Annotated in this window: 96 protein-coding genes and 2 tRNA genes (2 of these 98 cut by a window edge); 68 read left to right on the forward strand and 30 right to left on the reverse strand. The window is 40.5% G+C overall.

All coding sequences use genetic code 11. The features are described 5' to 3' along the window. Positions 1-1011, forward strand: partial view of a hypothetical protein gene (locus IPZ59_RS07870; RefSeq protein WP_236139321.1) — the final stretch only. The gene continues 3294 nt to the left of window position 1, outside the view; 1011 of the gene's 4305 nt are visible here — the last part of the coding sequence; its start codon lies off the left edge, out of view; the stop codon is at positions 1009-1011. A 111-nt stretch (positions 1012-1122) separates the two neighbouring features. On the opposite strand, the gene IPZ59_RS07875 is transcribed toward IPZ59_RS07870, so the two are convergent. The 4 genes from IPZ59_RS07875 to pdhA form a co-directional block, all read right to left on the reverse strand. Continuing rightward, a complete protein-coding gene (locus IPZ59_RS07875; protein WP_236139322.1) occupies positions 1123-2445 on the reverse strand; it encodes an aspartate kinase in 1323 nt (440 codons plus the stop codon). A gap of 112 nt (positions 2446-2557) precedes the next feature. After that, positions 2558-3034, reverse strand: a complete 477-nt coding sequence (gene ribH / locus IPZ59_RS07880; protein WP_236139323.1) for a 6,7-dimethyl-8-ribityllumazine synthase — start codon at positions 3032-3034, stop codon at positions 2558-2560. Positions 3035-3118: 84 nt separating this feature from the next. After that, entirely contained in the window at positions 3119-3829 is a 711-nt protein-coding gene (locus IPZ59_RS07885) for a tetratricopeptide repeat protein (RefSeq protein WP_236139324.1), read from the reverse strand. A 118-nt stretch (positions 3830-3947) separates the two neighbouring features. Then, entirely contained in the window at positions 3948-4967 is a 1020-nt protein-coding gene (gene pdhA, locus IPZ59_RS07890; RefSeq protein ID WP_236139325.1) for a pyruvate dehydrogenase (acetyl-transferring) E1 component subunit alpha, read from the reverse strand. A gap of 105 nt (positions 4968-5072) precedes the next feature. Here pdhA and recF point away from each other — a divergent pair, with 105 nt between their 5' ends. The 4 genes from recF (at position 5073) to IPZ59_RS07910 (ending at position 8992) form a co-directional block, all read left to right on the forward strand. Further along, entirely contained in the window at positions 5073-6173 is a 1101-nt protein-coding gene (gene recF / locus IPZ59_RS07895) for a DNA replication/repair protein RecF (protein ID WP_236139326.1), read from the forward strand. Positions 6174-6321: 148 nt separating this feature from the next. Beyond that, positions 6322-7440: a hypothetical protein gene (locus IPZ59_RS07900; protein WP_236139327.1), complete on the forward strand. Its 1119-nt coding sequence runs from the start codon at positions 6322-6324 to the stop codon at positions 7438-7440. Between the two features lie 124 nt (positions 7441-7564). Further along, positions 7565-7774, forward strand: a complete 210-nt coding sequence (locus tag IPZ59_RS07905) for a hypothetical protein (protein WP_236139328.1) — start codon at positions 7565-7567, stop codon at positions 7772-7774. Positions 7775-7816: 42 nt separating this feature from the next. Continuing rightward, positions 7817-8992, forward strand: a complete 1176-nt coding sequence (locus IPZ59_RS07910; protein ID WP_236139329.1) for a 6-bladed beta-propeller — start codon at positions 7817-7819, stop codon at positions 8990-8992. On the opposite strand, the gene IPZ59_RS07915 is transcribed toward IPZ59_RS07910, so the two are convergent. Next, positions 8989-9402 (reverse strand): DoxX family protein, encoded by a 414-nt coding sequence (locus IPZ59_RS07915; protein ID WP_236139330.1) that lies wholly within the window; start codon positions 9400-9402, stop codon positions 8989-8991. The two genes, IPZ59_RS07910 and IPZ59_RS07915, sit on opposite strands and share 4 nt — an antisense overlap. A gap of 96 nt (positions 9403-9498) precedes the next feature. Here IPZ59_RS07915 and IPZ59_RS07920 point away from each other — a divergent pair, with 96 nt between their 5' ends. The 3 genes from IPZ59_RS07920 (at position 9499) to IPZ59_RS07930 (ending at position 12850) form a co-directional block, all read left to right on the forward strand. Then, positions 9499-10635, forward strand: coding sequence for a TlpA family protein disulfide reductase (locus IPZ59_RS07920; RefSeq protein ID WP_236139331.1), 1137 nt, complete (start codon positions 9499-9501; stop codon positions 10633-10635). Between the two features lie 942 nt (positions 10636-11577). After that, positions 11578-11802, forward strand: coding sequence for a hypothetical protein (locus tag IPZ59_RS07925; RefSeq protein ID WP_236139332.1), 225 nt, complete (start codon positions 11578-11580; stop codon positions 11800-11802). A gap of 157 nt (positions 11803-11959) precedes the next feature. Next, positions 11960-12850 (forward strand): BF3164 family lipoprotein, encoded by an 891-nt coding sequence (locus IPZ59_RS07930; RefSeq protein WP_236139333.1) that lies wholly within the window; start codon positions 11960-11962, stop codon positions 12848-12850. Between the two features lie 315 nt (positions 12851-13165). On the opposite strand, the gene IPZ59_RS07935 is transcribed toward IPZ59_RS07930, so the two are convergent. Next, positions 13166-14068 (reverse strand): nucleotidyltransferase family protein, encoded by a 903-nt coding sequence (locus IPZ59_RS07935; protein WP_236139334.1) that lies wholly within the window; start codon positions 14066-14068, stop codon positions 13166-13168. Between the two features lie 312 nt (positions 14069-14380). Here IPZ59_RS07935 and IPZ59_RS07940 point away from each other — a divergent pair, with 312 nt between their 5' ends. Together IPZ59_RS07940 and IPZ59_RS07945 are read left to right on the forward strand one after the other, a co-directional pair. Further along, a complete protein-coding gene (locus IPZ59_RS07940; protein ID WP_236139335.1) occupies positions 14381-14719 on the forward strand; it encodes a P-II family nitrogen regulator in 339 nt (112 codons plus the stop codon). A 44-nt stretch (positions 14720-14763) separates the two neighbouring features. After that, positions 14764-15996 carry an ammonium transporter gene (locus IPZ59_RS07945; RefSeq protein ID WP_236139336.1) on the forward strand — a complete coding sequence of 411 codons (1233 nt, stop codon included), beginning with the start codon at positions 14764-14766 and terminating at the stop codon, positions 15994-15996. Between the two features lie 233 nt (positions 15997-16229). On the opposite strand, the gene nadC is transcribed toward IPZ59_RS07945, so the two are convergent. Together nadC and IPZ59_RS07955 are read right to left on the reverse strand one after the other, a co-directional pair. Continuing rightward, positions 16230-17090 carry a carboxylating nicotinate-nucleotide diphosphorylase gene (gene nadC / locus IPZ59_RS07950; protein ID WP_236139337.1) on the reverse strand — a complete coding sequence of 287 codons (861 nt, stop codon included), beginning with the start codon at positions 17088-17090 and terminating at the stop codon, positions 16230-16232. Positions 17091-17115: 25 nt separating this feature from the next. Then, positions 17116-17523 (reverse strand): DUF4783 domain-containing protein, encoded by a 408-nt coding sequence (locus tag IPZ59_RS07955; protein ID WP_236139338.1) that lies wholly within the window; start codon positions 17521-17523, stop codon positions 17116-17118. A 131-nt stretch (positions 17524-17654) separates the two neighbouring features. On the opposite strand from IPZ59_RS07955, the gene gpmI reads away from it, so the two are divergent. The 6 genes from gpmI to ftsY all read left to right on the forward strand — a co-directional run bounded on the left by gpmI (position 17655) and on the right by ftsY (position 21624). Then, positions 17655-19181, forward strand: coding sequence for a 2,3-bisphosphoglycerate-independent phosphoglycerate mutase (gpmI, locus tag IPZ59_RS07960; protein ID WP_236139339.1), 1527 nt, complete (start codon positions 17655-17657; stop codon positions 19179-19181). A 12-nt stretch (positions 19182-19193) separates the two neighbouring features. Beyond that, a complete protein-coding gene (locus IPZ59_RS07965) occupies positions 19194-19769 on the forward strand; it encodes a hypothetical protein (protein ID WP_236139340.1) in 576 nt (191 codons plus the stop codon). A 149-nt stretch (positions 19770-19918) separates the two neighbouring features. Then, positions 19919-20161, forward strand: a complete 243-nt coding sequence (gene rpmB / locus IPZ59_RS07970) for a 50S ribosomal protein L28 (RefSeq protein WP_236139341.1) — start codon at positions 19919-19921, stop codon at positions 20159-20161. Positions 20162-20196: 35 nt separating this feature from the next. After that, positions 20197-20379 (forward strand): 50S ribosomal protein L33, encoded by a 183-nt coding sequence (gene rpmG / locus IPZ59_RS07975; protein WP_236139342.1) that lies wholly within the window; start codon positions 20197-20199, stop codon positions 20377-20379. 45 nt (positions 20380-20424) lie between these two features. Further along, a complete protein-coding gene (locus IPZ59_RS07980) occupies positions 20425-20577 on the forward strand; it encodes a DUF4295 domain-containing protein (RefSeq protein WP_236139343.1) in 153 nt (50 codons plus the stop codon). 90 nt (positions 20578-20667) lie between these two features. Continuing rightward, on the forward strand, positions 20668-21624 hold the full coding sequence (gene ftsY / locus IPZ59_RS07985; protein WP_236139344.1) for a signal recognition particle-docking protein FtsY: 957 nt from the start codon (positions 20668-20670) through the stop codon (positions 21622-21624). Positions 21625-21676: 52 nt separating this feature from the next. On the opposite strand, the gene IPZ59_RS07990 is transcribed toward ftsY, so the two are convergent. Continuing rightward, on the reverse strand, positions 21677-22801 hold the full coding sequence (locus IPZ59_RS07990; protein WP_236139345.1) for a DUF4221 family protein: 1125 nt from the start codon (positions 22799-22801) through the stop codon (positions 21677-21679). Positions 22802-23722: 921 nt separating this feature from the next. Then, positions 23723-25297 carry a calcineurin-like phosphoesterase C-terminal domain-containing protein gene (locus IPZ59_RS07995; protein ID WP_236139346.1) on the reverse strand — a complete coding sequence of 525 codons (1575 nt, stop codon included), beginning with the start codon at positions 25295-25297 and terminating at the stop codon, positions 23723-23725. 428 nt (positions 25298-25725) lie between these two features. Between IPZ59_RS07995 and IPZ59_RS08000 the strand changes: the two genes are divergently transcribed. From IPZ59_RS08000 to IPZ59_RS08015, 4 genes are all read left to right on the forward strand, one after another. Continuing rightward, positions 25726-28680 carry a SusC/RagA family TonB-linked outer membrane protein gene (locus IPZ59_RS08000; RefSeq protein WP_236139347.1) on the forward strand — a complete coding sequence of 985 codons (2955 nt, stop codon included), beginning with the start codon at positions 25726-25728 and terminating at the stop codon, positions 28678-28680. 14 nt (positions 28681-28694) lie between these two features. Further along, positions 28695-30380, forward strand: coding sequence for a RagB/SusD family nutrient uptake outer membrane protein (locus IPZ59_RS08005; RefSeq protein WP_236139348.1), 1686 nt, complete (start codon positions 28695-28697; stop codon positions 30378-30380). Between the two features lie 42 nt (positions 30381-30422). Next, on the forward strand, positions 30423-31739 hold the full coding sequence (locus IPZ59_RS08010) for a histidine phosphatase family protein (RefSeq protein ID WP_236139349.1): 1317 nt from the start codon (positions 30423-30425) through the stop codon (positions 31737-31739). Between the two features lie 448 nt (positions 31740-32187). Beyond that, positions 32188-33831, forward strand: coding sequence for a DUF6377 domain-containing protein (locus IPZ59_RS08015; RefSeq protein WP_236139350.1), 1644 nt, complete (start codon positions 32188-32190; stop codon positions 33829-33831). 29 nt (positions 33832-33860) lie between these two features. Here the strand turns inward: IPZ59_RS08015 and IPZ59_RS08020 are convergent, their stop codons facing one another. Then, positions 33861-34544, reverse strand: a complete 684-nt coding sequence (locus IPZ59_RS08020; protein WP_236139351.1) for a calcineurin-like phosphoesterase C-terminal domain-containing protein — start codon at positions 34542-34544, stop codon at positions 33861-33863. Positions 34545-35071: 527 nt separating this feature from the next. Continuing rightward, entirely contained in the window at positions 35072-36196 is a 1125-nt protein-coding gene (locus tag IPZ59_RS08025; protein ID WP_236139785.1) for a sugar phosphate isomerase/epimerase family protein, read from the reverse strand. 146 nt (positions 36197-36342) lie between these two features. Here IPZ59_RS08025 and IPZ59_RS08030 point away from each other — a divergent pair, with 146 nt between their 5' ends. Beyond that, on the forward strand, positions 36343-37497 hold the full coding sequence (locus IPZ59_RS08030) for a PQQ-dependent sugar dehydrogenase (RefSeq protein WP_236139352.1): 1155 nt from the start codon (positions 36343-36345) through the stop codon (positions 37495-37497). Positions 37498-37578: 81 nt separating this feature from the next. Here IPZ59_RS08030 and IPZ59_RS08035 read toward each other — a convergent pair whose 3' ends face one another. Further along, positions 37579-39693: a M56 family metallopeptidase gene (locus IPZ59_RS08035; RefSeq protein WP_236139353.1), complete on the reverse strand. Its 2115-nt coding sequence runs from the start codon at positions 39691-39693 to the stop codon at positions 37579-37581. Then, positions 39693-40067 (reverse strand): BlaI/MecI/CopY family transcriptional regulator, encoded by a 375-nt coding sequence (locus IPZ59_RS08040; protein ID WP_236139354.1) that lies wholly within the window; start codon positions 40065-40067, stop codon positions 39693-39695. The genes IPZ59_RS08035 and IPZ59_RS08040 overlap by 1 nt, the downstream gene beginning before the upstream one ends. A gap of 91 nt (positions 40068-40158) precedes the next feature. Between IPZ59_RS08040 and IPZ59_RS08045 the strand changes: the two genes are divergently transcribed. Together IPZ59_RS08045 and IPZ59_RS08050 are read left to right on the forward strand one after the other, a co-directional pair. Next, complete coding sequence (locus IPZ59_RS08045; protein WP_236139355.1) at positions 40159-40926, forward strand: NRDE family protein; 768 nt, start codon at positions 40159-40161, stop codon at positions 40924-40926. Between the two features lie 4 nt (positions 40927-40930). Beyond that, on the forward strand, positions 40931-41908 hold the full coding sequence (locus tag IPZ59_RS08050; protein WP_236139356.1) for a YpdA family putative bacillithiol disulfide reductase: 978 nt from the start codon (positions 40931-40933) through the stop codon (positions 41906-41908). 169 nt (positions 41909-42077) lie between these two features. Here the strand turns inward: IPZ59_RS08050 and thrC are convergent, their stop codons facing one another. From thrC to thrA, 3 genes are read right to left on the reverse strand one after another with little or no spacing between them, the layout of a single operon-like run. Next, the gene (gene thrC, locus IPZ59_RS08055) at positions 42078-43382 is read right to left on the reverse strand and encodes a threonine synthase (RefSeq protein ID WP_236139357.1); all 1305 of its coding nucleotides are present in this window, start codon (positions 43380-43382) and stop codon (positions 42078-42080) included. A 24-nt stretch (positions 43383-43406) separates the two neighbouring features. Beyond that, positions 43407-44342 carry a homoserine kinase gene (locus IPZ59_RS08060; RefSeq protein ID WP_236139358.1) on the reverse strand — a complete coding sequence of 312 codons (936 nt, stop codon included), beginning with the start codon at positions 44340-44342 and terminating at the stop codon, positions 43407-43409. Between the two features lie 3 nt (positions 44343-44345). Continuing rightward, complete coding sequence (gene thrA / locus IPZ59_RS08065) at positions 44346-46799, reverse strand: bifunctional aspartate kinase/homoserine dehydrogenase I (protein WP_236139359.1); 2454 nt, start codon at positions 46797-46799, stop codon at positions 44346-44348. 399 nt (positions 46800-47198) lie between these two features. Between thrA and IPZ59_RS08070 the strand changes: the two genes are divergently transcribed. After that, entirely contained in the window at positions 47199-48272 is a 1074-nt protein-coding gene (locus tag IPZ59_RS08070) for a cytochrome-c peroxidase (RefSeq protein WP_236139360.1), read from the forward strand. Between the two features lie 74 nt (positions 48273-48346). Here the strand turns inward: IPZ59_RS08070 and IPZ59_RS08075 are convergent, their stop codons facing one another. Genes IPZ59_RS08075 through IPZ59_RS08085 form a run of 3 tightly spaced genes read right to left on the reverse strand, consistent with a single transcriptional unit; the run spans position 48347 to position 50184 of the window. Continuing rightward, a complete protein-coding gene (locus tag IPZ59_RS08075; protein WP_236139361.1) occupies positions 48347-48808 on the reverse strand; it encodes a nuclear transport factor 2 family protein in 462 nt (153 codons plus the stop codon). Further along, positions 48808-49491 (reverse strand): head GIN domain-containing protein, encoded by a 684-nt coding sequence (locus IPZ59_RS08080; RefSeq protein WP_236139362.1) that lies wholly within the window; start codon positions 49489-49491, stop codon positions 48808-48810. Before IPZ59_RS08080 ends, IPZ59_RS08075 begins: the two co-directional genes overlap by 1 nt. 15 nt (positions 49492-49506) lie before the next feature. After that, positions 49507-50184 (reverse strand): SDR family NAD(P)-dependent oxidoreductase, encoded by a 678-nt coding sequence (locus tag IPZ59_RS08085; protein WP_236139363.1) that lies wholly within the window; start codon positions 50182-50184, stop codon positions 49507-49509. Positions 50185-50279: 95 nt separating this feature from the next. Here IPZ59_RS08085 and IPZ59_RS08090 point away from each other — a divergent pair, with 95 nt between their 5' ends. Next, on the forward strand, positions 50280-50618 hold the full coding sequence (locus tag IPZ59_RS08090) for an MGMT family protein (protein WP_236139364.1): 339 nt from the start codon (positions 50280-50282) through the stop codon (positions 50616-50618). 1 nt (position 50619) lies between these two features. On the opposite strand, the gene IPZ59_RS08095 is transcribed toward IPZ59_RS08090, so the two are convergent. Further along, positions 50620-52062, reverse strand: a complete 1443-nt coding sequence (locus tag IPZ59_RS08095; protein ID WP_236139365.1) for a sodium:solute symporter — start codon at positions 52060-52062, stop codon at positions 50620-50622. Between the two features lie 61 nt (positions 52063-52123). Here IPZ59_RS08095 and IPZ59_RS08100 point away from each other — a divergent pair, with 61 nt between their 5' ends. The 8 genes from IPZ59_RS08100 (at position 52124) to IPZ59_RS08130 (ending at position 58384) form a co-directional block, all read left to right on the forward strand. Beyond that, a complete protein-coding gene (locus IPZ59_RS08100; protein WP_236139366.1) occupies positions 52124-52408 on the forward strand; it encodes an ATP-dependent Clp protease adaptor ClpS in 285 nt (94 codons plus the stop codon). A gap of 12 nt (positions 52409-52420) precedes the next feature. Further along, on the forward strand, positions 52421-53044 hold the full coding sequence (gene recR, locus IPZ59_RS08105) for a recombination mediator RecR (RefSeq protein ID WP_236139367.1): 624 nt from the start codon (positions 52421-52423) through the stop codon (positions 53042-53044). Between the two features lie 51 nt (positions 53045-53095). After that, positions 53096-53169 (forward strand) — tRNA-Ala (locus IPZ59_RS08110). A 43-nt stretch (positions 53170-53212) separates the two neighbouring features. After that, entirely contained in the window at positions 53213-53470 is a 258-nt protein-coding gene (locus IPZ59_RS08115) for a GIY-YIG nuclease family protein (protein ID WP_236139786.1), read from the forward strand. Next, positions 53456-53545, forward strand: a tRNA-Ala gene (locus IPZ59_RS08120). Before IPZ59_RS08115 ends, IPZ59_RS08120 begins: the two co-directional genes overlap by 15 nt. A gap of 105 nt (positions 53546-53650) precedes the next feature. Further along, entirely contained in the window at positions 53651-53803 is a 153-nt protein-coding gene (locus IPZ59_RS20310) for a DUF6364 family protein (RefSeq protein WP_394800739.1), read from the forward strand. 214 nt (positions 53804-54017) lie between these two features. Then, on the forward strand, positions 54018-55250 hold the full coding sequence (locus IPZ59_RS08125) for a metallophosphoesterase family protein (RefSeq protein ID WP_236139368.1): 1233 nt from the start codon (positions 54018-54020) through the stop codon (positions 55248-55250). Between the two features lie 104 nt (positions 55251-55354). Next, positions 55355-58384 (forward strand): SbcC/MukB-like Walker B domain-containing protein, encoded by a 3030-nt coding sequence (locus IPZ59_RS08130; RefSeq protein ID WP_236139369.1) that lies wholly within the window; start codon positions 55355-55357, stop codon positions 58382-58384. A gap of 248 nt (positions 58385-58632) precedes the next feature. Here the strand turns inward: IPZ59_RS08130 and IPZ59_RS08135 are convergent, their stop codons facing one another. The 3 genes from IPZ59_RS08135 to IPZ59_RS08145 are packed head-to-tail and all read right to left on the reverse strand — an operon-like array spanning position 58633 to position 62677. Beyond that, a complete protein-coding gene (locus IPZ59_RS08135; RefSeq protein ID WP_236139370.1) occupies positions 58633-59928 on the reverse strand; it encodes an APC family permease in 1296 nt (431 codons plus the stop codon). Between the two features lie 12 nt (positions 59929-59940). After that, the gene (locus tag IPZ59_RS08140) at positions 59941-61002 is read right to left on the reverse strand and encodes an NAD(P)H-dependent glycerol-3-phosphate dehydrogenase (protein ID WP_236139371.1); all 1062 of its coding nucleotides are present in this window, start codon (positions 61000-61002) and stop codon (positions 59941-59943) included. Continuing rightward, entirely contained in the window at positions 60980-62677 is a 1698-nt protein-coding gene (locus IPZ59_RS08145; protein ID WP_236139372.1) for a 1-acyl-sn-glycerol-3-phosphate acyltransferase, read from the reverse strand. Before IPZ59_RS08145 ends, IPZ59_RS08140 begins: the two co-directional genes overlap by 23 nt. 218 nt (positions 62678-62895) lie before the next feature. On the opposite strand from IPZ59_RS08145, the gene IPZ59_RS08150 reads away from it, so the two are divergent. Next, positions 62896-63870, forward strand: coding sequence for a polyprenyl synthetase family protein (locus IPZ59_RS08150; RefSeq protein WP_236139373.1), 975 nt, complete (start codon positions 62896-62898; stop codon positions 63868-63870). Between the two features lie 53 nt (positions 63871-63923). Further along, complete coding sequence (locus IPZ59_RS08155; RefSeq protein ID WP_236139374.1) at positions 63924-65360, forward strand: SLC13 family permease; 1437 nt, start codon at positions 63924-63926, stop codon at positions 65358-65360. A gap of 57 nt (positions 65361-65417) precedes the next feature. Here IPZ59_RS08155 and IPZ59_RS08160 read toward each other — a convergent pair whose 3' ends face one another. Beyond that, positions 65418-66545, reverse strand: coding sequence for a peroxiredoxin family protein (locus tag IPZ59_RS08160; RefSeq protein ID WP_236139375.1), 1128 nt, complete (start codon positions 66543-66545; stop codon positions 65418-65420). Positions 66546-67070: 525 nt separating this feature from the next. Here IPZ59_RS08160 and mraZ point away from each other — a divergent pair. The 13 genes from mraZ to ftsZ all read left to right on the forward strand — a co-directional run bounded on the left by mraZ (position 67071) and on the right by ftsZ (position 82441). Next, positions 67071-67508: a division/cell wall cluster transcriptional repressor MraZ gene (gene mraZ / locus IPZ59_RS08165; protein ID WP_236139787.1), complete on the forward strand. Its 438-nt coding sequence runs from the start codon at positions 67071-67073 to the stop codon at positions 67506-67508. Positions 67509-67516: 8 nt separating this feature from the next. Beyond that, the gene (gene rsmH / locus IPZ59_RS08170) at positions 67517-68422 is read left to right on the forward strand and encodes a 16S rRNA (cytosine(1402)-N(4))-methyltransferase RsmH (RefSeq protein ID WP_236139376.1); all 906 of its coding nucleotides are present in this window, start codon (positions 67517-67519) and stop codon (positions 68420-68422) included. Between the two features lies 1 nt (position 68423). Further along, a complete protein-coding gene (locus IPZ59_RS08175) occupies positions 68424-68804 on the forward strand; it encodes an FtsL-like putative cell division protein (protein ID WP_236139377.1) in 381 nt (126 codons plus the stop codon). Continuing rightward, complete coding sequence (locus IPZ59_RS08180) at positions 68801-70903, forward strand: penicillin-binding protein (RefSeq protein ID WP_236139378.1); 2103 nt, start codon at positions 68801-68803, stop codon at positions 70901-70903. The genes IPZ59_RS08175 and IPZ59_RS08180 overlap by 4 nt, the downstream gene beginning before the upstream one ends. Further along, positions 70904-72367: a UDP-N-acetylmuramoyl-L-alanyl-D-glutamate--2,6-diaminopimelate ligase gene (locus IPZ59_RS08185; RefSeq protein WP_236139379.1), complete on the forward strand. Its 1464-nt coding sequence runs from the start codon at positions 70904-70906 to the stop codon at positions 72365-72367. 1 nt (position 72368) lies between these two features. Beyond that, complete coding sequence (gene mraY / locus IPZ59_RS08190) at positions 72369-73580, forward strand: phospho-N-acetylmuramoyl-pentapeptide-transferase (protein ID WP_236139380.1); 1212 nt, start codon at positions 72369-72371, stop codon at positions 73578-73580. Between the two features lies 1 nt (position 73581). Next, positions 73582-74940, forward strand: coding sequence for a UDP-N-acetylmuramoyl-L-alanine--D-glutamate ligase (murD, locus tag IPZ59_RS08195; RefSeq protein ID WP_236139381.1), 1359 nt, complete (start codon positions 73582-73584; stop codon positions 74938-74940). Next, the gene (locus tag IPZ59_RS08200) at positions 74937-76106 is read left to right on the forward strand and encodes an FtsW/RodA/SpoVE family cell cycle protein (protein ID WP_236139382.1); all 1170 of its coding nucleotides are present in this window, start codon (positions 74937-74939) and stop codon (positions 76104-76106) included. The genes murD and IPZ59_RS08200 overlap by 4 nt, the downstream gene beginning before the upstream one ends. Next, entirely contained in the window at positions 76106-77218 is a 1113-nt protein-coding gene (gene murG / locus IPZ59_RS08205) for an undecaprenyldiphospho-muramoylpentapeptide beta-N-acetylglucosaminyltransferase (protein WP_236139383.1), read from the forward strand. The genes IPZ59_RS08200 and murG overlap by 1 nt, the downstream gene beginning before the upstream one ends. After that, positions 77215-78606: a UDP-N-acetylmuramate--L-alanine ligase gene (gene murC, locus IPZ59_RS08210; protein ID WP_236139384.1), complete on the forward strand. Its 1392-nt coding sequence runs from the start codon at positions 77215-77217 to the stop codon at positions 78604-78606. Before murG ends, murC begins: the two co-directional genes overlap by 4 nt. Beyond that, on the forward strand, positions 78603-79358 hold the full coding sequence (locus IPZ59_RS08215) for a cell division protein FtsQ/DivIB (protein WP_236139385.1): 756 nt from the start codon (positions 78603-78605) through the stop codon (positions 79356-79358). The genes murC and IPZ59_RS08215 overlap by 4 nt, the downstream gene beginning before the upstream one ends. Before the next feature lie 11 nt (positions 79359-79369). Beyond that, on the forward strand, positions 79370-80689 hold the full coding sequence (ftsA, locus tag IPZ59_RS08220) for a cell division protein FtsA (protein ID WP_236139386.1): 1320 nt from the start codon (positions 79370-79372) through the stop codon (positions 80687-80689). 111 nt (positions 80690-80800) lie between these two features. After that, complete coding sequence (gene ftsZ, locus IPZ59_RS08225) at positions 80801-82441, forward strand: cell division protein FtsZ (RefSeq protein ID WP_236139387.1); 1641 nt, start codon at positions 80801-80803, stop codon at positions 82439-82441. Here the strand turns inward: ftsZ and IPZ59_RS08230 are convergent, their stop codons facing one another. Next, positions 82442-82966, reverse strand: coding sequence for an NADPH-dependent FMN reductase (locus IPZ59_RS08230; protein WP_236139788.1), 525 nt, complete (start codon positions 82964-82966; stop codon positions 82442-82444). Positions 82967-83054: 88 nt separating this feature from the next. Between IPZ59_RS08230 and IPZ59_RS08235 the strand changes: the two genes are divergently transcribed. The 7 genes from IPZ59_RS08235 (at position 83055) to IPZ59_RS08265 (ending at position 92135) form a co-directional block, all read left to right on the forward strand. After that, entirely contained in the window at positions 83055-83891 is an 837-nt protein-coding gene (locus IPZ59_RS08235) for a purine-nucleoside phosphorylase (RefSeq protein ID WP_236139388.1), read from the forward strand. 382 nt (positions 83892-84273) lie between these two features. After that, positions 84274-85101 carry a purine-nucleoside phosphorylase gene (locus IPZ59_RS08240; RefSeq protein ID WP_236139389.1) on the forward strand — a complete coding sequence of 276 codons (828 nt, stop codon included), beginning with the start codon at positions 84274-84276 and terminating at the stop codon, positions 85099-85101. Continuing rightward, a complete protein-coding gene (locus IPZ59_RS08245) occupies positions 85089-85853 on the forward strand; it encodes an inorganic diphosphatase (protein ID WP_236139390.1) in 765 nt (254 codons plus the stop codon). Before IPZ59_RS08240 ends, IPZ59_RS08245 begins: the two co-directional genes overlap by 13 nt. 260 nt (positions 85854-86113) lie before the next feature. Then, the gene (locus IPZ59_RS08250) at positions 86114-88912 is read left to right on the forward strand and encodes a TonB-dependent receptor (protein WP_236139391.1); all 2799 of its coding nucleotides are present in this window, start codon (positions 86114-86116) and stop codon (positions 88910-88912) included. Between the two features lie 21 nt (positions 88913-88933). Next, positions 88934-90337, forward strand: a complete 1404-nt coding sequence (locus tag IPZ59_RS08255; RefSeq protein WP_236139392.1) for a hypothetical protein — start codon at positions 88934-88936, stop codon at positions 90335-90337. A 53-nt stretch (positions 90338-90390) separates the two neighbouring features. Further along, complete coding sequence (locus IPZ59_RS08260) at positions 90391-91350, forward strand: hypothetical protein (RefSeq protein ID WP_236139393.1); 960 nt, start codon at positions 90391-90393, stop codon at positions 91348-91350. 11 nt (positions 91351-91361) lie between these two features. Further along, the gene (locus IPZ59_RS08265; protein WP_236139394.1) at positions 91362-92135 is read left to right on the forward strand and encodes a leucine-rich repeat domain-containing protein; all 774 of its coding nucleotides are present in this window, start codon (positions 91362-91364) and stop codon (positions 92133-92135) included. Between the two features lie 135 nt (positions 92136-92270). On the opposite strand, the gene IPZ59_RS08270 is transcribed toward IPZ59_RS08265, so the two are convergent. The 3 genes from IPZ59_RS08270 to IPZ59_RS08280 all read right to left on the reverse strand — a co-directional run bounded on the left by IPZ59_RS08270 (position 92271) and on the right by IPZ59_RS08280 (position 94072). Then, complete coding sequence (locus tag IPZ59_RS08270) at positions 92271-92891, reverse strand: hypothetical protein (protein ID WP_236139395.1); 621 nt, start codon at positions 92889-92891, stop codon at positions 92271-92273. Between the two features lie 38 nt (positions 92892-92929). Beyond that, on the reverse strand, positions 92930-93352 hold the full coding sequence (locus tag IPZ59_RS08275) for a hypothetical protein (protein ID WP_236139396.1): 423 nt from the start codon (positions 93350-93352) through the stop codon (positions 92930-92932). Between the two features lie 87 nt (positions 93353-93439). Then, a complete protein-coding gene (locus tag IPZ59_RS08280; RefSeq protein WP_236139397.1) occupies positions 93440-94072 on the reverse strand; it encodes a hypothetical protein in 633 nt (210 codons plus the stop codon). Positions 94073-94237: 165 nt separating this feature from the next. On the opposite strand from IPZ59_RS08280, the gene IPZ59_RS08285 reads away from it, so the two are divergent. The 13 genes from IPZ59_RS08285 to IPZ59_RS08345 all read left to right on the forward strand — a co-directional run bounded on the left by IPZ59_RS08285 (position 94238) and on the right by IPZ59_RS08345 (position 114213). Beyond that, on the forward strand, positions 94238-94822 hold the full coding sequence (locus IPZ59_RS08285) for an RNA polymerase sigma factor (RefSeq protein ID WP_236139398.1): 585 nt from the start codon (positions 94238-94240) through the stop codon (positions 94820-94822). Beyond that, on the forward strand, positions 94806-96161 hold the full coding sequence (locus tag IPZ59_RS08290) for a hypothetical protein (protein ID WP_236139399.1): 1356 nt from the start codon (positions 94806-94808) through the stop codon (positions 96159-96161). Before IPZ59_RS08285 ends, IPZ59_RS08290 begins: the two co-directional genes overlap by 17 nt. A gap of 353 nt (positions 96162-96514) precedes the next feature. Beyond that, a complete protein-coding gene (locus IPZ59_RS08295) occupies positions 96515-98821 on the forward strand; it encodes a PSD1 and planctomycete cytochrome C domain-containing protein (RefSeq protein ID WP_236139400.1) in 2307 nt (768 codons plus the stop codon). 5 nt (positions 98822-98826) lie between these two features. Then, on the forward strand, positions 98827-100278 hold the full coding sequence (locus tag IPZ59_RS08300) for a DUF1501 domain-containing protein (protein WP_236139401.1): 1452 nt from the start codon (positions 98827-98829) through the stop codon (positions 100276-100278). Between the two features lies 1 nt (position 100279). Then, complete coding sequence (locus IPZ59_RS08305) at positions 100280-102430, forward strand: c-type cytochrome domain-containing protein (protein WP_236139402.1); 2151 nt, start codon at positions 100280-100282, stop codon at positions 102428-102430. A gap of 317 nt (positions 102431-102747) precedes the next feature. Then, entirely contained in the window at positions 102748-104526 is a 1779-nt protein-coding gene (locus IPZ59_RS08310) for a sodium:solute symporter family protein (protein WP_236139403.1), read from the forward strand. A 4-nt stretch (positions 104527-104530) separates the two neighbouring features. Next, positions 104531-105709 carry an SIS domain-containing protein gene (locus IPZ59_RS08315; protein ID WP_236139404.1) on the forward strand — a complete coding sequence of 393 codons (1179 nt, stop codon included), beginning with the start codon at positions 104531-104533 and terminating at the stop codon, positions 105707-105709. Position 105710: 1 nt separating this feature from the next. Beyond that, complete coding sequence (locus tag IPZ59_RS08320; RefSeq protein ID WP_236139405.1) at positions 105711-106619, forward strand: 1-phosphofructokinase family hexose kinase; 909 nt, start codon at positions 105711-105713, stop codon at positions 106617-106619. Continuing rightward, complete coding sequence (locus IPZ59_RS08325) at positions 106609-107562, forward strand: carbohydrate kinase family protein (RefSeq protein ID WP_236139406.1); 954 nt, start codon at positions 106609-106611, stop codon at positions 107560-107562. Before IPZ59_RS08320 ends, IPZ59_RS08325 begins: the two co-directional genes overlap by 11 nt. Further along, the gene (locus IPZ59_RS08330) at positions 107559-108383 is read left to right on the forward strand and encodes a class II fructose-bisphosphate aldolase (RefSeq protein ID WP_236139407.1); all 825 of its coding nucleotides are present in this window, start codon (positions 107559-107561) and stop codon (positions 108381-108383) included. The genes IPZ59_RS08325 and IPZ59_RS08330 overlap by 4 nt, the downstream gene beginning before the upstream one ends. A 4-nt stretch (positions 108384-108387) precedes the next feature. Then, positions 108388-109368: an amidohydrolase family protein gene (locus tag IPZ59_RS08335; RefSeq protein WP_236139408.1), complete on the forward strand. Its 981-nt coding sequence runs from the start codon at positions 108388-108390 to the stop codon at positions 109366-109368. Between the two features lie 15 nt (positions 109369-109383). Then, positions 109384-110793, forward strand: coding sequence for a Gfo/Idh/MocA family protein (locus tag IPZ59_RS08340; RefSeq protein ID WP_236139409.1), 1410 nt, complete (start codon positions 109384-109386; stop codon positions 110791-110793). Positions 110794-110883: 90 nt separating this feature from the next. Further along, positions 110884-114213: a VCBS repeat-containing protein gene (locus IPZ59_RS08345; RefSeq protein ID WP_236139410.1), complete on the forward strand. Its 3330-nt coding sequence runs from the start codon at positions 110884-110886 to the stop codon at positions 114211-114213. A 205-nt stretch (positions 114214-114418) separates the two neighbouring features. On the opposite strand, the gene IPZ59_RS08350 is transcribed toward IPZ59_RS08345, so the two are convergent. After that, positions 114419-115343: the 3' portion of a DUF3472 domain-containing protein gene (locus tag IPZ59_RS08350; protein WP_236139411.1), read on the reverse strand. 842 nt of this gene lie beyond the right edge of the window; the window shows 925 of its 1767 coding nt (coding positions 843-1767); the start codon falls outside the window, past its right edge; the stop codon is at positions 114419-114421.

Consider the following 115343-nt stretch of genomic DNA (forward strand, 5'->3'; position numbering starts at 1 on the left):
GTTCTGATGAAAGACAGTCTTAACCGCATGAGGGTTCGAGGGCTGAGTATTCAAAATAATCGTATTCGGGTAGAGTCTTTGGACATGTTACCAACTGTTGGGAGATTTCAGTATCATCGCAAAGTGGGGTTCCAGTCGGATGTTGCTGAAATATACTTAGAGGATGTAGAAATCTTATATCCACAATGGAAAGAGCTTTTGGAAGAGGAACGGTTGAAAGCTCACAAAATAAGTATTGGAAATGTGGATGCCCGCATATTTCGGGATAAGCGTTTCCCTAAGAAAGAGGGGATAATCCGTCCTATGCCGCAGCTTCTGATGCAGCAAGCTGGAATAGAAGCGTATTTGGATACCTTGATTATTCAGCAGGCGTATATTGGGTACACAGAGTTTCCTGAAAAGGGAATGATCCCTGGCAATATTTATTTTTCAGATTTACAAGCATCTTTTATGCCCTTTGTATTAGCGAGGGACTCAAGTGACTTTTCTTTAGAAAAATCAGATGTATATGCCAAAGCCTTCCTAAATGGCGTAGCGCCTATAGACCTACAGGCTAGGATGTATTACTCTTATCCCTATCCAATGGATGTGAATGTGCAATTGGGAGCCTTTGACCTGATGTCAATCAACAGTATCGTGGAAGCCAACGCGTTCGCCAAAGTACAGCGTGGTCGTATAGATGGAGGTAATTGGTCTTTTATCGCTCATGATGATTATGCGGTTGGCAACATGACCTTGCTGTACTCTGATCTCCGGGTTCAACTATTGGATGAGCGAACCTTGCAAGCGGGAAAAGGGAGGAAAAAAATCTTAACCTTTGTATTGAATGCTTTTGCTGTCAACAGCAATAATCCGCGGAAATTGTCTGGTAGAACCGTGCGCTCAAGAATCTATGAAGAACGGGATCGGGAAAAGTTTATTTTTAACTATTGGTGGAAAACTAGCTTGAGTGGAGTCAAAGGCAGTTTAGGTCTTGGTCAGCCCACACAACCCAAGCGGAAGGAAGATTGATAATGCCACTGGTATATTCAAGTCTCTTGTGATGTTTTTAACTATAAAAGCCCCCATATTGGACTGGGGGCTTTTGTATAACTTGTTTTTAATGGTGGATTTCGGATTTACTTACTTCCAATCAAATAGTCCTTCGTTTAAGCTTCTGAGGGCATCATTTTTAAATGTCGCATCCAAGAGTAAGGACACATTGTGTCTGCTGCCACCATAGGACACCATACGTACAGGGAAGTCAGTCAAGCAATTCATGACATGAGCAACCGTACCTTTGGATTCAGCGATCAAGTTGCCAACGATAGAAACAATTGCCTGATTTGTATCCACTTCCACATGTCCTAATTTTTCCAATTCTTGGAGAATTTCTTTCAAATGGGACAGGTCATCAATGGTGACAGATACAGCTACTTCGGAAGTAGTAATCATATCAATGGAGGTTTTGTATCGCTCAAAAACTTCAAATACCTTTCGTAAGAAACCATAAGCTAATAGCATTCGGCTGGATTTGATTTTGATGGCAGTGATTCCGTCTTTGGCAGCGATGGCTTTTACACCAGATCCTTGTTCTTTGGCGGTAATGGTGGTACCCACAGCATCCGGTTCCATGGTATTGAGGAGTTTGACCGGGATATTAAATTTCTGTGCAGGCCATATGGATGCAGGATGGAGTATTTTAGCGCCAAAATAGGCCAACTCCGCTGCCTCATCGAAAGATAATTGCGCTATTGGACGAGTTTTGTCTACGATTCTCGGATCGTTATTATGCATGCCGTCTATGTCCGTCCAGATTTCCACGACTTCTGCATTGATGGCTGCTCCCATCAAGGAGGCAGAATAATCCGATCCGCCGCGCTTCAAGTTATCGACTTCATTGCGGTGATTTTTGCAGATGTAGCCCTGCGTGATAAAGATTCTGTCTTGAGGAAAATTGCCCAAGATGTTTTTCAATTTATCCTTGATTTTAGGCAATTCTGGCTCATGATTCTCATCAATACTCATGAAGTCCAAGGCTGGTAAAAATACCGCAGGAACGTCTAATTCCTGTAAGAGCGTGTAAAATAACTTGGTAGAAAGCAATTCACCTTGAGCGAGAATGTCCCGGTTGATGGCTTCATTGAAAGATATTTTTAGGATGATATTCAGAAACTCAAAATGTTCCTGAATAATTTTTTCAGCCTTCTTACGTGCTGCTGCTGTTTCGAGCAACTCTTGGTAAAATGTCAGGTAGTGCTTATAAAGTGCATCGATCCGCTCCTTAGCTAAGTCTTTTTTGGCTTCAGCGAGGGCTTCTCCGATTCCTACCAATGCATTGGTGGTACCGGAAAGTGCGGAAAGTACCACTATCTTTTTTTGATTATCGCGGGTAATTAAGTCTTTTACCTGATGCATGCGTTCGGGCTTTCCAACAGAGGTTCCCCCGAATTTCATTATTTTCATTGTGTGTAAGGTTTGAGTTGCTAAGGTTTTGCTGCTTAATTCTAATGTGTAACCATAACGGAGAGCTGACCGCTACTGATTGGATTTGGGACTAATTTTTTTTAGCCTTTACTTAAAATCCAAGCATTTTAATAGCGGTAATTGCTGCTTCATCTCCTTTGTTCCCATGTTTGCCTCCCGCTCTGTCCAAGGCTTGTTGCATGGTGTCAGGGGTCAAAACTCCAAATATCACCGGTTTGTTATACTTCAAGCCAACATTCGTAATTCCATGTGCCACGGCATCGCAAATAAAGTCGAAGTGACGAGTTTCGCCCTGAATGACACAACCTAAGCAGATCACTGCATCTATCTCTTCTTCTGCTGCAAGCCATTGTGCACCTAATGTAAGCTCGAAAGAACCGGGTACATCTTTTCTGTAAATATTTGATTTCTGAGCTCCATGAGCCAACAGGGTTTCAAGGGCACCATCAAACAATGCTCCTGTAATTTGATCATTCCATTCAGACACTACAATACCAAATTTCTTATGGGAGATATCCGGAAGGTTATGGGTGCTGTATTCGCTGAGACTTTTTAAGGATGTAGCCATGAGTGTTAAATGTTTATAGAGGTTTTAAAACAAAAAGAGTAAGACCGGAGGCCTTACTCTTCATGGATGTATGCAAAACAAGCATCACTTAGAAGCAAGGCCTTCCAAACGAGCTTTATGTTTTCTAGCGTTGGTAAATTCGAAAGATTCAAAATATTTCTCTTCGATTTCGTTGTAAGTTTTAATCGCATTAGCAACATCTCCCGCTTCTTCGTAAGCGATCGCTAATTTGTTCAGATAACGAGGAGCAAAGAATTTATTTTCTTTGTGATTCACTGCTTTTTTGTAGTTGGCTATCGCGTCAGATGTATTGCCTAATTCTAGGTATGCATCGCCTAGCAATCCAAAAGCTCTTGCTTGCACAAAATAATCACTTGCTGAGAATTTTTTCAAGTGGTCAATCGCTTTTTGGAAGTTACCCTCTGAAAGATAAATTGATCCAATGTAGAAATGTGCTAAGTTAGCAGCATCTGTTCTTCCGTAGGAATCTACAATTTTCAGGAATCCTGCATTGGAACCATCCCCATTCAGAGCTAAATCGGTTTCATCTTGCTCAAAATAGTAGACCGCTTGGAACATTTCTGCTTGTGCTTTTTTGTCCTGATTTTGGGTATTAATCTGCATAAACAGCACACCCGCGATGATCAGTATGATCACTGCGATCAGTCCTCCTACCAATTTTGTATTTTCTCGTACAAAAGCTTCGCCTTTTTCCAGTCTACCTTTAATTTCTTCAGGGTTTTCTAGTAATTCGTATTCAACTTCAGCAGCTTTTTTAGTGTCTTTCTTAGCCATTATTTCTAATTTTTCGCCCGCAAATATAAGGCTTTTACTTAATTCCCAAATACTAACAAAAAAATCAGTCATGTGTATTTTTCATACACGATGACTGATTTTCATTTATTGATTGCAATTATTCCATCACAAAAGGATAATCTTCCTGTATGTAGACGTCATTAAAGGCGTCCTGACCATCAGGCCAAGGAGATTTTTCAGCAAATTTTACAGAATCATCCACTTGTTTTTTCACTCGTGCATCAATTTCTTTGATTTCTTCTGCTGTCAAAATATTATTTTCAACAATAGTAGCTTTTACTTGCTCCACAGGATCTCGTTGCTTGTATTCCTCTACCTCTTCACGAGTTCTGTACTTCTGAGGATCTGACATGGAGTGCCCTTTGTAGCGGTAAGTTCTGAATTCCAATAAAGTTGGACCATCGCCTCTACGTGCCCTATCGGCTGCTTCAGCTACAGATTCGTGCACAGCCTCTACATTCATTCCATCCACAGGGAAGGAAGGCATGTCGTAAGCTTCCCCGATTTTATACAATTCGGTAACATTGGAAGTTCTCGCTACGGAAGTACCCATGGCATATCCATTGTTTTCAATGACGAAAATCACTGGCACTTTGTACAACATGGCCAAGTTGAAGGCTTCGTGTACCGCACCCTGTCTCACGGCTCCGTCACCCATGTAGCAGATACACAGGTTTTTGGTGCCCTGGTATTTTTCGGCAAAGCCAATACCTAGGCCCATAGGAACTTGTGCACCTACGATACCATGACCACCCATGAAGTTTCTTTCTTTGTCGAAAATGTGCATGGAACCACCTTTACCTTTGGTAGTACCGGTAGCTTTTCCGTACAATTCTGCCATCACAGCTCCTGGATCCGTGCCCAAGCCTAGTGGATGAGCGTGGTCACGATAAGCCGTAATCCATTTATCGTCCTTGGTCAAAGCAGTGATTGCGCCGGAGGCACAGGCCTCCTGACCGATGTATAAATGACAGAATCCTCTGATTTTTTGCTGTCCATAAAGCTGACCTGCTTTCTCCTCAAACCTTCTCATCAACAGCATACTTTCGTACCAGTATGCGTAGGTCTCTTTGGAATATTTCGCTTTTGCTTTGGTAGCAGTACTCTTCTTTGCCATATCAATTCAAGTAAAATATGCTAATTTAGGCCTCAAATATAATCAATTGGACTGAATTTTAAGACCAGTTGCGAAAATAGTCAAAATACCTAGCGTACACACACAATGCATCTCAAAAATCTGAAATTGCTGCAATTTAAAAATTATGCCAAGGCAGAATTCCAGTTTTCTTCGGAGATCAATTGCTTGGTGGGGAAAAATGGCAGTGGCAAAACCAATATCTTGGATGCCATCCACTACCTCTGCCTGACCAAATCGGCTATTAATGGAGCTGATTCCCTAGCAGTGCAGCATGGATTGGATTTTTTTACACTCATGGGGGATTTTGAGCGGGAAGGAAAATCCTTGGAAGTACGATGTGTGGTAGAATCGGGAAAGAAAAAGCAATTGCTTCAAAATGGGAAGGCCATAGAGAAGATGAGTGAACATGTGGGTCTGCTTCCCATTGTCCTCATCGCTCCGGATGATACGCGACTGATCAGCGAAGGGAGTGAAGATCGCAGGCGCTTTTTTGATTCCATGCTCTGTCAGCTGGATCGGCAGTACATGGATCAGTTGGTCCGCTATCAACATTTTTTGAAGCAACGCAATGCGCTGATCAAACTGTTTGCCGATAAGGGAAAGTGGCAGGAGGAATTGATGGAGCCCTATAACCGGGAATTGATCCAAGGGTCGAAAGTATTGGCAGCCAAGCGGCGGTCTTTTGTGGACGAATACAGTCCCTTATTGGTGGATTATTACAGCTTTATTTCCGATGCACAGGAACCTGTCAGCATCAGCTATGAAACCCAGTGCTTGGAAGAGGATTTTGATACAGCTTTTCGGGCAGCAGCGTCCAAGGATTTTGTTTTGAAAAGAAGTACGATGGGTATCCATAAGGATGATTTTGTTTTTCAGATTGGAGGATATCCTATCAAAAAGTTTGGTTCTCAGGGACAGCAGAAATCATTTGTGATAGGCTTGAAGCTGGCCCAGTTTCAGGTATTCCACGCACATTTGCAGGTAAAGCCCTTGTTGTTGTTGGATGATATTTTTGATAAGCTGGATGATGGCCGGATATCCCAATTGATGCAATTGGTGGCAGACCATGCTTTTGGGCAATTGTTTATCACCGATGCTCGCCCGGAGCGTTCTAAAGAGATACTCAAAGGGGTAGATGCGGAATGTGTGTTTTTTGAGTTGGGGCCAGCCTATCATGAGCGGTGATGACTACAGGATGTTGTTTGTTTTAATGTTTTTTTACGGAAAGTCCGTTTCTTTTGCTACATCTTCTCATATCTTGCTTGTGCATACTATCTTTCAACTCAGCTAGTATATCCTATTTCAGGTTCATCGATTTATCATAAAATTTCTGATGCTAAGCATATTGTTATTTTTTTCATGGTTTACCAATCAGCAATACCAAGTGATGGTTCCGATAGATCATCAGTTGCAGGATAGTAAGAAAATACCAATCACCTATACCATCATAGGAGATTTCGACAAAAATAGAGAGAGCATTTTTTTAGTCGATGATCCTCTGCTTACATGGGATGAACTATTTGATATTGCTAAGGGATTGCAGGAAAAGTGGAATATTGTAAGAGTACATGGCAGACAACAATCGGAGGAAATCAAAAAGCTGGTTGTCCAGAACGAACAGGTAAACTGGAAGTTGGCATACAGATTCTATAATCAGCAACAGGCCGTAATGGACTTGGAGTATGTCAGAAAGGCAATCGTAGGGGATCAAAAGATTATTCTTTTGGGGCAGGGGTCAGCAGCTGCTGGACTCCTACATTATTCAACCAATTACCCGGAGAGTGTCAGTAAAAGTGTTTGGTTAAGCCCATTAATTTTGGATGTACATAAAAACTTAGGTTTTTTCACACCTATTCATAAGCTTAGCCGCTCCAACGCTCTGCTTAATCCGCTTTTGTTATTCTATTTTTCTTCCCAGACGAGTTTGAACCTAAGGGACCTTTCAGCAGATGAAAGTCTTTGGGGGTATTTCTCGAGTTTTTTGTTCCCTAATTTTCAGTATGCATTTCTAAGAAACGTGCACTTAGAAGATATTGCAACTCAGGTTCGATTATTTGAGCATTCTTATGCCTTTGGTTTGGCCAATGATCAGCGTCATCCATTTGGTAACTGGCTGAGAGAGGCAAGTAGCGATTTATGGGTAGCGCATCAAAAAGAACGATTTGATGTCTATGGTATCAGGTATGATCAGCCCATGGAAGTCCAAGAAGCTACACTCATTCTAGCGGGTAAATTTGATCTCTTGGTGAGCTATCACAGCTATGAAGTGTTATCGGAACTGGTCCGTATGAATAAGCCTATCATCATCAACGATGGTCATGGCTTGACAGCTTTGCATTCTTCCGGGCTCCTTCCAGATCTTATTCATGCTTTTTTAACCAATGATGCAGAAGGGAAAGTGCGGGTATTTGAAGAAATGAAAAGGTTAGGGCTGTATCCTGCTAGGAAGTGAAACTAGTGGTTGAGTTTTTTTAAACTATTTCCAACTAAAAACTTGTTTCTTTCTTTCTTTAAGGGCTTTATGAGCAAGAAAGCTTGTAAGTATTAAAATAATTATTGATTTTAACCCAAACGTTATGTTTAAAACCGTAAAAGTTCTAGGAGTATGTTTATTACTCAGTTTTGGTTGGTGTTTCCAAGTGGAGGCGCAAGAGGTGATTCCTGAAATCGGTGGCTTTGTTGAAAAAGAAGTTGGTTGTCGGAATAACGAAGAAATTAAAGTTAAAAGATGCGAGTGGGTGATTTATGAATCAGCTTGTGATCCAAGTATTCAAGATTTATGTTAGGAATAAAAGAGGGGATACCCCCTCTTTTTTAAATTAATGGATATGAAAAAACTCCTTTTATTGGGTGCGGTTTTCTGTTTTACCATGTGTTCTCCATCGGGTGAGTCTGAAGATCATGATGGTCCTCTATCAATAGACTTAGACGCAGCAGACAAGGGTGTTCTTTCAGATATAATGGAATCCGTTCGATACGTGCTCTTAAAACCAACTGATGCATACCCCATTTCATGGCCTCACAGTGTTTTTGTTGATAAAAAAGGAAATTTTTACGTACGGGATATCAATACCTATAATTTGTTAGTTTTCGATTCATTGGGTCAGTTAGCGCATGTTTTTGAACCAAAGGGGACTGGACCTCAAGAGTTTTTTCGTATAGGTGATTTTCAAGTGATGGATGATCGGGTAATAATTTTTGACGATTCCATATTAAAGATAATTGAGTTTGATCTTCAGGGTGAGTTTATCAACGAGTTTAGATGTAAGAGAGGCTTTCAAAAGTTATATAAGGGGTCTGACTTCTTGCTTGGTTTTACCAGTTACTCAGCTGATTTTGGTGGTTATAATTTTGTTAGGAGTACGATAGATGCTGATGAACAGGAAGGGTTTTTGAAATTTCCTGATGAAAAACAAAGAGTAGGTAATTTTGATACGCACGTTAGCTTCATTTCTTCCATTTACAGTCCTAATCTTTATTTTAACGTGACATTTTCAACCCAAGTGGCTCAGTTTGACAAAATCTCAGGGAGGTTAAGTTCAGTTATTGATTTTAACTTTGGGAAATATAGTATTCCCGATAGCTTTTTTAAGCTAGAAAGACAAGAATTGTATAGATTACAGGAGGAAAACAACTTAGTAAGAGAAATTGGATCATTTTTCCCATTTAAAGACTTTTATTTTGTATGTGTGTCCCAAGGAATGGGGAAAAAGAAGCACTATATTCTACTTGATAAAAATAAAAAGCCTATTTTTCATAAGTATAACTTGACCAATGACTTGGATGGGATGAAAATGTTGGGTTCACCCTGGAGTTTTTCTGCCAACGAAGTAATCCATATGATCGATTCCCGTGATTTTTTAAGCGAGTACAAGCAGACCTTTGCGGGTAAGGATACAAGCAATTCGCCTGATGGCATCCATCAATTTGTACAGGAAAACGAAGATAAGTTAATCGATGATTACCATGTATTGGTTTTATATAAACTCAAAGCAACTTTTTAATAGCGCTTTCGGTTGATTTGGGCATCTAAGGACAATCGTCCGGGGCCTGTAATGCTCAATACCACGAAGATCAATAAAAACAAGAGTGCCTTTTCTTTGGATGCAAAGGGGTCGTCTGCATGAACCATAAACGCCGCCACAAACATGGTGAATCCCAAGGGCAACAAGCAAATCCGGGTCATAAATCCTAACAGTAGCAATATGGCGCAAAAAAACTCGGAGAAAATCGCCAACTGAAGGGATACTGCCGGCCCTACACCTAAGGGGTCTCTAAAAGTACCGAGTTTATTGGTAAAATCTGCAATCTTGGCCCATCCATGGGTAAGCATCATGGCTGCTGAACCGATTCGAAGCAATGCCAGCGCAAAATCAAGCGCAAAAGGTTTGGTGCTAAAGATTAACTTTTTCATGGATTTGGGATTGTAATTGCATTTTATTTTTCCAAAAATAAGCATTTAATTCATTCTTGGCAGTAACTTAGGGATGCTTTATACAAACTAATCCAAATGAACTATATGAGATACCTGTGTCTGATCATAACTCTGTTAGTGCTACCCTTTTCTTTTTCCTTTGCCCAGCAAAAAAGTGATGCCTTAACTATTTACAGTACTTCCTTGTATGGATTTGTCCAAGAGGAATTGTATCCTATGATTGCAGAATCACTTTTTGATGCAGAGGAGGCCCCTTCTGTGGATGAATTTATTGCTTTGGCAAAAAAAATTGATCAGCAGGTACAGGATCATCTCAAAGGACAAGAGACATCCTTGGATGCGTCCGATATTTCAGAGGCTGTGGCGATGAGAAAGGCCCTGCTGGTGCAGCTCTCAGAAGCGTATATGGAACGTGCTGAGGGGCTTTCTGCGGAGGAGAAGTCCGCCTTCTTTCAACAGTACTTGGTCCAATTAGGGATACTGGATGACTTGACCAACCTGAATGATGATTTGTCTCGTTCCTTGATGATGGCACTTCATTATTCCTTGGAGATTCCCTTCGGTATGCCCAATACCCGTGTGGAGGAATTTATATTGTCCAGAGAAGAACCCATGCGCGAAAGTTTGAAAGCGGCCATGGTTATGAATGAAATGGTCATGCTGTCCGGAGGCTACGAAGTTAGTGAGCGTTTGGTTAAGCAATTTGTAGCAGAATATCCTCAATCAGTCCATTTGCCCAATATGATGGAAGATTTGAAAGGTTTGGAGCGCCTGCGAACAGGAGCCCAGGTGACTGACTTTGAATTTAAGGATTTGACAGGATCGACGGTGCGTCTTTCAGATTATCAAGATAAGATCATTTATTTGGATTTGTGGGCCTCTTGGTGTGGACCATGCATTCAAACCTTTAAGACCAAGACGCCTGATTTTGAAAAGAAGCTGGTGGGTTTGGATGATATCGTCTTGATGTATGTATCCGTAGATGAAAAAGAAGAATCCTGGAAAAATTATTTAGATAAAAACCCGATGAATGGGGTTCATTTGTTTGCAGGTCAGGGTTTTGAAGCAGAGATCATGCGTTACTTCAAAGTATGGGGTATCCCGAGATACCTGATTTTAGGCAAGGGAAATAAAATCCTCCAAGTCAACGCCCCCCGACCAGGGGATGAAGCTTATGAGGCGCTGATAGAGATTGGAGAGGGAGTTGAGTGATCTCGCAGAATGCGCGGAATGAACGGAAGTTTCGGAATGGTCTCTCGCAGATACAGGAGATTTAGCAGATTTGACGCAGATATAATTAATTTCTTCTGCGCCTTCAAAACTGCGTCTTTGCGCCATGGCGTGACACCTTTTTCTTAGTGCCTTAGCGCCTTTGTGGCAAAAGTCTCTCACAGATACAGGAGATTTGGCAGATTTGTCACAGATATAATTAATTTCTTCTGCGCTCTTGAAACTGCGTCTTGGCGTCATGGAGTGACACCCTTTTCTTTGTGCCTTAGCGCCTTTGTGGTAAAAGTCTCTCACAGATACAGGAGATTTGGCAGATTTGACGCAGATATAATTAATTTCTTCAGCGCTCTTAAAACTGCGCCTTTGCGCCATGGCGTGACATCCTTTTCTTTGTGCCTTAGCGCCTTTGTGGCTACAATCTCTCGCAGATACAGGAGATTTAGCAGATTTGGCGCTGATAGAATTTATTTCTTTAGCGCCCTTTAAATTGCGTCTTTGCGCCATGGCGTGACACCCTTTTCTTTGTGCCTTAGCGCCTTTGTGGCAAAAGTCTCTCACAGATACAGGAGATTTGGCAGATTTGTCACAGATATAATTAATTTCTTCAGCGCTCTTAAAACCGCGTCTTGGCGTCTTGGCGTGACACCCTTTCTTCATCCTTAGCTCCTTTAGAAACCATACCCTTGCATACCTTTTCCAAACAACATTATAATCTTAGGAAAAGGTAAAGTTCTTTTTTAGTTGTATTTTAGCAAATGAATAAAATATGAATATTCAAGTGTAAAACGTTTTTTTACATCAATAAATTTTCAAATGAATTTTTTTAACTAAAAACTTGCTTCTTTCTTTCTTTCTTTAAACTGTTCTTAAAGGCAGTTTGACCTGTTTGACGTTAAAATTATTTCTAACCTAATTTAACGTATTATGAAAAAAAATTTAATTGTTTTCTTCATTTTCGCAATGGTAGCTTCATTTTATAGCTATTCATCAGCGCAGGACCAATCATTAGAACCGGGTGGAGATGGTCCAGGATGTGTCAATTTTGGTTACTCAATTTGGACCTCATCAGGTCCATTTACCAAAGACAGGACTTTCTACAATTGCTTTTGTGGAAAAGAGAAAGGAATACCTGAGCAAGCTTGTATGTAAGTTAGTTTGTGAGGGGTGATTTTAATTACACCCCTCACATTTATTATAAAAATAAAGTCAAGATATGAAGTGGATTAGAATAATTAGATTCGTTTTTATTATTTCGTTGATTGGTTGCTCCACGCAGGAAAAGGAGGTTGTTTTCGATAATAAAACCTTGGAAAATTTAATCACAGATGATGTCTTGCGAAACCCAACAAAAATACTTGCGGTACAAGGAGGTCTTTTCGTAGTTGTCGACGAATTTGGTTCGGAGGGATTTATCAAGATTTTTGAGGATGACTGGACCCTTCTTGCTTCTTTGGGGAAGTTGGGAGATGGGCCAGATGAATTTTATGATTACCCATCCATCCTTCGTGGAGAAAATAATGAGGTTTTTGTTTTTGATGGCTTTAAAAACAGTCTATTCCGTTTAGATACCGATTCGGGAGCGTTATCACTAGAGCCTTTTGAAGTTTCTGAGATGGCCTTGATAGAAGATGTTATTGGGGTAACGCCAACCCATATCATTTATCAGTCAGCAGGTTTTCAAGACCTCCTTGTTACACAATCTAGAAATACTGGGAACGCTGTAAGCACTGTTCCATTATCTATCAAAAACCCACATTTTCAAGTAAGTGGAACGGATAAGCTCGTTTTTTCTTCCAACTACTTGGTTAAGAAACCGGATGAGGCAAAGTTTGCTGCTGTGTTTAACTACTATGATGAATTAATAATTGTCGATGAAACTTCCATAGTAACTCATGAGGTGATTTTTGGGGATTTGAAGTACGATGAAGGAGCTACTATTATTGCATTTACAGCTGTCGCAGCTACCAAGGACGCTATTTACACAATTTACTATGGAAAAGACGTCCTTGAATTAGAGGAACCAATGACTTGTGAATTGCTTGTATTCGACTGGCAAGGTAAACTCCAACAACGCCTTACCCTCGACCAACCTCTTAACTTCTTAACCTTTGACGAGCAAAAAGGTATTCTGTACGGACTAAACCCCATGAATGAAGACAATCCAATCTACCAACTCGACCTTAAGAGCTCTCGCTGATATGGGAGATTGGGCGGATTTATCACTGATTTTTTACGGAAGACCCCAAAAGATTTCTCACAACGTCCGCAACGGATCTACGCTACGTCCGTAGAGAATCATGTGATTGTTTCGTTGAGCTCTTGGCGTTCAGCGTAACGTTTTTGGCGTGAACCTTATCGGTGTCTCTCGCAGATACAGGAGATTGAACGGATGTGCCACGGATATTATTGATTTCATTTTTGCCTTTTAAATAGCGCCTTGGCGTCTCTGCGTGAAACCTTTACCTTAGAGCCTCAGTGGTAGTATCCACCTAGGCCCTAAGGTATTATAGTATCAGCCCCAAAGGTTATCCGGATATTCACCCTTTTCATGAAGTGCCTTCAAGGCTTCAATCACTCCAGGCTTATCCTCTGTATACGTTACCCCAAACCATGTTTTGCCGCCTTCTAAGATTTCAAAGGCCGCTTTGCCTGCTTGAATCAGGTTGTTGGCAATAGTCGGTATAAAAAATTCGGATTTAAGATTCTCCTGATTGGCGGGGAGAAACTCCTTCCACATAGACTCAATATCAGAGAATACTGCTGGATGAAAGCCCCAGAAATTCATGGAAACAGGCGTGCCTGCTGCAATTTCCAAAACTTCCCCATCTCCTTTGGCCAGAATTTTCTCTCCCTCACGTGCAATAGCCGTACGTTCGGTCATGCCAATGAGTTGGTTAGCGTCATTCATTTCGCAAACGCCTCTAGAAACTGTACCATTTTCGGATAATACATTCTCAATGGCATAGCCGACCATGGCGTGCAAGTTGGGCTGAACGCCATTGCTCAAAAACTTTCCAAGTACTTCAAATGCCTCTTTTCCATAAAAGTCATCTGCATTGATCACAGCAAAGGGTTCTGCTACTGCATCCTTGGCACAAAGGACCGCATGGGCGGTGCCGTATGGTTTTACACGGGCAGCATTCTGGAATTCTGCTGGCACAAATGATTGCAAAGACTGAATCACAAAGTCAACTTCGATTTTTCCCTTGACCTTTGGAAGTATCAGTTCTTTGGTAGCTTCCAAGATTTCCTCTCGTACGATCAGGACCACTTTTCCAAAGCCAGCTCTAATGGCATCAAAAATGGAATATTCCAGAATAATTTCTCCGCTTGGTCCAAAGCCGTCAATTTGTTTATTTCCTCCATACCTGCTGCCCATGCCGGCAGCCAATACTAAAAGTGTTGGTTTTGTCATAAAATCAATTGGTTAGTAGAAACGCAAATTTAGTCTTTTACGGGTACTTTAAAAGGATTGTGTTTGTTTGCTTTAACTAGCTGATTTTTCATAAAAATTCAATTTCCTTCTAAAGTGGGTAGTAAAATGAGTCAATACTTTGCTTAAAAGCGATAAAATTCTCATTTAGGGTTTCTAAAACAATCTGATTTAATAAAAAATGTATAAAAATTGGATTTGATAGTTAAAAAACTAATCAAAAATATTTTTTTATCAAAAAAACCGCTAGATTAGCATCGAAATCCTATTAAACCGAATAAAATATTGCAGAAAATGAAAAAAATCGAAGCAATTATTAGAACATCCAAATTTGAAGACATTCATAGATGTGTCGCAGGTTTGGGAGTGAAGTTTTTCACCTTCTATGAAGTCAAGGGGATGGGCATGGAGCACCCCAAAGTTCAAACCTACCGGGGGGTGGCTTATGAACCTGCCTATATTCCCCGTACCAAAATAGAAATTGTAACCACTGATGAGCATGTGGATGAAATAATCAACTGTATTCTGACTCAAGGGAGGACTGGAGAAGTCGGAGATGGAAAAATTTTCATCTATGAAGCATTAGAAGCTTACCGTATCCGAAATAACGATACCGGGGAGGCTGCTTTATAAATCATTCTCATTACATCTTTACTCATGTACTAACGATCAAACCTATGAATCAAGAAATCTTTACTATCAATAATTTGTGGATGATGGTGGCCACTATTTTGGTATTCATCATGCACTTAGGCTTTGCCAGTTTGGAAGCTGGCTTGACACGCGCCAAAAATACGGTCAACATCTTATTTAAAAATACCATTATACCAGCCATTGGCTTATTGACCTATGCGTTTATAGGTTTTAATTTAATGTATCCGGGCGATGATTTTGCAGGCAGTTTTTTTGGTCTAGCAGGTATCGGTTTGGCACTCCCTGAAGGATGGAGTACCTCTGCCTACAATGAAGGGTATACTTTTTTCACTGATTTTATTTTCCAAGCCATGTTTGCTGCGACAGCGGCTACAATTGTGTCGGGAGCTGTAGCTGAACGTATCAAATTAGGTCCATTTATATTCTTTTCACTCATCTATGTAGGGATTTGTTACCCTATAGTGGGTATGTGGAAGTGGGGAGGAGGCTTCTTGGATGCGTTGGATATTCCATTTTATGATTTTGCAGGCTCGACGATTGTTCACTCTGTAGGAGGCTGGGGAGCCTTGATAGGTGCTTATTTGTTAGGTCCACGATTGGGAAAATATACGGAGTCCGGTATGAAAGCTATCCCAGGTCATAATATTCCCATGGCTACCATAGGGGTATTTCTTTTGTGGTTTGGCTGGTTTGGATTCAATGGAGGGTCTGTATTGACTGCTGATCCGGGTACAGTTTCTCTGGTATTTGTCACCACTGCGATTGCGGGGGCCTCAGGTGCTATGGGTGCCTTGGTAGCCTCCTACCTCAAATTCAAAACCTACGATATCACCATGGTACTCAATGGGATTTTGGCTGGCTTGGTATCCATTACCGCAGGAGCAGACTTAATGGGAGTAGGAGAAGCAGCTATCATCGGTTTTATCGGTGGCACTATTGTGGTATTTGCCGTTGTGTTCTTTGATAGAATTAAAATTGACGACCCCGTGGGCGCGATCTCTGTTCATTTAGTTTGTGGAATTTGGGGCACTTTAGCCGTTGGGCTTTTTGGAGATTTGGCAGGAATGGGACAAGTATGGTCGCAACTCATTGGTATAGGAGTTGTTGGTGCTTTTTGTGTGGGCACTTCCTGGTTGATTTTCTTCAGCATGAAGAAGAGTATTGGAATCCGTGTAGATGAGCGGGAAGAATTGGAGGGCTTGGATATCAACGAACACAGCATGTCTGCTTACCCGGATTTTGCTTCTAAAGATTAAATTCTAGTTTATACAATTGACTATAGCCATTATATACAAAAGCCGGGATGATTTTCATGCCGGCTTTTTTCGTGAGGTGATTATCTTTGATAAGTGAATAAGTGAAAGTCTCACATGGTTCATTGCGGATCATCGACGATAATCAACAGTTGTTAGCCGACGGTTTGGCTGCCGCCTCATGAAATAGGTTGACAGGTTATTGACCGATGACCGAATGACGTGAGTAATTTTCCTTAAAAGGCTTTTAAGCTGATGTCTAGTGATTTTATAGAATGAGTCAGCGCGCCGACCGATATAAAGTCAACTCCACATTCGGCTACAGTGGCTAAGGTTTCTTCCGTAATTCCCCCAGAAGCTTCTACCAAGAACTTGCCATCAATTCTCCGTACAGCTTCTCTCATGGTTTCAAAATCCATATTATCCAGCATGATGTAGTCAATGCCCCCAATAGCCAAAACCTGATCTACTTCTGCTAAGCTGCGGGTTTCCACCTCAATTTTCAGATCTAACTGATGTTTGTGAAGGTAGTCTTTGGTGTTGGCAATAGCCTGTGCAATCCCTCCTGCAAAGTCAATATGGTTGTCTTTGAGCATCACCATATCATAGAGTGCAAAGCGATGATTGACTCCGCCGCCGATAGCCACTGCCCATTTTTCAAGCATTCGGAAATTAGGGGTTGTTTTTCGGGTGTCGAGCAATTTGGCCTTGGTATGCGCAATTTTTTTGGTCAGATAAGCGGTTTTGGTAGCTATGCCACTCATACGCTGCATGCAGTTGAGAACCAATCGTTCTGTACTCAAAATGGAGGCAGCCTTTCCTGTAACAATTAAACCTATAGCTCCGGGCAACACAACCTGACCGTCATCGAGTAATCGTTGGACTTGAAGGCTTGGATCGTAATATTGAAAGATTATTTCAGCCAATTCCATTCCGGCCAGTACGCCAGGTTCTTTGATAATCAACCGTGCTTGTCCTTGCTGATTGCTGTCAAATGCAGATAAGCTGGAATAATCTCCCGGTCCAATGTCCTCCTGTAGGGCTGCTTGAATGAAGGCATGTATGCGGTCTGTAGTTAAATAGGGTAAGTTTCTCACAGCGCAAAGGTAAGCATATTTGGCTTTACTCTTTGATGATATCGAGCGCAAAAACAAGTGGGCCTTCTTTTTCCGATTTTGCTTTGATTAATATCTTGAAACGCTGTTCACCTGAAAAATAATGAGCCATTGTAGCCGTAAGATCGTTGCTTCCTGCGCTTTTTTGGAGTAGATGAAAATCTAGGGGAGGATATTTTTTGAAAAAATCGCGCATGACCTGCTCAGCCTGATTTTTAGAATAATGTCCCGAATTTCCACTGATATTAATCTCTACTCGCGACCCAAAGTAATTGGATAGCTCCCTGCTAGAACCATTTTTGAATGTATAAGCCAAGTTATCCAAATCGTGTAGTTTACCCACTCGGGCAGGTTGATGCCACCATTGAATGGTTAATAGGCTTAAAACGAAAATAAAGGTACTCAGGTTTGTCATGATGATCTAATTGAACAAATATTAAGCCAAAAAGAAAAAAATATTTCCATGCTAATTTTGTGGCATTGGTAAAGAATAGGCATTTTTACAAACTCATTTAATTTTTGTAAGGAATTAACCACACATGCGACATGAATAAGAAAGTTATTTTGATGATTTTGGACGGGTGGGGACTTGGTACCAATCCATCTGTTTCTGCCATTGAAAAAGCACAAACCCCCTTCATGGATAGTCTTTTTAATACATATCCTCATAGTAAACTCGATGCTTCTGGATTAGCTGTTGGGCTTCCTGAAGGACAGATGGGGAACTCTGAGGTTGGACACATGAATATCGGTGCCGGACGCGTGGTATATCAGGATTTGGTAAAAATCAATAAAGCAGTAGAAGAAGGAGACCTCAATACGCATCCCGTCTTGCAAGAAGCTTTTGAGTATGCAAAGAAAAATACGAAGGATGTACATTTTATCGGGCTTGTATCGGATGGGGGTGTTCACGCACACATCAAGCATTTAAAAGGACTGTGTGATGCTGCCAAAGCCAATGGGTTGAAGGAGGCTTTCATCCATGCCTTTACCGACGGTAGAGATACGGACCCTAAGGGGGGTCTTGGGTATATCAAGGACTTACAGGCACATTTAAAGGGCTCTATTGGTACGATCGCATCAGTTGTGGGAAGATACTATGCCATGGATCGGGATAAGCGTTGGGAGCGCGTCAAGCTAGCGTACGACGCCCTAGTCAAAGGAGAGGGAGAGCGTTCCAAGGATATTACAGCCTCTATTTCAAAGTCTTATGTAAATGGTGTTACGGATGAATTTATCCGTCCAATCATACAAGCAAACGGCGATAATAAGCCCGTAGCAACCATCAAGGAGGGCGATGTGGTCATTTGTTTCAATTTCAGAACAGACCGTGGCAGAGAAATCACGCAAGTATTGACTCAAGAGGATTTTGAAGATTACAACATGAAAAAAATGAATCTTCATTATGTCACATTCACCAGCTATGACGATACCTTTAAAGGTGTAAAAGTCTTATTTGAGAAGGATAATTTGAATAATACCTTGGGGGAAGTTTTGGAAAAGGCAGGTAAAAAACAAATCAGAATCGCTGAAACCGAGAAGTATCCTCACGTGACATTCTTTTTCTCAGGCGGTAGAGAGGTTGCTTTTGAGGGGGAGAGCAGGATCTTATGTTCGTCTCCAAAAGTAGCTACTTATGACTTAAAACCCGAGATGTCTGCCTTTGAAATCGCATCAAAAATAAAGACAGAACTCCGTAAGAAAGAGGTGGATTTTGTTTGTCTAAATTTTGCCAATGCAGATATGGTTGGTCATACGGGGGTGTTTGATGCGGCAGTGAAAGCTTGTGAAGCGGTGGATGCCTGTGCAAAGCAGGTGATTGAACAAGCCTTGGAAAGTGGGTATACTACCATCGTCATTGCAGACCATGGCAATTCTGATATGATGATCAATGAAGATGGTTCTCCAAATACCGCCCATACCACCAATTTAGTACCGTGCATTATGGTAGATAAAGACGATGTCCTCCCTGTAAAAGACGGGAAATTGGGTGATTTGGCTCCAACCATCCTAGCCTTGATGGGAGTAGATGTACCACAAGAAATGACAGGAGATAATTTACTTATTAGGTAGGTTAGATAAGATATGAAAAAGCTTCAAGCGCAATTTTATCTAGTTTTCGGATGCATGAGTATTCTTTTTATCTCCCAGAGTTGTAATCCAGAGTCTAGGGAGAGATCAGAGGTGGAGACTGCCTACTTTCCGATACAAGAGTTTGTGGAGGTTTTGGCAAATAAATTGGATGGGCAAACAGTGTCTAGACAAGCAACTGTCAACGGGAGCCAAGAAAGGTCAGAGGATGTTTTTGCATTAGAGGATTGGTTGAACGAATTTGATTTCTTTATCCAAAATGATATCAATAAGCCAGCCCTGGCTGCGGCTTATGAAAATACCCGAAGTTTGGAATACCTCATTCATGAGTTGAAGGAAGGGGAGAAAAATAAAACCCAAAAGGTAGTGGTCCGCTATGAAGACGGGAAAGTCAAGGAGTTGAGTTTCTTTGAAAAGAAAGAAAACTTCTTTTATACTTCCGAAATCAGAGGGGCGATGTTTTTCAACTCAGGCACCGAGCAGTTGAGTCACTATGTGATCGAAACTGCACAAGATGTCATCTGGTCCAAGCCTAATCGAATGGTGATTCAGGGGTATATCCGCTATTAATTTCAGTTATTTTATAAGTTTGGGGGATTTAATCTGTGGTTTTGAGAACTTTATCGAAAAAAATAAAATCAACTTTTGTTAATTCGAGCAAAAGTCCGATATTTGCAGACTCAATTTAAAAAACGTCTATACTATTACGACAATATATCATGGCAAAAGTTTGTGACATCACCGGTAAAAGACCTCGAGTAGGTAACAACGTATCGCACGCGAACAACAAGACCAAGCGTATGTTTTATCCAAACCTACACAAGAAAAACTTCTACATCCCAGAAGAAGATGCTTGGATTACGTTGAAAGTTTGTTCCAAGGCTTTGAGAACAATCAACAAAAACGGTATCAGTGCCGTGTTGAAAGATGCTCAGGCCAAAGGTATGATCATCATTAAATAATCAGTCAAGTTAACGCATATAAATACTAGGAAGCGATGGCTAAGAAAGGTAACAGAGTACAAGTGATTATGGAATGCACAGAGCATAAAGAGTCTGGCCTTCCAGGTACTTCAAGATACATCACAACAAAAAACCGTAAGAATACTACGACAAGATTGGAATTGAAAAAATACAATCCTATCTTGAAGAAAATGACGGTTCATAAAGAAATTAAGTAATCAGGCACGGTGTTGTCAACAAACAACCTATAATCCTCTAAAGACATGGCAAAGAAAGTAGTAGCGACCCTAAAGAAAGAAGGTGGAGTAACGTATGCTAAAGTTATCAAGGCTGTGAAGTCTGAAAAAACTGGTGCTTACACCTTCAAAGAAGAAATGGTTCCAACAGCAATGGTACAGGATACCTTGAAAAAATAAGAATTTATTTCGATATTATTCGAAATGTCCCTTCGAGCAATGACTTGAAGGGACATTTTCATTATATTCGGGCTTCAATTACATACTATTATGGGAATCTTCGGTTTTTTTTCCAAAGAGAAGAAAGAAAGTTTGGATCAAGGGCTTCAAAAGTCCAGTGAAAATATTTTTTCAAAAATCAGTAAAGCGGTCGTTGGTAAATCCAAAGTAGATGAGGATGTATTGGACGAGCTGGAAGAAATTCTGATTACTTCTGATGTAGGGGTAGATACCACGATCAAGGTCATTCGTAGGATCGAGGAACGTGTTGCCCGCGATAAATATTTGAACACCTCAGAATTGGATGTGCTCCTTCGAGAAGAAATTATGGGCTTATTGGAGGAAAACAAAAGTGCGGATCTTTCTGATTTTGATCTTCCTGCCGATAAAAAACCTTATGTCATCATGGTGGTAGGTGTCAATGGAGTTGGCAAAACCACTACCATCGGTAAGCTGGCTCATCAGTTTAAAGCAGCAGGGAAGTCCGTTGTCTTAGGTGCAGCTGATACCTTCAGAGCCGCAGCAGTGGATCAGCTAATCCTCTGGGGTGAACGCGTGGGGGTACCAGTGATTTCTCATGGGATGAATACAGATCCTGCTTCTGTGGCTTTTGATACCGTCAAGAGAGCGGTAGAGATGAATGCAGATGTAGTGATAGTAGATACCGCGGGCCGCTTGCATACCAAGATTAACTTAATGAATGAGCTTACCAAAATCAAGCGGGTGATGCAGAAGTTTATCGACGATGCCCCACATGAAATCCTATTGGTATTGGATGGATCTACTGGTCAAAATGCCTTTATTCAAGCGAAAGAATTCACGAAAGCTACAGAAGTCAGCGCACTGGCCATTACAAAGTTGGACGGAACCGCAAAGGGTGGAGTAGTCATTGGAATCTCTGATCAGTTTAAGATCCCGGTAAAATATATTGGAGTAGGGGAAAAGATGACAGACTTGCAAGTATTTAACCGTAAGGAGTTTGTAGATTCTTTGTTTAAGAAGAAGTAAGCGATTGATTGGTTCTTGCGCCTTGTTTCTAATCTCACTAACCTCTAGCCAATCAAAATTCGGTCTTAAGCCTTACATATCCCTCATAATCATCTGATTCAGCATCCAACAACTTGAGATAAACTCCATCTGGAGTGAAAAACGGTGTGCGACTGATGATGTCGGCATTGAAACTAATCTCTGCCAGTTTCTGAAAATCAGCATCAAAGAAGAGTAGTCGATGGTCTCTGATGACCTTATCGTTCACCTTTTTCTCCGATATAATCAGATTCCTTACAAAGTGATTGCGATAAGGGTCCCAAGTGATGGCTCCATAGCGGCTGCTTTCATGATTGGGTAAAAAGGCAATCATCTCCCCATACTGTTCCGTTTTTCCTTTGAGGAATTGTAGCTTTTCGGACGAACCGGCATATTTCCATTCCTGTCTATCCGCATGAATTAGCAACAAAGAATCTGAGGCCGGCATCGAAATAACTTGAGCTTGGAGTTTTGGGTGGTAAGTGTTGTAAAAGGTTCCTAATTCTACATCCTCTAAAAACTCTTTATAAAGTTCGGGGAAAGTAAATGATGCCAAAGGTCGGATTTCATCTGAGGTAAAATCTGCTTCCCAGATCCAAGGATTGTTTTCAAAACTTTCTTCTTTGAGAACAAAAGGTACTAATGGGATGATCAATCGTTGGTTTTCTTTGTCCCAGGAGATTTGTTGGCCTTTGAGTATATTGAAAAGCGCATTGGGTATTTTACTGTCCAAGGGAAATGGAATTCTTTTTAAAACTTTGCCCTTTTTGTCTAGCTGAATCAGTTCTTTTGGACTGTTCAGAATAAATATGTAATCATCTGTAATCAACCCCCCATAGCTAAAGGTGCCAATGCCATCTGGGCCTTCTTTTTCTAATAGCTGTTTGTTGACTGGTGTAAGTTCCGGGTAGGGTACTGTGAAAAGGGAATTTTGTGCCAATGAAATTAATGACCGCGAAGATGCATCATACATAAATGTGCTTGGTAGCCGACTTGTTTCTAGATCTTTTTCAATATAAACGGTATCTAGGATTATTTCTTCAATTGGACCGTAAAAAACGATAGGAGTCTTTGTATCTTGGGTAGATGAACAGGAGAATAGAAATATAAGCGAAGAAACTAAAAGAATTAGTGTGTTGAAAAGCTTTGCGAATTTCATATCGGATCGTTAGGATTAACTAATAGGTTAAATGTAAGAGATATATGGGGAATTCCAAAAAATCATCAATCAAAATTCGATATTCATCATTGTATCCAGTACCTAGCTTTGGTTCACGCCACGCTCGCCACGGTGGTTCGCCACGTCCGCAGAGGAACGGTCCACGAATGACACGAATGTCACTAATGTGTTTTTTTCTAATCTCTCGCTTCTCGTTTCTAGGGTCTCAAAAACTCGGCGTTCACCATTAGATATTTTAATCAGGTAGTTGGTTTTTGTTCACGCTACGTCCGCCACGGTTGATCGCCAGGTCCGCAGAGGGATGGTCCACGAATGACACTAATGTCACTAATGTGTTTTTTTCTAATCTCTCGCTTCTCGTTTCTAGGGTCTCAAAAACTCGACGTTCACCATTAAATATTTTAATCAGGTAGTTGGTTTTTGTTCACGCCACGCTCGCCACGGTAGATCGCCAGGTCCGCAGAGGGTTGGTCCACGAATGACACGAATGTCACTAATGTGTTTTTTTCTAATCTCTCGCTTCTCGTTTCTAGGGTCTCAAAAACTCGGCGTTCACCAATTGATATATTAATCAAATAGTTGGTTTTTGTTCACGCTACGTCCGCCACGGTTGATCGCCAGGTCCGCAGAGGGATGGTCCACGAATGACACTAATGTCACTAATGTGTTTTTTTCTAATCTCTCGCTTCTCGTTTCTAGGGTCTCAAAAACTCGACGTTCACCATTGATATTTTAATCAGGTAGTTGGTTTTTGTACACGCCACGCTCGCCACGGTAGATCGCCAGATCCGCCGAGGGGTTGTCCACAGATTTCGCAGATTTTCACAGATTTTTTCCTTTTACATGAATCCCTGCTTGGTACTTGGGACATCTCCCCATCCTTCCTCTTTTTCGAACAAATCAAGGTTTAGGAACTACCCGCATCTGATGCGTGGCCGTATGCAAAGCTCCATACATATCGGTGGCTTGGATTTCTATGGTGTAGTCGCCTGCTGGAAGATTGCTTGGAAGCGCTGCTCTCCATAAGTGGTCCGTAAGTGCAGGATTGGAAGGCCTTCTTCCTGGCAATGCTGTTTGGGTGGTATCCCATTCCATGACTTCCAACCAAAAACTTGGATCCAAACTTTCAAAGTTGATCATGGGTTTCCATTCTCCACCATTGATTCGAAAAATGACTTTGTCTGTTGCCGCTCCAGTGAAGAAGTTGGCTACTAGTTGCGCAGTAGTGCGAACACCTTCTACCAAAATTTTTGGAGCATGCACTTGGATTTGGTAGTCAGCAGCTCTTCCGGCAGGCTTATAGCGAGCCGCATACTCTGATCCATCAATTTCCAGAAATACATAGCCTTTAGGGGATCCATCCCTCATCGTAGAGGCGGGCGTACCATTTGCCAAGATCTTGCCGCTATACCAATCACCCGATGGAGTACCTACATTGAAGTGATGGTGGGCCTTGCTTCCATAAAAACCATCTTCTTTACCGAAAAAAGTTTGTTTCATGTAATGGGTGTGTGCACTCATAGAAAGCGTATTGGCAAAGGGAGAGATCAACTCTAATAATTTTTCTCTATCAGCATCTCTAAAGCTGTCTCCATTTTCCTCAAACAAAGGGATATGCATCAATAATACCACTAATTTGTCCTTGGAAACGAGTTTGAGGTTGTTTTCCACAAAAGCTAATTGGTCTTCTCGTAATCCGCCCCAATATCCCTGTCCATCTCTTGGGTCAGGATACAAAATGTTTTCCAATACTATGAAGTGGGCATTTCCATGATTGAAAGCATAGGTGGCAGGACCAAAAGCAGCGGTGAAGGATTCATCGCTAAATTCGTCGGATGTGACGTCAAAATTCATATCGTGATTGCCCATGACATGAAACCAAGGAATACCTACTTTTTCGATAATTTCTTTGTAAGCATTGAAAAAGTCCGGCCGGTCACCCACAATGTCTCCTAAAGAAGCCCCAAAACTAACATCGGTGATTCCTTCTACTTCAGATACAATACCTTTTCTAAAGTAATCTAATTCATCCAAACTATAGGGCTGAGGGTCTCCAAATATCAAGGCAGTGAATTTCTCCGAAAAAGTGGTAGGCAGTAATGCAAAATCTACAGAGGAAGGTAGCGGGCCTGTAGGTGTCACTCCAGCATACTTCAAATTAGCAGGTGACCCATTAGGCTTATGAGTATAGAAAAACTGTGGAAGGTTATTTTTATCCACTGGAAGTTCGTGGGTGGATGGCTTGATTACAAAAACTGTTTGATGTTCTTTGATAGGTAATTCATAAGCTCCTTTGCTATCAGTCCGTACTACTTCAATTCCATTGGAAACAGCCACATTGGGAATCCCGTTTTCTCTGCGCTCTTTTTTTCCATTGCGGTTACTGTCTTCGAATACAAAACCTTTGACAGTTTGCTGGGCATGGAGTACATAGGCGAAAGTGAAAAAGACGGCTGTAAAAATTAATTTTCTCATGTTTTTTGTTGGTCAGGTTGGTAACATCAAAAGTAGGCTTATTTGAAGGAATGGAGTTTAAGGAAAGGTTAAGGATTTATTATAAAACGAGGGGTGTGGCAAAAATTAAATGTTTTTCATTTTAAAAACTAATTTCAAATAGAAGACCTTTTTAGGAGAATGACTTAAATAATAGGTTTTACATATTTAAACGCATGACTATGTATCCGTGGCTCTTTTTCGTTTAAAAAGCCTACTCACTATGTTCTAAAAACCTACTAATGTTTAGAGACGAATTTTTTATAATTATCTCAAAAACAATATTTTACAAAATTTTTCCTTGGATTGATTTCTACTTTCTAGTTCTACTTGCTTTTGTTAAACGATATCATGACTCTAATTTTATCACTGCCTAGAAAGAGAATTATTTTAACCAAACTAACCTTAAAATGATGATGTTGAAGATTTACAAAATTAAAAGACTATTACTACTTGCATGGTGCTTTTTTGGATTTCTGATTCTATTAAATAGTGCCAATGCTCAGGAGTCACTATTGGTTACAGGAACTGTAACCGATAAAGAAACTGGCGAACCATTAATTACTGCATTGATCTCTGTTAAAGGAGGTACTTCTGGGACTGCTGTGGACGCTAGTGGTAACTTTAGAATAAGCGTCGCACCAAATACTATACTAATCATTTCAAGCATTGGCTATAAAGCAAAGGAAATTATAGCTAATCAAGATCCATTAATTATTTCATTGGAACCAAATGAAGAGAGCTTAGATGAAGTAGTCGTTATTGGATATGGCCGTGTAAGAAAAAGCGACGCTACAGGAGCTGTTAGTTCTGTAAAACTAGACCCATTGAATAAAGGTTTAATATTAACACCCCAAGATGCACTGGTTGGAAAAATAGCAGGTGTAAATGTTGTTCCTGGTACAGGAGCTCCAGGCAGCGAAGGCATAATTAGGATACGGATGGGAGCATCATTATCTGCTTCGAATGACCCACTTATTGTGATTGACGGTGTGCCAATTGCTGGAAGCGCTCCCTTGAGTTCAATTAATCCCAATGATATTGAATCATTTACAGTATTAAAAGATGCCTCAGCAACAGCTATTTATGGTTCACGTGCCTCCAATGGTGTGGTAATCATTACTACCAAAAAGGGTGCCGCAAGATCAGGGAAACCCCAAGTGAGCTACACTGCTAACTTCATGGTAAACAGAGTATATGATTTTTTTGATGTTTTATCAGCTGATGAATACAGAGAGATATTTCCAGTAAAAGCAATTGCGCCAGAAGATTTTCAATTAGGTTCTGCTTCTACGGACTGGCAAAGAGAAATCTATCGTACTAGCTTTGGGACTGATCATAGCGTTTCATTAAGTGGGAATTCATTAAACGTTCCTTACAGGGTTTCACTTGGATATACAAATCAAGACGGAATAATTTCAGAAAATAATTTTCAAAGGAGTAATGTAAGCTTAGGGGTTTCTCCAAAGTTTTTTGATAGTCATCTTTCATTAGATATAAATTTCAAGGGGATATGGGAAAACGAAAGACCAATATCTACTGGAGTGATCGGAAGCGCAATATCCTTCGATCCAACAAGACCCGTTAGGGAACAGTATCCCAATAATATAGGACTTGGTTATTTTGTGTGGATGAACGAAGGAAACCCGATTTCTTTAGCACCTACAAATCCAGTAGCAAATCTTTTTCTTACTAGTAGACTGAACAAAGAGTTCAGAACCTTAGGGAATATAGCATTGGACTATGTTGTTCATGGTTTCGAGGATTTAAGGATTAATACTAATTTTGGTTACGATATCAGAAATCGAGATTTTAGTGAAATTATTCCTGATAATGCCCCTGCAACCTTTACATCTATAAGGAATGATGGTCGTGGAAGACAGCTTTTTTCAGAAAATCAGAATACAAATTTCATCTTTACTACCTATGCTAATTATAACAAGACTGTTAGAAATAGGAATAATTTTGACGCAATGGTTGGTTATGAATGGCAGAGGTTCTGGTATAGTATAAATCCCCAAAGCATCGTACGTGATGTAGTTGATACATCCGTACCTGATGAAGATGCGTTATATTTACTTTCATTTTTCACCAGGGTAAATTATTCAATAGGTTCAAAAATATTATTCACGGGAACCTTACGAGCAGATGGATCATCACGTTTTAGCCAAGAAAACCGTTGGGGATATTTTCCATCAGGAGCAGTTGCTTATCGTTTAACAGAAGAGGCTTTTATCAAAAATATTTCAGCAATTTCAGATTTAAAGTTTAGAGTCAGTTATGGCAAAACGGGTCAGCAAGATATTGGAGGATATCATCCATCATTAGCCACTTATACTGTATCAACAAATGCTCAACGATATTTATTCGGAAATGAATGGATAAATATGATGAGACCAAATGGGTATGATCCAAATATTAGGTGGGAAACTACTTCTACATACAATTTAGGTTTTGACTTTAGTCTATTTAAGGATTATGTTTTTGGTAGTATTGATGCGTATCATCGTACCACAAACGATCTTCTTAATAGGATAGCGGTACCTGCTGGGAGTAATTTTACAAATATTATTGAAACCAATATTGGCAGTATGCGAAACCAAGGAGTTGAATTTGCTCTAGGAGGCACTCCAATAAAAAAGAATAATCTTGAATGGACTATTAGTGGGAATTTCACTTATAATAAAGCAACCATCACAAAACTCAACACCATTGATACAGAAGACAATTTTGTAAAAACTGGAACCATAAGCAGACGCGATTTTCAGATTCATAAAGTGGGTCATACTCCCAACACCTTCTTTTTACTACAACAGGCATATGATGATAACGGAAACCCATTAGAAGGACAGTATATCGGCAGGGATGGAGCAATAACTTCTAGTGAACAGGATGCAAACAAGTATGTTACAGGAAAAAGCTCTTTACCTCCATACTTCTATGGTATAAGTACAAGGGTAACATACAAATCTTGGGACTTCGGAATGAATGGACATGGAAGCTTTGGGAATTATGTTTTAAATTATCAACAAGCTGGCCAAACTCTTATGTCACTATTTAGCTCAGAGGGAGTCTCTAGCAATATTTCAAGGCAAGCACTAGATCGTGGATTTACAATGGAACGTTATTTTTCTGATATGTTTTTAGAATCGGGCTCATTTTTTAGGTTTGATAATATTACAGCTGGTTATACGATTAATAACATATGGAAAGAGGGCAGTATGTTAAGACTTGCATTAAGTGCCCAAAATATGTTACTTCTAACACGCTACTCAGGAGTAGATCCTGAAATTTTTAATGGTCTTGATAACAATGTTTATCAACGTCCGAGAATATTTACCTGTTCTATCAATTTTAACTTCTAATTCGACAAATAGCCATGAAAAGATTTAATTATTTACCATTTATCGCTGTAATACTCTTATCTACATTCACAACTGGTTGTTTCAAGGACTTGGATACCTTACCCCTTAACGATCGACAATTAATTAGTGAACAGGTTTATGCAACCGAACAGGGATATTTAGCTGTTTTAGCCAAGATTTATGGATCGCTTATATTGAATGGTCAGGATGGGCCTGATCGAGATGGTGATCTTGGGGGTTTGGATGTTGGATATAGTGGATACACTCGTGCCATTTTTTATTTGCAGGAATGTTCCACTGATGAGGTAGCTCTTCATGCTGGAAGCTCGCAGGGATCTAGAGATTTCTTGTTCGTTAATTGGAATCCTTCTACACCTATTTTGCAATATGCCTACTATAGACTTTATATGACCATTGCGTATTGTAATGAATTTTTGAGGGAATCCACAGATGAAAAATTACAAGCAAGAGGTCTATTGGATCAAATGAGGTCAAATATAGAGTACTATCGCTCAGAGGCTAGATTTATTCGTGCATATAGTTACAGTATGATATGTGACTTGTATGGATCAGGGCCATTTATAGATGAATCAATGCCTGTAGGTGTGATACCTCAACAACGCTCTCGTGCTGAAATATATAATTTTGCAGTAAATGAATTAGAGGAAATTAAAGATAAACTTAAGTTGCCGGGTACCAACGATTATGGAAGGGTCGATCAGGTAGCAAGCTGGTTCTTATTAGCACGTATTTACCTAAATTCAGAAACTTGGGTTGGACAACCAGAATATCAAAAAGCATATGAATATGCATCCATGATAATCAATAATGGTCAATACCCACTTGCTTCTGACTGGCGTCATATTTTCCTTGCGGATAATAATACCTGCAAAGAAATAATTTGGCCATTGGTGCAGGACGGAGAGTATACCATCAACAGTGCAGGCACAAATTTTCTAATGAAAGCATTAAATAATGGCCGTATGAGCAATTTTTATGTGACTGGAATAGGTGCACGTAGCTGGGGAAGTGCAAGAGCAAAAACTCAATTAGTGGAAAAATTCTCTCCTAGCGATCAAACTTTCGACATTGAAGATACTTGGGGAGATAAAAAAGCTGATAAGCGAGCTCAATTTTTCACAGAAGGCCATACCAAAGAAACTTGGAGAAGTAATCAACCTTTTATAAATGATTTCACGAATGGCTATGCCATAATAAAATGGCGTAATGTCAATAAGAACAGAGAAGATCTTGTGCCTGGCGGAACAACATATTCCTACATTGACTATCCTATGTTTAGAACTGCGGATGCATACCTTATGGCTGCTGAAGCGATCTTAAGGGGAGCAGATGGTTCACGAGCTGTAGCGTTAGAATATGTTAATGAAATTAGGGATCGAGCCTATTTATCAGGAAGCTATGGTAATGATAAATCAGGCCGAATTTCCGATGCTGAGCTAACTTTGGACTTTATATTAGATGAAAGAGCAAGAGAGCTTTATACCGAATCAGTAAGGCGCACAGATTTAATTAGGTTTAATAAATTTACAAAAGGGTATAATTGGGATTGGAAAGGTAGTGACGGAACTGCAAACAATTTTTTAGGAAGAGATGTGGATGATAAATTCAAGCTTTTCCCAATCCCAGATAATGAGTTTACTGTAAATCCAAACTTAACACAAAACCCAGATTTCAGATAATTTATTTATCTCAAAAGTAATTATTAATCAAAAGGTGAAAGAATGAAAATATCTCATAATTTAAGAAGACTATCTTTAATATTTTGGATACATGTATTTATTCCAAATATATTAGTTAATGCGCAAGATGTTCGCAAAGAAATTTTTTCAACTATTGAAAAATCAGGTGGAGTTAATTTTGCGTATACAATACCAAATGACATTGAAGCCAATGTGCCACCCACTGGATATGAGCCTTTCTATATCAGTCATTTTGGGAGACATGGGTCACGTTATCTTGTTAGTGATAAGGAGTATTTGAAGGTTATAAATGTTTTTGAAAAGGCAGATAGCGAACAAATACTTACCCCACTTGGTCAGGATGTTTTTAACCGATTAAAAATTATCTATAGTCAAGTGGAAGGAAATGGCGGAGAACTTACTCCTTTAGGAAAAAGACAAATGAATGAAATATCTGAGAGGATGTTTGAAAAATACCCTAATGTATTCATTCAGAATGCACAAATTACAGCGGTCTCTACAACAGTAGGGCGTTGTATAAATAGTATGGAATTGTTTTGTGAAGGATTAAGGGAAAAGAATCCTGTTTTAAATATAAACATGGATTCACATGAAAACCATATGGACTATTTAAATCATCATACCAGTCAGGCTGTTCAGTTTCGTTACGCAAAAGACACCTGGCTACCTGAATATGAGTTGTTTGAAGAATCACATATTATACCAGATAGGTTAATTAAATCCCTTTTTCTTAGTGTGGAACACTTGGGGCCTGAGTTTAAGCCAAGCTCATTCATGTTTGATTTATTCGAAATTGCTGGGAATATGCAAAATACAATGATTGATATTTCACTTTACGATTTGTTTCAAAAAGAAGAGCTATACAATCTTTGGCAAGCCAAAAATTATCAGCTTTATGTGAAATATGGTAATGCTGCTATTAATGGAGGCATGATGATGGAAAATGCAAAGCCCCTGCTTAATGATATTTTAAATAAAGCAGAGAATATTATTTCAAAGAATGAGGTTGGCGCTTCTTTTCGGTTTGGGCATGACGGTAATATTGTTCCACTAGCTATGTTACTTCATATTCAAGGAACCTACAATAGCGTTGCTAACCCTCAAGATTATGCTAATTTTTGGAATGATTTTAAAGTTGCTCCAATGGCTGCTAATATACAAATGGTTTTTTACCGACATCCTGAAGTGAAAGATGTGTTAGTTACTTTTTTATATAATGAGCAAACAGTGAGTGTACCTCCAATTGAAACTTCTCTTTTTCCGTTTTACAAATGGTCGGATGTAAAAACATTTTACCAGTCCTTACTTCAAAAGCCAAGTAAAGTGCCAACATCCTAAATTATAAATGATTGAAAATAGGCAGGTTACAACTTTAAATTCATAAAATAGATCTAAAAAATAAGTTAAAAGATCATCTTCAGTAAAGATTATTCGAGTTCAGTTTATACCTGATAGTAAGTATTGAAACCTTATTTATGGACTTGTATTTTCAATCATTGTTGACAGGTAGCAAGTGAAGGATATAAGATTTATTCATATAATGGAAATTAATAATCACCTATCTTCATGTCTAAACATGAAGATAGGGACAGATTAGGACGCTTTAATTCAATGAAAGTTTAAAGTAAAAGTATAAGATGGTAATTAGATATTAGGTTTGATTCAGTAAATTAGATGAGCAATGAATTGTATAAATTTTCGATTCTTATAACTTAGCACTTCTTGTAAAAACCAAAATTCCTCCTAACCATTGGATTTACTCCACTTCAAACAATTTGAAAGTTATATGTTAAGCAGAAAAAGAAAATTACCTATAGTCTTATTTTTTTTCTTAGCATTTCTTTGTTGCCATTACTCTGCATTTGCATCTCTTTCCAATCTTGATTCACTAATCAAGGCTATTGATAGTGCAATAGAAAATAAAGACTTTTTTACTAAACGAAAAGAAACAAAAATTGATAGTCTACATGCTGCTTTGGCAATATTTACTGATAAGAATAGAAAATACGAAGTTAATTCATTTCTTTTTAAAGAATTAGAGCACTACGACTTAAATCGTGCTCTAAATGTTGCGAAAGAAAAACGAAAACTTGCCTTACAGCTTGGTGACAAATACCATATTGAGCAATCCCAAATGAATGTCGCTGAAATGCTTGGTAAAATGGGGATGTATAAGGAGGCATTCGAAATTTTAGATACCATTGATGTTGCGATAATTGATAAAAATAACAAGCAGTATCTTTACCACATTTACCATTCTACTTATTCTCTTTTGTATCAAAGTTCTTTATCTGATGAAGAGAGACAAAAGTATATACGGTATGTTTATCAATATAAGGACTCCTTGTTACAAGTGCTTGATAAAAGTAAATTAAATTATCAGCTGGTTTATACCGCTCGTCTTTTGGATTATGGCCATTATGACTCTGCCTTGGAATACATATTAGGAGCATATCCAAATTATTTGGAACAAAAAGATAACTTTTCCTTTGATTATACATTGGCCTCAGTATATGAGGCTATGGGCAATACTAACTTACAAAAAGAATATCTGGCTAGGGCTGCATTGCAAGATTTAATGAAGCCAGTTAAAAGTTATATAGCCCTTCGTAAATTGGCTATTATTTTGTTTCAAGAAGGAGATGTAAGTCGCGCCTACACTTATATTAAATGTGCGATGGAAGATGCACATTTTGCAAAAGCTCGATTTCGTATGATTGAAATCTCAGAAACTTTACCCATCATTACCGCTGCATACGAGCAACAGGTGAATGCTGAAAAAAGAAATCTTCGTAAATTACTTTACTTTAGTTTGGTCTTAGTAGCATTTTTATTGTTGATTTCTTTTATTGTGTTACAACAAATAAGAAAATTAAAAAAGGCTGAAATAAAGTTAAAAAATAAGACTAGAGAAATTTCAATAATGAATGATCAACTCAAAAGTTTGAATGATCAACTTGCGGAGTCAGATCATGTAAAGGAAGTCTATATAGGTTATGTATTTGATATCTGCTCGTCATATATAAATAAGCTGGAAAACTTCAGACTAACAGTTCACAAAAAGTTACGTTCTCAAAAAATTAACGATGCTATTCTTTTCACAAGTTCAACTAAATTATTTTCCGATGAGCTTAAGGAATTCTATCAAAGTTTCGATGCTATATTCCTCGGGATTTTCCCAAATTTCATAGATGATTTTAATGCTTTGCTCAGGGATGATAAACGTATTTTTCCTAAAGGAAATGAGATACTTACTCCAGAGTTGAGGGTATTTGCTTTGATAAGACTTGGTATTAGTGATAGTGGTAAAATTGCTTTAATTCTTCACTATTCACCTCAGACAGTTTACAATTATAAACTAAAGTTGAAAAATAAAGCTAAATCATCCAAAGAAGATTTTTTCACGAGCTTACAAAAGATTGGAAGGTGATTTTTGATGTTTTTTTCAATTAAAAAGTTCTAAGAAATAATAATGGGTTTCCATTCTCCACCATTGATTCGAAAAATGACTTTGTCTGTTGCCGCTCCAGTGAAGAAGTTGGCTACTAGTTGAGCAGTAGTGCGAACACCTTCTACCAAAATTTTTGGAGCATGTACTTGGATTTGGTAATCAGCAGCTCTTCCGGCAGGCTTATAGCGAGCCGCATACTCTGATCCATCAATTTCCAGAAATACATAGCCTTTAGGGGATCCATCCCTCATCGTAGAGGCGGGCGTACCATTTGCCAAGATCTTGCCGCTATACCAATCACCCGATGGAGTGCCTACATTGAAGTGGTGGTGGGCCTTGCTTCCATAAAAACCATCTTCTTTACCGAAAAAAGTTTGTTTCATGTAATGGGCATTTCCATGATTGAAAGCATAGGTGGCAGGACCAAAAGCAGCGGTGAAGGATTCATCGCTAAATTCGTCGGATGTGACGTCAAAATTCATATCGTGATTGCCCATGACATGAAACCAAGGAATACCTACTTTTTCGATAATTTCTTTGTAAGCATTGAAAAAGTCCGGTCGGTCACCCACAATGTCTCCTAAAGAAGCCCCAAAACTAACATCGGTGATTCCTTCTACTTCAGATACAATACCTTTTCTAAAGTATTCTAATTCATCCAAACTATAGGGCTGAGGGTCTCCAAATATCAAGGCAGTGAATTTCTCCGAAAAAGTGGTAGATAGGATGCAAATTTTTTTTGTATTTCAGCTTAGAGACGGAACGTATGCAGTTGGGAGTCTGCGTCCTTGATGGCCCAATCCTACCAGCCCCTTGTAGACTCAGTCTTGAATCAAAGGCTCCAAGCCAAATCTGCGTCTGTTCGGACTGATCCCTGAACCAATTGGATTGAAAAATGGCATTACATTTTACTAATAGGAGGTTCTTCTTTGCCCAGTAACTCTGCAATAGATGCTTCTAAATCAACTCTGAATTTCCCAATAAAACGATTTCCGAGGTACTCAAGAAATATTCAGGATAATACCATTCATAGAAACATCCATCATTGTGAAACCTTTTGCACCAAAACTACTAAAGGCCCTTCTTGCTTTCAATTCAGTAGTTGGGTAGTTGATAATAACATGCGATATGGGAAGGAATTTAGATTATCGGGGTCAAAACTCGCAACGTTTTATATGAAATTTTTTTTGGATTTTTGTTTAAGGTACTGAAAGTTGCATTAGTCAAGCTCTTCCATCGTCACAACAGCAACATCCTTTCTCTGCACGTCTTTCAATGGTTCTACCATGGATTTGGGGTAAGTAAATCCTTCTTCTGTAAGTGGATATAACAATGGTGCAAGGTTGTTTACAGCCGCTTTGATTCCTTGCATGATGGCTCCCATGTTACCGGTTTGCTTGGATAATTTAGCTTCATTTTCGATTTCAAAGGGACCTGCAAAACCTTGTTGTTGCAATACTTCTACAAAAGCCCTCCAATCTAAATGATCCCCCAAGCCAAAGCCTGGCAAAGTTGCTTCATACTGATGCCGATCCCAAGGATTACTAGAGATCGGCACACCTGCTTGAGCGGCCAATTCAGGATTAACTCGTTGCATGGCATACATGTTCCCCCAATAAGGATCAGAACTGTTCCTAGTAGATTTGACATGAATTCGCTTGAGCCTTTGCATATCGGTATGTTTGATAACTTCAATGGGATCCGTATGCTGCCAGATATCGTGGGAAGGATCGTAGATTTCCCCGTGATTGTTGTAAGGGATTAATTCATACATCAATTTGCGGGCAGCTAATACGCCTGGTAAATTATTGTACGTCCCCCAATAACCAGACGACCTCCAGCCTTCCATAGGACAGTTTTCATAAAGAATGGTGACCCCCAAGTCATCTGCGTAGCGAATGATGGGTTCAAATACCTTTTGGTACTCCAAGAGGTTCTTTTCAAAGCCATTTTCCTGAACCCCCAACTCATGGTTGTAGCCCACAAAAGTTCCAACTTTTACATCATTTTCGTCTCCTCCCAACAAATACGCTATCCGTATCAGGCGAAGTAGATGGTTTTGATTGTGGCGTCGCTGCACAGGATCTCCGCCGATTAGATTTTCGAAGGCGCCAATAGATAATCTTAAATTGGCAGCATTAAACTTCTCGAGGATTGCTTGTGCAGCAGGAGTATCAAAATTTAGGTAATCCAAATGAGTCGCTACAAAGTCATCCCTAGTCCCATCCTTTCGAAATACACATAAGTCCAATCCTTGCACACCTGCTTCCTGTGCTTTAGTGACTGTTTGGTCTAACGAAAGTTGATCAAAAGTTGAACTCATGATCCAAATTTGATTGTGCATATATATTCGATGGTTGATATTAAGCGAATTTACTTTCCTTCCAGCAAAATCAAAAGCCTCCGAAGTCAAAACCCTTCCATCCATCAGAACATTCGAACAAAATCCATTCAAAATCAGTATTTTTACATAAAATATGTTATTCAACTATGAAAAAATCAAGAATACTAAGTTTACTGGTAGCAGGATTACTGGGTTTTTCTGCAGTCTCCTGTGCAGATAAAGACCCCTCCATTACAGCTGAAAAAGACCCTTTTGCAGTAAGTTCTGAAAAACTTGACTTCAAAATAGATACACTTTACACGGACTTCATCAGCCCTTGGGGCATGACTTGGTTGCCAGATGGGAAAATGTTGGTAGTAGAACGTGCTGGCGAAATGCTGATCTTTGAAAATGATGTATTTACAGGAAACAAGGTGAGCGGACTTCCTGCGGTGCGTGAAATCAATCAAGCGGGATTGCTGGATGTTACTTTACACCCAGACTATGCGTCCAATGGCTGGATTTATTTGGCATACGCGAGAACACAAGGAGATGGAGAAGTATTGGTGATCGGGCGTGGAAAACTATCCGGAACCAATTTCACCGATTATGAAGATATCTATGTCTGCGGTCCAGAATGGAAAGGCGGGAGACATTTCGGGTCTAGAATTGTATTTGACAATGATGGATACCTATTCTTCTCTAATGGAGACAAAGGATCCAGACCGATGAATGCACAAGAATTGGACAATGACCATGGAAAAGTCCTTCGCTTACATGACGATGGAAGGATTCCTGCTGACAATCCGTTTGTGAATGAGCCTAATGCCAAAGGTGCTATCTGGAGTTATGGCAATAGGAATATTCAGGGAATGGTTTATGATAAAGCCAACAATAGGCTTTGGGCAGTAGAACATGGTCCTAAAGGTGGTGACGAGTTGAATTTGATCGAAAAAGGTAAAAACTATGGATGGCCGGTGATTTCCTACGGCATCAATTATGATGGCAGCATCTTGACTGAGCTTACAGAAAAAGAAGGCATGGAGCAGCCTGTGACCTATTGGGTTCCTTCCATTGCCACTTGTGGCATGGCCTTAGTTACTTCTGATAAATACCCTACTTGGAAAGGGAATCTTTTAGTTGCTGGATTGGCAGGAATGCAGGTAGCACGACTGGAGTTGGATGGTGCAAAAGTAACCCATGAAGAGACTTTATTGAAAGATATCGGACGCGTACGTCAAGTATCCCAAAGCCCTGATGGTTATATTTACGCCTTGGTAGAAGCTACCGGCCTATTGGTGAAATTGATTCCTCAAAGCTGATTGTAGTCTATCAATTCTATTTATGCAAAAGGAGGTCTATTGACCTCCTTTTACTATTTGTACGGAATCCTAATATTGGTTTTAATTCTTCCCCGACTTCCCCTGCTCCTTCTGTAATTGCAGCAACTCTTCCTGCAAAAGTTTTAACTGCTGCTGCCACTCTTTCATTTTCTGCTCATTTTCCTTTTGCCAATTCTTTAACTGTTCTTGGAGTTCTTCTAAAGCAGGTTTATTTGATTCTTGCCACTCCTTAATTTTTTGCTGGTTTTCCTTCTGCTTAGCTAGTAGCTGTTTTTGAAGTTCTTCAAACGTTGTTTTGAAAGATTCTTGCTGCTCCTTAAACTTTTGTTCATTCTCCTTTTGTTTAGCTTTGAGCTGTTTTTGTATTTCTTCTAAAGAGGAGGTTCCAGGATCTTTAAAGTAAAAACTCAATCCATTCTGATTCATTTTCAGACTATCCGAAAATAGATTTTTAATCCCAAGAGAGTCAATAGTATAACTAAAATTATGAGTCTCACGAATTTCTTTTCCATTGAAAAGACTATTCTTTTGGAAACTCTGGAAATCAAAAGTTTGTCTCTTACTTAGTGAGTCTACCTTGAAAAAAGGAAATACTACAACACTGTCTGCTTTTACTATTTTTGCATGTAGATTTTTTGAATCCCATACCAAGGTATCAGACAACCCATGAATTATGAAGCTTTGTACCTTACGAGAGCTTTTGGTAGTATCACTTGGTGTGCCTAGAGTTCCTAACCCATTTAAAGTTGGAATAGAAATAGGCTTTAACGGCTTGATAGAAATCGGTTTAAGCTGCAAATCAGGTATGGGTTGAAAAGAAACCTGAGGTAATGAGGCAAAACCATTCAGGTTGGATAAACCAGATAAATCTATAGAGGGTATTAGGCTTACAGGCTCGAAAGAAACAATCGGCATATTACTGAAGTCAGGCCATTCAAAGGATAACATTTTGATAGGCATATCTGATGGATAATCCATTTCAATGTCGACTGTAGGCACTGCACCTGGTTCCCTAAGGTAGATAGTGAGCGTATCTGGAATTGGAGGAATAGTATCCCTTAGCTCAAGAAGCTCTGCAAATAGTTGTTTTACGCTAACTTCCTCGTTCAAATTTGAAGGCAGACTATTGACCGGTTGGTTCATCCCCAAGAGGAAAACGGAAATAATGATGGTTGTAATCATGGTACATGTGGTTAAAGTAGTTGGTTGAGAAGGGGAACTGTGAACTCCCAGTAATTTTTTGATTCGTTCTAAGGTTGGATGTTTGGATTTGCTAGCAGCCAAAGCAAATTCAGGGACTGCGTGATGTTGCTGAAAGGCAGCCGCAGTGGCTAGACCATAGGCCAACTCTTTGGGAGCTACCCCATGGGCAATTGCCCACTCATCCGCGGCTAATTCCCGTTGTCGTCGGATTTCGGTAGTAATCCACCAACAGATCGGATGGAAAAAGAAGATATTTTCTGTCATTACCTGCAAGAAATTCCATAGGTAATCTCTTCGCTTGATATGTGCGAGCTCATGCATCAGAATTGCTTCTAACTGACAAGGATTCATTTGTAAGAGTAGTGCTGCGGGAATAAGGATGATGGGTTTCCATACCCCAAATGTTAAGGGGACACTAACAAACTTGCTACTGTAAATACCCACCAGAGAACTGAGTTTTGTAGTTTTCAAAACACGATCAAAAAGCTCTTGCCACTGCTCATCCAATTGCTCCACAGGCTTTTGACGTAGATTTCTGAGGCTACTCCAACCCATAAAGGTTCTTAACAAGAAAAGAATAAGACCGAATATCCATCCTTTTACAATTAACAGAAGGTAAGGACTCATATACTTTTCTAAGTAGGTGATGGTATGAGTATTGGAAGGATTGTCAGCTTCCATAAATGTGGAGCCCAAAACAGCTTCGGATGCAACTTTGGAAGTGAAACTTTCGATAGTCTTTTCAAAGGTCAAGTCAATATGCCAGGTAAAAGTGATGGCAGCAATCAAAGGAATCAATCCTAAACAAATCATACCAGCTATGTATTTCTTTGTCGCAGATAGATTTTTTCCAAAAAAGAGTAGTCCCCAAAAAAATAATCCCACCACTGTGATTTGCCAAATGGAATGAATCAACATCCATCCAAAGGCCTCTTGAATTTGAGGAGCGATCAATCCAGTGTACAGTCCCATTAGTTCATTTTTTCCATGTGATCCAAAAACGCCCGAATCTCATCAATTTCTTCCTGAGTCGGTTTCCCTTGACCAAGTGCCTGTAATACTAAATCTTTGGAAGAACCTGCAAAAGCTGCAGAAACAAAACTCTTGATCAAGGTTTTCTGTGTATCTTCTTGCGCTACCGCAGGATAATAAATATGTGTACGATTGGCTTCATCCCGTCCCAACATGCCTTTGCTATGCATAATTTGCATAATCTTTAGGGTAGTAGTGTAACCAGTCTCCTTGGTTTCAGCCAACTTTTCGTGGATTTCCCGAACAGTCGCTTTTCCCAATTGCCAGAGCAATGATAAAATTTCTAACTCAGCCTCAGTGGGTTTGCCTTCCATAGTTCTACGATTTTATTCGTACAAATATATACGATAAAAATCGTAGACAAAATTTTTTTAGAATTTTTTACTTTAATTGTTAGCTTGCATCATGTGTTTAATAACCTTTAATTGGGACAATCACCCAACATACAAACTAATTTTAGTGGCCAATAGAGATGAGTTTTTCGACAGGCCATCTCAGGAAATCCATCCATGGGAAGAAGGTTTTTACGGTGGAAAAGACCTCCGCGCAGGCGGTACTTGGCTTGCTATGCATCCCAATGGCAGATTTGCATTCCTGACCAATTATCGGGATATGCGGAATATCAAACCCGATAGCAAAAGCCGTGGAGAATTGGTGCAAAACTATCTCAATTCATCCATTCCTCCAGTCGACTATCTTCAATACTTGGAGTCTCAAGGGGATGATTTTGAAGGGTTCAACTTGATCGTAGGTGACCCGTCCGGTGCTTATTACCTGTCGAACTATAATCAAGGGATACATTTATTAACACCGGGCCTGTATGGGTTAAGCAATGCCTTACTGGAAACCCCTTGGCCCAAGCTTACCTTAGCTAAAGAAGGTTTGAAAAAACTGATTGCATCAGAAAATTTCGATCCAATTTCCATGATGCCAATACTTCACTCTAGAGTAGTTGCTCCGGACGAAGAGTTGCCCGAGACTGGTTTAGGCTTGGCAAGAGAGCGATTGATGAGCTGCCAGTTTATTCATGCTGAAGGGATTTACGGAACAGTTAACACTACTGTCTTGTTATGGAAGCATACAGGGGAGGTAACCATGGTGGAGAGGACATTTGATCAATTAAAAAATACCCACTCAGATACTAGCCTTCAATTTGATGTAATAAAAAACTGAGGTCGTGAAAGAAATTTTGGATGTATTGATTGTAGGGGGAGGCCCGATTGGACTAGCCTGTGGGATTGCCTGTGAAAAAGCCAATATTAATTATCTGATCGTTGAAAAAGGTGTGCTGACCAATTCCTTATTCAACTACCCCCTAAATATGACTTTTTTCTCTACGTCGGAAAAACTGGAAATGGGAGAAATTCCCTTTATGTCTGTATCTCATAAGCCTACCCGTACGGAGGCGTTGGAATATTATCGGAGGGTTTTTCAAAAGTGGAAACTAAAAGTACACCTGTACGAAGAAGTAAACATATTAAATAAAACATCATCTGGGATATTTGAGGTCATCACCAATAAAGGCAAGTATGCTGCTCATAATATTGTGATGGCTACGGGATTCTATGATTTACCAAACCTGATGAATGTTCCGGGCGAAGATCTTCCAAAAGTCAGCCATTATTACAAAGAACCTTGGCCGTACATAGGTCAGGAAGTCTTGGTAGTAGGCGGAGCAAACTCAGCTGTGGATGTGGCACTGGAGGTTTGGAGAAAAGGAGGTCATGTTACTATGGCATTGAAAGGAGATGGAATAGATGCCAATGTCAAATACTGGGTTAAACCAGATATAGAAAATCGCATCAAAGAAGGTTCCATCAAGGCGTATACCAACAGTCTAGTGAAGGAAATTCGGGAAAAAGAAGTAGTGCTCGATACTCCTGAGGGGGAAGTGACTATTCCAAACGACTTTGTTCTTGCCATGACAGGCTATGTGCCAAATTTTGCTTTATTGGACCAATTAGGAGTAGAACTCAGTTTGGATGAAAAACGCCAACCATGTTACGACCCCAACAATCAAGAATCCAATATTCCAGGTGTCTATTTAGCTGGGGTAGTCTGTGGGGGATTAAATACCCGTGAATTTTTCATAGAAAATTCTATCGTCCACGCTCAGCAAATCGTCAATCATATCAAAGAAAAAGTTTCTCGCTGATTAAACGGATCGAACAGATTACAAACAGGTCAAAGTGTGGGTTTTCGTACTTGTGAAATCCAATGAAAAGCATTAAAATTAAATAGCTGTCTACATCTGATTGATCAGATAGTATCAATTATCTACGTTAAATCTGTCAAATCCACTAAATCTGCGAGAGACCAGCGAGCTACCGAGCGTCATTCAAGTACCTTTTAAACTCCTCGAAATCATTTCCCATACGACTGCTTTTCACTTCTTTTGATAGGAAGGCTTGTAGGCGATTGGGTAGTTGGATGGACTCCTGGAGCACTTCTTCTACGGTGGATTGGAACTTACCAGGATGAGCAGTTTCTAGGAATATACCTTGAAACTCTTCTCCTTTTTCTTTCAAAAACTTTTTCAACCCCAAGTACCCCACCGCTCCATGAGGATCCATAAGGTAGCCTGTAGCAGCCTTTACTTCTCGCATAGCAATTGCTGTTTCCTCATCAGAAAAATAATAACCGACGACCCTTGATTTGAGTAGTTCCTCATCGTTGCCATACAAATCAAGCAAGCGATAAAAGTTACTTGGATTTCCTACATCCATGGAATTGCTAATCGTTGATAAAGAAGGTATGGGGTCAAAAATCCCTGAATCCAAAAACTCCGGCACTACCTTGTTTACGTTGGTGCTGGCTACAAATATATCAATCGGTAATCCCATTCTTTCTGCCAAAATTCCCGCCCCAAGGTTACCAAAATTTCCACTAGGTACAGATACAGCTATTTTTTTTTCTTTATCCAGCAATTGAGCCCAGGCATGGAAATAATACAGACATTGGGGAATCCAGCGGGCAATATTGATGGAATTGGCAGAAGTCAGTAGCATCTCTTGATTCAACTCTGTATCCAAAAATGCTTCTTTGACCAGCCGTTGACAGTCGTCAAATACACCAGCTACTTCCAAGCAGTGAATATTTTCGCCAAGGGTAGTAAACTGCTTTTCCTGTAATTTGGAGACTTTTCCTTGAGGGTATAAAATAATCACCTCTACTCCTGGTACTTTATAAAACCCATTGGCTACAGCAGAACCTGTATCACCTGATGTGGCGACCAACACCCGAACAAGCCGAGATTCGTCTGTCATGAGCATAGACATAAGTTTGGAGCAAAATCTTGCACCGACATCTTTGAAAGCCAAAGTAGGCCCATGAAATAATTCCAACGTATAAATTCCATCTTCCACCTGTACCAATGGGGTGTCGAATGAAAGCGTATGCTCCACCAATTGTTTGATTTGATCCTCCGTAAGGTCATCTTTAAACAAAGCCCGTATAACTTCTACTCCCATTTCTTGAAAGCTCATAAAGGGAAGTTCCTGGAAAAACTCTGCAGGCATCAGCGGGATGTGTTCAGGCATATAAAGTCCTTGATCAGGTGCTAAGCCTTTGATAACAGCTTCCTTGAGCGAAACAACGTGTTCTGGATTATTTGTACTGTAAAATTTCATAGTGCTTTCAACAATTTACTATACTTATTCAAGGCTGATTACATAAGCCCCTACCGGATTTACATCTGCAACAGAGATATCTACTCCCAAACCTATGGAAGCATACAGTTCTTCAGCTTTTTTAGCGACTAACTCGGCAATTTCTTGACTTTCTGATAGGACAAACAAAGTCGGACCTGATCCGGAGATTCCTGAGCCCAAGGCTCCTACTTTTTGAATAGCCTCCCGCAATTCGTAGAAACCAGGAATTAACAGAGCACGGTATGGTTCTGCAATCACATCTTTCAAAGACCTCCCAAGCAATTTCAAATCCGAAGTGTACAAGGCAGAAATCAATCCTGCAATATTCCCAGATTGCACGACTGCATCCTGCAAAGAAATTTGTCTCCTCAAAACAGAGCGTGAGTCTGCCGTTCGCAATTCAATATGCGGATGAATGAGCGTAGTATATAAACCTTCCGGAACAGGAAGTTTGACAATGTCCAAGGGAGCATAATCCCGGATTAACACAAATCCCCCCAAAATTGATGGGGCTACATTATCCGCATGTGCCGCCCCACAGGCAACCCGCTCTGCCTCCATGGCAAATGGTACCAATTCCGATTTCGTAAATGGACTCCCCATCAATTCATTGACGGCCATCAAGGCAGCAGCAGCACTTGCGGCAGAAGATCCCATACCTGAACCTAGTGGCAAGCCTTTAATCAGAGAAATCTCTAAGCCTTGATCAGAGCTTAAGCGATCTAAAAAAGCCTGGATTGCCACTGTGCAGGTGTTTTTCTCAGGCTCTGTTGGAAGTCTCCCACCGTCTCCGGTGATGGATACCACCCGCAGTCCAGGCTCCTCACTCAAGGCAACCCGTACTTGATCACCCATTTCCCCGATAGCAAAGCCCAAAATATCAAATCCACAGGAAACATTCGCGACGGTAGCAGGCGCAAAGGCAGTTACTGCTTTCATATGTTATCTAGTAAAGTTTCCTAAGCGAATCACATCTGCAAATACCCCAGCGGCAGTAACATCGGCTCCAGCTCCGGGTCCACGGATAATCATCGGGAAATCATGGTATCTCTCCGTTGTAAATAAGATCATGTTATCACTTCCTTTAAGCGTATAAAACGGATGCGAGCTGTCCAAGGAATTGAGTCCAACTTTTGCTTTTCCATTTTCCAAAGTGGCCATAAAACGCAGTTTTTTGCCAGCTTCTTGAGCTTCAGCCAATAAGTTAGTAAAAGCTGCATCATGGGCTTTTAATTTAGCAAAAAACTCTTCCACATCTTTGGTTTCCACACAATTATCAGGTACCATACTTTGAATGGCGATATCCTCGAAGTGCAAATCCTGTTCTGCTTCTCGTCCTAAAATCAAAATTTTCCTACCTACATCCATTCCGCTCAAATCATCTCTTGGATCAGGCTCGGTATACCCTTTGTCCTTGGCTTGCCTGACGACTTCCGAAAATGGCAATCCTTTTTCAAATTCAGAGAAAATAAAATTCATCGATCCACTGAGTACAGCTTCGATTTTCAAGACCTTATCACCACTCAACATCAAATCCTGCAAGGTGTTGATAACAGGAAGTCCAGCTGCTACATTGGTTTCATACAAAAACTTGACACCTCTTTTATACGCTAGTTTCTTCAAAGACTTATACTTGGCTAAGTCCCCTGAGTTTGCCTTTTTATTTGGCGTAACAATGGCAACTTTTGCCTCCAATACTCTATCGTATAAATCCGCGACATCTTGGCTTGCCGTGCAGTCCACAAAAACTGAATTGGAGAAGTTCATCGACTCCATCTGTGCAATAAATGCCTCCAAGTTCATTGGCTTTGCGCCCACAGCATCCTGAGGTTCAGGACAGTTTTTCAGATTGAATCCATCTTCGTGGAAAGCCATAAAACGAGAATTAGCGATTCCGTGGATTTGAATATCCAGATCATTTTCCCGTTGCAACTTTTCTTGCTGGCTTGCTATCATTTTGATCAATGCCTTCCCTATCAAGCCAACACCCACCAAAAACACGTGTAAGACCTTATTATCCGACAAGAAGTATGCTTCATGCAAGGCATTGAGGGCCTTCTGTAAGTCAGTTTGAGAAACTACCGCCGAAATATTCAGCTCCGAACTCCCTTGGGCAATGGCATATACGTTGATATTGTTTTGACCTAAGGCTTGAAACATCCTGCCACTGGAACCTGGATTATGCTTCATATTTTCACCGACAACTGCCACAACCGCCATATCGGCTGTGAGCAATACAGGATCCATTTCTCCATTTTTTATTTCTGGAAGAAACTCCTGTTCAATAGCTTCTTTCGCTTTTTGTGCCTCACTGCTCCGGACAGCCACACATATACTGTGTTCGGAGGAAGCTTGACTGATCAAAATAACATTCACCCCTGCATCAGCCAATCCTCCAAAAACACGTCTACTCACACCTACGACTTCAATCAATCCAGCTCCTTGAATATTTAGCAAGGAAATGCCGGACATAGATGAAACGCCCTTGATGATTTGACCTGAGGGATCGTCCCCATTAATTAAAGTACCCGCATTTTCGGGTTCAAAAGTATTTTTGATGAAAATAGGGATCCCTTTTTTCATCGCGGGCTGCATGGTAGCAGGGAAAATCACTTTCGCTCCAAAATGAGACAACTCCATGGCCTCATTGTAGGTCAATTGAGGAATGGTGAAGGCGGTATAAACCAAGCGAGGATCAGATGTCATCACACCGGATACATCTGTCCATATTTCCAAGGAAGTAGCATTCAAAGCCGAAGCAAAAATTGCTGCTGTATAATCCGAGCCACTTCTACCCAAGGTCGTTGTTTCACCTTTATCAGAGGAAGCAATAAAGCCGGTGATTACTTTTAAGCCGGGATGTTGATGGAAAAAATCAGCTATCAAGTCATTGGTAACATGAAAGTCTACTTTGGCATTTCCAAAACGATTATTGGTGCGAATCACCTCGCGGGCATCTACAAATACCGAATCAAAACCTTCTACTTTCAAGGCTTCTGCCAAAATAAATGCCGAAAGTCGCTCTCCAAAGCTTGCAACATAATCCAAGGTCCTTGGAGAACACTCTTTGATCAAGTAAATCCCGTGAAACACATCCTCCAATTCATTGAAACGAACCTTCACATAAGTTAAAACGGAGGATTGATGTTGAACAGGAATAAGGCTTTTTAATATTTCGTAGTGTCTTTCTTCCAAGGCTTTCAACTCTCCCACATACGAACGGTCACTTGCATTGGCTTTTTGTGCACATGTCAACAAAATCTCCGTCACCCCGCCAAATGCAGAAAAAACAACTGCAAACTCTCCAAGAGCTTTTTGTTCTTGCAGGATACTAAACACCTTTCGGATATTAGTGGCATTGGCTACTGACGAACCTCCAAACTTTAAAATTTTCATAAATGCGTGATTTTTGACTATATATTATGACAGAGAACCTTCAAATAAAGGCCTATACAATTGGGGCTATATGATTGATAGAACGGGCTCAGCCCGTGGTGGTAGTGAAAAAGAACATGGTGGTACCCATGAATACCATGCAGCCTTCGGAGTTTTTCCCGAATCCTATCTCATTAGGTATATATTGAGCTGCAAACATCTTTTTTGATAAAATCTCGACAAGGTTACTCACAAAATCCTAAAAAGCAAAAAGGTTTTTGTGTTATTTTTAATAATCAGTATTTTCTTTTGAAAAGATCACAATTAAAACTTTTTCCCAACTCAAATCAAGCCCAGATGTGACATAGGTCATCTTTTAAGCCTGCAAACATCCCGACATTTGTAGAAAACATTACAACCATGAAAAAAGGCACTATCATCCCTGTAACTGTGGCCGTGCTTATCGGGCTCATGATATTTATGATGAATGACCGAACATTGTCATCAGAACATGTACAGAAACAAGAAATAGCGAAGGAGGATGCGCTCTTATGGGCAAAAGCCAGAAACTTCTACTATGGTTTACCCACTGAGATGAATGTTCTTACAGATGAAGTTGAATTAGCCAAATCCGAATTGGGTCAATTATTATATTTTGATACCAGACTGAGTATCAATAATGAACAAAGCTGCAATAGTTGTCACAACCTTCAAACCTATGGGGTTGATAACTTGACGACCTCCCCAGGCGCTCTTCCCGGTACCCGAGGCGATAGAAATTCTCCGACAGTATTAAATGCTGTTTTTCATGCTAAACAATTTTGGGATGGAAGGGCAGCTGATTTGGAAGAACAAGCGAAAGGTCCCATTCTCAATCCTGTAGAAATGGCAATCCCTCATGAAGGGGTACTTATTGATAGATTACTGGAAGTTGAGGAGTATATCAAGCGCTTTGCTCAATCATTTCCGGAAGAAAGTCAACCCATCACATATGACAATGTGGCTAAGGCAATTGCTTCTTTTGAAAAACGATTGATCACTCCTTCCAAATTCGATGAGTTCATGGCTTTGAATGTTGAAGTCTTCGATACCCAAGAAAAAAGAGGATTGAAAATTTTCTTGGAAGCAGGATGCCAAAGCTGTCATGATGGTCCTGCACTCGGTGGTCTTCAGGAAAGACGATTGGGAGAACAAGTGGATTTCAAGCAGGTAAGTTCCAAAATCAATCATGATAAAGGGATCTATGAGCTTACCGGCAATCTAGGAGATCAGTACAAATTTAAAGTTCCTTCCTTAAGAAATATCGAACACACCTATCCATACTTTCACGATGGTAGTATCCACGAATTAGATGAAAGTGTACGCATCATGGGAAAAACCCAATTGAATAAAGAATTTACAGCTCAGGAAATAGAGGACTTGGTGGCATTCTTAAAAACGTTGACTGGAGAAATTCCGGCACACTTAAAAGCAACACCTGCAATACCTCAATAATAAGAAATCTTTGAAAATTAATCACCCCCCCAGCTAAACCTGCCGCAGCATTATTCACTGCGGCATTTTTTTATTTAATCACAGCCTTCTTTTCTGCGGGTATCGATGATGTAAGTGATTTTCCATCCTTCGGAGGTTTTTACAAGCTGGAAAGAGTTGACACCACAATGACTGAATGCCCCATTGACGTAAAATCGATAAGGTGTCCATGCAGCAGCCATTTGACCATCGATCTTGATTTGATAATCTAAGATTTGTTCATCTAAAATAGTTTCAGCGGGAGTAGTTGCAATACGATTGAAGAAATCCTGAACCGTATTGGTCCCAACTGTAGCTCCAGCAGGAGACGCATTGACCGTCTGCATTTGCGCATTTGGAAGAAAAGCAGGTTCTATTTTTTCTAAATCCTTGGATTTCATGCCTTCAAATAGAGTGGCAATCACTTGTTGGATGGCGAGCTCTTCTTGGGCAAAGGCTGCTGGGAACATGAAAAAACCCAATATCCATAAATAAACAGTAAGGACTATTTTTTTCATTAGTTGCTGAGGCTTGCACCGGTGCTGGTGCGTACAGAGATTTCAGATGGATTACCAGAATAGGTTCCTTTTGCGGCCGTAGCCAAGGAACCCGTAATAGATTCATTAGCATGAAAGCTGATTTTTGCGCCGGTGTTAGCTTGTAAAGCTACATCATCAGCAATGAATTTACTCCCATCAACTTCCGCATTTGTAAATCCTTTGATATTCAATTCTTCTGCGGCTCCGGAAAATAAAATCCGAGCATTGGTAGCTGCTTCTACGTTCAGTACCTCTGTGGTAATTTTTGCCTCAATGTAAGCACTCGTTGTAGCAAACAAATATGCCTCTGCGGCTTCTATTGTCGAACGTACAGTTACCTGTGCATTTGTGGTAGCTTCAATGCCCAATACTTCGATGTAAGTAATCTTTACTTTTACAGTGTGGTTTCGGTAATTTCCACGTGCTAAACGGATTTCCAGTGTTTCACCGACTATACTTGTTTCAACCTTACCTGCTTCTATACCAATAGTACTGATTTCCGCCTTGTTTTCGGTTCCCTGAACCAACTCAGCGATAATGCCATTGGATACTTTCACTGCATTAAAAGAGCGTAGATTCCTGGTGTCTTTTTCCGATTGCGCCCAAGATGTAACGGCGATCAAGCAAGTAAGAAAGGTAGTGAGAGCAAAATATTTGAACATGATTGTTGTGTTTAGTTAAACGCCTCCATAGAGTTTGAATGTCATATTTCTCAAAGAAGGAGTATTCACTGCGTAGTGCATCGCTTCTGCAATTTCAGCAGGACTTACCCATTCGGAGAAATTCTCTTCCGGCATGGCTTCACGATTGGCAGGGGTGTCAATGATACTTGGCACAAAGATGTGTGACCTGATTTTAGAGTCTTTGACTTCCTCTGCTACATAATCAGCCAGTTGGAATAATAAACTTTTACTCAAAGCATATGCCACAACGTTTTTTCCATCGGCAGGTTGTAAAGATGGGCGTGCTCCTACAAATAAAAAAGTCCCAAAATCAGCCTTTTTAAACACAGGAAGGAAGTTTTTGACCATGTTAAAAGCTGTGAAAAAATTTAATTTCATCATCTTCTCGATATCCTGCACACTCGTATCCTCTATCCCGCCATTTGCATAACCGCCCACTAATAGTCCGATAGCGTCCACTTCTCCGTACTGCAATTGGTATTCTTTGGCAAATTCTGCCACAGATTCTTCGCTGGTCACATCCACCTCATATACATCATCTGCCTCTTCTACCTCTTCTTCTGAGTCGGGTAGTATGGTTGCAATTACTTTATATCCTTCTCTCTTAAATTTCGAAACCACTTGTTTCCCCAAATTCCCTGCGGCACCTGTAATGATTATATTTCTTTCCATAACAAATTATAGTATGTTTGCTTTTGCCACTAATATACTCAATTATCCTCGATTTCATTGAAAATCACGTTTGGAAGGGCTTCAAGACACTGATTATGAAAGCAAAAGAAAACTATTTTGACTTGGTCTATCAAGTGGTCAAGCAAATCCCCAAAGGAAGGGTGACCTCCTATGGTGCCATTGCCAATTATCTGGGATTGAAAAGCGGTGCCCGCATGGTGGGCTATGCGATGAATGCCAGCCACAGCGATCCTGAGGTTCCCGCACATCGGGTAGTCAATAGAAATGGACTGTTGACAGGGAAGCATCATTTCCCAAGTCCAACCACTATGGAGGAGCGATTAGCCGCAGAAGGAATTAAAGTAGAGAATGATCAAATCCTTGACTTTGAAGTCCATTTTTGGAGTCCAAATCTATTGGATCAGGAGATTTGATTTACTTTTTCCGAATCAACCAAAGGCCAATAAACATCAGTAAGCCGTTCAGAATCAAAATCTCGAAGCCAAACTTATAGCCACCAAGCATCTTTTCCGAATTTTGGCTAATCAAAAATGCTAGCGCGGGAGCAGCTACAGCAATGAAAGGTACAATAGTATCTTTTACCTGCCACTTGGTAAATAGCCCAAAGGCATATAAGCCCAGCAATGGGCCATAGGTATATCCGGCTATGATAAATACTGCATTGATCACACTTTGGTCATTTAACCATCGGAAAATCAAAATCACCACAAACATCAACGCGGTAAAAGCCAAATGAACCTGTTTGCGCACGACTACCTGCCGTTGTTTTTCGTAGCGTTTTTCTATATTTAAAAAGTCATAACAAAAGGAGGTTGTCAAAGCTGTCAAAGTGCTGTCTGCACTCGAATAGGCCGCAGCTGTGATACCTAACACAAAAGTAATTCCTGCGATCGCAGAGAAATGTTGGGTGGCTAAGAAAGGATATAGGTCATCCGATCGAGTAGGAATGGTAATGCCATTTGTCTCTGAATAGATATACAATAAAACGCCTAAGGAGAGAAACATTAAATTTACAACTACCAGAATCGTGGTAAACCAAAACATGTTTTTCTGCGCATCGCCCAAACTCTTACATGTCAAGTTTTTTTGCATCATATCCTGATCTAAACCTGTCATCACAATAGTAATGAATGCTCCTGAGGCAAACTGCTTGAAAAAATTGGTTCCGGCTTGCCAGTCCCAGTTGAATATTTCCGAACGTGAATCTTGGGCTACTGTCTGTACAAAACCAGTTATCCCTGCTATCCCCAAATCCTTTCCTATCAGGTAAATACTTACACCAACAGCTACGAGCATAAACAACGTTTGCAGGGTGTCTGTCCATACTACGGTCTTTATGCCACCTCGATGGGTGTACAACCAAATCAAGGAGACGGTAATCAGGACTGAAACCCAAAATGGTATTCCCCAATCATCAAATAAAATAAGCTGCAAGACACCTGCCACCAAAAATACGCGGATGGAGGATCCCAAGGTGCGGGATAAGATGAAAAAGAAAGCACCTGTTTTGTACGACCAAAAACCATATCGCTCCTCCAAGTAAGCATAGATAGATACTAAATTAAGCCTGTAGTATAGTGGTAGGAGTACTTTTGCTATAGTAAAGTAGCCCAAGGTGTATCCTAAAACAACTTGAAAGTAATAGAAGTTACTATTACCAACCTCTCCCGGTACAGAAATGAAAGTCACACCTGACAATGAAGCGCCGATCATTCCAAATGCTACCAAAAACCAGGGCGACTGACGATCCCCGGTAAAGAAGGTGTCTGAGGATACATTTCTTGAAGTCAACCAAGAAATCAAAAAAAGTAAGGCGAAATAGGCCGAAATGACCATTAAAACCATCGAAGAATTCATAGTATCGGGCTGTAAGTTTCGCTAAGTTGTTTATAATAATTAAATTTGCAAAATGATTTACATGGTAGAGACACAAACATTCATAGAAGAGGCGGAGCTTCTGGTAGAAGAACTGATTGACGTAGAGGAGTATGAGTTGGTCGTGTTTAATGATGAGGTCAATACATTTGACCATGTTATCAAGACCTTAATCAAGGTCTGCGAACATACCCCTGAGCAAGCCGAGCAGTGTACGATGATTATTCATTACAAAGGTAAGTGTACAGTCAAATATGGCAGTAGGACTAAATTGAAGCCTATGTGTCAGGCTATTCTCGATGCAGGCATTCAAGCAGCCATCGTATAAATCAGGTGTAGCGTGAATTTCCCTTCCAAATTAATCGAAGATGCAGTCAATGAGATCAGCAGATTGCCGGGTATCGGCAAAAAGACTGCCTTGAGATTGGCCTTGCATTTATTAAAACAGAAAGAGACTGTAACCGAGGAGCTCAGCAGTGCTTTATTGGCATTGCGTAAAGACATCCGATACTGCGCCACTTGTCATAATGTAGCTGATTCGGGGCATTTGTGTAGTGTTTGTCTGAGCAACCGCAGGAATAAGCAAATCATCTGTGTAGTCGAAGATATTCCCGATGTCTTGGCGATTGAAAATACCAATCAATATCAGGGGCTGTATCATGTGCTAGGAGGTGTGATTTCTCCTATCCAAGGAATTGGCCCGGATGAACTTAAAATTGATTCTCTGATCCAGCGATGTGCTCATACTATCTCTGAAGAAAAAGTAACAGAGGTGATTTTGGCATTGCCTGCCACCATGGAAGGAGATACGACTTCATTTTTTATCAGCCGCAAGCTCAAAGAACTGAATGTCAAAGTCAGCACCATTGCTCGAGGAATTCCTGTCGGAGGTGAATTAGAGTATACAGATGAGGTGACGTTGGGCAGGAGCATTTTGACAAGGATAAATTATTCTTCGGAGTGATCTTTTTCTTTTGCGTAAACCAAATCCCTTTCTATATTTGCAATCCGATTTGGGGGATTAGCTCAGTTGGCTAGAGCGCTACACTGGCAGTGTAGAGGTCATCGGTTCGAATCCGTTATCCTCCACAAAAATGCTTGCAGTCACTGCAAGCTTTTTTTATTTTTGGATATGTACTTTGTGTATATCATATACTCTTCAAAAACGGACAAATTCTATATAGGCTCTACTGACAACTTAGAGAGTCGACTTAAGCATCATAACTCAAGATTAACTCCTTCTACTAAAAGCGGAGCTCCTTTTTGGGAAGTTGTTTATACCGAAACAGTGGTAGATAGAACCACTGCACTCAAGCGAGAAATCGAAATCAAACGGAAAAAATCAAGAAAATATATTCTTTCGTTAATTGAAAACAGCTCAGCTGGCTAGAGCGTCCCGACAGCAGTCGGGAAGGTTCCCGATAGTCATCGGGACAGGCTATCGGTTCGAATCCGTTATCCTCCACAAAAATGCTTGCAGTCACTGCAAGCATTTTTTATGTTTAAATTTCAGGATTACACTGAGGAGGTACTGAGATGCATCGAGTAAATTTTTCACACTTTAGTCAAAATTAGTTCGCCTTACATCGAACAAGCCAAAAGATATGCCGAAAAAACTGGAAGGAGCCTATCTGGTTTGGAAAAAAATTACTTTCGAGATTTTAAAGGAACTTCCATGCCTGCTATTGCTCCCGAAGAAATGATTGCTCTCATTCAAAAATAGGTTTTGACAGCAAAGGGGGATTGCTCCTAATTTGCGCTATTCTAAAATTGGTTAATTTCTTCACTTTCTCCGGTTTATTTTTTAATAAGCAATCTTTCATTCTTTTGTGCCTTTAAGCCTTCGTGGCAATCATTTTAAACCTAAAACACCTCTTCCATTTCCCTCTTTTTCTTAGTACATTCAAATCTTCGTAACTCAAACCAATTACCTCCACATGAAAATACTCCACACCGCAGATTGGCACTTAGGCAAACGACTCCAAGAATACTCCCGACTGGAAGAGCAAAAAGAAGTGCTTCAGGAAATCGTGGATATTGCAGAAGCAGAGGCAGTGGACCTTGTCCTGTTGGCTGGTGATATTTTTGACACCTTCAATCCTAATCACGAGGCAGTTGAGCTTCTCTACAAAACCCTTAGAAAACTCTCCAATAATGGACAGCGACCCATTATAGCCATATCAGGGAATCACGATTCCACTCAGTTTATTGAAGCACCAGATCCATTAGCGCGCGAATTGGGAATTATCTTTTACAGTCGCTACGACAGCACCATTCCAACAGGCACTTTGGAAAGTGGAGTCCAACTCACACAAAGTGAATCGGGTTTTATCGAACTCAAACTTCCTGCCTACGACTATCCTATTCGAATCTTACTTGCTCCTTATGCCAATGAACTCCTGCTCAAAACCTATCTTGGAGATGGTGACCGGGAAGAAGAGTTTCGGGAGCTGATGGGCAAACGGTGGCGTGCTTTAGCGGATACCTACTGCGACTCCACTGGAGTCAATCTGTTCATTGGACATTTCTTTTTTATGAAAGAAGGGGAAAAGCCCGAAGCAGAGCCAGAATCCGAGCGACCCATTCTCCATGTGGGTGGAACTCAGGCCCTGTACACACATATCATCCCACCTCAGATTCAATATGCAGCCTTGGGGCATTTACATCGCTATCATGCGGTGGGAAAAGAGCCTTGCCCAATTGTGTATTCCTCTTCTCTTCTCTCCTACTCCTTTAGTGAAGCAGCTCAGGAAAAGCAGGTCGTCATCATTAAGGTTGATCCGGGAAAACCTGTTCAATATAAACCCATTGGCTTAACCAAAGGAAAGCCGCTTTACCGTGAAACCTTTGATTCCCTTGAATCATCCCTAACTTGGCTGGAAAAAAATCCACACTGCTACGTAGAATTAACCTACATCACCGAACAAGCCATAGACGCATCTACTAGGAAAGCCCTCATGAAAGCCCATGATGGCATCGTTAACTTGATCCCTCAAATCAAAAACCCAATAGGCCAAGAATCCCTCAGTCTCAAAGTGGAAGACCTAGAAAAAGACATGCTCAGCCTGTTCCAACTCTACTACAAAAGCGAAAGAGGTTTAGACCCGAATGACGAGTTACTGGACCTTTTTAAAGAGGTAATAAGTGTTGACCCGTCAAACAAAGATTAATTTTAAGACATGGATGATGCATCGATCAAACCTATTTCCACATTATTTCAACCTTATTTCAATCAGCAAGTACCTATTCTTTTACCACTCAAATTAGATTAATCATGATCCCTCTCACACTCGAAATAGAAGGTTTATACTCTTACAAGGAAAGACAGGTTGTGGACTTTACTCAGCTTACAGCTGCTGGACTGTTTGGTATTTTTGGGGCAGTAGGTAGTGGAAAGTCTTCCATTTTGGAAGCCATCTTACTTGCCTTGTATGGAAGCACGGAGCGCTTATCCGATAGGGGCGAGAAAAACAGTATGCTCAATCTACAGTCTGAGGCTGTTAAAATTATCTTCGAATTTCGCTCAGGTAAAAATAATACCCATACCTATCGATCCCTCTACGCAGCCAAACGCAATCCCAAAAAATTTGAAGAGGTAAAGCCCGCAGAACATACGTTTTACCAATGGGAGGATGCTGCTTGGACACCCATAGCCAAAGGAGCAGAGGAGATTTTGGGGATGAAAAAAGAGCATTTCAAACAGACGGTGATCATTCCCCAAGGGAAATTTAGGGAATTTATTGATTTGACTCCAGGTCCACGAGCCGATATGATGAAGGAACTGTTTGGGCTCGAGCGATTCGACTTAGCTGCAAAGACAGGCGGATTACTTCGGACTACTAAAGATGAAAAGATTCGCTTGGAAACTCAATTAGCTGGTCTAGAGGGAGTTAACGAGCCAATGCTGAGTAGTAAAAAATCTCAGGTTCAACAACTCGCTGATGAAGTTGAAAAGCAACAACAAGAATTCAAGCGTCAAGAGCAGGTACTGAAAACCCAGGAAAGCTTGCAAGTAAAATACCATGAACTGCAAGGTTTCTTGAAGGAATGGAAGCTTTTGGAAGAAAAAAGACCAGCAATACAAGAAAAGAAAACCATTTGGAAGGAATTTTTGAAAGCCAAAACTTACCTCAAACCGGTATGGGAACAGATGCAGGAAAAGAAACTGGATTTGGAGAAGGCCAAGGTTAGTGCGGAAGGTTGTCAGAGATTTAAAGATAGTTATGTCGCAGAACTCCAAAAATACGAGCTAGAAGAACAGCAGCTTCGCAAAAAAGCGGAACTTAAGCCCGAGCGGGAAGCTAAAATCCGGGATTTAAAAAGGGTGATTGACATTCAAGTGATCACACAAGAGGTGGATGCAGCTAAAGCAATCATGGAAAAACTCCTTCCCAGCATCTTGCAAGAAAAAGAGGACCTTCAAGCCTTGAGCGATCAACTTAAGGCACTGGAACAGCAATTGGATAGCATTCCAACTGTTGATAGCAATGCTTTGGCAGACTTGAAAACAAAAGGCAATAATTTGCAGCGCATGCAGGAACAGCTTCAAAAGTTGGCCATTGAGCAGCAGAAGTTAACCCAGACCACTGAAAAACTAAAAGATTCAATAAACACCCTTACTAAACAAATTCCTGAAAATGAGGGCAACTTCTCGGCCTGGTTGGAGTCTCAAAAAAGCGCCATTCATGCGCTTGAAGCACAAAAAGAAAAATTGATCCAAAAAGCAGGCTTGGCGGCACATATCCACCTACTGAAGGATAATGAACCTTGCCCGCTTTGTGGGTCTCTGGAACATCCACAGGTATTGGAAAATGAGCCGTCTGAAGCAATCCAAGCGGTTGTGCATACCATCGAGCAGGCACAAAAGCAATTAGAACAAATCCGATCATTACAGGAAACGGTCAAGCAGGAGGAAATCCGATTAGAAGGACAGCTTCAGCAGCAAACAATTCTTCAAAAAAATATTCAACAGATACAAGAGGAGCAAAAAGTCGCTTGGGCAAGTTTGCATACTCTTGGAATAGCCACTTTGGAGAATCTTTTCCAAGCAATCCAAGAAACCGAACAGCATAGTATTGCCAAAGCGGAATTGGAAAAAAACATCAAAAACAAGCGGAAAGCATGGGATGAACTTCAAAGGAGAGTAACTGAGGAAGAGCAAAAGCTAAGAACTGCCGAGCAACAGCTTTTGGCTTTACAAAGCAAGCAGCTTGCCAAGAGGGAAGAGATTCAAGATCCAACCTTTTGTCAGCCTTTCTTTGAAAAAGCACCTGCGAGTATTGAGGCAACAATCCAGAAAGTTCAAATTGATATTGACGAAACAGCCTCCTTATTGGAAGGAAAGCTAAAAGTCATCCAAGACACCAAAACCAAGCAAGCTACCAATCTTTCCAGTCTGCAGTACCACGAAGAATCCATCGTTGCTACAAATAAGCGTATAGCGCAGTTGGGGGAAGAATTCAAGCAATTGATGTTGATACATGGCTTTGCAAATGAGGAACAATTGATTGCGCTATTCCATCATTCCTTGGACGCAGATAAAGTAGATGCAGAAATCCGCCAATTTGAAGACCGGAGTTTATTGGTAAGTACCAAAATAGGAGAACTAACATCAGAAACAGGAGTAGACGGCTTCAGTCAGGAGTATTTTGAGCAGCTCAAGCAGCAGGTTCAACTTCAAAAAGCAGCCTTAGATTCCCTCCAAAAAGACTTCACCCTTCTAGACAAAGAAATCACCACCCTTGAGAAGCAACTTGAAGAGAAGCAACAGCTATTACAGATTTTTTCCCAAGTTGAAAACCGAGAATCCAATCTCAAAGAGTTGGAAAAACTCTTCAAAGGAAGTGGATTTGTCAAGTATGTCAGTTCCATCTACTTAAAAGAACTCTGCAATACCGCCAATCTTCGCTTTATGAAGCTAACCAAAAATAGTCTTAGCTTGGAAATTGATGACAACAACACCTTCTGGGTGGTAGATTATCTCAATGGAGGCAAACGACGCCTGCTCAAAACCCTCTCGGGTGGTCAAACCTTTCAAGCATCCCTCTGTTTGGCATTGGCATTAGCAGAAAAGGTAAAAGCTCTGAATCAAGCCGATCAGTCTTTCTTTTTCTTGGATGAAGGCTTTGGAGCCTTGGACAAAAACTCCCTCCGGGTAGTCTTCGAAACCCTCAAATCGCTTCGGCATGAAAATCGAATTGTCGGCATCATTTCTCACGTAGAAGAACTACAACAGGAAATCGGCGTCTATGCCCAAGTTGAGCTGGATGGAGAGAAGGGAAGTGTGGTTAGTTATTCTTATTAGAGGCTAGAGATGAGGTGTGAGATAAGAGTCAAGATACGAGAGACGAAAAGCTAGAAAACGAGATTAGAGAATCAACTAATCACTAATCACTTAATAAACTAATCACTAATCACTCAATCTACTAATCACTAATCACTCAATCACTAATCACTCAATCAACTAATCACTCAATCAACTAACCACTCAATCAAATAACCACTCAATCAACCAAATCACCTTTAACTATTTCATTTACTACTTCCAATCGCTCACCCTTCACCCTTTGCTTTTCCCCTCCATTTGTGGATGATGAAGATAAGCACGCCTATGCCTGTCCACAGGAAGGTATCCCAGATTTCTTTGGCTTGTGTGCCAGATAGGAGCCATAGCGTGGCAAGAATACCAATGATGGCTAAAGCATTACCGTAACGGACCCTGAAATAATCGCGTGTAGTTTGGCTTTTCCGAAGTTTGATCAAAGAAGCGCAGACTAGGGCATACAATATCAAGCGAGCGATGACGGATACGGCAAGAGAGTTCATAAAGCCCCAAACGATAGCTACAAACGCTACTAGGCTGGAGAAGAATAAAATAGAAATGTGTGGAGTAGCAAATTTGGGATGAATTTTCCCGAAAAGAGCCGGTAGTTGATCTTCTCCACTTAAGGCAAAGGGTAATCTGGATCCGCTGAGAATCTGCACATTCAAAGTTCCTAAAATGGAGATCACTGCACCTATCGTAATGAACGTTCCTCCCCAGTATCCAAGCATCTGATTCGCTGCATCAGCAAGGGGTTTTTCTGAATTAGCCAAATCTGGAAGCGTTCCGATGGATACGATTTGAATCAAAATATAAAAACTTGCGATAATGGTAGCTGCCATCATCAATCCATAGGGTAGATTTTTTTTAGGATTGACAATTTCTCCACTATTTACCAATCCTGCTTCAAAGCCTCCAAATGCAAAAATGAGTAGGAGTGTGGAAGCGGAAAAATCAGCAATACTTGGGACCGGCCCAGGCTCTAAGTAGTCTGTATTGATAAAAAAGAAGCCAACAATAATGAATAATGCTAGGGGGATTAACTTTGCTACGGTCAATACGTTACTGACCTTGGCTGTATTTTTGACACCTATCCAATTGAAATACGTGATGATACCTGTAATTAATAGTATCATGCCTATTCGCACTTCCTCTCTTGCAAAAAAGTTGGAAAAAAAAGTCAGGTATAAAATCAATAAATTGATCAGTGTAGCATAACTGAAGAGGCGGGTAAGCATAAGTAACCAGCCAATGATAAATGCTGGAATAGGCCCAAAAGCTGTGTGAACATACAAATATGGACCCCCGGTTTTATCAAATCGCGAACTTACTTCCGCGAAAACCAAAATCAGCACGACCATGACTAGAGCACAGATTAAAAAAGCAGCTATTGAATATACTCCGGATAAGGCAAAGACCTTAGCAGGCAAAGCAAAGATCCCTGCGCCGATGACCGAATTAATAATCAGAAATACTAGATCCCAGCGCCGAATGCCTCTTTTGAGTGTTGTTGTTTGGTTTTCCAAAATGGTTGATTTTTAAAGAAAATCCACATCCACACTGAACGGATACTTCATTAAATATTGCAAAGCTTCTTCTATTTTTAGGTCTTCGAATAACACCTTGTAGAGATTTTCCGTGATTGGGGCACGCATATTTCCAGTTCCTTCCAGAAAAGCTTTCATGATTTGGATAGTATTGATGCCCTCGGCTGTTTCTTGCATACTTTGCTGGATTTCTGACAGACTTTCGCCCTGTGCCAATCTGTATCCGACGGTGTAATTGCGAGATAACGTAGAATTACAAGTAGTGACCAAATCACCTATGCCAGCCAAACCAATGAAGGATTTAATACTCCCTCCTAAGGCATTGCCTAAATAAGCCATCTCTACCATTCCTCTCGACACCAATAAGCCTTTGGCATTTTCTCCCAATCCCATACCCGCCAAAGCACCTGCTGCAATGGCAATGATATTTTTTAGAACTCCTGATAATTCTACACCGATGATATCTGAGTTTCCATAAACCTGAAATTTCTCCGACCGCAATAAGCGTTGCCCCTCCATGATAACTTCATTGTAAGGACTAGCGATGACTGTGGCAGCTGGATGTCCTAAAATTAGCTCTCGGGCAAGATTTGGTCCTGCTAAGCAGCCTACCCGCACCACAACAGTTTCCTTCAGAATTACCTCACTCATAGTCAACAGATGATCCCGTTTGATTTTGGGCATATCTTTCAAGGTTTTCCCGGCAGGAAGTGAGAGGCACAATCCTTTAGTACCATGAATGATCATGTGATAAGGGTATAAAAACGGAGCAAAAGAGCGAATGACCTCCTGAAAACCCGAAGAAGCAATCATAAAAAATAAAACATCACACTGATCGCAGATGAATTTAGGTTCTTGAGTTGCCTGAATATTTGCATGGATTGCTTGGCCGTCAACACTATGATGCTGATTGATTTCCTCCAAAAGATCCGTTCTTCGCACAAAAGCAATCACCTCATTTTTTTCAGCAAGCATGTTGGCAATGGCTGTTCCAAAGCTGCCCATACCTACTATACCAATTGCTTTGGGTCTAGAAGAGTTTTTCGAGAGCATATCCATGTAATCTGTTGTGATAGAAATAGAGTAAATTCATGTCTTGGGTTACGATATTGCCTTGAGCATTGCGTATCAGAGGACGCTTTGCATGGTACATGCCTACATTATCCAATCCATGTGCGATAAGGTTTTCCATATCTTGCATCATGTGGGGTGCGATATTGACCTTACCCTCTGATTTAAGCTCTAATATTTTTGTTAAAACATGCTCACATTTTTGTTTAAACAACGAATAGTCTAATTCGATGTCTTCCTCAGGCAACCTCAAAAGGTTGAATAAATCTAACTTTTTATTTTCGGCTTTGATCATCTGAAAGGCTGTAAATGCAACCAAATGGGAGCTGAAGACCCTGTTATTTTTGTGAAACTCCTCTACGATCCGCTCAGCCAATCGTTTGGTATATTCCTCTTCACGCTGTTGGTCTACATTGATGGATCCATTACGGATAAAGTAATCTTGCGTTTGGATGAGCCGTCCATTTTTGTCGTAGCTATTGCCTTCATTGTCCACATAGTTGCCCATGATATCCATTGCTTTGCCGATGGAAACTGAGATATCAGATCCTTTGGTAAAGAATTTAACCAAAAATTTAGAGATTTTATAAGAGGTAGAAAACTCATCTTTTTCTCTGTAATAACGCTCCTGTCCGGTAATGGATAGATATTCCTGAATCAAAGAGGGAGCTTCCAACACAAAATGATAATTGATAGTCACTGGGACAATAAAGATTTTGCCTCCAACATCGAAAAGTCCCTTTTGGTAATTGACACGTTGAGCCTCTATAGCAGTGCTCAAAAGTCCCAACTTTAGTTTACTTTCTATCATCCCGCTTCGGGATCGAGTGCCACCAGGAAAAAACAAACTGTGTACCCCATATTGAATCGCCTCGGAAGAGTACGTCTTCAATGTTTCCAGGTACAAAAGATTTTTTTTACGTCTATCCACTTTATAAGCTCCAAGCGCATTCATGAAGTATGCAAAAATCTGTATGTTGAATAGGTTCAGGCCAGCACCATAGATAAATGGAGGTAAACCTAAAACAGATATGATCCAACCAATTAAGATGCTATCCAAATTTGAAAAATGCGTAGGAACCATTACGATGGTTCCTTTGGAGGCTAGTTCACGAATTTCATCTGTGTAGCCCACTATTTGAATCTTGTCTTGGAGACTGTATTGGTTACTGAATAGGGACTTGAAACCTTTGACTCGGGCAGCATTGAGAAGACGCCCAAAGCCGAAAGTGACCATCCGCCGTGTAAGTTTATAATGTGAGTGGACAAAATTACTTGCAATCTCTTCGGCGTATCGGGTGGTGATTTTGTCTAGGATTACGATGTATTTCTCCTTTTTCTGAGCTTTAGGCAAAGCTGTATCGGCAGATATTTGCACCAAAGCCGACTTTACCTCATTCCAGAAGGAATAATCATCCTCTGGATCCACATCCCAAGGATTTTGTTTGATCCGTTGTTTTTCCCGATAGAGTGTGGTTTCCAACTCTTCTTTCAAAAGATCCACGTTGCCATTGGTAATTTCAAGCACAGCATTCTTGCTGGATTCTGCTACTTTTTTGACAAAATCCTTGCGGTTTTTACTTAATCGGACCACGGGCCATTCGTCTTTTTTGGGAAGAATGGGCTCATATTTATGTTTGATATATTCGGTTTCCAATGCAGGATATCTTTTGGGATAAAAACAAAGATAGTAAAAAATAGTAGCCTCTGAATAGAACTTTTTACACAGAAGTTGATTAAGATAGTGTGGATAAACCAAAAAGTCAAGATTAACTTGCCTTTCTAATCGCCTGATGTGTGCCCATTAAACATAAATATTCCATCTGCTTTTTGACAACGCTTGAATCCGTTGTATAATTGCATCGTAAATTTCTTATGAAAGCTGACCTGAAGCAAATACAAGCACCCATCTCTTTCGAAATGGTGGAATTTGAAAAAAAATTCCGTGACTTTATGAAAAGTAAGGTCAAGCTATTGGATCACATTACCAATTACATTGTTAGACGCAAAGGAAAACAGATGCGTCCTATGTTTGTCTTTTTGACAGCAGGAGTATGTGGAGGAATTCAGGAGTCTACATACAGAGGTGCCGCTTTGATAGAACTGTTGCATACAGCTACATTAGTTCATGACGATGTAGTCGACGATGCCAACTATAGAAGAGGTTTTTTTTCAGTCAATGCCTTGTGGAAAAATAAGATTGCCGTTTTAGTAGGTGACTATTTGCTGTCTAGGGGATTACTGTTATCCGTTGATCATGGAGAGTTTGAATTACTTCGAATTGTTTCCCAGGCAGTTCGGGAAATGTCCGAAGGGGAGTTGTTGCAAATTGCCAAAGCCCGGAAGCTTGACATCACAGAAGAAGTATATTATACCATTATCCGTCAAAAAACTGCGAGCTTAATCGCTTCTTGTTGTGCCGTTGGCGCATCTACCACGGATGCTTCTGAGGAGGTGATTGAGCGTATGAAGCTTTTCGGTGAAAAAGTGGGAATGGCCTTCCAAATAAAAGATGATTTATTCGACTACGGGGAGGATGAAATCGGCAAGCCACTCGGCATCGATATCAAGGAAAAGAAAATGACCTTACCACTCATCTATGCCCTCAATAATGCTTCATGGTTAGAAAAGAAAAAAATCATTTACCTGATTCGTAACAAGAATGAAGATAAGAAAGCGGTCAACCAAGTAATTGCTTTTGTCAAACAATCAGGAGGGATGGATTATGCAACAAAAGTGATGAATACCTATTTCGAAGAGGCATTGAGTTTACTCGCGGAATTTCCTGATTCAACGTATAAAGACTCGTTGGAGGCCTTGGTAAGATATACCATAGAAAGGAAAAAATAGTTTTTTTTGACAAAGGTTTATTGTAAATTTATACGCGATCAAACCTATTTTTCATGTCACATACTGATTCCCGAAGAGCAGCAGTCCGTCTTTATTCAAAGCTAAAATATGGATGGGTTTGGGCTACCACCTCCTTTGCAGGTAATTTTATCCTTGCACTGGTCACTACTTCTTTTTTTAGTAATTTGGAGTATGGTCAAGAGGTGAATTATGTTTTTTTCTTGGCAGTTTTAGCTGTTGGCCTCTGGGTTACAGAAGCCATCCCGCCTTTCGCTGTAGGGATTTTTATTTTCACAGGAATTCTCCTTGGTTTTGGGACAGATTACATTCTAGATGACGCCAAAAAACCAATTGAAATGTATCTGGGCACCTGGACCAGCAATGTTATTTGGCTTTTGCTGGGAGGTTTTTTCTTGGCAGAAGGTATGAGTATTGTGGGATTAGATCGGGATCTTTTCAAAATGACGATTAAACGATTTGGTACTGAACCGAATCGTCTACTGCTAGGACTCATGTTGATGACAGGCATTGCAAGTATGGTGATGTCAAATACTGCTACTACGGCCATGATGATCTCTTCCATTTTACCAGTAGTACGAATGTTGGGTAAGAATTCGCCTTATTCAATTGCACTTTTGGTGGGAATTCCTGCCGCTGCTACTTTGGGAGGTATGGGTACTATTATCGGAAGTACACCAAATGCAATTGCGGTAGGTGCTCTTCAAAAAGAAGGGATTAATATTACGTTTATCGATTGGATGATTTTTGGTATTCCAATTGCGTTCATCACATTGTACCTATTTTGGTGGTTTTTGAAAAAGCGTTTAAAGCTTGATGGTATCACATTAGACTTGGCTGAAATCACTAAGTCAAGACCAGATAATAGACCAAAGTTTGAGAAAAATGCAGTCCTATTTACTCTAATTGTTACCGTTTCAGCATGGTTGACTGAACCTATTCACGGCCTTCCAATTGCAGCCACCTCTGCTATTCCAATAGTGCTTTTGACCATGTTACAAGTAGTCCGTGCGGAAGATGTTCGCAAGTTACCATGGGATACTCTCATGTTGGTAGCTGGTGGCCTTGCCTTGGGTATCGCTATGGTGGATGTGGGACTAACGGACATCATAATGGAAAGTATATCAACTTTACCAGTTCCTATTTTTGTAGTAGCTGCTATTTTTGCATTTGTTGGAGTCTCTATTTCCAATATTATGAGCAATACGGCAGCTGCATCCATTCTGGTTCCATTAGGGTTGGCTTTACCCGGTATTTGGGGGTTGGCTACACCATTGATAGTAGCGATCAGCTGTTCTTGTGCGTTATTACTCCCTGTTTCCACCCCATCTAACGCTATATCATTCTCTACAGGTTTGGTGGAACAAAAGAGCTTCCGTCCTGGAGGACTTTTGATGATGCTTATCGGGCCAATTTTAGGCTTTATTACCGTAGTGGGATACGTCTTGGTTTTTAAATCCAATGGCTTCTAAGAATGAAGGTTACGAAAAGTTTTCCTCCAGCGGGCAAATAGAAATAGCAGGCCTAAGTTATTCATTCAGTAATTCCCGAATGAAAGTTTCGTGTTCCTCAATCCATCGCTCGTAGTAGGCACCCGTACCAGGGCCATTGAAGCCTGTGTGAATTTTTCTCACAGCTCCAGTTTTATCTAAGTAGATAAGTGTTGGAAAAGCGATTACTTGATTGAGTGCCGGTAATGCCTTGGAAGCTTCTTCCTTATTGCTGCTTCCTGCAATCAAAAACGTATAGTTAGCCTGGAGTCGGTCGATGGTTTTTTTGACACGCTCACTTGCATAGGTAAAGTCTGCTTTACTTTCAAAAGCTAAACCAATAATTTCAATGCCTTTATCTTTGTTACGTTCATACCAAGGAGCCAGAAATCTTGTTTCATCCACGCAGTTTGGGCACCAAGTGCCAAATAGCTGTATCAACACAAGTTTATCTTTAAATCGAGGATCTTCCGAAGAGACCATGTTTCCGTCTACATCGGGGAATGCAAACTGAATGCGATCAAAACCTTCTTTGAGGTAATTCATGCTATAGGCATCCGGTAGTTCAAAGGTTTCGTTTCGCTCACCTATAAATGATTCTTGATATCGCGGACCACTTCTGAAGCTACCAATCAATTCACCTTCTGTAGAAAGCGTTGCACGAAATAAAAACGCATGACTTCCATCAAATGTGCTCATATACAATTCATCACCACTGACATTTCCTTCCAGAAAGCGATAATCTCCCAAGGGTGTGAGAAATGTGCCCCGGATTTGATCTCCAGTTTGCTCAAATAGACCAATAGCATCATAGCCATCTCCATCCGATTTAGTAAAGCGGATCTTCCAACGACCTGAAAAATCTATACGAGGCTGCTCCACGACTGGGAATCTGCTAGTGAACTCTTGTGAACCTTGAAGTGGTATAAAATAGTCAGGGACAAAATTTTTCACAAAACCACCACTTAAGGTATTTGATTCATCTAGTTTTAATTTCAATACGCTGTCAAACACGCCCATTTCAATAAAAATCGAATCATTTTTGATTACTATTTCTTCGAAATGAAGTATATCACGATCGTTTTTAACAAAAGCTTCCCACTTTTCACCACTTTCTTGAAAGGTCAAAAGGAAAGGGATGACGTCAGGGGAAATCAACAGTTCCATTCGCCATTCACCGGATAAGTTCAGCGATTTTTTTTCGTTGGATTGACAGCTGAAAAGCCCAATTATGAGTAGGATGCTTAGAAAGAGTCGATTGTGCATAGTGTGATTAACATTAAACTAAATCAAAATTAAGCGAAAGCTTTCAGAGTTTAATCATTCAATAGATGATTTATATAGGAGGTTGAGCACTGTATCTCTCTTAAAAGCTAATTTTCTCAAAAAAAGTGGGAAACTTTCCCACTTTTCACCCCATCAATAAAAATGCATTTTTTTTGCTGAGATAAAACGTAAGATTCACTTAAAAAATGCCAGTTTTTTGTTCGAATGGCGAATTTTCTATAAGTTAAATATAGGGATCAATTCCTTGATTATCAGTTGACATAATTTGTAATTTTTTCAAAAAAAATTGGGATATCTGAAACTTTTGAATAGTTTTATAAAAAAGTGGAGAAAAGTGGGGTAAAGTGGTGGATTGTGTGAAAGCTTTTCTTACTTTTGTGTTTACAGCAAACTCAAGATAAGCCCATGGGAATGTTCAACAGTAGGTATGATGTCAAAGTCGACGCAAAAGGTCGTCTGGCATTGCCCGCCAAGATAAAGGCGGCAATTCCGGAGTCCAATGGCGCCGAGTTGATCCTACGTTATGGTGACGATGGCTGTCTTGCGTTGTATACTCAAGTCAAGTTCAAAAAACTTTTACACCAAGTTGAATCCCTGTCTGACAGAGATCCGATTCAAAGAAGGATAAAAAGAAGTTTTTTCGAAAGTATGACTGAAGTGGAATTGGATAGTGCAGGTCGTCTATTAATTCCAAAGCCATTTTTACAATGGTCAGGGATTGATAAAGACGCGATTGTTTGCGGTGTCAATGGCCTGATAGAAATCTGGAGTCCAGAAAAATATCAGCAGAACACCTTAGATCCTGCTGAGCTTTCAAAATTGATGGATCAATACCTCTCATAAAATAAGTAATGACAATCAGAGATTACCATATTCCAGTAATGCTGAATCCCTGCATTGAAGGCTTGGCTATAGACCCTAATGGGATCTATGTAGACTTGACCTTTGGCGGGGGGGGACATTCCAAGGCTATTTTAGAGCGCTTGGATAAGGGGCATTTGTATGGGTTTGATCAGGACTCTGATGCAGAGGCCAATATCCCAGAAGATGATCGATTTACCTTTGTACAGGCCAATTTTAGGGATTTTAAAAAATATCTCAAACTCTATGGTGTCAAGCAGGTGGATGGGATCTTGGCTGATTTGGGGATTAGTTCCCATCAGATTGATGAGCCTACTCGCGGTTTTTCTACCCGCTTTGATGGAGGATTGGATATGCGGATGAGCAGTGCAATTGATCTGACTGCTGCCAAGCTACTCAATACCTATGAAGAGCGCCAGCTGCATAAGATTTTGGGAATCTATGGAGAGGTCAAAAATGCAAAAACATTGGCTCAAGCCATTACCTCGCGTAGAGCGATGAAGGGTTTCGATACTACGGCAGATTTTAAAGAGTTCTTACAAAAATTTGCTCCTCGAGGAAAAGAGTTCAAATACTTTGCTCAAGTATTTCAAGCCCTTCGAATTGAAGTGAATGATGAGATGGGAGCTTTAGAAGAAATGCTTCTTCAGACGGTAGACGTTTTGAAACCAGAGGGTAGATTGGTCATCATGAGTTACCACTCTTTAGAAGATCGTCTGGTAAAGAATTTTATCAATAAAGGGAAGTTTCAGGGAGAGGTAGAAAAGGATTTCTACGGGAATCAAATCAGGCCTTTGGAGCCAGTAGTCAGAAAAGCCATTATAGCTGATGCCGAAGAAATAGCCAGAAATAATCGTGCAAGAAGTGCCAAACTAAGAATAGCAAAAAAGATCTAGGATGACTGAGAATACATTCAGAAAAAGAATCAAAGCCAATGGGAAGTCAAGTGCTTCGCAGGGAAGTCTTTTTTCCAAATTAGATGAGAAGCTGAATGTAACTGCGGTTTTTGGGGTGGGGATCCCTGTAAAATTTGTTCCGCCAATCATGTACGCAGCTTTTATTGCGATGATTTATATCTGGAGTAACCATAGATCTGAACGCATGATTCGGCAGATTGATTTGATGCAACGGGAAGTGGAAGACCTAAGAGCGGATGTCACAACCTTAGAAGCAGAGTTTATGTACAGCAGTAAGCAGTCAGAGGTAGCTAAGAAAATTGAATTGTTAGGAATTGAAGAAATAAAAGAACCACCATTTAAAATCGTCTCTAAAAAGTGAATATCAAAAGTTCCATAGTATTACGAGTAAGGATAGCCTTCATTTTGGTGGCCTTATTTGCTATGGCCATTTTTTATAGAATGATTGTTTTACAAGTTGTTGAAAGGGATGTTTGGGAGGCCAAAGCTGAAACGCTTCATTATCAAATGAGGCCTGTGTCCGCTACCCGAGGTAACATCTATGCGGCTGACGGTAGTTTGTTGGCTACAAGTCTACCTTTTTACAAAGTAGCTTTGGATCCAACGGTGGTATCGGAGGATGTGTTTATAGAAGGAATTGATTCCTTGGCATATCATTTATCTACTTTTTATAAAGATCAATCAGCAGCGGCTTACAAGCGCATGATTATGGATGCACGCTCATCCAAGAAACGCTACATTGTGCTCAACCGTACGCAGATTGGCTACCAAGAAAAACAAGATATGAGTACCTGGCCAATCTTCAAAAGAGGCAGGTCCAGTGGAGGTGTGATTTTTGAAAAAGTAGAAAAGCGTTACCGTCCATTCAAAGATTTGGCAGGTAGAACAGTAGGCTTTTTGAATGAGGATGATTACGGTGCTGGCATTGAATACAGCTTTAACAATTATCTATCTGGTAAAAATGGGGAAGCATTGTTCCAGCGGATAGCCGGCGGAGTATGGAAGCCGGTATTTGACGCAGCAGATATCAAGCCTGCAGATGGTTTTGATATCCTTACGACCCTTGATATCAATATTCAAGATGTTGCCGAATCTGCCCTTTTACGACAATTGAAAGCCAAAGATGCCGTATTTGGGGCAGTGATCGTCATGGAAGTAGCGACAGGTCATATTAAAGCGATTGCCAATTTACAGAAAAATAAAAATGGCAAAGGTTACGGAGAGAATTATAACTATGCCATAGGAGATCAGGGGCTTACAGAGCCTGGGTCTACCTTCAAACTGCTTTCCATGCTAGCTTTATTGGAAGAGGGGAAAGTAAGTCTTACAGATAAAGTGGATACAGGAGAAGGTGTTTTTCCATTTTATGATCGTAAAATGACAGATGCCAAAAATGGCGGCTTTGGAGTGTTGACTGTTAAAGAGGTCTTTGAGAATTCTTCCAATATTGGTATTTCCAAACTAGTCGAACAGAATTTTGGTCATAATCCATCCAAGTTTGTCAGTTACATAGAGAAAGTTGGGCTGGATAAGCCGATTGGATTTCAGTTAAAGGGAGAGGGTGAGCCCTATTTCAAAAAGCCGGGTAGCAAACTTTGGTACGGAACCACCTTACCGTGGATGTCCATTGGTTACGAAGGAAAGTTAACACCATTACATACCTTGATGCTCTACAATGCAGTAGCTAATAATGGTACGATGGTCAAGCCAATAATAGTCCAAGCTACCTCCAAAGGTGGAAAAGTGGATGCTCGATTTGAGACGGAAATTCTTCGAAAAAAGATTGCTTCCGATAAGACTATCAAACAACTGCAGGAACTCTTAGAAGGAGTCGTGAGTAATGGAACTGCTAAAAATATTTTTAGTAAAGACTATAAAATTGCAGGCAAGACCGGTACTGCTCAAAAGTTGATTGAAGGTCGATACACCAAAAAATATTACACATCATTCGCTGGATATTTCCCAGCGGACAAACCTAAGTATTCAGCGATAGTGATTATTGACAGTCCAGTTGGGTTTAATGCCTTTGGAGGGGATATTGCTGCTCCTGTATTCAAAGAAATTGCTGATATGATTTTTGCTCAAGACATTGAGCTTAATCAGAAGACACCGGATAAAGCGTTTAGAGCCGCGGTTAGCTTTCCTTCCGTCAAAACAGGTAAGGTGGATGAGCTGCAGATGATCTGCAACAAGTTTGGTATTTCCAATCACTTTCAGGGGAATGCAGAAGCTTGGGTAAAGCCAATTAACCAATTGAAGTCGATTCAGTGGCAAGCGAGAGCAAATGTAGAAAAAGTGGTACCGGACGTGAGCGGGATGACACTCAGAGATGCTCTTTATGTATTAGAAAATAAAGGGTTACGGGTAGTCTATCAAGGGAAAGGGAAAGTGAAAGATCAATCTATTCCAGCGGGAGCACCTGTGCAGCAAAATAACATCATCAATTTGGTTTTAGGATAAATGAGAGTGCTAAAAGACATATTGTATAAGGTTTCCTTAAAATCGACGGTCGGTGATATGGAGCTGGCTATTGGAGAGATACACTTTGATAGCCGAAAGGTAAGTAAAGGGGATTTATTTGTGGCCATTCCTGGTACTCAGGTAGATGGTCATAATTTTATCTCGCAAGCGATTGCTCAAGGTGCAGTGTGCATCGTATGTGAACATTTACCATCTGAGCAATTGGATCATATTGCTTATATACAAGTAGTCAATGCATCCAAGGCCATGGGTATTATGGCTGCAAATTACTATGAAAATCCATCTGAAAAGTTGAAGCTTGTGGCGGTAACTGGTACCAATGGTAAGACAAGTACCGTCACGCTTCTATATCAGTTGTTTATAGAGATGGGGTACCAAACGGGCTTGATCTCCACCGTGGAGAATCGGGTCCATGAACATGTGGTTCCTTCCTCACACACAACCCCTGACTCCTTGCAACTTCAAGCCTTGTTGAAGCAAATGGTTGATGCAGGTTGTACGCATTGTTTTATGGAGGCAAGTTCTCATGCGATTGCTCAAGATCGAATTGCAGGCTTACACCTTGCAGGAGCGGTATTCACCAATATCACACACGATCATTTGGACTATCACGGAACATTTGATGAGTATATCAAAGCCAAGAAAAAGCTTTTTGACGACCTGCCCAAAGACGCATTTGCTTTGGTCAATGCTGATGATAAGCGTGGTATGGTCATGTTGCAAAACTGCCGGTCTACCCATCAGACATTTGCGCTGCGATACCCAGCCGATTTCAAGGCCAAAGTACTTTCCAATACATTGGAAGGACTGGAACTTGATATCAACAACAAGCAGATTTGGTTCCGCATGATCGGGGAGTTCAATGCCTATAACCTATTAGGGGTGTATGGTACAGCTGTTTTGTTAGGAGAAGATGAGGAAGAGGTCTTGATGCAGCTTTCCAAAGTAAAAGGTGCACAAGGACGCTTTGATCAAATCCACGTAGGCGGAGTAACGGCCATTGTAGATTATGCCCATACTCCTGATGCTTTGGAAAATGTTTTGAAAACCATTGCGGGTGTTCGTACTGGTGGGGAGCAGGTCATTACGATTGTGGGCTGTGGAGGAAATCGGGACCGCACTAAGAGGCCCTTGATGGCAAAAATTGCAACAAAATTCAGTGATAAAGTGATTTTGACTTCTGATAATCCACGAAATGAGGATCCAGTTGAAATCATTAAAGAAATGGAGGCGGGTGTAAATCCGGTGGATTTTAAAAAAACCATGACCATTGTAGATAGAAGAGAAGCCATTAAAACAGCTGGTATTCTAGCCAATGCAGGGGACATTATCCTGATTGCAGGAAAAGGGCATGAAACTTATCAGGAGATCAAAGGGGTAAAACACCCTTTTGATGATCGCGCTGTTGCGCTTGAATTACTGGAACTATTGAAAAAAAATTGACATGTTATATCCAATTTTTGAATACTTAGACCGAGTGCTTGATATCCCAGGAACGGGAGTGTTTCGCTTTATCTCTTTCAGAGCAGGTATGGCGGCACTTTTGTCTCTCATTATTACCATCTCTTTCGGTAAAAACATCATCGATTGGATCAGAAGCAAGCAAATCGGTGAGACGGTTCGTGATCTTGGTTTGGAGGGACAGGCAGAGAAAAAAGGAACGCCTACCATGGGAGGACTTATGATCATTGCAGGTATCATCATCCCTACCTTGTTGTTTGCAAATATCAACAATATCTATATCATCCTTTTATTGGTGACAACCGTGTGGTTGGGTGTAATTGGGTTTTTGGATGATTACATCAAAGTCTTTAAAAAAAATAAGGAAGGCTTAAGAGGCAGATTCAAAATCACTGGTCAGATCATTATTGGGATTATTGTAGGTGCCACCCTGTATTTTCATGAAGGTGTTGTTGTACGTGAATTTACCAATCCAGTATCAATAGAGGAGGGCGTTGTAGAAACCCCTGCCTATAGAGATGTGAAAATTGCAAAAACAACGATCCCATTTTTAAAAAACAATGAACTCAATTACGAAAATTTCCTAGGATTTCTTGGGGATAGCGTTACACCTATTTTATACATTTTATTGGTGATTTTTATCATCACAGCAGTATCTAATGGAGCCAATATCACCGATGGAATTGATGGTTTGGCAGCAGGAACCTCTGCAATTATAGGGCTTACCATTGCCATATTCGCCTATATTTCAGGTAATGCCATTTTTTCACAGTACCTCAACATTTTCTTTATTCCAAACTCAGGGGAGTTGGTGATTTTCTGTGCGGCATTCGTAGGAGCCTGTGTTGGGTTTCTTTGGTACAATGCATATCCTGCGCAGGTATTTATGGGGGATACGGGAAGTTTGATGTTGGGAGGAGTGATTGCTGTATTGTCATTGACCTTGAGAAAGGAGTTGCTGATTCCTGTGTTGTGTGGGATTTTCGTCATCGAAAATGCCTCAGTAATCATTCAAGTTTCTTATTTCAAATACACCAAAAAGAAATATGGTGAGGGCAGGAGAGTCTTTTTGATGTCTCCGCTTCATCACCATTATCAAAAGAAGAATATTCATGAAGCTAAGATAGTGACCAGGTTTTGGATCATTGGAATCCTATTGGCCATCATTACCTTGGCAACGTTGAAATTGAGATAATATGAGTCAAAAGATAGTCATATTGGGTGCAGGCGAAAGCGGATTGGGAGCAGCAATGCTTGCCAAGCAGCAAGGCTATGCCGTATGGGTATCCGAAGCTGGGGCAATCAGCGAAGATCGAAAATTACGTTTACAGCAGTTTTCTATTGATTTTGAGGAAGGTGGACACACGGAAGAGCGTGTTTTAGCAGCAGACCTAGTCATCAAAAGTCCAGGGATTTCACCCCAAGTTCCAATCGTTCGGGCGCTTCTGAAAAATGATGTTCCAGTAATTGATGAATTGGAGTTTGCTTGGAAGTTTACGACGGGTAAAGTAATTGCAATCACGGGTACAAATGGGAAAACCACGACTACCTTGTTGAGCTACCATTTATTGAAAGAAGCTGGTTTGAATGTGGGTTTGGCGGGAAATGTAGGACAAAGTTGGGCAGCTCAATTGGCCACTGAAGGTGATAAAGATTGGTGGGTATTGGAAACCAGTAGTTTTCAAATTGATGGATTTGTTGACTTAAAACCTACCGTAGCAGTATTGACCAATATTACTCCAGATCATTTGGATAGGTATGAATACGATTTGAATAAATATATCCAATCAAAAATGTCCTTATTCAAACCTATGGGTAAGGGCGATACAGCGATTTGCCATGACGGGGATCCACTGACTGAGCGAGGTGCAGACATGACTCCAATGGAAGTAAATTTCCAAAAAGTTTCATTGGAATCGAAAGCAGACCATTCTGCTTATGTGGATGCAGGTTTCATTTGTGTTCCTACTTCATCCAATACTTGGAAATTTCCGGTAGCATCCCTGCCGATCAAAGGAAATCATAATGTACTGAATGCCATGATGGCCGTGTTAGTGGCTAAAGCAGCAGGCTTGACAGAAGATGACATTCGAGTCCATTTATCCACCTTTAAAAATGCCTCTCATCGTATGGAACCTATTGCGAGCATTGAGGGCGTAAGCTTTATCAATGATAGCAAAGGGACAAATGTAGATGCTACGGCGTATGCGTTGGACAGTTTCCAGCAGCCCTTGATATGGATTGCAGGAGGAGTAGATAAAGGGAATGATTATTCGGTACTCTACCCATTAATAAAAGGAAAAGTAAAAGCACTTATTTGCCTAGGTAGGGATAATTCAAAATTAGTCAAAGCATTTGAAGCATATATTCCTGTGATTCAAGAGACCAAGGAAATGTCAGCGGCAGTGCAACAAGCAATGGAACAAGCATCTGAAGGTGATGTGGTTTTGCTTTCGCCAGCATGTGCCAGTTTTGATCTTTTCAAAAATTACGAAGATAGAGGAGAGCAGTTTAGAGCCTCAGTTAGAGCATTAGAAAGGGGGATGATCGTATGAGTATTTTGAAAGCGTGGTTTGATAGAAATTTGAAAGGTGACCCAATCATTTGGTTCATTGTTATCTTGCTTTCTACCCTAAGTATTTTGGTAGTTTACTCTGCTACGGGCACATTGGCCCATAAGCGAGCAGGCGGAGATACCGAAAAGTATTTATTTTCCCATGCCATGTATGTGGGTTTTGCGCTTCTACTGATGTGGGCTGCGAGTAATATCAAGTATAAGTTTTATGCCGTTGTTGGCAAGTTCTTGTTGATTGTTTCAGTACCCTTGTTGCTAATAACATATTTCTTCGGTTCGGCTGTAAACGAGGCCAACCGATGGTTTCAAATACCATGGACCAATATTGTATTCCAGCCGTCTGATATTGCGAAAATGGCACTTATTGCTACGCTTGCTGGCTTATTAGCGAAAAGACAACGGAATATTGCCAATTTCAAAGAGTCTCTTATCCCTATGATTATAGTGGTTGGATTGATTTGTCTGTTAATAGGCTTGGCTAATATGTCAACGGCTATTTTGCTTTTCTCCACTTGTCTATTGCTCATGTTTATTGGAAGAGTGCCATTGAAGCAGATTGCTGTATTGATTTTGGTTGGAGCCATTGCACTTCCTACAGCATTGATGCTCGGACAAAGAGGGGGGACCTTCCAATCTAGAATTTCTTCATTCGCAAGTAATGATGAGATTCCTTACCAAGCGGAGCATTCATTCATCGCGATTTCCACCGGAGGGTTGACCGGTAAAGGTCCAGGAAAATCTGAGCAGCGCAATACTTTACCTCACCCATATTCTGATTTTATTTACTCCATCATTGTGGAAGAATACGGTTTGATTGGGGGAGTGGGAGTGCTTTTTCTTTACCTGGCATTGCTTTACAGAGGGATGCGCATTGTGGTGTCTTCTACTAAGCCATTTGGAGGGCTTCTTTCTGCAGGCTTGAGCTTTGCCTTGGTTTTGCAGGCGATGGTCAATATGGCTGTAGCCGTGGGGTTGGGTCCCATAACCGGATTACCCTTGCCTTTGCTCAGCATGGGAGGGACCTCTTTGTTTCTTACAGGATTTTCAATTGGTATTATCCTCAGCGTAAGCCGTGGAGATCATGATGATCAAATTGATACAACACCTGATCAAAATAAGCCAAGAAAAACATTTCAAGCAGCCTGATGAAAGCAAGAAAAGAGACATATCGCATCATGATCAGTGGAGGAGGTACGGGAGGCCACATATATCCAGCCATTGCGATCGCGAATACTTGGAAGGAGCGCTTTCCAGGTACCGAGTTTCTGTTTGTCGGTGCCGAAGGAAAAATGGAAATGGAAAAAGTACCTGAGGCAGGCTATGCAATCGAGGGATTGAAAGTAGCGGGTCTTCAGAGAAGTTTAAGCTTGAGTAATCTCAGCTTGCCATTTAAGCTTCTTGGAAGTTTGAAAAAAGCGGGACAACTGATCCGAGACTTTCAGCCTGATGCTGTGGTTGGGGTGGGTGGTTATGCAAGTGCCCCAGTATTGTATATGGCTCAGCGCAAGCAAATACCAACCCTAATTCAGGAGCAGAATTCTTACGCTGGTTTGACCAATAAAATCTTAGCAAAACGAGCAAAAAAAATATGTGTGGCTTACCCACAGATGGATCAGTTTTTTCCAAAAGAGAAACTTGTATTTACAGGCAATCCTGTACGAAAAGACATCCTTAGTTTAGACGGGAAAAGAGAAAAAGCCTTAGCTAACTTCGGATTAAATAAAGATCGCAAGACTATTTTGGTAATCGGGGGGAGTTTGGGGGCTAGGACTATCAATCAAGCTATGCTTGGTGCCATGGCGTCTCTAGAGGCTGCTGGATATCAGGTATTATGGCAAACTGGTAAGTTTTACTTTCAAGAGATGCAATCACAAGTTCAGGCATCCAAACTTCAGCACATTCATCCGATGGAGTTTTTGAGCGCAATGGATTTGGCATATGCAGCAGCAGACCTAATCGTCTCGAGGGCGGGTGCCTTGTCAGTGTCGGAACTAAGTTTGGTGGGGAAAGCAGTCATCTTTATTCCATCTCCCAATGTGGCAGAAGATCATCAAACCAAAAATGCAATGGCTTTTGTGCAGGAGGATGCAGCAATCTTACTTTCGGATGGAGATGCTGTGGAAGGATTAAAAAGTACAATTGATCAGGTTTTCGGTAATCCAACTCAGTTGGAGTACCTAGGAAAAAATATACAAAAGCTGGCTAAACCGTCAGCGGCTGAAGAAATAGTTGAAGCATTAGCATCCATTATTCCATGAATCTAAGGAGCATCCATAGGGTCCATTTTGTAGGTATCGGCGGTATCGGTATGAGTGCCATTGCTCGATGGTTTAACCATCTTGGCAAGGTAGTCACTGGTTACGACCGCACGCCTTCAGCATTGACCGATGCTTTGAAGGCGGAAGGTATGTGCATCAGTTTTGAAGATGATGTGAATCAGATACCCTTGGAGCTCAAGAATGCCCAAGCCGAATCCCTAATAGTATGGACTCCTGCCATTCCTAAGGACTCTATTCAGTTGAACTATTTTAGAACTCATGGCTACAAGTTGCTGAAGCGTGCCGAAGTTTTGGGTGTGATTACTTTAGATATGCCTACCATTGCTGTAGCAGGAACTCACGGGAAAACAACTACTTCTTCCATGATAGCTCATTTATTGAAAGTCGGCGGGGTAGAAGTTTCTGCATTTTTAGGTGGATTGACTCAAAACTATCAGAGTAATCTTATTCTTCCTGACCATACTGATTCGGGGTCAGTAGTGGTAGTGGAGGCTGATGAATTCGATCGCTCCTTCCTGCAGTTACATCCCAATTCAGCAATCTTGACAAGTGTAGATCCTGATCATTTGGATATCTATGGAGATGGAATAGAAATGCTTCATGGATTCAAGTCTTTTGTTGAGCTGATTCCAAGTTCGGGTAGCCTCTATGTAAGTGAACGTGCCTACCAAAATTTATCCTTGGATGGAGTCTCAATCAAGGATATACATGTATATGGCTTGGATAAGGCGGATTATACAGCTGAAAATATTACGCCTACTACAGGTTCATTTATTTTCGATTATGTGAGTCCTTCCACTCGAATTGAACGACTGGAGTTGCATATGCCTGGGTATCATAATGTGGAAAATGCTGTCGCAGCTATTGCCATGGCCTTGGAATATGGTGTAACTGCGGATGCTGTAAGGACTGGTGTATACAGTTTCAGAGGAGTGAAACGAAGGTTTGAAATCTTGGTTCAGAAAGAAGGTAAAGTGTTTATCGATGATTATGCACATCATCCAGAGGAGATAAAAGCCTTTCTAAGTTCTGTAAAAGCGATGTATCCCAATCGGAAATTGACGGCTGTATTTCAGCCTCATCTGTTTTCCCGTACGAGGGACTTTGCGAGTGGTTTTTCCAAGAGTTTATCCCTCGCTGATGAGGTTATCCTATTGGATATTTATCCAGCTAGGGAGCTTCCTATTGAGGGAGTACATGCATCTATGTTGCTGGATGCTATTTCTTCAAAGGAAAAATCATTGCAAAGTAAAGAATCGTTGATTGGCTATCTTCAAAATCATCAGCCTGAGGTGTTGGTGACGATAGGCGCAGGGGATATTGATCGGATGGTGGATCCATTAACCAAATTTATGTTAGGGGTATGAATCAGCGGTTAAAGAAAGTAGCGATTTATGTATTTGCCATTGGCTTGCTAGTGGCTTCGATTGCTTTGGTAGAAAAGAAAGAAGCTGCCAAGGCCCTGACGGCTATTAGTATCTACATTCACGGGGTCAGTGATGTATATTTTGTAGATGAGGAAGAGCTTCGGGAATTGATTCTTTCAGAATTTCCTAACCTTCGAGAAGGTCTTTCCATGCAAGAGGTCAACCTACATGCTATTGAGAAAAAAGTACTTGCTCATGCTTTTGTGAAAGAGGCGGAAGTCTACAGAGATGTAAAGGGGAAATTAACAGTAGAAGTGAAGCAGCATGTGCCTATTGCACGGATAGTCCGTTCGATGGCAGCTGATGCCTATATAACAGATGAGGGCTTGGTATTACCAACGTCTAGTAAACATACAAAGCGGGTCATCCTGCTTTCGGGGAAATTTGCGGAGCAGCTGATAGGGGAGGAAAACCTTTTATCTGCTTATCCTAAAATCATGGATTTGATTTACTTTATCTATCGAGATGATTTTTGGAGAGCTCAGATTCCTGAGATTGAAATGGCTAAGGAGCATGATATCAAGCTATATCAGCAAGTGGGCCACCAAGTTATTGATTTTGGGGATGCTTCCGATTTAGAGGAGAAGTTTCATAAAATCACCTTACTGTATGAGCAGATTTTTCCTAAAAAGGGATGGGACGCTTATACGAAGGTCAGTGTAAAATTTAAGAATCAGATAGTTTGTGAGTAAATATTGATGCTATGGAAAACGATAAATTTATAGTTGGTTTAGACATTGGTACTACCAAAATATGTGCCGTGGTAGGCCGTAAAAATGAGTTTGGTAAACTGGAAGTCTTGGGTATGGGCAAGGCTGTTTCCGATGGAGTAATCCGTGGAATCGTTACCAATATTGACAAAACTGTGAATGCTATACAAAAGGCTGTTGCAGATGCGAGCGATATGGCAGAAGTAGATATCGGCAATGTGATTGTGGGTATTGCGGGTCAGCATATCAAGAGCACTATTCATCACGGAAGCATCATTCGTGCAAACTATGACGAAGAGATTACTGTGGAAGATGTACACCGTCTTTCCAGTGATATGGAAAACATCGTCGTACCTCCTGGCAATAGCATCATTCATGTGATGCCTCAAGACTATACTGTGGATTATGAACCTGGAGTCAAAGATCCTGTGGGGATGTCTGGTTCTCGATTGGAAGCAGATTTCCATATCATCACCGCACAAACTACCGCCATCAATAATATCAACCGTTGTGTTAGAAGAGCTGATTTATATTCCAAGGAATTGATCTTAGAGCCTTTAGCAAGTTCACTCGCTGTCTTAAGTGATTTGGATAAAGAAGCGGGGGTATGTTTGGTAGATATCGGGGGTGGTACCACTGATATAGCAATATTCCATGACGGCATTATCCGCCATACAGCTGTCATTCCATTGGGAGGAAATATCATTACTACTGATATTAAAGAAGGCTGTATGGTATTGCATAATCAAGCAGAGCTACTTAAAACCAAGTTTGGCAAAGCCATCCCTGAAGAAGCTAATCCGAATGAGATTGTATCTATCCCTGGCTTGCGAAACCGACCTCCCAAAGAGATTTCTATCAAAAACTTAGCTTCTATCATTCAGGCACGAATGGAAGAGATTATTGAATATGTGCAAAGTGAATTGGTAGCAAGTGGTTATTATAAAAAGTTAGCTGGAGGAATAGTATTGACAGGGGGAGGATCCCAATTGCAAGGTGTCGCCCAGCTATTTGAGTATTTAACTGGCTTGGACACTCGAATTGGTTACCCAAATGAGCACTTGGGCAAATGCAAAGTTGAAGAGATCAAGAGCCCGATGTATGCCACTTCCGTGGGTCTTGTACTGGCTGGTTTTAAGTCTTTTGATGACCGTGAGGATAATTACAAGAAAAAGAAAGAAGACACCAAGCGTCAGATACCTGGCAATAGAAGATCTAATGAGCAAGAATCACAGGGTTCAGGCTTTATCGATAGTATCAAAAAGAGATTAAAGGAAATCATTATCAGCGATATTCCTGATAATAATTACTAGGGCTTATCATATTGGGGGAGATGATCAGTTCTGCTTTTCATTTCCTTTTTTCCAGATAGAATCAATAAATAAATATAATTCACCAACAAACACCATTAAATGTCAGATAACATGAAAGATTATAAGTTTGATCTTCCTAAAAATCACAAATCAATTATCAAGGTAATTGGCGTAGGAGGAGGTGGTTCCAATGCGGTTAACCACATGTTTAATCAGGGAATAAAGGATGTTGAGTTTGTGGTTGTAAATACCGACGCTCAAGCATTGAAAAGCAGTCCTGTTCCCTTGCGACTTCAGTTGGGTGCTAACCTGACTGAAGGATTAGGAGCAGGAGCAAATCCTGAGAAGGGTAGAAACGCGGCTCTTGAAAGCAAGGAGGATATCCGAGAGTTGCTTTCCGATAATACCAAAATGGTATTTATCACTGCAGGTATGGGAGGTGGCACGGGTACAGGTGCAGCCCCTGTGATTGCAAAGATTGCCAAGGATATGGATATCCTGACGGTAGGCATTGTGACCGCTCCGTTTATGTTTGAAGGGAGAAAGAAGATGCAAGCAGCGCAGCAAGGCATCGAATCTCTTCGTGAAAACTGTGATACGGTTTTAGTGATTTTGAATGATAAACTAAGAGAAATTTATGGCAATCTTGCCATTCGATCTGCTTTTGCCAAAGCTGATAATGTTTTGACTACCGCAGCTAAATCAATTGCTGAAATCATCACCATTCACCAAGATGTGAACGTTGACTTTGAAGATGTAAAAACAGTCATGAAAGATGCCGGTGCTGCTGTCATGGGCTCTGCTACGGAAGAAGGCGAAGGTCGTGCAATTCGCTCTGCTGAAAAAGCTATTGCGTCTCCTTTATTGAATAATGTAGATATCAAAGGGGCTCAAAAAATCTTGCTTTCAATCATGTCAGGAGAGGAAGATGAACTCTCCATGGATGAATTGAGTGAAATCACTGAGTATATCCAAGAAAGAGCTGGTGATGAGGCAGAAGTTATCTTTGGTCAGGGCATCGATCAGGAGTTAGGTAAAGCAATCCGTGTTACAGTAATTGCAACTGGTTTCGAAATGGATAAGTTGACGACTGCTTCTCCGTCCAAAGGAATGAAGGATGTTATCCAAGAAGAAAAACCAATAGTTCAAAAGGCGGATAGCTTTAAGGTGATTGATCTTGAATCCGGCAAAGCTAAGGAAGTAGAAGAAGAAGTACCGACGGTTGGGAAAATGATGACTTTCACATTTGATAAGCCTATTTTTCCAGTAGCCAATCAGCCCAAACAAGAGGAGGTGATTCAACCAAAGGTAGAAGAGAAAGAAGAAGAGACTTTCTCAAGCCCCGTTACCTTCGAATTTGTTGAGCCTGAGGAGAAAGTAATTGAAAAGGAAGAACAAAAACCACAGGTCTATGAATTTGAAATGAAAGCTAAGATTCAAGAGCCTAGGGTGGAGGAAAAAACAATAGAAGAGGAATCTAAGCCTTCATATGGGAATGACTATTATGAAGAAATGAAAAAGAAAGCGATTCAACGGGCGCATCAGCGATTTGAAAAGTTGAAAAGCTTAAAAAATTATGGTCAAAACCCAGAAGAATATAAAGAGAGCTTGGAAACCCCGGCTTATATCCGTAAGCAGGTGAAGCTATCGGACGTACAGCACAGTTCAGAGCGTCATGTGTCAAGACTCAACTTGACTGATGATAATGAAATCCTAAGAAACAATAAGTTTCTACATGACAATGTTGATTGATTAAAAATCAATCAACATCTCAGTTTGGGACTGAAGCAATTCCATGTACAGCCTGTTGGTGAGCAGGTTATCTGACATATTTTCCTCAATCTTAGCTAGTTTAGGCTTGAGGGCAAGTACATGCATCCCTAAGTAATGGAAGATGTCGGTAAGGTGGCTCAATGCGATGCCACCCCCGCCAACTCCAGAAGATAAACCTACCAAAGCACATTTTTTATCGCGAAAGTGGTTGGGGTAGTTCATTCCATCAATGAATGTTTTGAGTATTCCAGGAAAGGAACCATTGTACTCTGGCACAATAAAAACAAACTTTTCCCCTTCTTTAACCCTGGAGTGAAAGGCATTGAATGCTTCGTTTTTACCGTTATTTTGATAGAGTGCCGAAAAAGCAAAATCATGGGGTAAGTCCTTTAATTCTAGAATTTCAGATTTTGCTCCCTTTTTCAAAAGAAGGTCTTGATACAATAAGGCAATGTCCTTGGATAAGGGGTATGGGCGATTGGTGCCAACAATAATTTTTATCAGAGTTTTTTCCATAGCTTCAATACAAAGAAATGTCCAAAATGGTTTAAACATAAATGATTTTCTTAATTTCGAAAAAAAATGAATTTGTATGAGAGCAGAAGCCCAAATAGACTATATAGATCAAATTAATCACGCGGTTAACCACATTCAAGGAGTTCATTCCGAACCTATTGAAATAGGAATTATTTTAGGTACAGGATTGGGCCAACTCATTCAAAACATAGAGGTCGAGCATGAGATTCCTTATGAGGAAATTCCTTTTTTTCCTGTCTCTACTGTGGAAAGTCACAAGGGAAGGTTGGTCATCGGGCGTTTATCTGGGAAAAAAGTCATGGCTATGCAAGGGAGGTTTCATTATTATGAAGGGTATTCTATGAGAGAGGTAACTTTCCCGGTGCGGGTCATGAAAAAGGTGGGCATCGAAACCTTAATTGTATCAAATGCTGCCGGTGGCTTGCATCCAGATTATAAGGTTGGTGATTTGATGATATTGAATGATCATATTGATTTATTTCCTGAGAATCCATTGAGAGGAAAAAACTTGGATGTTTTTGGTGTCCGTTTTCCTGACATGAGTGAACCTTATACGCAGCGTTTGATTGCCTTGGCTAAAACCATAGCTGCCGATCAAAATATTGATGTAAATGAAGGGGTATATGCAGCAGTACAGGGACCAAATTTAGAGACAAAGGCTGAATATCGCTATTTACGAACCATCGGTGCTGATGCTGTTGGGATGAGTACTATTCCAGAGGTGATAGTTGGCCTGCACATGAATATGGAGATTTTTGCCATTTCGGCAATTACAGATTTATGTTCCCCTGGCAATATTAAGAAAGTTTCTATCGCAGAAGTATTAGCGGCCGCTGCAATTGCTGAACCTAAGATGTCGACCGTCATTAGGGAATTGGTAAGGGAGTTGTAGGGAGGTAAGATTGCACTAAGTACCAAGTAGGGGTTTGTGTAGGAGACATAAGATAAAAGACGCTAGACATAAGACTCGATTCGTGTATCAGATGGACGGTGGACCTTTAATCACTGGCTTTGACTTCGCTCAGCCACCAATAACTCAATCAACTAATCACTGAGATGTACCAAGTATCAAGAAGGGATTCAGAAAATAAAAAAGAATTTCGTATTTCAACGACCACTATGTTCACTTTCAACTGCTCACTGTCAACTACTTTCTAAAGCTAACCATCAATCGCACACATCCACTAACCACTAAATAACTAATCGTTTAATAACTAATCAACTAATAACTATTCACTGCTCACTACGCACTGTTCACTATTCAACTACTAACCATGCACTACACATCTAAGCTAACCTACCTCGAGCAAGCCCAGCAGGCGGCTGGATATATTCAATCTGTTACCAAGGGAGAGGCCGATGTATTAGTTATATTGGGTTCTGGCTTAGGGGGATTTGTAAATGAATTGGAAGAGGCTCAAGTGATTTCCTATCAAAGCATTCCGTTTTTTCCAATATCAACGGTTGAAGGACACTCCGGACAACTTATGTTGGGGAAAATCAAAGGAAAGTTTGTTTGGGTGATGAGTGGTCGCTTTCATTATTATGAAGGGTATGAATTGGAAGAAACGGTGTTTCCATTACGGGTATTGAGTCTTTTGGGGCTGAAAGGCTTGATAGTCTCAAATGCTGCTGGGGGGTTAAATCCGGATTTTTCGGTAGGTGATCTCATGTTAATTACGGATCATATTGATAAGTTTCCTTCCAATGCCTTGCGTGGAAAAGATGCTATGGATTTTGGGATTCGTTTTCCTGATATGAGTGAACCATATAGCCAAGCATGGATTGCGCAAGCAAAAAGTGAAGCACTTGGATTGGGGATTTCACTGCGAGAGGGTACATATGTAGGTGTTACAGGCCCTAGTTTGGAGACCAAGGCGGAAATCAATTATTATCGAACACTCGGGGGAGATGCTGTAGGGATGAGTACTGTTCCCGAGGTAATTGCAGCCCAACAAATGGGGATGAAAGTTCTTGGATTTTCTGTGATTACTAATGAATGCATTCCGAAGAATAATCAGTCGTTTTCTCATGATTCGGTGGTGGAAGTGGCTCAACAAGCTGGTAGGAAACTGCAGAAATTGATTGCTTGCCTAGTTTAATTTTTATTCATGTGTTTTTTGTTTCTTGGAGTGATGTAGTTGCATGGATATCTTTGCAAACTCTAATTCATAATTCACCTGTAAGCATGTCTTTCTACCACTTGATTTTTAGAATAGTTGTTGTTCTTACCTCGTTCATGATAAGTGTTTGGTCGTGTTCCGGTAGTACAGATACCAAGGATAATCATCAAAGCGTTCAAAACTATCTCCAAGATATTCCAACCTATGGTTTGGACTCTTCTATAAACGTAGTAATTGAAATTCCGGCAGGTACTAATCAAAAATGGGAAGTTAATAAAGCGACAGGTCAGCTCGAGTGGGAGAAACTAGCAGATGCTAGCCGTAGAGTAGTGGACTACTTAGCATATCCTGCCAATTATGGTTTTATTCCACAGACCTATTTAGATCCCTTTAAAGGAGGAGATGGTGATCCTGTAGATGTGTTTGTTTTGGGAGAATATATTCCTCGAGCTGAAATTGTTCCTTCAAGAATTGTTGGGGTAATTCAGTTGATGGATCAAGGTGAGATAGATGATAAGCTAATAGCAGTACCACAAACATCCGACTGGAATCACATTCATACACTCAATCAATTGAAAGACCTATATCCAGGAGTACTAGAAATTTTACAGATTTGGTTGTCAAATTACAAGGGAGAGGGTAAAATAGAAATCCAAGGAATCCAAGATGAGTCAGTGGCCCGAGTAATCATTCAACAGGCTAATCGGGATTATTTAAGATCAAAAGAGTAAAGAAATTTTTCCTAATCGGGGAATTAAAAAACGATTTTTACGAAAATCACAAAGGAATAGTTGCCGATGAACTGTTTCCTAATTGTTAAGCAAAAATATCTCATTGAGAAGGCTCACGCGCCATTAGGACTTTTCAATTGATTTCCTTCTGAACGAAGTGGGTTTGAAGATAATTTTTAAATAATATAGATTACTTCATTGTAACATAAAGGTAATTTTAAGAAAATAGTCTATTCACTTGTGGTTATCACCTTTGCGGCATGAAGATTTACTATTACTTCCTGCTTGTTATGGTGATGATATCTTCTGATTTGTTTGCTGCAAAAATTAACGGAAAAATCAGGGATACCTCAAGCCAAGAATTACTCATTGGTGCGAACGTCAGTATTGTGCATGAATCTAGCAAAAAGGTGTTTCGTGCGGTATCAGGATTAGACGGAACCTTCAGTTTCAATGCCATCCCTTCTGGCAAGTATTTGATAGAAATTACATATATAGGGTATGCTCTTTTATCAGATACTTTTGAGCTTCAGTCTGAAAACTCCTCTTTATCTAAAGACTTTGCACTCGCTTCAGATGATTCTTTATTATCAGAATTTGTAATTACTGCCGGCGTCCAAGGTACGGATGTTCAAGCAAGGCAATTGGAAAGAAATTCAGCCAGTGTACTCAACATAATTTCTGCTAGGCAAATTCAGTTGTCACCAGACATTACAGTGGCTAATGTAATCCAACGGGTTTCCGGACTTTCGATAGAACGAAATGCAAGTGGTGATCCACAATATGCAATAGTAAGGGGCATGGATAAGCGTTACAATAATACGCTTGTCAATGGAATTAAAATTCCTTCTCCAGATAACGAAAACCGATTTGTTCCTTTAGATATTTTTCCAGCAGTATTACTGGAAAGATTAGAGGTTTTTAAATCTCTTACCGCCAATATGGAAGCAGATGCTATCGGGGGTACGGTAAACATGATCATGAAAAGCGCTCCTAATCGTTTGATGTTAGAGGGGGATTTTCAATTGGGCTATAACCAATTGAACCTTGATAGAAAATTCCAAACATATGATCGCTCAAATTTGAGTAAACGCTCTCCAAAGGAAAGATTTGGTGATACATATAGAGCGACTCCTGACGATTTTCCTGTAGAAAACATGATTAACGAAGGGATTACCCCTTTACCAGACATTTTTGCCAATTTAACCTTCGGAAACAGGTACTTCAACAATAAACTTGGGGTAATGCTGGGGGGTAGTTATCAAAATTCATATAGACCAGTATCCAATTATTTTTATGATCCAGGGGTGAGCTTTCTTGAAGGCAACCCTTTGCTAATGCGTGAGTTGATTGAGCGTGAAACAAGTTCCCAATTGCAGCGAGCTGCAGTGCATGGTAAATTTGATTATGCGATTAATAATTCCAATACTATCAGCCTTTATCTAGGCCACTATATTCTCAACGAATTTAGGGTGAGGGATCAGGTAAGAAGAGAATCTTTTGTTGCTTCCACAGACTATGCGGTATACCCGATTACACGTTTCAGCAATATTTTGCAATCTATTTCTACAGCAGATCTCAGGGGTGAACACAAGTTGACAAGTCAATTAAAAGCAAATTGGATGGCTATTTTTTCTACTGCCTTAAATGACCGTCCAGATGATGGTGTGTTTTCGAGAGCAGGTCAATTTTTAGCTTCTGAAAATAGAATAACGAACGAGTCAGTTTACTTTCAGGGGACGCGTAATTCAAGAGCTTGGGAAAGAAATAGAGATACAGATATTTCCCTTTATATGGATTTCAAGTTTACCCCCTATTTTATTAATGAAAAAACAGAAATCCTCTTTGGAGGTGTAGGGAGAAATAAAGTGAGAGATAATTTCTTCAATTTTTATAATTATGCCCAAATTTTTGGTCAGTTCCGAGGAGTAGATTGGGATGACTTTGGAGAGGTTAATTTTAGAGCTATGGCCAATCCTCTAGGAAGTGGTGACCGCAGTAATTTGGTGTATGATGCCTATGAAAACATCTACGCGGGATATATCAATGCGAGTATAACTTTAAATAGGACAAATTTTCAAGGAGGATTACGTGCGGAGCAAACTTTTCAAGGCTATGAAATTAATGCAACAGCTGCAGCAGGTAATGACACAGAATTAAAAAAAGAACAACAATATTTAAGTTTGTTTCCATCTGCTAGTGTCAAACATAGTGTCAACGATAAAACAAATTTAAGGGCTACCTATTTTAAAGGGATCAGCCGACCTGGTTTTTATGAAATTGTACCTACGATTCGAAGTGCGGGGGGAGGAGATTCTTTTTACAGTGAACGAGGTAATGAAAATTTAAGACCTTCTTTTGGCCACAGTGCCGATTTACGATATGAATTTTTCCCTTCGGGGGCAGATCAAATCCTCTTTGGTTTCTTTTACAAGCGGATTATAGATCCTATTGAATTTGGTTTTCCACAACCAGAAGGAGCAGATGCACTTCCAAATACTAGTCGAATTTTACCTCAGAACTTTGATGACGCCACCAACATTGGTATCGAAGCAGATTATACAAAGTATTTTAGTAAACTGGGTATTCGATTCAATTATACATATACCAATTCAGAAATTACTACCACCAAAGTTGTTGTCAACCAAGATAGAAGTAATTCTATTGTGAATCAGACTAGACCTCTTCAAGGTCAATCTGATCATATTGCCAATTTAAGCTTACTGTATAAAGATCAGAAAAATATGCTGGATATTCAGCTGGTAGGAAACTACACAGGAGAACGGATCGCATTTGTTTCACCTTTTTATGAGGCTGATCACTACATGAAGCCAATGACTCAGTTGGACTTTTCACTGGACAAAGGGTTTAAAAGTGGTGTAGTAGCGTTTTTAAAGATTAATAATATTCTAAATACACCTTATCAATTGTATGTGAAAAAGCCTTTGGCTGTTCCCACAGACCCCTATCCTTTTCAAACCGATCCATTTAATATTGGATTTGTTCGCAGAGATTTATTTGGTCAGTCCATAAGATTAGGTTTAAGATATACTTTATAAAATTCACAAAACAAGTTTACTATGAAAACACTTCAATCATTATTGCTAGCCCTATTGATGCTTGCTTCGTTGCTTGCATGTAAAGAGGACGATGACATTAATCCAAATGATGAAAATCCAGATGATGAGTTGCTAGAAGGTATTTCTGGTGATATGAGTCAGATTACTTTTGAGAGAGGCGAAACCTATAAGGTTGTGGGAGATTTGATAGTTCCTGAAAACCGTTCGGTTACCATACCTGCTGGTGTAACTTTAGAATTTCAAGAAGGAACTAACGGAGAAGCTTGGTTTATCGATGTATTTGGTTCATTGTACATTCTCGGAGAAGAAGGTGCTAGAGTGACATTAACGGCATCTCAAGAGTTGATTGATTCTCCTAAAAACAATGGAATTGGACAGCTTTGGGGCGGTGTTATTGGTACTAATGTTGCGGGAGATTTAGTTATTCTTTATACAGATATCTTATACACTGGTGGAGCAGCTAGAGAAGAAAATGCAATGGCCCAGCCTGCGACAGGTGGCGGAGGCGAATTGAATGCTGGTGATGCTAGTTATGCAATCTATTATATCAGACAAGCACAGATGAGACAGGATGGAATTTTTGTCTTGAATAATTCTAGAATCGCTTTTTGCCCAGACGATGCAATCAGGATTAATGGTGGTAAAACTCTAATGACTTACAATACCTTCGAAGTTACAGGAGGTACAGGAGGAGACGCTGTAAATATTAAAGCTGCTACATCTGGTGATTTTGCGTTCAACCTGTTTTACAATCTTGCAACCAACGGGCTGAAGTCTGCTGATACCGGACCAGGGGAAAGAGGAAGATGTCATACCAATTTCTATAACAATACAATTCTAAATTCCGGGTATAGAAGATCTGAACCCGGTAGAGGTGCAGGATTAAATTATGAATCAGACGCTTATGGTGCTGTTCATAACAACCTATTGGTTAACAATAGGTTTGGTTTAAGATTGGTAGCAGGAGAATCACAACCTAGGGTAGAGTCTATTGACTATGGATACAACTGGAATTATGGAGCTGTTCAAACTATTGTTGATGAATTTTATCCTACTACAGCTACAGCTTCTGTAGGTCTTATTGGGAATGATCCTAGAACTCCAATTCCAAGTACTGATATTGCTGGAGCTGCAAAAGAAAATGATCCAATGTTTGAAAATTTTGATCCAAGTACTTTTGTATTTAGTGGTAACTCAACGATCAGTACAGATCCTTTAGCAAGAAACATTTCTCCAATTCCTAATGGAGCTGATTTTCATTTGAAAGCAGGATCACCTGCATTGACAGGTGGTATTGTGGACTTTGCGCCTGTACATAGTACCTACACATCTCTTGATGGAGGTTTAACTTTCACTCCTCCTACTCCCCGTGAATATTTTGGGGCTTTTGGAAGAAGAAATTAATTAGTAATCATGGAGCAGGGGTAATCTAATCCCTGTTCCTTTTCCCTTTTAGTATGAAATGGCTTCAATTTAGTCTAGTTTTTTTCATTCTTTTTTTTCAATCATGTATACCAAATGATGCAGAGATTGATGAAGACTTTTGGGATACTTGGGTTCCATTTGAGGTAAGATACAACACATTTTCTATGCCTGTCACAGACAAGTGGGCATCATTACCTGATGTTATTGGTAAGGTCAATCTAATGGAAGCATCTGGACTTTCTTATAGTAGAAAAAATCCAGGTAAAGTTTGGACACATCAGGATTCAGGAAATACGAACATGTTATTTTTATTGGATGCTCATACAGGGGAAATATTAGTGAGGTATCGAGTAGATGGGACTGTAAATATAGATTGGGAAGATATGGAGATTTCTGATGGTCCTGAGCCAGGAGAAAGTTATTTATATCTCAGTGATACTGGGGATAATCAACAGCGTAGAAACTCCTATACCATTTATAGATTTAAAGAACCCTTATACAGTCCTGAACATTTGGGACAAACCCTCAATTTAAGCAATGTCGATGTAGAGACTTTGAATTTTCAATATCCAGATGGTAGTCGAGATGGAGAGGGGATGTTTGTTGATCCCCAGACGTTAGATATTTTCCTAACGACTAAGCGAGATGCGTACGCTAGATTATATGTCATTCCCTATCCACAAAAAATTGGAGCCATTAATCTGGCAATATTCGCTGGTGAGTTTGGTTTTAGGGAATCCTCTGCAGCTACTGTCAATCAGGATGGTACGAAGGTGATGATTAAAAACAGGCAAGACATTTTCTATTGGGAAAAAGAACATGGGGAATCCATGGTGGAAATGTTGTCAAGGACTCCCATCCGGGCTCCATATATCGGGGAGCCACAAGGAGAAGCTATATGCTTTGATTTGGAGGATAATTATTTCACACTTAGTGAGGCATTGAATAGCACTCAGCAACCGAACCTTTATAAATATATTTATCAACCATAATTTTAAAAAAAATGAATCAATTTATTCGAGTAACATCATTAGTCGCATGTGTGACTTTGGGAGTATTTGGCACTAGCTGTTCTGAAGATCCTCAGCCTGCTCTTCCGGAAATTGTGAATGTACCGGATGTCAATTTAGCTAATCAAATCAAATCCATCTTGGAATTGAGTCCCTCAGCTGACATTACAGCGGAAGACATGCTTAATTTAGTTGAGTTAAACATCGATGGGAGTGCAGATTTCACTGGCACTGTAAGTGAAATTTCGGACTTGAGAGGATTAGAATTTGCCGAAAACTTGACATATCTCCATTTCGGGAGTACCAAAGTAGCAGATTTAACTCCAATTAAAGATCTTAAGAAAATTGAATACCTGCGTATGAACAATACAGCAGTAACAGATTTGAGTCCGATTTCAGAATATACTACTTTGACATACTTCAATGCAAATACTGCTAGAGGAATTACTGATATCAGCCCACTTTCAAAAAATACAGGATTGAAAGAAATGATTTTAAGAGAAGTGCCGATGGGAAATGCTGGTCTGAATACTATTAAAAATTTCACCACTTTGTATAGAATAAATATGAGAAATACAGGCGTGACGGATGTGACTGTATTGGGTGAAATGATGGCAGCAGGTGCTCTGTTGGATACTACTCCTGGAGCAGCAGAAAACGGAGGCGCTACCTTGGATTTAAAACAACTTTCAGTTGCTGACTGGAGTCCAATTAGGCCATTTCTTAGCCAAATTTCGAATATTGAAGGAGTACCTGCAGAAGATTAATCTTCTCCTTTTATTTTTTGACTTAATTTAGGTAAAATTCGATCGAAGAATTTAAAAAACTTGTGCCTCCCTTTTGAAATAGGAGGCACAAGTACATTTTTAATAAAATTTTAAGTACCCAAAAATCAATTGCTTTTAAAATATAAACTTTAATCCGATCTGACCAATCAACCCAGAGATATCGGACTGATTGAAATTTCTGTATTCCATATTACTTACAATTCGGTAGCCAGCTCCAAGATTGAATCGGACATGTTTATGTAGGTTTAATTCCAAGAGTGCTGTGGGTTCAATCTGGAAAAAATTAGCTTCCCCTAGACCTGCATCGCCTGCCTCATTGTCCATTTGTACTTCCCCAAAGCCAACAAATAGCGGAAATGTCAGGTGTACCAATTTACTAGGCTTCCAGGTATATTCCCCAAACCCACCTACAGTCCAGTAGTCCATGTAGACATTGGTGAGTGTTTCACTTTGTGGACGTATTTGGTTGATAGATGTATTGAAATAGGCTCCAAAGGAAAAGTTTTCTTGGTAGCTAATCCCTCCTCTCAGGTTGAAAATAGCAGCATTGCTTCCATCCATCTGCGTAAAACCTATCGTGGGCACGAGTATAAATCCTATATCTTCTTTTGCGATGGACGGGTTTTTTTCGAATAAGGTTTGCGGTGCCTCCTTAGACTGGGCCATCAAAGGGTTCTGATGGAATAGCATGCTGAAAATTACGGCTACTGTGGCAACAAGAATGCGATTATTCATAATTGGTTTTTTTATGTTATGTTAACTGTTGATTTATTTTACCATTCAAATACGATACTGTCCCCGCTGTCTTCAAATGTAAGGGTGTTGGCAGTACGGGAAATGAAATACCAATCATCATTTAGCTCATCTAATGGGGAGTTGTCAGGGAAGTCCATTTCCAATTCCAATCTACCATCATCTCTAAAAACTCGGTAGGTACCTTGGATGCTGTTGCCATTCAGGCTTGCCACCACAGTTCCATCCGTATTGAAAGAAAATCTGTAGGTTGAAAACAATGCTGTCTTATCTCTTCCATCTTCAATAAAACGGATTATTCTAACATTCCCAGCGCTGATCAAGAGGTCTCTAAGTTCAATGCTGCTATTAATTTCCGACTCAGCGACAGGGTTGGAGTCTTCTGAAAGTGAGCATGCTGCAAAGAGGATGCTCATAAGGTAAATTACTGCTATTCTTTTCATTGTGAAGTTGGTTTATGTTGAGTCATTCATTGAGTAGGGGCATGGCAAGTGCTGTAGGTGCTTGGACCAGTCACTGCAGAGTGGTGGTTAGTTGCCTTTCAATTGCTTGAAGGAGAAAACACCCATTTTTAGTCCTATCTGAAATGTGAGGGCATTACCTGCATCAGGCACTCCAATAGCATTTTCAAGGGTATTTCCCATAATTCTGTATCCTACACCGGCATTTAACCTTGCAAATCGGTGAAGATTTATTTCTACCAACGCTCTTGGTTCCACAAACAAGGTTTTGGTTTCATCAAAGTCAAAGTCTCTACCTTCATTATCGATTTCTACTTCCTTGATGCCTAAGGCCAAAGGGAAGGAAAAATGGACCAGTTTATTGGAAAATACGGTGTATTCCAAAAATCCTCCGGCAGTCCATGAGTCCAAATGGGCGCGTGCGGGTAAGGTGGTTCCAAAAGATGCAGGTCGTACATCATTTAACAATTGTCCATAAAATCCCCCAATGGTAAATTTGTCATTCAGAATAATTCCTCCTCTCAATTGGAAGAATCCCGCAGTTTCTCCCGCAAGCTGCGTTACCTGTATCCCTGGCTCTACCATGATGCCTACATTGGAGAGCGATAAGTTCCCGCCAAAGAGGGTTTCTTGAGCTTCTTGTCCATAGCTTACAAAGGTTGCAGCTAATACAATCATCAGTGAAAGCAATATTTTTTTCATTGTTGTGAAAGTTTTCGTTTATTTTGGAGGGATTACGAAGCCAGCATTTAAAAGGGTTGCCTGCGAAATTGAAAAAAGTAAAATTTTTATCGTTGTGCTAAAAAATAGAAAAAATAGTTCCAAGGAGGCAACCGCTTGGAGGACTTACTTCGTCATACTGTCATAATGAATCTTCCAAACTCCCCAGAACTCCAAGAAGTCATACGACAGTGCCTTTCCAATAATCGAAAGGCCCAACAGCAGCTTTTTTCCCAATGTTATTCATTGGCAATGAATGTAACCAGAAGGTATGCTGCTAACCTTGAAGAGGCCAGATCCTTAGTGAATGAAGGGATGCTCAAAGTTTTTCAACAGCTGCATACCTATAATTCAGATTTTAGCTTCGGGGGATGGGTACGGAGAATTATGGTCAATACAGCCATTGATCATTTCCGAAAGGTCAAAGCATACGAACAACGTTTTCAAGATATCGATGAGCAGGATGATTTTTCAGATAAAGATAAAGCCACAGTGATTGATGGAATGAGTGCGGAAGAACTATTGGTGCTAGTGCAACAGCTTCCGCCTGCCTACAGGGTTGTATTTTCCCTGTATGCTGTGGAGGAATATACCCATAAGGAAATTGCTGAGGAATTAGGGATTTCTGAAGGAACATCGAAATCAAATTATGCCAAGGCTAGGGCCAAACTGCAACAAGCCTTGGCAGGGTCAACCATTACAAATCAGAATTACCATGGACAGAGAAAATAACTTTGAGAAAAAATTCAAGCAAAAGCTTGAGGAAGTCCATACTCCCTATACTGAAGACGCGTGGACATCATTTGCGCCACTACTTAATGCCTCGTCGGTTCCTTTTTGGAAGCGTTGGTATGTACCTTATATCTATAGTACCTTATTGTTTTTTGGGGCTTGGCTGTTATTTCCTTTAAGGGAACAAGGAAATCAGGCGATACTTGATGGAGCACCCTTAGGTATACTAGCACAGCAAGATACGCTTGTGGTTCGGGATACGGTCTATATCATTGATACCTTGTATGTGTACAAAACTATCGTTGTAGCACAAGAAAACCGTATGCAGAGGCCAATTACGAATGTTTCTTCTCTTGGTCCAGTGGACACAGTAGGCATTCAGCAGGCTGGACAAGCAACAGGTATTGGTAATTCTCCTAGCTTGGAAGAGGGTAATCTACGCTTAGCCAAGAATACTACAAATGCTCAAAATCCCCCAACCTCTACTGTAGGCGGATCTAAGAGAGAGACTATGAATAGAGGCGGTTCAGAGGCAATCAGTTCAGTCCCCACTACCACTATTGATACTGTCGCTAACGAACGCATGCCTGCTTCGGGAGGTTTAGGATCGAATGTGCTGATGGCCCCATCCATAGCTCCAGAAGAAGGTTTTGTCATGAAACTTGAAAAGGAATTGGTTGTAGGAGATACCAGTAATCTCAAGAACAATTATGATCAATCCAAGCACAAGCCTTTTGTAAATCTGGAGGCAGGGCTGTCTTTGATGCTGCCAGTTAGTAGAAATATCGACTATTATGCGGCTAGTCTTCAGGGATTTCAGGTAGGGTTGGAATGGGATAACGGTTGGGGGATCTACACTGGTGTTATGCGCAATTCCATGAGAGGTGAAATTGACGATGATGATATTGCTAGGTTTTCTCCGACTGTTTTAGATCAGTTGCCAGGTAGACCAGCTGATATGACAGTTGTTGATGAAATCTATGTGACCAATCGGCAATGGTTGTTTCCACTGGAACTTCGCTGGAGAAGTATGTATTTCAGCGGTTTCAGTTTTGAAAGTAGTGCAGGTATCGTAGCAAATTTGCTCCGAAGACAGGATTTTCAATATGAATTTGATGGACGGGTGGAGTTGGAAGATCAGTTTGAAACGCTTCAGAAAAACCAGTTTATGCTCAGTCATGTGAAAATTGGTTTAGGGACCAATTATCTATTGTCACAGCGGATGGGGATGTATTTGCGGACCCATTATTGGTTTCCAACCACAGGTACAGGAATCCTACAGAATCGTGTTCACGGTCTAGAAGTAGGGGTTGGGATGAATTACTTTTTGGGCAGGTGACAAAACTATGCTTTCATCTTTAATCTAACTCATCTGAAAAAAAGTGTCTTACTTTTTTCCAAGAGCTTTGAAGGGACTTAACAAAGATGTCTATTAACAAGAAAAGGTTGAAAAAGAGACGATTAAAAGTCCTTTGCTTGGGGAAGTCTCATTTTATTCTTCCACTCCATTCGTGAAAAACCTTCAACAAAGGGGGGCGACTATTTTGGAGACAAAAAAATTGGAGGAAATGGACCATATCCTGTACATGCAAAAGCATGCTAGGTATTTTGTTTTGATAATTTTTTTAAAAAGTATTGTTGCTTTATGTAAAATTTGTGAAATTACGTTCGGTAAATTTCATGAGATAGATTATGAATCTTCGTCCGATACATTGGTTGCTTGTTGTCTTTGTGTTTTTTTCCTGTGAGAAAACAGCAAGGTTTACACTTGAGTTGGATTCGAAGGATCAAATCAGTTACAATCACCATATCCGTCCAATCTTATCGGACAATTGTTTTGCATGCCATGGTCCTGATGCCAATAAGCGGGAAGCAGGATTGCGATTGGATATAGCGGAGTACGCTTACGCCGCACTCAAAGAATACCCCGATCAGTTTGGAGTCATCCCGCATGACCCGAAGGCTTCCGTTATTTTTCAGCGGATGACTTCAACAGACCCAAACGAAATCATGCCTCCCCCAGAGTCTAACCTGAAATTGAGCGTAGAAGAGATAGATCTTATCAAACGGTGGATCGAACAAGGAGCAGTTTATGAACCACATTGGGCTTTTGAGGTACCCCAAAAGAAAGTGCTTCCTCAAGTAAAAAACAAACAATGGCCTGTAAATGAAATCGACTATTTCATATTGTCGGGTATGGAGCGTCAAAAGCTTTCTCCTAATCCAAAAGCTGATCAACTGAGCCTTTTGCGCAGACTTTCTTTGGACCTCATAGGCCTGCCACCAACTATGGAATTGCAGCAAAAGTTTTTGAGCAATAAATCTGCTATGGCTTACGAGCAGATGATAGATTATTTATTGGCTCTTCCAGCTTATGGAGAGAAAATGGCAGTGCTATGGATGGACATCTCCCGTTATGCGGATTCGTATGGCTATCAGGATGATAATATCCGAACACAGTGGCCTTACAGGGATTGGGTTATTCATGCTTTCAACAAAAATATGCCTTATGATCAATTTATCACTTGGCAGCTGGCCGGTGATTTATTAGCTAATGCTACCAAAGAGCAAATTTTAGCCACAGCATATAATAGAAATCATAAATACACTGAAGAAGGAGGGGTGATTGATGAAGAATACCGTGTAGAATACATTTTGGACAAGACCAATACCTATACCAAAGGAATCTTAGGTTTGACCGTAGAATGTGCCCAATGCCACGATCACAAATACGATCCGATTTCCCAGAAAAATTACTTTGAGCTTTTTGCCTTTTTCAATAATACCCCTGAGAAAGGATATGAGGGTGATATAGTACAATCCAAACCTGCCAAAACCCCGATCATGTGGATAGAGCGAGAGGATACTGAGGGGATATTGAATTTCATCAATTATCAAGATACCGCTAGGATTATGGTTTCGGTTATGGAAGAATTGAAGGAAGTCAGACCAACGTTTATCCTAGATCGAGGATTGTATGATGCTCCCACAAAAGAAGTGCGACCCAATACTCCGGAAGCTGTTTTTCCTTTTGATATAGCTTACCCTCCCAATAGACTTGGTCTTGCTCAGTGGACCACTGATGCTCGAAATCCACTTACAGCTCGTGTTTTTGTGAATTTAATCTGGCAGGAGATTTTCGGGAAGGGTATAGTTGCATCTACAGGAGATTTTGGTATGCAAGGAGCCTTGCCTTCACATCCCGAACTCTTGGATTGGCTTGCAGTGGATTTTGTAGAAAATGGGTGGGACATCAAGCGTCTGCTCAAGCAGTTGCTGATGTCAGCCACCTATCAGCAATCTTCGGTCATTGATGTCAAAAAGTATCAACAGGATCCAGACAATACCTACTTGGCTCGGGCCCCACGTCTTCGATTATCAGCAGAAAGCATTCGGGATATGGTTTTGTCGAGTTCTGGATTGCTGTATCCCGAAATTGGCGGGCCTAGTGTCAAGCCCTATCAGCCCGAGGGCTTGTGGGAAGCAGCAAGTTCGGGAAGGGGAGAGTTGCGGACCTACAAGCAAGCCACTGGCAATCAGCTTTACCGAAGAGGTTTATACACCTTTATTAAATTGACTGTTCCGCCACCTATGCCCATTATTTTTGACGGGAGTAATCGGGATGTATGCGAGGTAAGTCGCAGCAGAACCAATACACCACTTCAGGCTTTGGTTATGCTCAACGATCCATTGGTGTTGGAGGCTTCCCGTTATTTGGCATCCGAACTCATTCAAAGGAATCAAGAACCAAAACAGCTGATTGAACAGGCGTTTTCCCGCATCCTTGGACGTAACCCAGGTAAGCAGGAATTGCAGATTCTTTTTGCCTATTATCAAGAAGAGATGGATAGATTTACTCAAGATCTAGAGACTGGTATTTCTCTTATCTATCAAGGAGAAAAGCCGATCGATACCCAAAATATCAAGCCTTCATTAATTGCTTTGAGTCAGGTGATTACGGCTATTTACAATTTAGAAGAAGCGATAACCAAGACTTAAGCAACATGGAAAAGGAACAATTGGAGCATAGCCTTGGGCATAATCGGCGTAAATTTCTAAGCAAAGTCAGTTTAGGGATAGGGAGTTTGGCATTGGGGAGTTTGCTAATTCCCGATCTCTTTCGAAAAGGAGCAGTAGAAGATGCCATCATGGACGCCTTACCACATTTTGCCCCTAAAGCCAAAAGGGTAATTTATCTCTTCCAAAATGGTGCTCCATCCCAACTGGAGTCGTTCGATTATAAGCCGTTGCTCAATAAGCAGGTTGGAATGGAGCTGCCTGACTCCATCCGGATGGGGCAACGGTTGACTGGCATGACATCAGGTCAGAGCTCTTTCCCTTTGGTTGGTTCTTACTATGGATTTCAACAGTATGGAGAGGCTAGGGCATGGATCTCTGAACTTTTTCCATATACTGCCAAGGTAGTGGATGATATTTGCATCGTCAGATCTATGTATACAGAAGCCATCAACCACGATCCTGCATTGACTTTTTTCCAGACTGGGGCTCAAGTTGGGAATAGGCCAAGTATGGGTTCTTGGCTTAGCTATGGCTTGGGTAGTGAAAATCATAATTTACCAGCATTTTGTGTGCTTTTGAGTAAGGGTAAGGGGAATGGACAAGGAGTCTATTCCAAGCTTTGGACCAATGGGTTTTTGGATTCAGTCCATCAAGGTGTACAATTTTCCGCGAGTGAAGACCCGGTCTTGTACCTCAACGACCCCAAAGGTATGCGTAGGGAGGATCGCAGGCGTATGTTGGATAAAATTGCCCAACTAAACCAAATTAATTATCAAACCTTTGGGGATCCAGAAATTTCAGCCAAGATTCAGCAGTATGAAATGGCATTCCGTATGCAAACAGCCGTGCCGGAGGTGACAGATATATCCAAAGAACCTGATAGCATCATCAAAATGTACGGGCCAGATTGCTTGGTTCCTGGAACCTATGCAGCTAATTGTCTTTTGGCACGTAAATTATCCGAAAGTGGTGTTCGCTTCGTACAACTATACCATCAAGGATGGGATCAACACGATAATCTTCCAACCGAAATGGCCAAGCAGGCAAAAGATGTGGATCAAGCTTCTGCCGCATTGATTCAAGATTTGAAGCAACGAGGATTGCTGGATGAAACATTGGTTATTTGGGGAGGAGAGTTTGGGCGGACGAATTATTGCCAAGGTAAATTTCAAGTAGATAATTATGGCAGAGATCATCACCCTAAAGCTTTTTCCATTTGGATGGCCGGTGGAGGGGTAAAGCCAGGGATTGTTTACGGAGAAACAGATGAGTTTGGGTACAATATCGTAGAAAATCCAGTGCATGTGCATGATTTTCATGCGACTATCTTGCATTTGATGGGGGTGGATCATGAGCGTCTGACGTATAAGCACTTGGGGAGAAGATATCGCCTGACCGATGTACATGGGCATGTTGTAAAAGATTTGTTAGTATAATATGCAGTCTAAAAATGCAAACGCTCCGCTTAGCTCCATCCTTCAGCATGTTGTAATCGTGTTGCATGGGCTTTGTATTGCTCTTGCTATTGGACATAGATATTTGGAAGTGCCTACACTGCTAATGGTTTTTGGAAGAGCACATCCTTTGATGCTGCATTTTCCAATCGTTCTATTGCTTTTGTTGGTAGTATTGCTTTGGAGTTCAAGCACCTTTTCCAGACACAACCCTAGCTTAGCAAACAATTTATTTTTACTAAGTCTTTGTTTGACAGGGGCTACCGTTTTTGCAGGTTTATTATTGGCAGCAGAGGATGGGTATAATCCAGATGATTTTTTTGCCCATCAATGGGTAAGTATGGGGTTGTTTTGGATGGCCAGTATCTGGTATTTGATGTGGAAAAATGGCAAACAGGCAACTGCTCGTATGACTTCGGTAAGCGTGGTAGTACTGACATTGATTGCTGGACATTTAGGGGCAACATTGACGCATGGGGAAGATTTTTTATGGGCACCTTTTGTCAAAACGCAAGGTGTAGAAATGGTAGCCTTAGAGGAAGCTATAGCTTTTGATCATGTAATTCTTCCAATTTTGGAGCAAAAATGCGTGTCATGTCATAAGGCATCCAAACAAAAAGGTGAGTTACGTTTGGATGGTGCATCATACATCTTGGCAGGAGGAAAGCATGGTCCTGTGATTGATACAATAAATCCTAGGTTATCGAGTCTCTTGCAGCGAATCCTCTTACCATTGGATCATGAGGAACATATGCCGCCGAAGGGCAAAATACAATTGACTGTAGAGGAGATAGATTTGATTCGAGCATGGATTGATGAATTGGCACCTATGGAGAAACCAATGATCAGTTTTGATCCGGATAATAGCTTTTTTCAATTAGCGAAGCAACGGATGTTTGCACAGGAAAAAGTAGCCTATTCCTTTCCTTTTATAGCTGCTACTACTATTGCCCAATTGAACAATGATTTTCGGGTAATTCAGCCTATTTATCCGGGGTCTCCAGCACTTCGTGTCAGTTTTTTTGGAAAATCTAATTTTAAGTCTGAGCAATTAGAAGAGCTAACTGCCATTAAAAATCAAGTGGTAGAATTGAATCTTTCCAACATGCCTTTGGCTGAAGATGATTTAAAAAAAATCAATCAATTCGATAATTTGGAGAAACTCCATTTGAATGGGGCAGGGCTTCAAGGAAAGTTTTTGCATGTATTGGCAGATTTAAAATCTTTACGAATACTTTCTTTGGCTGGTAATTCCTTAGGAAGCGATGTTTTGGAAAATTTAGCACAATTGACGCAACTCAGCAATTTGTTTCTTTGGAATACGGGATTGGATGTAAAACAAATGGAAATGCTAGCTGCCCAATTAACTCAAACGACTATCGAGCTAGGATATCAAGATGATGGGACCTTGTATCAGTTGAACGCTCCCATCATTCAGGCCAATTCCGGTATTTTTCATGATACGCTAGAGATACGTTTGAAGCATCCCATTGCGGGTGTGGGTTTATTTTATACCTTGGACAATACACGTCCAGACAGCATCAATTATCTGTTGTATGAAAAGCCTATCTTGTTGGAAAAAAACGCCAACCTTCGTGTTCGGGCGTTTGCCGAAGGTTGGTTGGGAAGTGAAGAAAGCAATGCTGTTTTTTTCAAAGCAGGCGTACAGCCCTCATCCTATCGTCTGAGTCACGCACCTCATCCATCCTACAAAGGAGATGGCGTGGAAACACTTTTTGATTTGGAAAAAGGGGACGAGGATTTTTCTTCGGGTAAATGGATTGGTTTTCAGGATGATGCCTGCGAGGTGATTTTGGATTTTGGGCCAAGCAAGTCCTTGACATCCCTGTCTTTAAGTGTCCTGACAGCTGAAGCATCGTATATTTTCCCGCCTGCCTTGGTCGAGATTTGGAGTAAAACCCGCCAAGGCGATTGGGTCTTACTACATGCAGATAAGCCAGTGCAGCCCAAACAGATACATGATAGGAAGCTGCATTTGTTGGAATATTCCTTGCCCTCAGATCCTATCAGTCAACTCAAGGCTATTATCAGGCCAATTAACCGACTTCCCCATTGGCATCCAGGAGCAGGGCAGAAGGGCTGGGTATTTTTGGATGAGGTGTTGGTGAATTGATAAGAGATGATTATCAATAAGAAACAGAGGTAGATGTATTCATTTGGGTGCGGAGAGGTGAAGGCCTACTTACTGTCCCATAAAAAATAAATTCTTTTTTAAATCATAGGCGATTGATTTTTCATTTAACTGTAGGGTGAAAGAAAATGAAATAAAAATTTTAGCAAAAACTTTCATTTATGAAAAATAATATTTTATATTTCGAATAAGTTTCGAAAACGAAAGTTTTTAATTCCTTGAATCTCTTAGGTTACGGTCTTAAAGCTTTCAATTCCGTAACAATTCAGTATTTTGAAAAAAGTGATTTAACTGTCCGCATGCTCCTACAAAAAATAGACTTATTGATCTTGGGATTATTCCTGTTAATTTCACTAGCAATAGGGATTTTTGCTTCTAAAAGAGCCTCAAGAAATCAAGAGGAGTATTTCAATGCTGGAGGAAATATGTCATGGTGGTTACTGGGTATTTCTATGGTGGCCACTACTTTTTCTACAGACACGCCAAATTTGGTTACAGATATTGTGAGGAAAAATGGCGTGTCGGGTAATTGGGTTTGGTGGAGTTTTCTATTGACTGGAATGTTGACAGTCTTCTTTTTTGCAAAACTTTGGAAAAGATCAGGAGTATTAACAGATATTGAGTTTTACGAGTTACGATACAGTGGTCGATTAGCGGCATTTTTAAGAGGGTTTAGAGCGATTTATTTAGGACTGTTTTTTAATGTAGTAATCATTGCGAGTGTGTCCCTTGCAGCTATCAAAATAGGTGGGATATTATTGGGGATAAGTCCTCTTCAGACCATGCTTATTGCCGGCATAGTCACGGTAATTTACAGTTCATTAGGGGGGCTTCGCGGGGTAGTGTTGACGGATTTTCTACAGTTTGGGATTTCCCTTGTCGGCGCTGTGCTTGCAGCTTATGTTGCTGTGAATCATCCTGCAGTAGGAGGAATGGAAAATTTATTAAGCCATGCAGAGGTACAGTCTAGATTGTCAGTACTCCCTGATTTTGGAAACATGGAAATGGCTGTTATTGTCTTCTTTATTCCTTTATTTATTCAATGGTGGTCCGTATGGTACCCTGGAGCTGAACCTGGTGGTGGTGGATATATTGTGCAGCGGATGTTAGCAGCCAAAAATGAGAAGCATGCATTTTCTTCTGTATTGCTTTTCAATATTGTTCATTACGCCATTCGGCCTTGGCCATGGATTATTGTCGCTTTAGCTTCCATTATTGTATTCCCGACATTGTCGGACATTCAAGTTGCTTTTCCTGATACCTCTCCGAGTATCATCAACGATGATATTGCCTATCCTGCCATGCTTTCTTTTCTGCCCGTAGGTTTGATGGGCTTAGTAGTTACATCCTTGGTGGCTGCGTATATGTCAACGTTGTCTACCCATTTAAATTGGGGAGCCTCTTATATTGTCAATGATTTTTACAAGAGGTTTATGAATTCGCAAAGCACCCAAAAAGAACTGGTTAGTGTTGGGAGGCTTTCTACGGTGCTGATCATGGTTCTTGGTGGATTTATGGCCTTAAAGTTGGAGAATGCTTTGCAAAGCTTTTCAATTTTATTGCAGATTGGAGCTGGTACTGGATTGTTGTATATTTTGAGATGGTATTGGTGGAGAATCAATGCAGCTAGTGAGTTGACTGCCATGATCGTATCTTTCCTTATAGCCTTGTATTTTGCCTTTGTGCATAAATTCTTCTTTCATCCACTAGAAACTCATATTGAGCTGGTAATAGGGGTGGCAATTACTACATTATCATGGGTGACTGTCGCTTATCTGTCCAATCCAACAGATACAAAGGTTTTAGTTAAATTCTTGCATATTACAAGAGTTCCTGGAAGGGGATGGGACAGCATAAGGAAACAACTGGCACCTAACGATCTTCCTCAAGTAAATGAAGATTTATTTGGGTTTCAAAGAGCTATTTTATCATTTGCCCTTGGCGTGATCGCAGTATATGGGTTATTGATTGGTATAGGGAACTTTATATTTATGAGTTACTCATCTAGTCTAGTTGCCTTTTTAGTTTCATTTGTTGCCTTTGTATTTGTGTATAAACTGATTGAAAAAAACCAATAAAATCATGATGTCATCAACCTATTTAAGCTTAAAAAAACAAACTGCTGTCAATGCAGGAGCTGAAAATACAGCCAAAGAAATCATGCAACAACCTCAGTTGTGGCTAAAAGTATTGGCTTTAATTGCTTCTCAAAGCCAGCGTATTGAATCATTTTTAAACCCACTTTTAGCCAAAAAAGATTTAAGAATTATTCTAACTGGAGCGGGGTCTTCTGCCTTTATTGGTGAGTCTGCGCAAGGCGTGGTTCAATTAAAAACAGGAAAGCTTACACAAGCCATCCCAACTACTGATATTGTTACACATCCTGAGTTAGTTTTTCAGCGGAAGATCCCCACTTTATTGGTTTCATTTGCACGATCCGGAAATAGCCCAGAGAGTGTTGAAACAGTGTTCTTGGCTGATAATTATGTGGATGAAATTTATCATTTAATCATTACCTGCAACAAAGATGGAGAACTTGCAGACTACGTGGTCAATCATGGGGATAACAGTTACTGTTTAGTGTTGCCCGAAGAGTCTAATGATAAGAGTCTAGCTATGACAGGAAGCTTTACTTCTATGCTTCTTTCTATCTTGATCATTTCTCAATTGGATAACTTAAAGGAAGTAGGGGAGCAAGTGATGGCTGTTTCTGAACATGCAGACGCTATTTTTGCTTCTTGTCTTGGTGATTTTATTGAATTGTCCAAAACCGATTTTGAAAGGGTAGTATTCTTGGGTTCGGGCCCCATGCTCGGTATAGCAAGGGAGTGTCACCTTAAGCTTCAGGAGCTGACTGATGGAAGCGTAGTATGTAAGCACGACTCATTTCTAGGGTTTAGACATGGTCCTAGAGCTGTAATCAATGAGAAATCCCTTGTTATTTTTCTGTTTTCGAATGATCCTCATGTATATCAATATGAAAAGGATTTAGCCGTCAGTATTGCGCTAGATCCAAGGAAGATCAATATCGTGACTTACGGTGCTTGGTTTTCAGATGATTACAGGTCGAGGTTGGATATTTCGCCTAGGTCCGAAAGTTGTAAATCAGGTCATTTTAGAGTTTTATCTGCAACCTTGATAGGACAGTTATTGGGTTTTTACAAGTGTTTAAATCTTGGATTAAAGCCTGACAACCCTTCTGTCAGTGGAGCTATTTCTAGAGTGGTGCAGGGAGTTATTATCTATCAAAAAGAAGATTAACATGATATTGGTCGTTTGTCCCAATCCTTCTGTAGATACGTTCGCGGTGCTGGAAACATTGACGCTTGGAAATCCGAATCGTTTTTCTGAGGTGAAGGAGTTTCCAGGAGGCAAGGGTGTTCATGTGGCATTTGCTCTACGTGAACTTGGAGCGAAGGTAGTGTTGACGGGTTTTTGGGCTGGCGCTAATGGATCCTGGATCAAAGAGCAGTGCAAACAAATTGGGCTTGAGGTGAGCGGAGTGGAGCTTGAAGGGAATACTAGAAAGTGCTATACTATACAGTCCATGGATGATAAAATAGATCATACCGAATTTCTTGAGCCGGGTCCAATGATGGGGGCAGCTGATTTTAATTTATTTATCTCGCAATTTGAGGAGCAAGTAAAAGGTGCCGAGACAGTAGTTATTTCTGGTTCTTGGCCTGTTAAGTCCCCCACTGATGCTACTGAAACGCTGGTCAAGATTTGCAATCAATACAACAAGCCGGTAATTCTAGATTGTACAGGCGTGCAGCTGGAAAATGCCTTGAACAGAGATCTGACCATCCTACACCTGAATGAATCTGAATATGCGGTAGCTTCTCAAGAGCTCGCAGATAAATTGTCAAAGGTTGGAATTTTAGCCATTACCAAAGGTAGGGAAGGTCTATTTCTTAAACATCAGGATCAGATGTTACATGGAAATGTAAAGCTAGCGCAGATCATCAGTTCTGTTGGAAGTGGAGACTGTCTAACTGCTGGATTAGCACTCGCTTTTACAGAAAGTCGGTCACTAGAAGAAATTGTGCGGTATGGAGTGGCTTGTGGTGCTGCCAATTGCCTGAGAGCTGATCTCGGGATGCTGTATAGACAGGATGTTGAAAGTTTAATTGCTCAAGTAACCATTAAGGCTTTAGCATATGAAGCGTAAAAAAATATTAGTTGTGGGTGAGTTGAACGTTGATATGATCTTCAATCATATCGATGGCTTCCCTGCTGTTGGGAAAGAAATTGTAGCCAAAAATCTAGACTTAACGTTGGGGAGTAGTTCTGCTATTTTTGCCTCTAATATTTCCACTTTGGGGATAGAGACGTCCTTTTGTGGTAAAGTAGGTACTGATACGTTTGGTAAAGTTGTGCTCGATACGTTATCTCAAAGGGGAGTTGACGTTTCTCATATCATTCAAGATCCACAAGAAAAGACAGGAGTGACTATGGTCATGAATTATGACCAAGATAGAGCAAATATCACCTATTGTGGAGCGATGGAGCATTTTGGTTTTGATGATATCCCATGGGAAAGAGTTCAGGAGTTTGATCACGTACATTTCTCAAACCTATTCTTACAACCCAAGCTGAAAAAGGATATAGCCGCATTTTTTCAAAAGATAAAATCTTTGGGATTGAGTACCTCATTGGATCTTCAGACTGATCCTGATGGGACATTTGATTTTGATTATCAAGCTTGTTTACCTTTTGTAGACATTTTTCTTCCTAATGAATCTGAAATCAAAGGGATCACTAAAGAAAGCGAGCTTTCTTTAGCTATAGAAAAAGTAGCGCCTCATGCTAAAATACTTGTAGTCAAAATGGGCGAAAGAGGTTGTCTCTTGCGCCAAGGTGACTTGGTGATTGAGTTGCCTGCAATGCATCATACATCTTTTGTAGATGCGATTGGAGCTGGAGATAGCTTTAATGCTGGCTTTATCCATCATTTCCTAAGCGGAGAGCCCATCGATTCATGCCTTGAATTTGCGAATTTGACGGGAGCAGTGAACACGACTGCATCCGGTGGAACTTCTGCTTTTGGGAGTTTTGAAATGTTTGCTTCAACGGCCAAAAAAGTATTCAATATCCATACAGCTCAGCTATGAAAATAAAAGATAAATTAAAAGAGTTGACCGCTCAAAAGGTTGGGCTTTTAGCCACGAACTACTATAATTTAGAAACGCTTCATGGGGTTTTAAAAGCGGCGCAAGCTACAAGTAGTCCACTTATTCTTCAGCTTACCCAAAGCTCCATTGATTATATGGGTTTGGAAGCTGCTGTGGCATTGGGAAGAGAAGGTTTAAAGCAGTTTCATGTTGAAGGATGGATACATTTGGATCATGGCGGATCGGTAGAGCTTGTTCAGCGTTGTCTAGACGCTGGGTTTGATTCTGTGATGATCGATGGTTCAGAGCTTCCTTTTGAGGAAAATGTGAAGTTGACTCAGGAGGTTGTCAAAAGGGCTGTCTCCTACGGAGCTCATGTGGAAGCTGAGCTAGGATATGTAGCTAAATTAGGTCAATCGCATCTGCATGATGGCTTTACTCAACCAGCCGAAGCCAAAAGATTTGTAGAAGAAACAGGGGTTGATGCCTTGGCGATATCAATAGGTACTGCCCATGGCTTTTATAAAGAAAAACCAAAATTGCAGATTGACTTGCTTCAAGCGATCGCCCAAGAAGTACAGGAGCGCGCAACCTTGGTGTTGCATGGGAGTTCGGGTGTGCCGGACGATCAGCTGATTGCTGCTATTAATCATGGCATATGTAAAATCAATCTTGCTACTGAAATAAAAAACATTTTCATGAAGACTCTTCAGAATATATTAGCCCAAAATGATGAAATTGATTTAAGGAAAGTATTTCCAAAGGCAACCAATGCGGTAGTCGAACTAGTAAAACAAAAACTCACCATTGTAAACAATTAGTACCGTGAAATTCATTGATGCTCATTGTCATTTAAACTCCCGATCCAAAGCTAAAATGGAATTAGCCTTAGAACGAGGGGCAGCTTTTGTTTCCATCAACACTGATATTCCATTTTTTGAGCCATTAGCGGCTCAGGAGTCAGTAGTGCTAGACCTGAAGCAAGCTTATCCAGATCAGGTGAGGTATATGGGAAGTTTTGAATCAAAAGGTTTTGGGTCTGCCTCGTGGCAAACCAAGACTTTGGACCGAATAAAACAAACTGTAGATAATGGTGCGTCTGGTATAAAGATTTGGAAAAATTTCGGGATGGCCATTAAAGATGATACAGGACAATTTGTAATGGTGGATGATGAGCGACTGGATCCAGTTTTTGATTTTATGGCTCAAAATGGTCTCCCAATGATTGGTCATATCGGTGAGCCTAAAAATTGCTGGTTGCCACTGGAGGAAATGACAGTAGATTCAGATAGGCGCTATTTTAGTAATCATTCCGATTACCACATGTATCTACATCCTGAATACCCTAGTTATCAAGCCCATATTGATGCAAGAGATGCTGTTTTGTCTAAGCACCCCAGTCTTATCTTTGTAGGAGCCCACTTGGGAAGTTTGGAGTGGAATTTGGATGAAGTTGCCTTGAGATTAGATAAATTTCCAAATTTTCATACCGATCTTGCGGAAAGGGTTTGCCATGTTCAGCTTCAGAGTATAGCTGATCGGGAAAAAGTTCGTCAGTTTTTCATCAAGTACCAGGATAGAATCATTTATGGATCAGATGTGATTGACTTCAACTACCGAACAGAACACCAAGTGGCTTCCAGGTTTGAGTTTCTATGGGATTACCATTTAAAGTATTTTGGGAGCTCGGAGATCTTGACTGCAGAGGAATTTGAAGGAAGCTTTCAGGGCTTGGATTTACCGCAAGAGGTAATTCAAAAAATCTTTATCACCAATGCAGCAAACATTTACGGATTTAAAATATAATAAAACATACTAACCATGAGCAATAAAAGAAGAGAGTTTCTTAAAATTTCAGGATTAGCAGGTCTTGGGATTTTTGGTACAGGGATGAGCAACTTCAGTTCTGCAGAGGAAATGGAGAAGCTACCTGAACTCGTAAGAAAAAAGCATATTCAGCATTTCAATATGTCTGGATTTACTGCGCCCAAATTGGAAAAAGTAAGAGTTGGATTTATTGGTCTTGGGATGAGAGGTCCTGGGGCTGTATCCAGAATGAGCAAAATCGAAGGGGTAGAGATTGTAGGATTATGCGATTTGGTGCCCGAAAAAGTTGATAAAGTGGCCAAATCCTTGGAGTCGACTAAACACAAACCAACCAAATACTCCGGAAGTGCATATGCTTGGAAAAAGATGGTGGATAGAGATGATATTGATCTGATTTATATTGTAACCCCTTGGGATTGGCATACACCTATGGCAGTCTATGCTATGGAATCAGGAAAACACGTGGGGGTAGAAGTGCCTGCTGCAAAAACCTTAGAAGAGTGCTGGCAATTGGTAGAGACTTCAGAGCGTACCCAAAAGCACTGCATGATGCTGGAAAATTGTTGCTATGACTTCTTTGAGTTGATGACACTCAATATGGCAAGAGATGGATTTTTTGGTGATATTTTGCATGCGGAGGGTGCCTATATTCACGATCTTTTGGATCTCAATTTTGCCAAAAATGCCTATGAGGACATGTGGAGACTTAGAGAAAACTACAGGGATGGCAATTTATATACTACCCATGGTCTAGGACCTATTGCTCAACTGATGGATATCAATAGAGGTGATCAGATGGATTATTTATCATCCTTGTCTTCTGCAGATTTCCACATGGCGGCAAAGGCCAAAGAGTTGGCTGAAACAGATAGTTTCTTTGCTTCCTATGCAGAGAAAAAATATGGAGGTAATATGAATACCACGATCATCAGGACTAAGCATGGGCGATCTATGATGATTCAGCACGATGTCACCTCGCCAAGGCCCTATTCAAGGTTACACGCGTTAAGTGGGACGAAGGCTTTTGCTCAAAAATATCCGGTAGAGCGAGTTTCAAAAGGCCATTCGTGGATTAAAGAAGATGAGATGAAAGTCTTGAAAGAAAAATATACCCCAGAAATTGTCAAGAAAGTAGGGGAATTAGCCAAGCAAATCGGAGGACACGGTGGAATGGACTTTATGATGGAATGGAGACTAGTGGATTGCTTGCGCAATGGACTTCCATTAGACCAAGATGTCTATGATGCCGCCTTGTGGTCAGCAGTTTCTCCATTAAGTGAGTGGTCAGTAGCGCACCGTTCCAACTCCATAGATGTGCCTGACTTTACCGGTGGCGCTTGGAAAACCAATAAACCAGTAGACATCACGCTCAATGGCGGAGGCACTACTAAGGTGATCATATAGTTTTTTGGGTTTAGTTAATTTAGTTTAGAGTGATAAATGCACCGGAGGACTCTTCGGTGTTTTTATATTTACTTATCAATCTACCGTTCTATGAGGATATTTTCATTAGTTGTTTTCGGGTTATGCTGCATTTTAATTAGTTCTTGTACTACAAATGATAGTAATGAAATTACATTTCTTCAAACTGTTGATCACAGTTTTTCTGGGGTAACATTTGAAAACAGGATCGTAGAAAATGATAGTTTGAATATTCTTACTTACGAATATTTATACAATGGAGGAGGAGTAGCAGTAGGGGACTTGAATAATGATGGCTTGCCAGATTTGATTTTTGTTGGAAACCTTAGCGACAATAAAGTCTACCTTAACAAAGGAGGGTTCACTTTTGAAGATGTTACACGACAAACAGGACTGAAAGGTAGAACTGATTTTGCCACAGGAGTAAGTCTTGTGGATATCAATGGAGATGGGTTTTTGGATGTGTATTATTGCTATTCAGGACCAGGTGATGAGTATTCCAGAAGAAATGAACTCTTCATTAACAATGGAGATCTTACCTTTACCGAAAAGGCCAAAGAGTATGGGTTAGATGCTGTGGGCACTTACAGTACCATGGCAGCATTTTTTGATTATGATGGAGATGGAGATTTAGACATGTTTTTATTAAATCATGGGAAGACATTTTTTAATCCATTGAGCCAGACATCTAAGCTCAGGGCTTTTCGCCATCCATATTATGGCAATCAATTGTATCAAAATAACCAAGGCATCTTTTCTGATGTGAGTGAAGAAGCAGGCATCATTGGGAATGGCTTAAATTTTGGCTTGGCAGTTATGGTTTCGGATGTCAATAATGATGGTTGGCCTGATATATTTGTTACCAATGATTATAACGAACAGGATTTTTTATATATCAACCAAAAGGATGGGACCTTTGATGAGGTGTCCAAAAAAGCAATGACTCATCAATCAAAATTTTCCATGGGAGGTGATATTGCAGATTTTAATAATGACGGATGGATGGATATTTTTACCTTGGATATGCTTCCAGAAGACAACAAAAGACAAAAGCTTTTAAAAGGAGGCGATGAGTTTGACTTTTATCAGGCATTGATCGATAGTGGGTATCATCATCAATACATGCGAAATACGCTGCAGTTGAATAGGGGACTTGACAAGGATGCAGACTTGGTTTTTCAAGAAATTGGGCAGCTATCAGGCATATCCAATACCGATTGGAGTTGGTCTGGGCTTTTTGTGGATATGGATAACGATGGGTGGAAAGACTTAGCAATCACCAATGGGTTTTTGAGGGATTTCACCAACAAAGATTTTCTAAATTACACTTATGCTGATGCAGCAAAAGTATCACGAGAAAAGGGGGAAGAGCCAGATTTGCTTGCTTTGGTGAAAAAAATACCCAGTACCAAAGTAGGCAATTATCTTTTTATCAATAAGGGAGATTTGAGCTTTGAAAACCAATCTCGTCAATATGGTTTTGACACCCCAAGGATTTCCAATGGTATGGCTTATGCTGACTTGGATGGGGATGGTACTATGGATTTGATCATTAATAATATCAATGAAAAGGCTACCATCCTAAAAAATATCAGTGGGCAATTTTTGGAGAACAATTATATCAAATTCAGACTCATTGGCAGTGGACAAAATATGCAGGCAATTGGGGCAAAAGTACAGATTGAATTGCCTGATGGTACAATTCAGATACAGGAGTTGTTTCCTGTGAGAGGTTACCAATCGACCGTTGATACGGAGTTACACTTTGGTTTGGGGAAGTTTGATCAAATTAAGGAGGCTACCGTAATTTGGCCTGACCAAAAGATTTCTAAGTTAGGTGTCACTCAGTCCAATCAATTGATGGTAGTGACTCAAGAGGGAGCAAAAATGGTTGAGAATGTAGCAGATTCAAATCCTAGTAAAACGATCTCATTTGAGGAGGTATCAGGCATTTTGGGGATTAATTTCACTCATAAAGAAAAAAACTTTGTTGATTTCAAGGTCAATCCTTTGTCATTTTTTCAATACTCGAAGCTTACTCCTGCTATTGCTGTTGGGGATGTGAACGGCGATGGGTATGATGATTTTTTTGTAGGAGGGGGAGTAGGGCAATCAGGAGAATTATATCTCAGCAAAGCCGATGGATCGTTTCGGACTGTCAGCAATGGACCATGGCAAAAAGATGCTGAGCAAAAGGATACAGGAGCAATTTTCTTTGATGCCAATGGCGATGGCTTATTGGATCTATATGTCAGCAGTGGTGGTACGGAATTCAATCTTTATTTTCCGCTATTGCAAGATCGGCTGTATGTCAATCGAGGAAATGCCGTATTTGAAAAGGTGGAGGACGCTTTACCAGACCTGACGGGCAATAATGCGCTTGTATTGGCTCATGATTTTGATGGGGATGGCAAAATAGATTTGTTTGTTGGTGGACGTTCTATTCCGGATCAGTATGGCTTAAGTCCATGGAGTTTTTTATTGAAAAATGAAAGCACTTCAGATGCTGTAGTTTTCAAAGACGTCACTCCTGCCAATCTCAGAAATGTAGGTATGATTACTTCAGGTGTTTGGTATGATATGGATGGTGATGGAGGGGAAGAACTTGTATTAACGGGGGAGTTTATGGGAGTTCAAGTTTGGAAGTTTTTGGAAGGACAAGCTACAGAAATCAGCCAAAGCTTAGGCCTGGATGCTGGCAGGGGTTTTTGGCAAAGTATGATGGTGGCAGATGTTAATCAAGATGGCGTGCCAGATCTGATTTTGGGTAACTTAGGGCTCAACAGTCAATTGAAGGCATCCAAAGATCAACCAATTCTACTGACTATTGGTGATTTCAATAATTCGGGAAATGTTTTATCCTTGATGACTAACAGGATACAGGGAGAGCTGTATCCCATTTATTCGAGAGATGTATTGTTGAGTCAATTGGTACATTTGAAGAAGCGCTATGTGAAGTATGAAGATTATGCGATGGCAAGTTTTGAAGATGTTCTAAGTGGTCAAGAGGTGTCATTTCAGCAAAAAACTTTAGATCAGCTGGAGTCTGTCATGTTATTGAGTTCTCCTAATGGATATGCTTCTCATAGCTTGCCGATTGAGGCACAAGTCTCTCCTATTACAGGTATTATTTCCTTAGATGATCAATTGGAGGAGGTATTAGCGGTGGGTAATTTATATCCATTTATGGTGGAAATAGGAGCGATGAATAGTGGTACAGGGTTGATTTTGAAAAAGGAGAAAGGAGGGAGGAGGTATTCTTTTTCTCCAACACCTATTGCTAATCTGGATATACGGGGAGATGTGAGAGCAATTAAAAAGCTGAAAAGGAAAAATGGCCAGGATTTATTTTTAGTGGTAGAAAATAACGGTCCACTGAAGGTGTTTCAACTTCAAGAGTAAAGAGGCTGTCTCATATCTCTATTCAATGACAACTCAATCAACTATTATGGGGTATTTATTAAATTAAAACTTTGTGCCTTAGAGTCTAAGTGGTATTTTAGACCACAAAGCCCCCAAGACACAAAGAGATCAATTACTACACGGAAGCATATTTTAATAGAAAATCTGAAAATCTATTTATGAGCCAGCTGCTTGATGATTAATATTAAAATGCTCCCATCTCTGCTAGGGCTGCAAAGTCTTGCCCATCATGTGCATTGAGTGCTTCAAATTTGATGTATCGAATGTTGATGGGTTCGTTTAACGTAACAACTTGCTGTCCTGCGCTATTTAAGAGCGAGCCCGAGCTAATTGGACTCCAAGATGTGAAGTCATTACTGCCGTAAATTTTGTAATCTTTGATTTTTCGAGATCCATCTCTTTGATGAAAAACAAATCCCTTGATATTAGGTGTTGCATGGAAATCCAAGGTAAAGGAATGTGGGTATTGGGCTGCCGTGCCAGTCCATTGACTGTGCCAGTACGTGTCAAGTTTACCATCAATGATATCTTTAGCTCTTCCAGTAGCTCCTTCTCCGCTAGTTTCTTCGGAGCTGAATTCTACAATCTCCCAAGCTGACTTGTCAAGTTCCGCAATTGTTTCAGGAGCTGTAATTTCTACCCCTAGTGTTTCAAGTGCTTCAAAGTCTATAACAGGGGTTTGATTGTTTGGGGACCTGAGATGCATACTGCTTAGAGGTGTATGAGGCGTGAAAAAGCCACAATTTTGAAGGTAGAATTTCCCGTCTTTGCTTCCGCCAGCATAATCCATTCTAAAACCTGAGCTTGCTATTGGATCTCCTGTAAATCGTGCTTCTGTAAGTTCTGTCCACTCTCCTTCAATGTTTCTTACCCATTGGTTGTCATAAAACACTTTTCTTCCGATATGTCCAGTCCTAGTATTGAAGTTTTCCAAAAATGAATGAGGTCTTTTGTACCAAGTATTCGTTTTTGGTCTTTGAAATCTTGAAATGATTTGCCATTCCCCCACTTCAGGAGCATAAAAATACCCTGTATATATGGTATTTCCTTTTCCATCAGGTTCCACTGAATTTAAAAATTTGTAGGTGGTACCAGCTGACCAGTTATAT

This window comes from Mongoliitalea daihaiensis (assembly GCF_021596945.1).
Taxonomy (GTDB): Bacteria; Bacteroidota; Bacteroidia; order Cytophagales; family Cyclobacteriaceae; genus Mongoliitalea; species Mongoliitalea daihaiensis.

Coding starts and splice junctions, on each gene's coding strand:
- IPZ59_RS07875 (WP_236139322.1), bottom strand. CDS start 2,445: ATGAAAATAATGAAATTCGGGGGAACCTCTGTTGGAAAGCCCGAACGC.
- ribH (WP_236139323.1), bottom strand. CDS start 3,034: ATGGCTACATCCTTAAAAAGTCTCAGCGAATACAGCACCCATAACCTT.
- IPZ59_RS07885 (WP_236139324.1), bottom strand. CDS start 3,829: ATGGCTAAGAAAGACACTAAAAAAGCTGCTGAAGTTGAATACGAATTA.
- pdhA (WP_236139325.1), bottom strand. CDS start 4,967: ATGGCAAAGAAGAGTACTGCTACCAAAGCAAAAGCGAAATATTCCAAA.
- recF (WP_236139326.1), top strand. CDS start 5,073: ATGCATCTCAAAAATCTGAAATTGCTGCAATTTAAAAATTATGCCAAG.
- IPZ59_RS07900 (WP_236139327.1), top strand. CDS start 6,322: ATGCTAAGCATATTGTTATTTTTTTCATGGTTTACCAATCAGCAATAC.
- IPZ59_RS07905 (WP_236139328.1), top strand. CDS start 7,565: ATGTTTAAAACCGTAAAAGTTCTAGGAGTATGTTTATTACTCAGTTTT.
- IPZ59_RS07910 (WP_236139329.1), top strand. CDS start 7,817: ATGAAAAAACTCCTTTTATTGGGTGCGGTTTTCTGTTTTACCATGTGT.
- IPZ59_RS07915 (WP_236139330.1), bottom strand. CDS start 9,402: ATGAAAAAGTTAATCTTTAGCACCAAACCTTTTGCGCTTGATTTTGCG.
- IPZ59_RS07920 (WP_236139331.1), top strand. CDS start 9,499: ATGAACTATATGAGATACCTGTGTCTGATCATAACTCTGTTAGTGCTA.
- IPZ59_RS07925 (WP_236139332.1), top strand. CDS start 11,578: ATGAAAAAAAATTTAATTGTTTTCTTCATTTTCGCAATGGTAGCTTCA.
- IPZ59_RS07935 (WP_236139334.1), bottom strand. CDS start 14,068: ATGACAAAACCAACACTTTTAGTATTGGCTGCCGGCATGGGCAGCAGG.
- IPZ59_RS07940 (WP_236139335.1), top strand. CDS start 14,381: ATGAAAAAAATCGAAGCAATTATTAGAACATCCAAATTTGAAGACATT.
- IPZ59_RS07945 (WP_236139336.1), top strand. CDS start 14,764: ATGAATCAAGAAATCTTTACTATCAATAATTTGTGGATGATGGTGGCC.
- IPZ59_RS07955 (WP_236139338.1), bottom strand. CDS start 17,523: ATGACAAACCTGAGTACCTTTATTTTCGTTTTAAGCCTATTAACCATT.
- gpmI (WP_236139339.1), top strand. CDS start 17,655: ATGAATAAGAAAGTTATTTTGATGATTTTGGACGGGTGGGGACTTGGT.
- IPZ59_RS07965 (WP_236139340.1), top strand. CDS start 19,194: ATGAAAAAGCTTCAAGCGCAATTTTATCTAGTTTTCGGATGCATGAGT.
- rpmB (WP_236139341.1), top strand. CDS start 19,919: ATGGCAAAAGTTTGTGACATCACCGGTAAAAGACCTCGAGTAGGTAAC.
- rpmG (WP_236139342.1), top strand. CDS start 20,197: ATGGCTAAGAAAGGTAACAGAGTACAAGTGATTATGGAATGCACAGAG.
- IPZ59_RS07980 (WP_236139343.1), top strand. CDS start 20,425: ATGGCAAAGAAAGTAGTAGCGACCCTAAAGAAAGAAGGTGGAGTAACG.
- ftsY (WP_236139344.1), top strand. CDS start 20,668: ATGGGAATCTTCGGTTTTTTTTCCAAAGAGAAGAAAGAAAGTTTGGAT.
- IPZ59_RS07990 (WP_236139345.1), bottom strand. CDS start 22,801: ATGAAATTCGCAAAGCTTTTCAACACACTAATTCTTTTAGTTTCTTCG.
- IPZ59_RS07995 (WP_236139346.1), bottom strand. CDS start 25,297: ATGAGAAAATTAATTTTTACAGCCGTCTTTTTCACTTTCGCCTATGTA.
- IPZ59_RS08000 (WP_236139347.1), top strand. CDS start 25,726: ATGATGATGTTGAAGATTTACAAAATTAAAAGACTATTACTACTTGCA.
- IPZ59_RS08005 (WP_236139348.1), top strand. CDS start 28,695: ATGAAAAGATTTAATTATTTACCATTTATCGCTGTAATACTCTTATCT.
- IPZ59_RS08010 (WP_236139349.1), top strand. CDS start 30,423: ATGAAAATATCTCATAATTTAAGAAGACTATCTTTAATATTTTGGATA.
- IPZ59_RS08015 (WP_236139350.1), top strand. CDS start 32,188: ATGTTAAGCAGAAAAAGAAAATTACCTATAGTCTTATTTTTTTTCTTA.
- IPZ59_RS08025 (WP_236139785.1), bottom strand. CDS start 36,196: ATGCACAATCAAATTTGGATCATGAGTTCAACTTTTGATCAACTTTCG.
- IPZ59_RS08030 (WP_236139352.1), top strand. CDS start 36,343: ATGAAAAAATCAAGAATACTAAGTTTACTGGTAGCAGGATTACTGGGT.
- IPZ59_RS08035 (WP_236139353.1), bottom strand. CDS start 39,693: ATGGGACTGTACACTGGATTGATCGCTCCTCAAATTCAAGAGGCCTTT.
- IPZ59_RS08040 (WP_236139354.1), bottom strand. CDS start 40,067: ATGGAAGGCAAACCCACTGAGGCTGAGTTAGAAATTTTATCATTGCTC.
- IPZ59_RS08045 (WP_236139355.1), top strand. CDS start 40,159: ATGTGTTTAATAACCTTTAATTGGGACAATCACCCAACATACAAACTA.
- thrC (WP_236139357.1), bottom strand. CDS start 43,382: ATGAAATTTTACAGTACAAATAATCCAGAACACGTTGTTTCGCTCAAG.
- IPZ59_RS08060 (WP_236139358.1), bottom strand. CDS start 44,342: ATGAAAGCAGTAACTGCCTTTGCGCCTGCTACCGTCGCGAATGTTTCC.
- thrA (WP_236139359.1), bottom strand. CDS start 46,799: ATGAAAATTTTAAAGTTTGGAGGTTCGTCAGTAGCCAATGCCACTAAT.
- IPZ59_RS08070 (WP_236139360.1), top strand. CDS start 47,199: ATGAAAAAAGGCACTATCATCCCTGTAACTGTGGCCGTGCTTATCGGG.
- IPZ59_RS08075 (WP_236139361.1), bottom strand. CDS start 48,808: ATGAAAAAAATAGTCCTTACTGTTTATTTATGGATATTGGGTTTTTTC.
- IPZ59_RS08080 (WP_236139362.1), bottom strand. CDS start 49,491: ATGTTCAAATATTTTGCTCTCACTACCTTTCTTACTTGCTTGATCGCC.
- IPZ59_RS08085 (WP_236139363.1), bottom strand. CDS start 50,184: ATGGAAAGAAATATAATCATTACAGGTGCCGCAGGGAATTTGGGGAAA.
- IPZ59_RS08090 (WP_236139364.1), top strand. CDS start 50,280: ATGAAAGCAAAAGAAAACTATTTTGACTTGGTCTATCAAGTGGTCAAG.
- IPZ59_RS08095 (WP_236139365.1), bottom strand. CDS start 52,062: ATGAATTCTTCGATGGTTTTAATGGTCATTTCGGCCTATTTCGCCTTA.
- IPZ59_RS08100 (WP_236139366.1), top strand. CDS start 52,124: ATGGTAGAGACACAAACATTCATAGAAGAGGCGGAGCTTCTGGTAGAA.
- IPZ59_RS08115 (WP_236139786.1), top strand. CDS start 53,213: ATGTACTTTGTGTATATCATATACTCTTCAAAAACGGACAAATTCTAT.
- IPZ59_RS08125 (WP_236139368.1), top strand. CDS start 54,018: ATGAAAATACTCCACACCGCAGATTGGCACTTAGGCAAACGACTCCAA.
- IPZ59_RS08130 (WP_236139369.1), top strand. CDS start 55,355: ATGATCCCTCTCACACTCGAAATAGAAGGTTTATACTCTTACAAGGAA.
- IPZ59_RS08140 (WP_236139371.1), bottom strand. CDS start 61,002: ATGCTCTCGAAAAACTCTTCTAGACCCAAAGCAATTGGTATAGTAGGT.
- IPZ59_RS08150 (WP_236139373.1), top strand. CDS start 62,896: ATGAAAGCTGACCTGAAGCAAATACAAGCACCCATCTCTTTCGAAATG.
- IPZ59_RS08155 (WP_236139374.1), top strand. CDS start 63,924: ATGTCACATACTGATTCCCGAAGAGCAGCAGTCCGTCTTTATTCAAAG.
- IPZ59_RS08160 (WP_236139375.1), bottom strand. CDS start 66,545: ATGGAACTGTTGATTTCCCCTGACGTCATCCCTTTCCTTTTGACCTTT.
- mraZ (WP_236139787.1), top strand. CDS start 67,071: ATGGGAATGTTCAACAGTAGGTATGATGTCAAAGTCGACGCAAAAGGT.
- rsmH (WP_236139376.1), top strand. CDS start 67,517: ATGACAATCAGAGATTACCATATTCCAGTAATGCTGAATCCCTGCATT.
- IPZ59_RS08175 (WP_236139377.1), top strand. CDS start 68,424: ATGACTGAGAATACATTCAGAAAAAGAATCAAAGCCAATGGGAAGTCA.
- IPZ59_RS08185 (WP_236139379.1), top strand. CDS start 70,904: ATGAGAGTGCTAAAAGACATATTGTATAAGGTTTCCTTAAAATCGACG.
- mraY (WP_236139380.1), top strand. CDS start 72,369: ATGTTATATCCAATTTTTGAATACTTAGACCGAGTGCTTGATATCCCA.
- murD (WP_236139381.1), top strand. CDS start 73,582: ATGAGTCAAAAGATAGTCATATTGGGTGCAGGCGAAAGCGGATTGGGA.
- IPZ59_RS08200 (WP_236139382.1), top strand. CDS start 74,937: ATGAGTATTTTGAAAGCGTGGTTTGATAGAAATTTGAAAGGTGACCCA.
- murG (WP_236139383.1), top strand. CDS start 76,106: ATGAAAGCAAGAAAAGAGACATATCGCATCATGATCAGTGGAGGAGGT.
- murC (WP_236139384.1), top strand. CDS start 77,215: ATGAATCTAAGGAGCATCCATAGGGTCCATTTTGTAGGTATCGGCGGT.
- IPZ59_RS08215 (WP_236139385.1), top strand. CDS start 78,603: ATGAATCAGCGGTTAAAGAAAGTAGCGATTTATGTATTTGCCATTGGC.
- ftsA (WP_236139386.1), top strand. CDS start 79,370: ATGGAAAACGATAAATTTATAGTTGGTTTAGACATTGGTACTACCAAA.
- ftsZ (WP_236139387.1), top strand. CDS start 80,801: ATGAAAGATTATAAGTTTGATCTTCCTAAAAATCACAAATCAATTATC.
- IPZ59_RS08235 (WP_236139388.1), top strand. CDS start 83,055: ATGAGAGCAGAAGCCCAAATAGACTATATAGATCAAATTAATCACGCG.
- IPZ59_RS08240 (WP_236139389.1), top strand. CDS start 84,274: ATGCACTACACATCTAAGCTAACCTACCTCGAGCAAGCCCAGCAGGCG.
- IPZ59_RS08250 (WP_236139391.1), top strand. CDS start 86,114: ATGAAGATTTACTATTACTTCCTGCTTGTTATGGTGATGATATCTTCT.
- IPZ59_RS08255 (WP_236139392.1), top strand. CDS start 88,934: ATGAAAACACTTCAATCATTATTGCTAGCCCTATTGATGCTTGCTTCG.
- IPZ59_RS08260 (WP_236139393.1), top strand. CDS start 90,391: ATGAAATGGCTTCAATTTAGTCTAGTTTTTTTCATTCTTTTTTTTCAA.
- IPZ59_RS08265 (WP_236139394.1), top strand. CDS start 91,362: ATGAATCAATTTATTCGAGTAACATCATTAGTCGCATGTGTGACTTTG.
- IPZ59_RS08270 (WP_236139395.1), bottom strand. CDS start 92,891: ATGAATAATCGCATTCTTGTTGCCACAGTAGCCGTAATTTTCAGCATG.
- IPZ59_RS08275 (WP_236139396.1), bottom strand. CDS start 93,352: ATGAAAAGAATAGCAGTAATTTACCTTATGAGCATCCTCTTTGCAGCA.
- IPZ59_RS08280 (WP_236139397.1), bottom strand. CDS start 94,072: ATGAAAAAAATATTGCTTTCACTGATGATTGTATTAGCTGCAACCTTT.
- IPZ59_RS08285 (WP_236139398.1), top strand. CDS start 94,238: ATGAATCTTCCAAACTCCCCAGAACTCCAAGAAGTCATACGACAGTGC.
- IPZ59_RS08290 (WP_236139399.1), top strand. CDS start 94,806: ATGGACAGAGAAAATAACTTTGAGAAAAAATTCAAGCAAAAGCTTGAG.
- IPZ59_RS08295 (WP_236139400.1), top strand. CDS start 96,515: ATGAATCTTCGTCCGATACATTGGTTGCTTGTTGTCTTTGTGTTTTTT.
- IPZ59_RS08300 (WP_236139401.1), top strand. CDS start 98,827: ATGGAAAAGGAACAATTGGAGCATAGCCTTGGGCATAATCGGCGTAAA.
- IPZ59_RS08305 (WP_236139402.1), top strand. CDS start 100,280: ATGCAGTCTAAAAATGCAAACGCTCCGCTTAGCTCCATCCTTCAGCAT.
- IPZ59_RS08310 (WP_236139403.1), top strand. CDS start 102,748: ATGCTCCTACAAAAAATAGACTTATTGATCTTGGGATTATTCCTGTTA.
- IPZ59_RS08315 (WP_236139404.1), top strand. CDS start 104,531: ATGATGTCATCAACCTATTTAAGCTTAAAAAAACAAACTGCTGTCAAT.
- IPZ59_RS08320 (WP_236139405.1), top strand. CDS start 105,711: ATGATATTGGTCGTTTGTCCCAATCCTTCTGTAGATACGTTCGCGGTG.
- IPZ59_RS08325 (WP_236139406.1), top strand. CDS start 106,609: ATGAAGCGTAAAAAAATATTAGTTGTGGGTGAGTTGAACGTTGATATG.
- IPZ59_RS08330 (WP_236139407.1), top strand. CDS start 107,559: ATGAAAATAAAAGATAAATTAAAAGAGTTGACCGCTCAAAAGGTTGGG.
- IPZ59_RS08340 (WP_236139409.1), top strand. CDS start 109,384: ATGAGCAATAAAAGAAGAGAGTTTCTTAAAATTTCAGGATTAGCAGGT.
- IPZ59_RS08345 (WP_236139410.1), top strand. CDS start 110,884: ATGAGGATATTTTCATTAGTTGTTTTCGGGTTATGCTGCATTTTAATT.